The sequence below is a fragment of the Rhodococcus sp. NPDC047139 genome (assembly GCF_040643435.1).
GTDB lineage: Bacteria > Actinomycetota > Actinomycetes > Mycobacteriales > Mycobacteriaceae > Rhodococcus.
Genome location: NZ_JBEYUH010000003.1, coordinates 56654 through 171996, shown reverse-complemented (window position 1 = coordinate 171996; position 115343 = coordinate 56654). Strand labels below are relative to the sequence as shown.

General features: G+C 66.5%; 105 protein-coding genes and 3 tRNA genes (2 of these 108 running past the window's edge). 50 read left to right on the top strand and 58 right to left on the bottom strand.

Annotated features, from left to right (window positions below; genetic code table 11):
* From ABZ789_RS04775 to ABZ789_RS04755, 5 genes are all read right to left on the bottom strand, one after another.
* Nucleotides 1–449 carry the 5' portion of an amidohydrolase family protein gene (locus ABZ789_RS04775; RefSeq protein WP_358419690.1) on the bottom strand. Its footprint begins 739 nt before the window's first position, so 449 of the gene's 1188 nt are visible here — the first part of the coding sequence; the start codon lies at nucleotides 447–449; its stop codon lies beyond the left edge, outside the window.
* A gap of 49 nt (nucleotides 450–498) precedes the next feature.
* Entirely contained in the window at nucleotides 499–1716 is a 1218-nt protein-coding gene (locus ABZ789_RS04770) for a cytochrome P450 (protein ID WP_358419687.1), read from the bottom strand.
* A gap of 37 nt (nucleotides 1717–1753) precedes the next feature.
* Nucleotides 1754–3226 (bottom strand): aldehyde dehydrogenase family protein, encoded by a 1473-nt coding sequence (locus tag ABZ789_RS04765; protein WP_358419684.1) that lies wholly within the window; start codon nucleotides 3224–3226, stop codon nucleotides 1754–1756.
* Nucleotides 3227–3262: 36 nt separating this feature from the next.
* Nucleotides 3263–4123, bottom strand: coding sequence for a mycofactocin-coupled SDR family oxidoreductase (locus ABZ789_RS04760; protein ID WP_358419681.1), 861 nt, complete (start codon nucleotides 4121–4123; stop codon nucleotides 3263–3265).
* A gap of 95 nt (nucleotides 4124–4218) precedes the next feature.
* Nucleotides 4219–4407 carry a ferredoxin gene (locus tag ABZ789_RS04755; RefSeq protein WP_358419678.1) on the bottom strand — a complete coding sequence of 63 codons (189 nt, stop codon included), beginning with the start codon at nucleotides 4405–4407 and terminating at the stop codon, nucleotides 4219–4221.
* Nucleotides 4408–4628: 221 nt separating this feature from the next.
* On the opposite strand from ABZ789_RS04755, the gene ABZ789_RS04750 reads away from it, so the two are divergent.
* A complete protein-coding gene (locus tag ABZ789_RS04750; RefSeq protein ID WP_358419675.1) occupies nucleotides 4629–5321 on the top strand; it encodes a helix-turn-helix domain-containing protein in 693 nt (230 codons plus the stop codon).
* Nucleotides 5322–5333: 12 nt separating this feature from the next.
* Here the strand turns inward: ABZ789_RS04750 and ABZ789_RS04745 are convergent, their stop codons facing one another.
* Together ABZ789_RS04745 and ABZ789_RS04740 are read right to left on the bottom strand one after the other, a co-directional pair.
* Entirely contained in the window at nucleotides 5334–6563 is a 1230-nt protein-coding gene (locus ABZ789_RS04745) for a CoA transferase (RefSeq protein ID WP_358419672.1), read from the bottom strand.
* Nucleotides 6564–6617: 54 nt separating this feature from the next.
* Nucleotides 6618–8249, bottom strand: a complete 1632-nt coding sequence (locus ABZ789_RS04740) for an OB-fold domain-containing protein (RefSeq protein WP_358419669.1) — start codon at nucleotides 8247–8249, stop codon at nucleotides 6618–6620.
* 207 nt (nucleotides 8250–8456) lie between these two features.
* On the opposite strand from ABZ789_RS04740, the gene ABZ789_RS04735 reads away from it, so the two are divergent.
* Nucleotides 8457–9824 (top strand): phosphotransferase family protein, encoded by a 1368-nt coding sequence (locus ABZ789_RS04735; RefSeq protein ID WP_358419666.1) that lies wholly within the window; start codon nucleotides 8457–8459, stop codon nucleotides 9822–9824.
* Nucleotides 9825–9886: 62 nt separating this feature from the next.
* On the opposite strand, the gene ABZ789_RS04730 is transcribed toward ABZ789_RS04735, so the two are convergent.
* Nucleotides 9887–11368 carry a wax ester/triacylglycerol synthase domain-containing protein gene (locus ABZ789_RS04730; protein WP_358419663.1) on the bottom strand — a complete coding sequence of 494 codons (1482 nt, stop codon included), beginning with the start codon at nucleotides 11366–11368 and terminating at the stop codon, nucleotides 9887–9889.
* Nucleotides 11369–11596: 228 nt separating this feature from the next.
* Here ABZ789_RS04730 and ABZ789_RS04725 point away from each other — a divergent pair, with 228 nt between their 5' ends.
* The 6 genes from ABZ789_RS04725 to ABZ789_RS04700 all read left to right on the top strand — a co-directional run bounded on the left by ABZ789_RS04725 (nucleotide 11597) and on the right by ABZ789_RS04700 (nucleotide 17747).
* A complete protein-coding gene (locus ABZ789_RS04725; protein ID WP_358419660.1) occupies nucleotides 11597–12652 on the top strand; it encodes an ABC transporter substrate-binding protein in 1056 nt (351 codons plus the stop codon).
* Nucleotides 12653–12661: 9 nt separating this feature from the next.
* Nucleotides 12662–14017 (top strand): LLM class flavin-dependent oxidoreductase, encoded by a 1356-nt coding sequence (locus ABZ789_RS04720; RefSeq protein WP_358420192.1) that lies wholly within the window; start codon nucleotides 12662–12664, stop codon nucleotides 14015–14017.
* 24 nt (nucleotides 14018–14041) lie between these two features.
* Nucleotides 14042–14932, top strand: coding sequence for an ABC transporter permease (locus ABZ789_RS04715; RefSeq protein ID WP_358419657.1), 891 nt, complete (start codon nucleotides 14042–14044; stop codon nucleotides 14930–14932).
* Nucleotides 14908–15630, top strand: coding sequence for an ABC transporter ATP-binding protein (locus tag ABZ789_RS04710; RefSeq protein ID WP_358419654.1), 723 nt, complete (start codon nucleotides 14908–14910; stop codon nucleotides 15628–15630). Before ABZ789_RS04715 ends, ABZ789_RS04710 begins: the two co-directional genes overlap by 25 nt.
* A gap of 71 nt (nucleotides 15631–15701) precedes the next feature.
* Nucleotides 15702–16418, top strand: a complete 717-nt coding sequence (locus ABZ789_RS04705) for an SOS response-associated peptidase (protein WP_358419651.1) — start codon at nucleotides 15702–15704, stop codon at nucleotides 16416–16418.
* A 69-nt stretch (nucleotides 16419–16487) separates the two neighbouring features.
* Nucleotides 16488–17747 carry a glycosyltransferase 87 family protein gene (locus tag ABZ789_RS04700; RefSeq protein WP_358419648.1) on the top strand — a complete coding sequence of 420 codons (1260 nt, stop codon included), beginning with the start codon at nucleotides 16488–16490 and terminating at the stop codon, nucleotides 17745–17747.
* Between the two features lie 52 nt (nucleotides 17748–17799).
* Here ABZ789_RS04700 and ABZ789_RS04695 read toward each other — a convergent pair whose 3' ends face one another.
* From ABZ789_RS04695 to ABZ789_RS04675, 5 genes are all read right to left on the bottom strand, one after another.
* A complete protein-coding gene (locus ABZ789_RS04695; RefSeq protein ID WP_358419645.1) occupies nucleotides 17800–20082 on the bottom strand; it encodes a heavy metal translocating P-type ATPase in 2283 nt (760 codons plus the stop codon).
* A 24-nt stretch (nucleotides 20083–20106) separates the two neighbouring features.
* Complete coding sequence (locus ABZ789_RS04690; RefSeq protein WP_358419642.1) at nucleotides 20107–21069, bottom strand: hypothetical protein; 963 nt, start codon at nucleotides 21067–21069, stop codon at nucleotides 20107–20109.
* Nucleotides 21066–21272: a heavy-metal-associated domain-containing protein gene (locus ABZ789_RS04685; RefSeq protein WP_358419639.1), complete on the bottom strand. Its 207-nt coding sequence runs from the start codon at nucleotides 21270–21272 to the stop codon at nucleotides 21066–21068. The genes ABZ789_RS04690 and ABZ789_RS04685 overlap by 4 nt, the downstream gene beginning before the upstream one ends.
* A 38-nt stretch (nucleotides 21273–21310) precedes the next feature.
* Entirely contained in the window at nucleotides 21311–21652 is a 342-nt protein-coding gene (locus ABZ789_RS04680; protein ID WP_358419636.1) for a metal-sensitive transcriptional regulator, read from the bottom strand.
* An 88-nt stretch (nucleotides 21653–21740) separates the two neighbouring features.
* The gene (locus ABZ789_RS04675) at nucleotides 21741–22106 is read right to left on the bottom strand and encodes a nuclear transport factor 2 family protein (RefSeq protein WP_358419633.1); all 366 of its coding nucleotides are present in this window, start codon (nucleotides 22104–22106) and stop codon (nucleotides 21741–21743) included.
* A gap of 87 nt (nucleotides 22107–22193) precedes the next feature.
* Between ABZ789_RS04675 and ABZ789_RS04670 the strand changes: the two genes are divergently transcribed.
* On the top strand, nucleotides 22194–22718 hold the full coding sequence (locus ABZ789_RS04670) for a helix-turn-helix domain-containing protein (RefSeq protein ID WP_358419630.1): 525 nt from the start codon (nucleotides 22194–22196) through the stop codon (nucleotides 22716–22718).
* On the opposite strand, the gene ABZ789_RS04665 is transcribed toward ABZ789_RS04670, so the two are convergent.
* Complete coding sequence (locus tag ABZ789_RS04665) at nucleotides 22684–22890, bottom strand: hypothetical protein (protein WP_358419627.1); 207 nt, start codon at nucleotides 22888–22890, stop codon at nucleotides 22684–22686. The two genes, ABZ789_RS04670 and ABZ789_RS04665, sit on opposite strands and share 35 nt — an antisense overlap.
* 154 nt (nucleotides 22891–23044) lie before the next feature.
* Here ABZ789_RS04665 and ABZ789_RS04660 point away from each other — a divergent pair, with 154 nt between their 5' ends.
* Together ABZ789_RS04660 and ABZ789_RS04655 are read left to right on the top strand one after the other, a co-directional pair.
* Nucleotides 23045–23686: a dihydrofolate reductase family protein gene (locus ABZ789_RS04660; RefSeq protein WP_358419624.1), complete on the top strand. Its 642-nt coding sequence runs from the start codon at nucleotides 23045–23047 to the stop codon at nucleotides 23684–23686.
* A 277-nt stretch (nucleotides 23687–23963) separates the two neighbouring features.
* A complete protein-coding gene (locus tag ABZ789_RS04655) occupies nucleotides 23964–24803 on the top strand; it encodes a pentapeptide repeat-containing protein (RefSeq protein WP_358419621.1) in 840 nt (279 codons plus the stop codon).
* A gap of 81 nt (nucleotides 24804–24884) precedes the next feature.
* Here ABZ789_RS04655 and ABZ789_RS04650 read toward each other — a convergent pair.
* Nucleotides 24885–24967 (bottom strand) — tRNA-Leu (locus ABZ789_RS04650).
* A 202-nt stretch (nucleotides 24968–25169) separates the two neighbouring features.
* On the opposite strand from ABZ789_RS04650, the gene ABZ789_RS04645 reads away from it, so the two are divergent.
* The 7 genes from ABZ789_RS04645 (at nucleotide 25170) to pknB (ending at nucleotide 35121) form a co-directional block, all read left to right on the top strand.
* Nucleotides 25170–26513 carry a DUF3662 and FHA domain-containing protein gene (locus ABZ789_RS04645; protein ID WP_358419618.1) on the top strand — a complete coding sequence of 448 codons (1344 nt, stop codon included), beginning with the start codon at nucleotides 25170–25172 and terminating at the stop codon, nucleotides 26511–26513.
* Between the two features lie 157 nt (nucleotides 26514–26670).
* Nucleotides 26671–27132 (top strand): FHA domain-containing protein, encoded by a 462-nt coding sequence (locus ABZ789_RS04640; RefSeq protein WP_358419615.1) that lies wholly within the window; start codon nucleotides 26671–26673, stop codon nucleotides 27130–27132.
* On the top strand, nucleotides 27129–28700 hold the full coding sequence (locus ABZ789_RS04635; RefSeq protein WP_358419612.1) for a protein phosphatase 2C domain-containing protein: 1572 nt from the start codon (nucleotides 27129–27131) through the stop codon (nucleotides 28698–28700). Before ABZ789_RS04640 ends, ABZ789_RS04635 begins: the two co-directional genes overlap by 4 nt.
* Nucleotides 28700–30148 (top strand): FtsW/RodA/SpoVE family cell cycle protein, encoded by a 1449-nt coding sequence (locus tag ABZ789_RS04630; protein WP_358419610.1) that lies wholly within the window; start codon nucleotides 28700–28702, stop codon nucleotides 30146–30148. Before ABZ789_RS04635 ends, ABZ789_RS04630 begins: the two co-directional genes overlap by 1 nt.
* The gene (locus ABZ789_RS04625; RefSeq protein ID WP_358419607.1) at nucleotides 30145–31629 is read left to right on the top strand and encodes a penicillin-binding protein 2; all 1485 of its coding nucleotides are present in this window, start codon (nucleotides 30145–30147) and stop codon (nucleotides 31627–31629) included. Before ABZ789_RS04630 ends, ABZ789_RS04625 begins: the two co-directional genes overlap by 4 nt.
* A 1-nt stretch (nucleotide 31630) precedes the next feature.
* A complete protein-coding gene (locus ABZ789_RS04620) occupies nucleotides 31631–33220 on the top strand; it encodes a serine/threonine-protein kinase (protein ID WP_358419604.1) in 1590 nt (529 codons plus the stop codon).
* Entirely contained in the window at nucleotides 33217–35121 is a 1905-nt protein-coding gene (gene pknB, locus ABZ789_RS04615) for a Stk1 family PASTA domain-containing Ser/Thr kinase (protein WP_358419601.1), read from the top strand. Before ABZ789_RS04620 ends, pknB begins: the two co-directional genes overlap by 4 nt.
* 72 nt (nucleotides 35122–35193) lie before the next feature.
* Here pknB and ABZ789_RS04610 read toward each other — a convergent pair whose 3' ends face one another.
* Entirely contained in the window at nucleotides 35194–35856 is a 663-nt protein-coding gene (locus ABZ789_RS04610; protein WP_358419598.1) for an aminodeoxychorismate/anthranilate synthase component II, read from the bottom strand.
* A 48-nt stretch (nucleotides 35857–35904) separates the two neighbouring features.
* On the bottom strand, nucleotides 35905–36630 hold the full coding sequence (locus ABZ789_RS04605; RefSeq protein WP_358419595.1) for a DUF881 domain-containing protein: 726 nt from the start codon (nucleotides 36628–36630) through the stop codon (nucleotides 35905–35907).
* A 103-nt stretch (nucleotides 36631–36733) separates the two neighbouring features.
* Here ABZ789_RS04605 and crgA point away from each other — a divergent pair, with 103 nt between their 5' ends.
* Together crgA and ABZ789_RS04595 are read left to right on the top strand one after the other, a co-directional pair.
* Nucleotides 36734–36997, top strand: coding sequence for a cell division protein CrgA (gene crgA / locus ABZ789_RS04600; protein WP_358419592.1), 264 nt, complete (start codon nucleotides 36734–36736; stop codon nucleotides 36995–36997).
* Between the two features lie 94 nt (nucleotides 36998–37091).
* Complete coding sequence (locus tag ABZ789_RS04595; RefSeq protein WP_358419589.1) at nucleotides 37092–37550, top strand: PH domain-containing protein; 459 nt, start codon at nucleotides 37092–37094, stop codon at nucleotides 37548–37550.
* On the opposite strand, the gene ABZ789_RS04590 is transcribed toward ABZ789_RS04595, so the two are convergent.
* Complete coding sequence (locus tag ABZ789_RS04590; protein ID WP_358419586.1) at nucleotides 37535–38458, bottom strand: rhomboid family intramembrane serine protease; 924 nt, start codon at nucleotides 38456–38458, stop codon at nucleotides 37535–37537. The two genes, ABZ789_RS04595 and ABZ789_RS04590, sit on opposite strands and share 16 nt — an antisense overlap.
* A gap of 11 nt (nucleotides 38459–38469) precedes the next feature.
* The gene (locus tag ABZ789_RS04585) at nucleotides 38470–38997 is read right to left on the bottom strand and encodes a peptidylprolyl isomerase (protein ID WP_358419583.1); all 528 of its coding nucleotides are present in this window, start codon (nucleotides 38995–38997) and stop codon (nucleotides 38470–38472) included.
* A 102-nt stretch (nucleotides 38998–39099) separates the two neighbouring features.
* On the opposite strand from ABZ789_RS04585, the gene ABZ789_RS04580 reads away from it, so the two are divergent.
* Both ABZ789_RS04580 and ABZ789_RS04575 read left to right on the top strand, forming a co-directional pair.
* Nucleotides 39100–39555 carry a hypothetical protein gene (locus tag ABZ789_RS04580; protein WP_358419580.1) on the top strand — a complete coding sequence of 152 codons (456 nt, stop codon included), beginning with the start codon at nucleotides 39100–39102 and terminating at the stop codon, nucleotides 39553–39555.
* A gap of 370 nt (nucleotides 39556–39925) precedes the next feature.
* Nucleotides 39926–41881 (top strand): acyl-CoA dehydrogenase family protein, encoded by a 1956-nt coding sequence (locus ABZ789_RS04575; protein ID WP_358419577.1) that lies wholly within the window; start codon nucleotides 39926–39928, stop codon nucleotides 41879–41881.
* Nucleotides 41882–41951: 70 nt separating this feature from the next.
* Here the strand turns inward: ABZ789_RS04575 and ABZ789_RS04570 are convergent, their stop codons facing one another.
* Nucleotides 41952–43244, bottom strand: a complete 1293-nt coding sequence (locus ABZ789_RS04570; RefSeq protein WP_358419574.1) for a lipase family protein — start codon at nucleotides 43242–43244, stop codon at nucleotides 41952–41954.
* A gap of 206 nt (nucleotides 43245–43450) precedes the next feature.
* Here ABZ789_RS04570 and ABZ789_RS04565 point away from each other — a divergent pair, with 206 nt between their 5' ends.
* Entirely contained in the window at nucleotides 43451–44557 is a 1107-nt protein-coding gene (locus tag ABZ789_RS04565) for a hypothetical protein (protein WP_358419571.1), read from the top strand.
* 4 nt (nucleotides 44558–44561) lie between these two features.
* Here ABZ789_RS04565 and ABZ789_RS04560 read toward each other — a convergent pair whose 3' ends face one another.
* The 4 genes from ABZ789_RS04560 to ABZ789_RS04545 all read right to left on the bottom strand — a co-directional run bounded on the left by ABZ789_RS04560 (nucleotide 44562) and on the right by ABZ789_RS04545 (nucleotide 47916).
* Complete coding sequence (locus tag ABZ789_RS04560) at nucleotides 44562–45521, bottom strand: R2-like ligand-binding oxidase (protein ID WP_358420189.1); 960 nt, start codon at nucleotides 45519–45521, stop codon at nucleotides 44562–44564.
* 61 nt (nucleotides 45522–45582) lie between these two features.
* Nucleotides 45583–46758, bottom strand: coding sequence for a Dyp-type peroxidase (locus ABZ789_RS04555; protein ID WP_358419568.1), 1176 nt, complete (start codon nucleotides 46756–46758; stop codon nucleotides 45583–45585).
* On the bottom strand, nucleotides 46751–47335 hold the full coding sequence (locus ABZ789_RS04550; protein ID WP_358419565.1) for a copper chaperone PCu(A)C: 585 nt from the start codon (nucleotides 47333–47335) through the stop codon (nucleotides 46751–46753). The genes ABZ789_RS04555 and ABZ789_RS04550 overlap by 8 nt, the downstream gene beginning before the upstream one ends.
* Before the next feature lie 77 nt (nucleotides 47336–47412).
* Complete coding sequence (locus ABZ789_RS04545) at nucleotides 47413–47916, bottom strand: hypothetical protein (protein ID WP_358419562.1); 504 nt, start codon at nucleotides 47914–47916, stop codon at nucleotides 47413–47415.
* A gap of 152 nt (nucleotides 47917–48068) precedes the next feature.
* Here ABZ789_RS04545 and ABZ789_RS04540 point away from each other — a divergent pair, with 152 nt between their 5' ends.
* The 3 genes from ABZ789_RS04540 to ABZ789_RS04530 are packed head-to-tail and all read left to right on the top strand — an operon-like array spanning nucleotide 48069 to nucleotide 50480.
* Nucleotides 48069–49199, top strand: a complete 1131-nt coding sequence (locus ABZ789_RS04540) for an ABC transporter permease (protein WP_358419560.1) — start codon at nucleotides 48069–48071, stop codon at nucleotides 49197–49199.
* The gene (locus ABZ789_RS04535; protein ID WP_358419557.1) at nucleotides 49196–49876 is read left to right on the top strand and encodes an ABC transporter ATP-binding protein; all 681 of its coding nucleotides are present in this window, start codon (nucleotides 49196–49198) and stop codon (nucleotides 49874–49876) included. The genes ABZ789_RS04540 and ABZ789_RS04535 overlap by 4 nt, the downstream gene beginning before the upstream one ends.
* A 31-nt stretch (nucleotides 49877–49907) precedes the next feature.
* Entirely contained in the window at nucleotides 49908–50480 is a 573-nt protein-coding gene (locus ABZ789_RS04530) for a TetR/AcrR family transcriptional regulator (RefSeq protein WP_358419554.1), read from the top strand.
* A gap of 36 nt (nucleotides 50481–50516) precedes the next feature.
* Here ABZ789_RS04530 and ABZ789_RS04525 read toward each other — a convergent pair whose 3' ends face one another.
* From ABZ789_RS04525 to dnaA, 16 genes are all read right to left on the bottom strand, one after another.
* Nucleotides 50517–50954, bottom strand: a complete 438-nt coding sequence (locus ABZ789_RS04525; protein ID WP_358419551.1) for a class I SAM-dependent methyltransferase — start codon at nucleotides 50952–50954, stop codon at nucleotides 50517–50519.
* A 97-nt stretch (nucleotides 50955–51051) separates the two neighbouring features.
* Nucleotides 51052–51124 (bottom strand) — tRNA-Ala (locus tag ABZ789_RS04520).
* A 136-nt stretch (nucleotides 51125–51260) separates the two neighbouring features.
* Nucleotides 51261–51334: transfer RNA gene (locus ABZ789_RS04515), tRNA-Ile, on the bottom strand.
* A 75-nt stretch (nucleotides 51335–51409) separates the two neighbouring features.
* Complete coding sequence (locus ABZ789_RS04510) at nucleotides 51410–52660, bottom strand: DUF3566 domain-containing protein (protein WP_358419548.1); 1251 nt, start codon at nucleotides 52658–52660, stop codon at nucleotides 51410–51412.
* Nucleotides 52661–52729: 69 nt separating this feature from the next.
* Nucleotides 52730–55234 carry a DNA gyrase subunit A gene (gene gyrA / locus ABZ789_RS04505; RefSeq protein ID WP_358419545.1) on the bottom strand — a complete coding sequence of 835 codons (2505 nt, stop codon included), beginning with the start codon at nucleotides 55232–55234 and terminating at the stop codon, nucleotides 52730–52732.
* A 146-nt stretch (nucleotides 55235–55380) separates the two neighbouring features.
* The gene (locus tag ABZ789_RS04500) at nucleotides 55381–56214 is read right to left on the bottom strand and encodes an MHYT domain-containing protein (RefSeq protein ID WP_358419542.1); all 834 of its coding nucleotides are present in this window, start codon (nucleotides 56212–56214) and stop codon (nucleotides 55381–55383) included.
* Nucleotides 56215–56419: 205 nt separating this feature from the next.
* A complete protein-coding gene (locus ABZ789_RS04495; RefSeq protein WP_358419539.1) occupies nucleotides 56420–57220 on the bottom strand; it encodes an MHYT domain-containing protein in 801 nt (266 codons plus the stop codon).
* Nucleotides 57220–57774, bottom strand: coding sequence for an ATP/GTP-binding protein (locus ABZ789_RS04490; protein ID WP_016691076.1), 555 nt, complete (start codon nucleotides 57772–57774; stop codon nucleotides 57220–57222). The genes ABZ789_RS04495 and ABZ789_RS04490 overlap by 1 nt, the downstream gene beginning before the upstream one ends.
* 13 nt (nucleotides 57775–57787) lie before the next feature.
* On the bottom strand, nucleotides 57788–58162 hold the full coding sequence (locus tag ABZ789_RS04485) for a DUF742 domain-containing protein (RefSeq protein ID WP_358419536.1): 375 nt from the start codon (nucleotides 58160–58162) through the stop codon (nucleotides 57788–57790).
* Nucleotides 58163–58175: 13 nt separating this feature from the next.
* Nucleotides 58176–58592, bottom strand: coding sequence for a roadblock/LC7 domain-containing protein (locus ABZ789_RS04480; RefSeq protein ID WP_006550917.1), 417 nt, complete (start codon nucleotides 58590–58592; stop codon nucleotides 58176–58178).
* Entirely contained in the window at nucleotides 58589–62347 is a 3759-nt protein-coding gene (locus ABZ789_RS04475) for an ATP-binding protein (RefSeq protein ID WP_358419532.1), read from the bottom strand. Before ABZ789_RS04475 ends, ABZ789_RS04480 begins: the two co-directional genes overlap by 4 nt.
* A 363-nt stretch (nucleotides 62348–62710) precedes the next feature.
* Complete coding sequence (gyrB, locus tag ABZ789_RS04470; RefSeq protein ID WP_358419529.1) at nucleotides 62711–64747, bottom strand: DNA topoisomerase (ATP-hydrolyzing) subunit B; 2037 nt, start codon at nucleotides 64745–64747, stop codon at nucleotides 62711–62713.
* 216 nt (nucleotides 64748–64963) lie between these two features.
* A complete protein-coding gene (locus tag ABZ789_RS04465) occupies nucleotides 64964–65521 on the bottom strand; it encodes a DUF721 family protein (RefSeq protein ID WP_358419526.1) in 558 nt (185 codons plus the stop codon).
* Entirely contained in the window at nucleotides 65518–66750 is a 1233-nt protein-coding gene (gene recF / locus ABZ789_RS04460; RefSeq protein ID WP_358419523.1) for a DNA replication/repair protein RecF, read from the bottom strand. The genes ABZ789_RS04465 and recF overlap by 4 nt, the downstream gene beginning before the upstream one ends.
* Before the next feature lie 21 nt (nucleotides 66751–66771).
* A complete protein-coding gene (gene dnaN, locus ABZ789_RS04455; RefSeq protein ID WP_358419520.1) occupies nucleotides 66772–67956 on the bottom strand; it encodes a DNA polymerase III subunit beta in 1185 nt (394 codons plus the stop codon).
* A 498-nt stretch (nucleotides 67957–68454) separates the two neighbouring features.
* Entirely contained in the window at nucleotides 68455–70173 is a 1719-nt protein-coding gene (gene dnaA, locus ABZ789_RS04450; RefSeq protein WP_358419517.1) for a chromosomal replication initiator protein DnaA, read from the bottom strand.
* Between the two features lie 574 nt (nucleotides 70174–70747).
* On the opposite strand from dnaA, the gene rpmH reads away from it, so the two are divergent.
* From rpmH to ABZ789_RS04405, 9 genes are all read left to right on the top strand, one after another.
* A complete protein-coding gene (rpmH, locus tag ABZ789_RS04445) occupies nucleotides 70748–70891 on the top strand; it encodes a 50S ribosomal protein L34 (protein ID WP_006550910.1) in 144 nt (47 codons plus the stop codon).
* 20 nt (nucleotides 70892–70911) lie between these two features.
* Nucleotides 70912–71307, top strand: a complete 396-nt coding sequence (rnpA, locus tag ABZ789_RS04440; protein WP_358419512.1) for a ribonuclease P protein component — start codon at nucleotides 70912–70914, stop codon at nucleotides 71305–71307.
* Nucleotides 71304–71594 carry a membrane protein insertion efficiency factor YidD gene (gene yidD / locus ABZ789_RS04435; RefSeq protein WP_358419509.1) on the top strand — a complete coding sequence of 97 codons (291 nt, stop codon included), beginning with the start codon at nucleotides 71304–71306 and terminating at the stop codon, nucleotides 71592–71594. The genes rnpA and yidD overlap by 4 nt, the downstream gene beginning before the upstream one ends.
* Nucleotides 71595–71663: 69 nt before the next feature.
* The gene (yidC, locus tag ABZ789_RS04430; RefSeq protein ID WP_358419506.1) at nucleotides 71664–72770 is read left to right on the top strand and encodes a membrane protein insertase YidC; all 1107 of its coding nucleotides are present in this window, start codon (nucleotides 71664–71666) and stop codon (nucleotides 72768–72770) included.
* A gap of 22 nt (nucleotides 72771–72792) precedes the next feature.
* Nucleotides 72793–73341 (top strand): protein jag, encoded by a 549-nt coding sequence (locus tag ABZ789_RS04425; RefSeq protein ID WP_358419503.1) that lies wholly within the window; start codon nucleotides 72793–72795, stop codon nucleotides 73339–73341.
* A gap of 111 nt (nucleotides 73342–73452) precedes the next feature.
* The gene (gene rsmG, locus ABZ789_RS04420) at nucleotides 73453–74133 is read left to right on the top strand and encodes a 16S rRNA (guanine(527)-N(7))-methyltransferase RsmG (RefSeq protein ID WP_358419500.1); all 681 of its coding nucleotides are present in this window, start codon (nucleotides 73453–73455) and stop codon (nucleotides 74131–74133) included.
* 612 nt (nucleotides 74134–74745) lie between these two features.
* Complete coding sequence (locus tag ABZ789_RS04415; protein ID WP_358419497.1) at nucleotides 74746–75717, top strand: ParA family protein; 972 nt, start codon at nucleotides 74746–74748, stop codon at nucleotides 75715–75717.
* Nucleotides 75714–76913, top strand: coding sequence for a ParB/RepB/Spo0J family partition protein (locus tag ABZ789_RS04410; protein WP_358419494.1), 1200 nt, complete (start codon nucleotides 75714–75716; stop codon nucleotides 76911–76913). The genes ABZ789_RS04415 and ABZ789_RS04410 overlap by 4 nt, the downstream gene beginning before the upstream one ends.
* Nucleotides 76914–76971: 58 nt before the next feature.
* Nucleotides 76972–77658 (top strand): GNAT family N-acetyltransferase, encoded by a 687-nt coding sequence (locus ABZ789_RS04405; protein WP_358419491.1) that lies wholly within the window; start codon nucleotides 76972–76974, stop codon nucleotides 77656–77658.
* A gap of 82 nt (nucleotides 77659–77740) precedes the next feature.
* Here ABZ789_RS04405 and ABZ789_RS04400 read toward each other — a convergent pair whose 3' ends face one another.
* The 4 genes from ABZ789_RS04400 to ABZ789_RS04385 all read right to left on the bottom strand — a co-directional run bounded on the left by ABZ789_RS04400 (nucleotide 77741) and on the right by ABZ789_RS04385 (nucleotide 81772).
* Nucleotides 77741–78919, bottom strand: a complete 1179-nt coding sequence (locus tag ABZ789_RS04400) for an N-acetylmuramoyl-L-alanine amidase (RefSeq protein WP_358419488.1) — start codon at nucleotides 78917–78919, stop codon at nucleotides 77741–77743.
* Nucleotides 78920–79051: 132 nt separating this feature from the next.
* A complete protein-coding gene (gene trxA / locus ABZ789_RS04395; RefSeq protein ID WP_358420185.1) occupies nucleotides 79052–79381 on the bottom strand; it encodes a thioredoxin in 330 nt (109 codons plus the stop codon).
* Nucleotides 79382–79441: 60 nt separating this feature from the next.
* Nucleotides 79442–80407: a thioredoxin-disulfide reductase gene (gene trxB / locus ABZ789_RS04390; RefSeq protein WP_358419485.1), complete on the bottom strand. Its 966-nt coding sequence runs from the start codon at nucleotides 80405–80407 to the stop codon at nucleotides 79442–79444.
* Between the two features lie 165 nt (nucleotides 80408–80572).
* On the bottom strand, nucleotides 80573–81772 hold the full coding sequence (locus tag ABZ789_RS04385; protein WP_358419483.1) for an NADH:flavin oxidoreductase: 1200 nt from the start codon (nucleotides 81770–81772) through the stop codon (nucleotides 80573–80575).
* 112 nt (nucleotides 81773–81884) lie between these two features.
* On the opposite strand from ABZ789_RS04385, the gene ABZ789_RS04380 reads away from it, so the two are divergent.
* On the top strand, nucleotides 81885–82475 hold the full coding sequence (locus ABZ789_RS04380; protein WP_358419480.1) for a helix-turn-helix domain-containing protein: 591 nt from the start codon (nucleotides 81885–81887) through the stop codon (nucleotides 82473–82475).
* A 16-nt stretch (nucleotides 82476–82491) separates the two neighbouring features.
* Here ABZ789_RS04380 and ABZ789_RS04375 read toward each other — a convergent pair whose 3' ends face one another.
* From ABZ789_RS04375 to ABZ789_RS04355, 5 genes are all read right to left on the bottom strand, one after another.
* Nucleotides 82492–83181, bottom strand: coding sequence for a hypothetical protein (locus ABZ789_RS04375; RefSeq protein WP_358419477.1), 690 nt, complete (start codon nucleotides 83179–83181; stop codon nucleotides 82492–82494).
* Nucleotides 83182–83236: 55 nt separating this feature from the next.
* Nucleotides 83237–83821 carry an RNA polymerase sigma factor SigM gene (gene sigM, locus ABZ789_RS04370; protein WP_358420182.1) on the bottom strand — a complete coding sequence of 195 codons (585 nt, stop codon included), beginning with the start codon at nucleotides 83819–83821 and terminating at the stop codon, nucleotides 83237–83239.
* Between the two features lie 133 nt (nucleotides 83822–83954).
* Nucleotides 83955–87680 carry a murein biosynthesis integral membrane protein MurJ gene (gene murJ / locus ABZ789_RS04365; RefSeq protein ID WP_358420179.1) on the bottom strand — a complete coding sequence of 1242 codons (3726 nt, stop codon included), beginning with the start codon at nucleotides 87678–87680 and terminating at the stop codon, nucleotides 83955–83957.
* Nucleotides 87681–87772: 92 nt separating this feature from the next.
* Complete coding sequence (locus ABZ789_RS04360) at nucleotides 87773–90241, bottom strand: DUF6049 family protein (protein ID WP_358419474.1); 2469 nt, start codon at nucleotides 90239–90241, stop codon at nucleotides 87773–87775.
* Nucleotides 90238–90843: an NUDIX hydrolase gene (locus tag ABZ789_RS04355; RefSeq protein WP_358419471.1), complete on the bottom strand. Its 606-nt coding sequence runs from the start codon at nucleotides 90841–90843 to the stop codon at nucleotides 90238–90240. The genes ABZ789_RS04360 and ABZ789_RS04355 overlap by 4 nt, the downstream gene beginning before the upstream one ends.
* 75 nt (nucleotides 90844–90918) lie before the next feature.
* Here ABZ789_RS04355 and ABZ789_RS04350 point away from each other — a divergent pair, with 75 nt between their 5' ends.
* The 6 genes from ABZ789_RS04350 to ABZ789_RS04325 all read left to right on the top strand — a co-directional run bounded on the left by ABZ789_RS04350 (nucleotide 90919) and on the right by ABZ789_RS04325 (nucleotide 99644).
* Nucleotides 90919–92373: a CCA tRNA nucleotidyltransferase gene (locus tag ABZ789_RS04350; protein WP_358419468.1), complete on the top strand. Its 1455-nt coding sequence runs from the start codon at nucleotides 90919–90921 to the stop codon at nucleotides 92371–92373.
* 164 nt (nucleotides 92374–92537) lie between these two features.
* Complete coding sequence (locus ABZ789_RS04345) at nucleotides 92538–96584, top strand: bifunctional nitrate reductase/sulfite reductase flavoprotein subunit alpha (protein WP_358419465.1); 4047 nt, start codon at nucleotides 92538–92540, stop codon at nucleotides 96582–96584.
* Nucleotides 96585–96647: 63 nt separating this feature from the next.
* Complete coding sequence (locus ABZ789_RS04340; RefSeq protein WP_358419462.1) at nucleotides 96648–97052, top strand: TOBE domain-containing protein; 405 nt, start codon at nucleotides 96648–96650, stop codon at nucleotides 97050–97052.
* Nucleotides 97049–97804: a molybdate ABC transporter substrate-binding protein gene (gene modA, locus ABZ789_RS04335; protein WP_358419459.1), complete on the top strand. Its 756-nt coding sequence runs from the start codon at nucleotides 97049–97051 to the stop codon at nucleotides 97802–97804. The genes ABZ789_RS04340 and modA overlap by 4 nt, the downstream gene beginning before the upstream one ends.
* Nucleotides 97801–98586, top strand: a complete 786-nt coding sequence (locus ABZ789_RS04330; RefSeq protein ID WP_358419456.1) for an ABC transporter permease — start codon at nucleotides 97801–97803, stop codon at nucleotides 98584–98586. The genes modA and ABZ789_RS04330 overlap by 4 nt, the downstream gene beginning before the upstream one ends.
* A gap of 5 nt (nucleotides 98587–98591) precedes the next feature.
* A complete protein-coding gene (locus ABZ789_RS04325; protein WP_358420176.1) occupies nucleotides 98592–99644 on the top strand; it encodes an ATP-binding cassette domain-containing protein in 1053 nt (350 codons plus the stop codon).
* Here the strand turns inward: ABZ789_RS04325 and ABZ789_RS04320 are convergent, their stop codons facing one another.
* Nucleotides 99645–100940 carry an MFS transporter gene (locus ABZ789_RS04320; RefSeq protein WP_358419453.1) on the bottom strand — a complete coding sequence of 432 codons (1296 nt, stop codon included), beginning with the start codon at nucleotides 100938–100940 and terminating at the stop codon, nucleotides 99645–99647.
* Nucleotides 100941–100950: 10 nt separating this feature from the next.
* Nucleotides 100951–101898 (bottom strand): NAD-dependent epimerase/dehydratase family protein, encoded by a 948-nt coding sequence (locus tag ABZ789_RS04315; RefSeq protein WP_358419451.1) that lies wholly within the window; start codon nucleotides 101896–101898, stop codon nucleotides 100951–100953.
* Nucleotides 101899–102063: 165 nt separating this feature from the next.
* Here ABZ789_RS04315 and ABZ789_RS04310 point away from each other — a divergent pair, with 165 nt between their 5' ends.
* Together ABZ789_RS04310 and ABZ789_RS04305 are read left to right on the top strand one after the other, a co-directional pair.
* Nucleotides 102064–102732, top strand: coding sequence for a WHG domain-containing protein (locus ABZ789_RS04310; RefSeq protein WP_358420173.1), 669 nt, complete (start codon nucleotides 102064–102066; stop codon nucleotides 102730–102732).
* 13 nt (nucleotides 102733–102745) lie between these two features.
* Nucleotides 102746–103363, top strand: a complete 618-nt coding sequence (locus ABZ789_RS04305) for a YqgE/AlgH family protein (protein ID WP_358419449.1) — start codon at nucleotides 102746–102748, stop codon at nucleotides 103361–103363.
* Between the two features lie 7 nt (nucleotides 103364–103370).
* On the opposite strand, the gene ABZ789_RS04300 is transcribed toward ABZ789_RS04305, so the two are convergent.
* The gene (locus ABZ789_RS04300) at nucleotides 103371–104324 is read right to left on the bottom strand and encodes a DUF1648 domain-containing protein (RefSeq protein ID WP_358419447.1); all 954 of its coding nucleotides are present in this window, start codon (nucleotides 104322–104324) and stop codon (nucleotides 103371–103373) included.
* Nucleotides 104325–104453: 129 nt separating this feature from the next.
* The gene (locus ABZ789_RS04295; RefSeq protein WP_358419443.1) at nucleotides 104454–104858 is read right to left on the bottom strand and encodes an SdpI family protein; all 405 of its coding nucleotides are present in this window, start codon (nucleotides 104856–104858) and stop codon (nucleotides 104454–104456) included.
* A 97-nt stretch (nucleotides 104859–104955) separates the two neighbouring features.
* Between ABZ789_RS04295 and leuS the strand changes: the two genes are divergently transcribed.
* The gene (leuS, locus tag ABZ789_RS04290; RefSeq protein WP_358419440.1) at nucleotides 104956–107823 is read left to right on the top strand and encodes a leucine--tRNA ligase; all 2868 of its coding nucleotides are present in this window, start codon (nucleotides 104956–104958) and stop codon (nucleotides 107821–107823) included.
* A gap of 76 nt (nucleotides 107824–107899) precedes the next feature.
* Here the strand turns inward: leuS and ABZ789_RS04285 are convergent, their stop codons facing one another.
* The 3 genes from ABZ789_RS04285 to ABZ789_RS04275 all read right to left on the bottom strand — a co-directional run bounded on the left by ABZ789_RS04285 (nucleotide 107900) and on the right by ABZ789_RS04275 (nucleotide 110092).
* Nucleotides 107900–108559: an IF2 family translation initiation factor gene (locus ABZ789_RS04285; protein WP_358419437.1), complete on the bottom strand. Its 660-nt coding sequence runs from the start codon at nucleotides 108557–108559 to the stop codon at nucleotides 107900–107902.
* A gap of 70 nt (nucleotides 108560–108629) precedes the next feature.
* Nucleotides 108630–109193, bottom strand: coding sequence for a CsbD family protein (locus ABZ789_RS04280; RefSeq protein WP_358419434.1), 564 nt, complete (start codon nucleotides 109191–109193; stop codon nucleotides 108630–108632).
* 71 nt (nucleotides 109194–109264) lie between these two features.
* The gene (locus ABZ789_RS04275; protein ID WP_358419431.1) at nucleotides 109265–110092 is read right to left on the bottom strand and encodes a lysophospholipase; all 828 of its coding nucleotides are present in this window, start codon (nucleotides 110090–110092) and stop codon (nucleotides 109265–109267) included.
* 148 nt (nucleotides 110093–110240) lie between these two features.
* On the opposite strand from ABZ789_RS04275, the gene ABZ789_RS04270 reads away from it, so the two are divergent.
* From ABZ789_RS04270 to ABZ789_RS04260, 3 genes are read left to right on the top strand one after another with little or no spacing between them, the layout of a single operon-like run.
* Nucleotides 110241–110627 carry a nuclear transport factor 2 family protein gene (locus ABZ789_RS04270; protein WP_358419428.1) on the top strand — a complete coding sequence of 129 codons (387 nt, stop codon included), beginning with the start codon at nucleotides 110241–110243 and terminating at the stop codon, nucleotides 110625–110627.
* Nucleotides 110624–111649: an alpha/beta hydrolase gene (locus ABZ789_RS04265; protein WP_358419424.1), complete on the top strand. Its 1026-nt coding sequence runs from the start codon at nucleotides 110624–110626 to the stop codon at nucleotides 111647–111649. The genes ABZ789_RS04270 and ABZ789_RS04265 overlap by 4 nt, the downstream gene beginning before the upstream one ends.
* Nucleotides 111650–111658: 9 nt before the next feature.
* The gene (locus tag ABZ789_RS04260) at nucleotides 111659–112723 is read left to right on the top strand and encodes a DUF6777 domain-containing protein (protein ID WP_358419421.1); all 1065 of its coding nucleotides are present in this window, start codon (nucleotides 111659–111661) and stop codon (nucleotides 112721–112723) included.
* Nucleotides 112724–112741: 18 nt separating this feature from the next.
* Here ABZ789_RS04260 and ABZ789_RS04255 read toward each other — a convergent pair whose 3' ends face one another.
* Together ABZ789_RS04255 and ABZ789_RS04250 are read right to left on the bottom strand one after the other, a co-directional pair.
* Nucleotides 112742–113413 carry an SDR family oxidoreductase gene (locus tag ABZ789_RS04255; RefSeq protein ID WP_358419419.1) on the bottom strand — a complete coding sequence of 224 codons (672 nt, stop codon included), beginning with the start codon at nucleotides 113411–113413 and terminating at the stop codon, nucleotides 112742–112744.
* Nucleotides 113414–113423: 10 nt separating this feature from the next.
* Nucleotides 113424–114125 (bottom strand): YdcF family protein, encoded by a 702-nt coding sequence (locus ABZ789_RS04250; RefSeq protein WP_358419416.1) that lies wholly within the window; start codon nucleotides 114123–114125, stop codon nucleotides 113424–113426.
* A 40-nt stretch (nucleotides 114126–114165) separates the two neighbouring features.
* On the opposite strand from ABZ789_RS04250, the gene ABZ789_RS04245 reads away from it, so the two are divergent.
* On the top strand, nucleotides 114166–115176 hold the full coding sequence (locus tag ABZ789_RS04245) for a PHP domain-containing protein (protein ID WP_358419413.1): 1011 nt from the start codon (nucleotides 114166–114168) through the stop codon (nucleotides 115174–115176).
* 10 nt (nucleotides 115177–115186) lie between these two features.
* Nucleotides 115187–115343: the start of an NAD(P)/FAD-dependent oxidoreductase gene (locus ABZ789_RS04240; protein ID WP_358419410.1), read on the top strand. The gene runs 1280 nt beyond the window's last position; the window shows 157 of its 1437 coding nt (coding positions 1–157); the start codon lies at nucleotides 115187–115189; its stop codon lies off the right edge, out of view.

Sequence of the window (115343 nt, the reverse complement as noted above, 5' to 3'; positions counted from 1 at the left end):
GCGCGGACACAGGCAAGGGCGAGCTCCTTGTCCTGGCCTTCGAGAAAGACGGTGCCGGCGAACCGGGGAAACGAGGGGAACGACAGCGTGGCCTGCACGCCGTCGATATCCATGTCCTGCACGCGAGCGCTCGGGTCGTAGCAGCCCGGCAGCATCTCGTCGTAGCGTGTGGGCTCGATGCCGTACTCCTCGGGCTTCTTGCCCGCTACGGCGTTGAGGCCGATGTACGGATAGATCCGGCCTTCGTACTCCCACACCTGCGCAATCTTGGTCGCGGTGTCCAGGGCGCGGTCGCCGTCGCCGACATGGATCGCCCTCGGCAGTTCCTTCTCGACGATCTTCGGGCCGGCCTCGAGGAACTTCGACGGTAATCGATCCGACCACAAGGCCGGATGTTCGATCAGATGGTCGTCGGTGGAGATCAAATGCATGTGGTCCTGCAGTGGCATTGCATCCTCCTGAATGTGCGGTGCAGCGTTACGAGGTGGATCGCAGACCTCAGACGCGGTCCCATTCGATCGGCAGCGAGGTGAGTCCGAGTTGTCCGCCGGTCTCGAGCAGTTCGGCACCCGGCACGAGCCGGTAGTCCGGAATTCTCTTGTGCCACTCCTCCAGCGCAATCCGCAGTTCCCGGCGTGCGAGGTGGGAACCGAGACAGCGGTGCGGACCGGCGCCGAAGGCGATGTGATTGTTGGGCGAGCGTTCGATGTCGACCTCGGCGGCGTCGTCGAACGCCTCCTCGTCGCGGGTCGCGCCGCTGAGCGGGAAGTTCACCATATCGCCGGCCTTCAGGGATACTCCCTGAAGCTCCGTGTCGTGCATAACCTTTCGAGCAGGAACGACGATCGCATAAGCACGGAGAAATTCTTCGACCGCGCCCGGGATGAGAGACGGATCCTCGACGATGCGCGCCCGGTCCTCCGGATGCGACGCCAGGTGGTAGAACGTCCACCCCAGAGTGGCGGCCACGGTGTCGAGGCCGGCCATGAACATCAGGAGGCAGAACGAGAGCAGATCCTCGTCGCTGACGGCTTTGCCGTCGATCTCGAAGTCCAGTGCCCTGCTGACGATGTCGTCTCTGGGGTCGGCACGCCGCTCGGCGATGATCGAAGCGAACCGCCCCATCACCGCCTGCATCGCGGCGAGCTGACGCTGTCCGCGGGCTTCCACGTCGTCGTCGCTCCCGTGCAGGATCGCGTGCTCCCATTCCATGAACTGGTCGAGTTCCTCGACCGGCATGCCCATGAGTTCGAGGAAGATGGTCGCGGGGAACACCTGCGCGAACTCGAGCATGAAGTCCACCTGGTTGCCCGAGCGTGACGCGATTTCGTCGGCCAGGCCGGCAGCACATTCACGAATGTGCGGTTCGAGCGACTCCACCCACTTGGGCGAGAACAACGGGGCGAGCTGATGACGCCATTGGCGGTGTTCGTCCCCGTCGAGCATCTCGGGAATCCATTTGAATGCCGGGTTCGGATCGAGCGGGGTGACCACGCTGTTCGAGAACGTGTCGGGGCGCTGCAGCAGGTCGAGTATGCCCTCGTAGTTCACCACCGAATAGAACCCCGGCCCGAACTCGTTGCGGTAGACGGCCGATTCGTCACGCAGCCGGTCGTACTTCTCGAACCACGTGCCGGCCTTCTGCAGTTCGGTGTAGTTGAAATTGTGGACGGGGCATCCGGCGGCGGCGGCTCGGTCGGATTCGGCTCGGGTCATGACAAGTCCTTACGAAGTGGAAGGTGAAAGCAAATGCTCAGGCGCCGCTCGCGGCACTCCACGTCACGGCTTTGGTTTCCAGATACTCCTCGAGGCCTGCCGCGCCCCATTCGCGTCCGAGTCCCGAGTGCTTGTATCCGCCGAACGGAATGTGCGGGGTCACGCCCCCGCCACCGCCGTTGAGGGACACGAAACCGGTACGGATGCGCTTGGCGATGCCGTAGGCACGCACAGGATCGGCGGCGAACACGCTTCCCCCGAGCCCGAATTCGCTTTCGTTGGCCAGGCGAACCGCGTGATCGTCGTCGTCGAACGGGATGATGACGCCGACCGGGCCGAAGAATTCCTTCTGCGCGATATCCATCGAGTTGTCCACGTCGACGAACAGCGTCGGCTCGACGAAATATCCCTTGTCGAGGCCGGGCGGGCGACCGCCACCGAAGGCGATCCTCGCGCCTTCCTCGACACCGCGGGCGATGAGTTTCTCGACCTTGGTGCGCTGGGCCTCGCTGATCAACGGGCCCATCATGACACCTGGATCGGCCGGGTCGCCGACGGTGATCGTCCCGAGCCCCGCGGTCACGTAGGCGACGAGCTCGTCGTAGCGGGAGCGGTGCACCAGCGTCCGCGTGAACAGGGAACATCCCTGCCCGGCATGGGTGACCATGTTCCCGATCACCGACTCGGCGGCCTTTGCGAGATCGACGTCCTCACAGAAGATATTGGCCGACTTGCCCCCGAGCTCGAGGACGACCTTCTTCAGGGTGGGCGCGGCCTGTTCGTAGACCGCGCGGCCGACGGTGTCGGAACCGGTGAAGCTCACCAGATCGACTTCGGGACTGGTGGTGAGTTCGCGACCGGCGTCGGCGTCGCCCGTGACGATGTTGAGCACACCCGGCGGAAGGCCGGCCTCCTCGGCGATCGTCCCGAGGATCAGCGCCTCGAGAGGCGTCGTCGGTGCCGGTTTGAGGATGGCGGTGCATCCCGCGGCCAGAGCGGGAGCGACCTTCATGATGTTGAGGAAGAGTGGGAAGTTGTACGCCGAGATCAGCGCGGCGACACCGACCGGTTCGCGCAGGACGACGCCCTGACCGATTCCCTGCCCGATGGTCGGGAACACCGGCCTCTCGAACTCGAAGGCCGGCAGGAGCCGCTCGGCCGTGTCGCGGAAGTGCTGCAAGGGGATTCCCACTTGCAGGTATTCCGCGAGCGCTCGGGTCGAGCCTGCCTCGGCGATGCTCAGATCGACCAGTTCTGCGCGACGCTTGTCCAGGGCGTCGGCCATGCGCACCATCACCTGCGCACGTTCCCGCGGTGACATGAGTGGCCACGGACCCTCGTCGAATGCACGCCGCGCGGCGGTGATCGCGCGGCGGACGTCGGAGACGGTGGCCTGCGGGGCACGCCCGACGAGTTCGCCGTTGGCCGGGTTGACGACGTCGTGGATCGCGCCGCCGTCGCTGTCCACCCAGGTTCCGTCGATGAACAGCTTGGAAAAGTCGTGTGTCACAGGGTTCTCCGTACTCGACAGGGATTACGTGCGCGATCAGAAGGCCGGCGCGGCAGGACGGTTGCGGACGTAGCCACCCGCATCGACACGCATCTGCATGCCCGTGATGTACCGCGACTCGTCCGAGAGCAGAAACAGCACCGTGTCGGTGACGTCCTCGGGTTCGACGTAGGGAACACCCATCACGCTCATGACGGGGAAGACCGGCAGAGCGTCTTCGAGGGTGGGGGATTCGAGATCGGGACGGAACTGCCGGTACATGACCTCGCTGTTGAGCATGTCGGTGTTGCAGTTCGTCGGATGCACTGCGTTGACGCGGATCTTCTTCGGTCCCAGAACGACCGACAGGTCGTTGACGAACGAGGCGATCATCCGCTTGGCGAGGGAGTAGCCGAGCCCGCCGGTGCCGTTGGTGGGATTGTCGGTCGCGCCCGGGAGCAGGGCCGCAAGACTACCGGTCGCGACGATCGATCCACCGTCGGCGAGGTGGGGCAGACAGGCTTCCACAGCGTTGACGACACCGACGAAGTCCACGGTGAACGCGTCGATGAAGGCTTGCGGGTCGTCCGATCCGAGTGGGCAGATGCCGGCCTGGGCTACCACGCCGTCGAGACGGCCGAATTCTTCGACGCCGCTCTGTACCGCCGCGAACAGTGCCTGCCGGTCGCGCACGTCGGCGACCGTCGTGAGCAGTGTTCCGCCCGCCTCTTCGACAAGACGGGTGGTCTCGGTGAGATCTTCGGGCGTAGCCAGCGGATAGGCGTTGGTCTTGACGTTGTCGCAGAGGTCGACGCCGATGATCTTCGCGCCTTCACGCGCGAGACGCACGGCGTGGGAGCGTCCCTGACCGCGGGCGACGCCGGTGACGAAGACGACTTTGTCCTGCAAACGGCCCATGAGGTTGTCCTTCGGTTCGAATCCGGGAGAGTGAGGTGAAGAGCGAGAAGATCTGTCGTGCAGTTTGTTTGCGCAACGATGAAGTAGAAGGTGAATCAGCGGAGGCTGATTGCCCGTTCGGGACACGCGGCGACGCCGGCCAGCACGGCGGCATCGACAGGCTCGGTCACCTCCCGGTCGAGCGGCAACGCGTATCCGTTGTCGTCGATGTCGAACACCTCGGGTGCGGCTTCCCAGCAACGTGCATGGCCTGAACACTTGCCGGTGTCGAGCGAAAGTCTCATGAGGTCCCTGCTTTCGACGCGGACGGAAGAGACGAAGCGATAACGCGGCAGATCGTGAGACCGGACCCACTGTTCGGTCTCATCATCTGAGACTCATTGGACACACAGTAGCAACATCGGAGGCACAAGTCGAGACCTGGATCACACTTTTTACCAAGTTTACTATGTTGCGGAATGTCTGTCTCCGGACGACTCGTCGTACCCGCCGTTAGGGTGAGGGAGTGCCGAGCGACAACACCGTGACGACCAGCGAGATGAGCCTGCGGGAGCGCCTCGTTCGCGCCGCCGACGAGGAGATCCGGCATCGCGGCACCGCCTCCGTCAGCATGACCGCGATCGCCGAACGCGCCGGGGTTTCCCGCGCCACCGCGTTCCGGCAGCTCGGTGGAGCGCAGGAGATGATCGTCCAGGTGGGGCTCCTCCGCGCCGAACGCCACATAGAACGTGCGCTCGAGCGGTCCGCCGGCCGAGGCGACATCTTCGCGAAGATGGAAGACACGATGGCCTACAACGCCCGTGAGCTACCCGAGGATCCCGTGATCGTCGCTCTCATGGCACAGCATTCGGCCTCGGCGCGGCACCCGGACATCCTTGCCGTCACATCGGCGGTCTCCGAACCACTGCTTCGCACCGGCCAGGAGGCAGGGCTCATCCGCACCGACATCCCGCTGACCGAGCTGCTGGAATATCTCATCGAACAAACCTTCCTCGCAGCCGAGGATCCCAACCGGTCCGACACGGCGGCGCGACTCCGCTTCCGCCGATATGTCGTGCCCGCGCTGCGGCCACAATCCTCCGAGGGGGCCGACGCCACGACGCAGGAGGAACTCGAGAAAGCCCTCACGGTCGCCGCCGATGCGCTCGCCGCCGCAAACCGTGCAGCACGCAAGTTGCGCCGCGAGGTCGTCGAGTGATCGAGGGCCGGATCACGTCACAGCACCGGCGATCTTGAGTTCGATGAGCTTGTCGTCGTCGAACCCGAGTTCTCGCAGAATGTCGTCGGTATGTTCGGCGAACTGGGGTGCCCGGGTCATCCGTACCAGGGCTTTGTCGAACTTGACCGGGCTGGCCACGAGCTTCTGGGGCTTGCCGTCCGCATCGACCACCTCGACGATCCGCCCGTTCGCCACGAGCGCCTCGTCGTGGCCGAGATCCCAACCGTCCTGCACCGGCGCCCACTGGCCGGTCAGGGACGCGAACACCTCGAGCCAGTCGTCGTAGTCGCGCTGCCCGATCGCGTCCGCGAACAGGTTTCCGATCTCCTCGGCGTGCTGGAAGATCGCCTCCATCGTCGTGAACCGAGGGTCGTCGACGAGGTCGTCGAGCCCTAGGGCGGTGACGAATTCGTTCCAGTAGCGCGTGGGCTGAAGCATCGAGAACTGGAGCCAGCGCCCGTCGGCGGTGCGGTACGAGCCGCTGAGAGGGTTGCCGGGTGCGGCGGTCTTGCGTTGCACCTTCGGCAGCCGTCCACCCGTGAACAGCGACAGGTTGACCGAGAACTGAGTGGCCCATGCCCCCACCGCGAGCAGCGACACGTCCACTTCCGACGGTTCTCCGGTGCGTTCGCGTCCGGCGATCGCTGCGGCGATCCCGCCCGCGATGGTCATGCCGCCGATGTTGTCGCCGTACGCACCGGAGGGCATGAATGCCATGTGCTCGGCGTCGGGCGGCATCACACCGTCGGCGCTCCCCCCGCGTGCCCAGAAAGCCGTCGCATCGTAGGCACCCTTGTCGGCGTCGGGGCCCTCGGTGCCGAAACCACTGCCCGTGACATAGATGATCTTCGGGTTGATCGCCCGGACGTCGTCGAGGGTGATGGCGAGCTTGGCCCGTGGGCCGGGAAGATAGTTCGTCAGGAAGACGTCGCTGCGCCGGATCAACTCTTCGAGCACGGGTCGCGCCTCGGGATTGGCGAGATCGATCCCGATGCTCCGTTTGCTGCGGTTGGGCCCTTCCATGATCGGCGCGAACGACGATCCCGCCTTGCTCGCATCGAGTCCGAGCACCCGGACGAGACCGCGCTGGGCATCGCCGTTCTCGGCGTGCTCGACCTTCACGATGTCGGCTCCCCAGTCGGCGAGCACCGCGCCGGCGGCGGGCACGAAGGTGAACTGCGCGACCTCGAGTATGCGGATGCCTTCCAAGGGACGATCCATGACGACTCCTGATCCTGACCGGGTGCGGACGTTCGGTAATCGAGAATGCGTTCGTTATCGAGTTCGGAGGAGCATCGCGCCCGATGGCACGCCACCACCGGCAGTGACGACCGCGACCCTCGCGTCGGAGACCTGCCGGCCGGGTGCCTGCCCCCTCAGTTGCAGCACCGCCTCCCGGACGAAGCCGTAGCCGTGGGTCCGGCCGGCCGACAACTGGCCACCGTGTGGGTTGAGAGGCAGCACTCCGTCGACGCCGATGCCCTTGCCGCCGTCGATGAAGTCGGCGGCGGCCCCGAACTCGCAGAACCCGAGCCCTTCGAGCCACGACAGCGCATTGAAGGTGAATCCGTCGTACAGCAACGCGACATCGACGTCGCCCGGCCGCAGATCCGTGCGACTCCACAGGTGCGCGGCGGGACCGAGCGATTGCGGAAGGTGTGTGAGCGTGCCCTGGTCCCAGGACAGGTTCTCCGTGATCCGAGTACCGACGGCTTCGACGAGCACGGGCGCATGCCGAAGGTCCTCTGCTGCGTCGACGGCCGACACGACGACGGCCACGGCCCCGTCGACCGGTACGTCGCAGTCGTACAGACCGAAGGGGGTCGAAACGACGCGGGCGGAGAGATAGTCGTCGATCGTGATCGGATCGCGGTACACCGCTTCGGGATTGGCCGATGCATTGTCGCGGGCCGTGACCGCGATCGCCCCCAGCGCATCCTTGGCGTCGCCGTAGCGGTGGAAATAGTGCGAAGCCTGGCACGCGATCCAGTTGGCGGCGGACATCGCGCCGAAGGGGTGCCGGAACTCGAGCATGCCCGAGGCTCTGCCACCACCGGACGACCACTTCCCGGCCTTCACCAGTTCCGCATGTGTCGACTCCCATACGGTGCGGAAGCACAGCACATGACGGCACAGGCCCGAGGCGACGGCGAGCATCGCCGCGATGATCGATCCATTCTGGCCCGGCAGGTCGCCGCCACCGTTCACCCAGACCGGGCGAACTCGAAGTGCCTGTTCGACGGGCATGATGCCGCCTTCGGAGATGCCCCCGGGCGCCGCGCCGGGATAGGTCGAGAGTCCGTCTATGTCGGCGAGGGTCAGACCGGCATCATCGACCGCACGCAGGCACGCATCGACGGTCAGTGTCAGTGGATCCACCATCAACCGGCGCCCGACCGCAGACTGGCCCACTCCGGTGATCGCGACCCGGTCCTCGAACTTGGCGGGCGTGACCGGACCGCAAAGATTCGGCTTCCGCTCCTCGGGTTCCGGCAGCGGTCCGGGTGCGCCTCCCGCATCGGGATCGGGTTCGAACAACGGCAACCAGATGTCGTCGGCGACCTGTTCGAAGACGACCCGTACCCGGTCCCCCACCGCGACCTCGCCCGGTTCACATCCGACGATGTTCGTCGTCAGACGGACGCTCGAGTCCTCGTCCAGTGCCACGATCGCGACGACGTAGGGCGGCGGGAGACCCGGAAGCCACTGCTGGACGTTGACCGTTGCGCCGACGACGACCGCACGTCCCGAGACCGGTTGGAGCGCAATGTCACGCGAACCGCACTCCGAACACAGCACCGCCGTGGGGTGCATCCGTTTCCCGCAGGCCCCGCACTCGGCGACCTTCAGGACACCCTCGGCTCCGGACGCCCAGAACCCGGCCGTGGTCAGCGTGGGTTGAGGCAACGGCCTGCGAGAATCCCCCACATTCACCCCTCTGCCCGTTTACCAAGTTAGATAACTTGAGCACGAATGCTAGCACCGACTATGACTTACGTCACTGCATGACCGCAGCCGGGCGGAAACTGGAGGAATACTGCACAGATTCCTTCGAGATATATAACCTAGTGCACGACCAGCGCGGCGACAGCGCACGAAGGAGCAGGCACGAAGATGACCGAGAATCGAAGCGCGCTCGAGCCCGCCCTGCTCACGTGGGTGGCCGAAACGGCAGGCGGAACCATCGTGGAGGTCGACCGACGGCCGGGTGGAGGCCGGCGGGAGGCATGGATTGTGGATGTGGAGACACCGGACGGCACGGTCCTTCCCCTCTTCCTGCGGTACGACCGGCTCGATCCGGCACAACGGGGGGATCCGTTCACATTGCACCGCGAAGCGCATTTCTACCGCGCATTCGAGGATTCCCCGGTCCCAGTGCCCCGCATCGTCGGCGTCCATCCCACCGAACAAGCGATCCTGTCCGAACGGGTGCCCGGGCAGGCCTGGTTCTCCCGCATCCGGGACGAGCAGGAACGGGTGGCAGTGGCCTCCGACTTCATGCGCATCCTGGCAGAGATGCATCGTGTCGATCCGCGCCGACTGCACCTGCCCGACCAGCATCCGGACGCAGGCCTGCGGGAGTTGGTCGCCCACGAGATCGACGTGTGGGAGACCGTCTACCGCGGCGCGGGCGCAAAGGCCGACCCGCTGATCGAACTTGCCCTGACCTGGGTGAAACGGAACATCCCGAACGTCGACGGCCCCGTGGTCATCGTCCAGGGGGACACCGGACCGGGAAACTTTCTCTACGAGGACGGCAGGGTCACCGCGGTCCTCGATCTCGAACTCGGACACCTCGGCGACCCGCACGACGACCTGGCCTGGGTCACCACCCGCGCGGTCCAGGAACCGTTCACCGACATCCACGATCGCTTCGCCGACTACGAGCGCGCATCCGGGACAACCGTCGACCTCGATCGTGTGCGTTACTACCGGGTGCTCGCCGAGCTGCGCATCGTGATCCTCGGCCAGGGTGGTGCGGTGCATCCGGATCCGCTGTCGGAGGTAGGAAATGCGTTGGCGTACGGTCTTCTGCACCGTCGCCTTCTGGTGGAGGCGCTCGCGGACGTCCTCGGCATCGAACTCGATACGCCGGCAGACGTCGACGCCGAGTCGACCGAGCGCGAATGGCTCTACGACGCCGCACTCGATCAGCTGCGGCACATCATCGTGCCGCGCAGCGAGGACGCCTTCGTCATCCAGCGCAGCAAGGGACTCGCCCGCATCCTCAAATACCTCCGAGACGCCGACAGGTACGCCGATCGCATCACCGAACGGGATGTGAGTGATCTCGAAGCCGCGCTGGGATCACGACCCGACACCGTGGCCGACGGCACCACCGTGCTCGTCGAACGTCACCTGGCCGGAGAGATTCCCATCGGTGACGTCCTGAATGTCTTCGCACGCCAGATTGCAGGACGTACCCAGCAGATGCGCTCCGCCATGGGCGTTCTCGCCGAACGACACTTCGACGTGCTGTAGGCGTCGCGGAGCAACCGGCAGCACGGACCGGATCGATTGCGGCACAGACGCTGTCCGGCCCCTCACCCTCGGAGGAGACCCCCGTACACGGGTACACGATCTTCCGGACCGATCAGGGTACCCGGCTTCGTCGCGACGGACAGCGTCGTCTCGATGGGGGGTAGTTCGTCCGGTCCGGCCCCGATTGCCAGCACGTCGCAGAATCCCTCCGCCATCGATTCGACGAGGACCGGAAGGTCGGGAACCGCTGCGGTATCCACATTGATGCCGATACAGCAGTGGTTCGTGTGGGACATCAACGTGATGTTGACCGCCGAACCGATGGTGGGAGCGAACGGGTAGTACCTCAGAACCTCTGCCCCGGCCATGTAGAACGGGACAGGGGAGCCGGGAACATTGGAAGCGAGAAAGTCGATGTGCCGCAGGATTCCCCCCAGAATCCCGGCCGGGAGCACGTTCAACACCCCCGCGATGGCCGAGGACAGCGGCACGGCGGGTTCGTCCCGCCAGGAACGCACGATCCGGCCCACCCTGTGCATCAGCGCGACGGGTTCGGCAACGTCCAGAGGGAGCGCGAAACGGGCCAGCGTGATCTTGTTGCCGCCGATGGCATCGCCCTCCCGACGGAGATTGATCGGAAGTGTCGTCATCAATTCCGCGACCTGCGCGCCGTGACGAGCGTGATAGCTCCTCAATCCCAACAGGATTCCGGCCAGAAATGCGTCGTTGAGTGATGCGTCCACCGCCCGTCCGGCACGTCGCAGAGCATCGAGCGGCAGGTCGAGGGCGGCGACCTCCCGAACCGTGCTGCGGCCGACCATCACCGGCGACCGCGTCGTGACCACCGGACGCGCGAAGCGAGCCGTCGAACCGGCGGTCTTCAGGGCAGTGCGCAGTGCCGACACAGGATTCGTCACCGACCGGAGACCCGAGCGCGCGAGCCACGGCACGCCCCGGCTCAGCGCACTGCCGGCCGTAGAGAGATACCAGTTCACGGAATCGGCGATGTCCGATGCAGGGCCCGCGGGCGGAGGGCTCTCCGGAAGTGGTCCGCGGTCGGTACCCTCACGCTCGAAATCGACCATCTCGTTGGCTATCTGGATGCCGCCGATCCCGTCGGTGAGCGCGTGGTGCACTTTGAGGACGACTGCGGCACGACCGCCGTCCAGGCCGTCGACGATCGTCGACTCCCACAGCGGACGGTCCTTGTCGAACGCCGTCATGGCCGCGGCACGTACGAGTGGGAGCACGGCATCGAGTCCGCCGGGATGCGGGAGGGCGATCCGCCGCAGATGCCAGGACAGATCGAAGTCGGGGTCATCCACCCATCGAGGCGGAGTTTGCCCGAATGCGGATTCGACGAGCTTGCGACGGAAGCTCGGCACCGCGCGTGTTCCCCGGTCCATCATCTTGACGAAGCGATCCGGATCAGGCGAGCGGTCGAGCAGGGCGACCGCGACGATGGTGGACCGGAGAACCGGATCCTCCTCCATCCGCCACGACATCAGATCCGCCTGCGACATGCGCCTGTCGTCCGCACTCATACGCGTCACCTCCCGGGAAGGTAGGGCTCGTCCCCCGCACAGTAACCCTCCGGGTGCGCACATATCGGTGATATCGGGCCACCGGTGGCCGCACCCGCCGGGGGCGGGGACCTTTTGCTCACGCTGAGGCAAAGCCTGGTTCAGCGCCGTCGCTGCAACCAGGATCAGTGACGGCTTCGACCGCCGTCGAAGCGTGACCGACCGTCGCTCGAAATCGTGAGGAAGTACATGCCCCGTCTACGTCGTGCCGGATCGACGGCCATCGTCGCGCTTGTTCTGACCGCGGTCGCTGCGTGTAGTTCCGGCTCGCCGGGAGACGGCCTCGGTTCCGACCGCGCGCTACCCACCGACATCCCTGCCGGCACGAAGATCGTCGTCGCCGATCAGAGTGAACGTCAGCAGGTCGCGCTCGCCGCCTCCGGGCAGCTCGCGTCCCTCCCGTTCGAGTACGAGTTCGCCACCTTCCAGGGCGCCCCGTCCATTCTCGAAGCGTTCCGCGCCGACGCTGTGGACGTGGCGTGGGCCGGCGAGATCATGGCGATCCAGTCACTTGTGGCCGGTGACGACGTCCGCGTCGTCGCCGCACTGCAGACGGACAACGGTCTGAACATGGGGATCGCTCCCGGCGCTTCGAACATCGAATCTCTCGCCGATCTGAAGGGCAGACGAATCGGCTACGCCGAGGGCACCTCGCAGCAGGCGTTCGTCCTCCGCGCGCTCGACAAGGCGGGGTTGGCCGTCGATGACGTGACACTCGTACCGATGGCGTTGCCCGACTTTCCCGATGCGCTGCGCTCGAACCAGATAGATGCGGCACCGATGAGTGAACCTGTCTTCTCCCGGTACATGCAGACCCCTGGCGCGACAGCCCTGCCCCGCACGGAGACCGGTGACCTCAGCGACGGCGTCTCCTATCTGTACTCGAGCGACAAGGCACTGTCGGACCCCGCCACCGCCGCCGCGATCCGCGCGTACGTCACCGCATACATCACCGCGGTCGATTGGACGAACGACAACCGCGATGCGTGGATCGACGAGTACTTCGTGAAGAGCCAGGGACTCGACGTCGCGGACGGACAGCGCATCCTCGACGCGAGCGGCCCCACCTCCTTCCCCCGCCTCGACGAGGACCTCATCGCCGTTGCGCAACAGACCGTCGACGTGATCGATGCCGCGGGTGAACTGCCCCGGCCCGTCGATGCCGCCGACGCATTCGACCTGCGATTCGACGAGGTCGTCGCTGCCGCCGTCGCCGAGATCGGCGCCACCCACACCCGTGATTGATTCGAGGAGATTTCCGTGACCGACCGCCGACTGAACCTCAACGCATTCATCTACCCCACCGGTCACCACGAGGCGTCGTGGCGTCACCCCGGCAGTGTGCCCGAACGCATCTACGATGTGACCTACTTCCAGGAACTCGCGCGACTGGCCGAGAGCGCCAAGCTGGACGCCGTGTTCTTCGCGGACGGACCCGCACTGCGCACCGAAGTGCGGTACCGCCCCGACTACGGACTCGAACCGATCACGACGCTCGTCGCGATGGCCACGGCCACCACGCATCTCGGTCTGATCGCCACCGCCTCGACCACCTATTACGAGCCCTACAATCTCGCGCGCCTGTTCTCCTCCCTCGATCACATCTCCGGCGGTCGCGCGGCCTGGAACATCGTCACCACTGCGACCGATGCCGCTGCCGCAAATTTCGGTCTCACCGGCCATCCGGATGTGCGGGAACGCTATGCACGTGCCCGCGAATTCGTCGATGCCACAATCAAATTGTGGGATTCATGGGAGGACGACGCCGTAGTGATCGACAAGGAGGCCGGTGTCTATGCCGACCACGACAAGATCCACCGGATCGACGTCGAAGGCGAATACATCCGTGTGCGTGGACCGTTCGGCTCCGCACGATCACCCCAAGGACGCCCGGTGCTGGTCCAGGCCGGGTCCTCCAACGACGGACGTGACTTCGCGGCGGAGTACGCCGAGGCGATCTTCACCGCCCACCAGCGAATCGAGGACGCACAGGCCTTCTATCTCGACATCAAGACTCGTGCGCGGGATCTCGGCCGCGATCCCGGCCACGTGAAGATCCTTCCCGGTCTGAGCCCGTTCATCGGCGCCACCGAAGCAGAGGCGAGGGACCTCCAGCGCGAGTTCGACGAGCTGACCATCGTCGACTACGGCCTCGGGCAACTGCAGAAAATGGGACGCATCGACGTTACCGGGCTCGGACTCGACGAGAAGGTCCCGGCGGAGTTGTTCGCCGGGGCCGGCGACATCACCGACAACACCAACAGCCGCCGCCTCGTGTTCGCGAAGATCGTCGAGCGCGAACAGCCGACCCTGCGCCAGCTGTTGCACAAACTGGCCGGCGCCCGGGGCCACAACGTCGTCGCGGGCACTGCCGTGCAGATCGCCGACATCATCGAGCAGTGGTTCACCGGCGGTGCGGCGGACGGCTTCAACATCATGCCGCCGCAGTACCCGCAGGGACTCGAAGCTTTCATCTCGTCGGTCGTTCCGATCCTGCAGGAGCGGGGGCTCTTCCGCACGGAGTACTCGGGAACCACATTGCGCGACCACTACGGACTTCCGCGGCCCGACAGCAGTTACGCCCGCGCCCTCAGTGCGTCCGGCATCTGATCCACCTGAGAGAGGACACCGACCATGAGCGTCCCGGCCTTGCAATCCCGGCGTTTCGGCAGCGGCCTCGCGGGCGATGCCGACACGGATCAGAAACCCGACGGCAGTGGTGGCCCGGCACTCCCGTCGAGGGGCGGGCGCAGCAGACTCGCCCCCGGACGACCCATCAGATTCGGACCTGCCATCGGACCGGCGTTGTTGCTCGTGGCGTGGATCGCCGCATCGGCGACCGGCCTTCTCGACCCGAAGACCCTGTCGGCGCCGTGGACGGTGGTAACCACGGCGTGGGATCTCGTCGCGGACGGACGACTCGGCAGCAATCTGCTGACCTCCGTGGAGCGAGCGTTGATCGGCGGTGTCCTCGGTGTCGTGCTCGGCCTCGTCCTGGCACTGATCGCCGGTCTGTCCCGTATCGGTGAAGCCCTCATCGACGGTCCGGTACAGATCAAGCGCTCGATCCCCACCCTCGCCCTGATGCCTCTGGCCATCCTGTGGTTCGGCATCGGCGAGGAGATGAAGATCCTGCTCATCGCGCTGTCGGTGTTCGTCCCCGTCTACATCAACACCTTTTCGGCGCTGCGCGGAATCGACGCTCGCTTCGTCGAACTCGCCGAAACGCTCGATCTGTCGCGGGCGCAGTTCATCCGGCGTATCGCCCTGCCTGGTGCCCTATCCGGTTTCTTCACCGGCCTGCGCCTTGCCGTCACCATCGCATGGCTGGCGCTGGTGGTCGTCGAACAGGTCAACGCCTCGAGTGGCATCGGCTACCTGATGTTCCAGGCCCGCAACTACGGCCTGACCGACATCATCATCGTCGGCCTGGTGGTGTACGCGATTCTCGGATTCGGCAGCGACCTGCTGGTCCGCGCAGCAGAAAGGAAGGCCCTCGCATGGCGCAGGACGCTCGGAAGCTGACCGTCCGGACAGCCGGTCTCGAACGCGGTTTCGACGGACGCGCGGTTCTCGACGGCATCGACCTCGAGATCCGGGCCGGCGAGTTCGTGGCATTGCTCGGACGCAGTGGCTCCGGCAAGAGCACGCTACTGCGGGCGCTCGCCGAACTCGATCACGGCGTACCCGGCGCCGGCACGATCGAGGTGCCCGAGAAACGTGCCGTGGTCTTCCAGGATTCACGTCTGCTGCCCTGGGCGCGGGTGCTCGACAATGTCGTGCTCGGCCTCCGGGGCGCCGATGCCACCGAGCGGGGCCGGACCGCCCTCGCCGAAGTCGGGCTCGCCGGCCGCGAGCAAGCCTGGCCCAACGAGTTGTCCGGTGGCGAACAACAACGTGTGTCGCTGGCCCGTTCGCTCGTGCGCGAACCCGAACTGCTTCTCGCAGACGAACCGTTCGGCGCCCTCGACGCACTGACGAAGATCAGGATGCACGGGCTGCTGCAGGAATTGTGCGCAAAGCACCGGCCTGCGGTCCTGCTCGTCACCCACGATGTCGACGAGGCGATCGCTCTCGCCGACAGGGTGCTCGTGCTCGATCACGGTTCGTTCGCTGTCGAACTCACCATCGACATACCGCACCCGCGAACCGATCACGTCGTCGAAACAGCCGGATACCGCCGCATTCTGCTGGAGGCACTCGGCGTCGAGATCTCCGTCTGAGCGGCCCACTCCGGAGCTACGGATGGGAGAGAATCGGATCATTGCTCCGGAGTAACCGAGGGAGATGCATCGTGTGTGGACGCTACGCCAGCACCAGCACTCGCGGGGATCTGCTCGCGGCCTACGACGCTGCCGAGACCATGGGCGAGGAACTACCACCCTCGTACAACATCGCTCCCACCCAGAGGGTCAACGTGGTACTCGAGCGGGCCTCGCGCGAGGATGCCGGCGCCGAACCGGTACGCATGGTGTCCTCGCAGGTCAAGTGGGGCCTGGTGCCGTCATGGGCGAAGGATCCGAAGATCGGGTCGCGGATGATCAATGCCCGCTCCGAAACGATCACGCAGAAGCCCGCCTTCAAAGCCGCGGCAGCACGGCGGCGGTGCGTGCTGCCGGCCGACGGATACTACGAATGGATGAAAAGCGAGGACGGTAAGAAGATCCCGTTCTTTCTGCATGCCGGCGCACCGATCTCGATGGCCGGACTCTACGAACTGTGGCCCGACCCGAAACTGCCGGACGACGACCCCGGCCGGTGGTTGTGGACGTGTACCGTGCTGACACGCCCCGCGACCGACGCCGCCGGGCACATCCACGAACGGTCGCCTGTGATCCTTCCCGGGTCCTTCGTCGGCCCCTGGCTCGATCCTGCGCTGAACGACCGGGACGACGTCGATGCCCTGTTGAATTCGATCCCCGAACCCCACCTCGAACCGTACGAGGTGAGCACGGCTGTGAATTCGCCCCGGAACAACAGTCCCGACCTGCTGCGTCCGGTCGATTCCTGAACCGACCGGTCCGTACGTCGATTTCCGCAACGGACAAGCACGCTTGTCGGAATTGACTAAAGTTGGCGGGTGCGACATTCACGGCAGAACCCGATCAGCGCCACGACGTCTCCGTTCTTGTCCGGAAACCGCAGCACTGCCGTCGCAGTGATCGCATCGCTCGTCGCGATCGGCGTGATCGTCACGATTCTCGTCAGAAGCGAACTCATCGACTTCCTGGTCTACCGGATGGGTGCGCGGGTTCTGCTCGACGGTGACGACATCTACGGACAGATGCCGCCGGTGACCGACGACTACGTGCTGCCGTTCACCTACCCGCCGTTGTCGGCGATGCTCTTCGCGCCCCTGGCGCTGATCCCTGTGGTACTCGGCAAGATCGTCTTCACCCTCGTCTCCGTGGCCGCTCTCGTCGTCACTCTGCGAGTCGTGCTGGGCCGTATCCGCCCGGACCTCGACGGCCCGACCTCGTGGCTCGTCACGACGATCACCGTCGGGGGGTCACTGTTGTTCGAACCCGTGCGCGAGACGGTCTCGTTCGGACAGATCAACCTGGTTCTGATGGCGCTGGTCGCGCTCGACGTACTGGTGAAGAATCCGAAATGGCCGCGTGGACTGCTGATCGGCCTCGCCGCAGCCGTCAAGCTGACCCCGATCGCGTTCCTCCTGCTGTTCCTGATCCGGCGCGACAGTCGGACCAGCGCCACGATCCTCGCGTCGGCCTTCGGATTCACCGCGCTCGCTTACGCTGTGATGCCGGAGACCTCCGTGAAGTACTGGCTGCAGACATTGCCGGACACCGGCCGTATCGGCGCATCGTATTTCGCCACCAACCAGTCCTTCAAGGCGGTCGTCACTCGCTTCGGCCTGCCCGAACCGGTCGGGTCGATATTGTGGCTGATCGCTGTCGCCGCGATGCTCCTGGTCGCAGTGGTAGCCATCCGGCGCGCCCTCGAACAAGGCGATCTCGTACTCGCTCTTTCGGCGAACGCGGCGGCCGTGCTGCTGGCGTCGCCGGTGTCGTGGTCCCACCACTGGGTGTGGGTCGCCCCGGCGCTGCTGGGGGTGACCCTCGCAACATGGCGAGCAACCGAATCGCAGAAACTCACAGCCATCGTGGCAGCGTCGGCACTCGTCTTTCTGATCGGCCCACATCACCTGCTCCCCACGGGGAATGATCTCGAACTCGACTGGGCCGCATGGCAACACTTGCTCGGCGCGCTGTATGTGACGGTCGGAACAGGCTTTCTGCTGTGGCTCGCGTTCGGGCGGCGTGCGAGCGCGGAACCCCTGGCGCCGGAACCGTTACCGGACGCGGAGCCGTCGAGGTAGCCGGTCTCCTCGGGGGCGCACACTTCGGTGCGGCGGAGAGCGCCACGACCGGTCAGGCGGCGTGCGCCCGGAACCGGCGCAGCCGCAGGCTGTTGGAGACCACGAAGACCGACGAGAATGCCATCGCGGCGCCGGCGAGCATCGGATTGAGCAGGCCCGCCGCCGCCAGCGGCAGTGCGGCGACGTTGTACGCGAATGCCCAGAACAGGTTGCCCTTGATCGTCGCCAGCGTTCGGCGGGACAGGCGGATGGCGTCGACCGCGACCATCAGGTCGCCGCGGACCAGTGTCAGGTCGCTCGCCTCGATCGCGACGTCGGTCCCGGTGCCCATCGCCAGCCCGAGATCGGCCTTGGCGAGTGCTGCGGCGTCGTTGACACCGTCGCCGACCATCGCCACCACCTGGCCCTCTCTCTGAAGACGCTCGATGACGTCGACCTTGTCGGTGGGCATCACGTCGGCGATCACGTCGGCTTCGTCGATGCCCACCTCGGCCGCCACGGCATGTGCGACGGCGGCGTTGTCGCCGGTGAGCAAGATCGGACGCAGGCCGAGATCCCGTAGTTCGGCGATGGCCTTCGCGGAGCTCGGCTTGACGGCATCTGCCACGACTACGATGCCGCGCGCCTTACCGTCCCAGCCGACCGCAATGGCCGTGCCACCGGACTTCTGGGCCTGCTCGAACGCCTGCCGCAGGCCGTCGGAGAGCTGCTGCGACCAATCTGCGAGCAGCTGCGGACGTCCCACCAGCACGGCACGGCCGACGTCACCGTCGACGAGCACCCCCTGAACGCCGAGACCCTCGACGTTCGTGAAGTTCTCCACCTCGGGTAGCCGGCCGTACTTCTCCAGGGCGGCGTCGCTGATGGCACGCGCGATCGGATGCTCGGAGGCGGACTCGAGCGCTCCGGCACAACGCAGCACTTCGTCGGCGTCCTCCCCGTCCTCGGCGACGACATCGCGCAGGCTCATCCGGCCCGTGGTGACCGTGCCGGTCTTGTCGAGGACCACTGTGTCGACCGAGCGGGTCGACTCGAGCACCTCGGGCCCCTTGATCAGGATGCCGAGCTGGGCACCGCGCCCCGTACCGACCATCAGGGCGGTCGGCGTGGCCAGTCCGAGGGCACACGGGCAAGCGATGATGAGCACCGCGACCGCCGCCGTGAAAGCCGCGGCGATACCGTTGCCGGTGCCGAGCCAGAAGCCCAGCGTGCCGGCAGCGATCAGCAGGACGATCGGTACGAAGATGCCGGAGATCCGGTCGGCCAGACGTTGCACCTGTGCCTTGCCGTTCTGGGCGTCCTCGACCAGTTTCGCCATCTGCGCGAGCTGGGTGTCGGATCCGACGCGGGTCGCGCGCACCACCAGCCGTCCGCCCATGTCGACCGTTCCGCCGACCACGGCGTCACCCACACCGACCTCGACGGGCACCGATTCCCCGGTCAGCATCGACGCATCGACTGCGGAGGTGCCACGCTCGATCACACCGTCGGTGGCAATCTTCTCACCCGGCCGTACAACGAACCTGTCGCCGACGGTCAACTGCTCCACCGGAACCCGGGTCTCGGTGACCCCGTCCGGCCCGAGCACCGCGACGTCCTTGGCCCCGAGTTCGAGCAGGGCGCGTAGTGCGGCGCCGGCACGTCGCTTCGACCGTTGCTCGAAGTAGCGCCCGGCGAGGATGAACGTCGTCACGCCCGCTGCGGCTTCGAGATAGATGTTGCCGCTGCCGTCGCCGCGTTCGATGGTGAACTCGAACGGGTGGACCATCCCCGGTTCACCGGCCGTTCCCCAGAACAGGGCGTAGACCGACCAGCCGAGGGCGGCCAGAGTTCCCAGCGAGACGAGGGTGTCCATGGTGGAAGTGCCGTGGCGCAGATTGACCCAGGCCGCTTTGTGGAAGGGCCAGGCTCCCCACACCACGACCGGTGCAGCGAGGGTGAGCGAGAGCCATTGCCAGTTGGTGAACTGCAGGGCCGGGATCATCGCCATCGCGATCACCGGAACCGACAGGACTGCCGAGACGACGAGCCGGTGACGAAGGGCGTCGACCGGATCGGACTCGGTGACCTCGTCCGGTCCGTCCGCCGTCTCCACGGACGGCCGGGGCAGTTTCGCACTGTATCCGGCTTGTTCGACGGCGGCGACGAGATCGTCGGGTGTCACGTCGTCGGAGTAGGTGACCTTCGCCTTCTCGGTGGCGTAGTTGACGGTCGCGGTGACACCGTCGAGTTTGTTGAGTTTGCGTTCGATGCGGTTGGCACACGACGCGCAGGTCATGCCGGCGATGGTGAGTTCGATCGATTCGGCGGCGACCGGCTGACTCTGCGTGGTCATCGATGTCTCCTCGAGAATGAGCCGTCAGCGGCCGGAATGGCCGTGCTCGACGGGTGCGGCGGGTTCCCGGTGCGTGTTTCCGGCGCCTTCGGCGGTGAGTGTGAAGGCGGCGGTACGGACCACGCCGTCGTGCTGGAAGTCGAGATAGAGGTGGTAGATACCGGCACTCGGGACGGCAGTGTGGAAGACGACCTCGGGCCCGGCTCGAGTGGTGCCGTCGCCGGGTGTCCCGTCCGGGTGCACATGGAGATAGGCGAGATCGCCGCCGCGCAGCGCAACGAGATGTCCGTAGGCGCCGAGATAGGGCTGCAGATCGGTGACCGGTTGCCCGTTCTTGTTCACCGCAAGGGTGAGTGTCGCGTCCGCGCCGGGCGAAAGGTCGCCGCGAAGGGTGATCTCGTAGTCGTCGACGGTCGCGGTGCGGTTGTCTTCTTGCGTTGCGGCGGGAAGGAATTCGCCCACCACCTCGAGATCGGTACCGAGGGTGAGAGCCTCGCCGCCGGTGGGAGTGAAGTCGGTGAGAATCCGCCATGTGCCGGGCGTGAGATCGAGGTCCACGGACCAGATTCCGGTCTTCTCGTCGAGCACGGGATGGACGTGCTGGAATCCGGTGAAGTCGCGGCGTACCGCGATCAGGTGCAGGTCCTTCTCGTGCGTGATGTCGTAATCGGTCACCGGAGTGTCGTCGGGACCGTCGATCACGAATGTCAGGGTGCGGCCCTCACCCGGCTCGATGTTCGTCTCACCGAGAGTGAGGGAATAACCGTGCTGCGACATCATCAGACCTCCCGGGATCGTTTCCGCAGCAGGTGTTTCCGGCGAACCAGCGGACTCGGCCATATCACCGTGGCCGATGTCGTGTGCGCTCGCGGAAGTCTCGTCGGTATGTCCACTCACCGGCCCCACCGTCGCGCCGACGAGCAGCGCGACACCGAAGACCACAGCGACGGCTGCGGCGAAACCAGTGAGCTTGACCGGGGTGTTCATGCGAGGCTGTAGCCGGCATCCTCGACAGCGGCCGCGACGGCAGCATCGTCGAGAGACTCGGCGCTCGTGACGGTTACGGCACCGCTGGGCAGATCGACCTCGACGTTCTCGACGCCGGGAATCTCCCGGACCTCCTCGGTGACCGACGCGACGCAGTGCTGACAGGTCATGCCGGTGACGGTGTAGGTGCTTTTCTGGCTCATGGGATTCCTTACGGGTGGATCTTCGGGGGACGGGACGCTCAGGAGCGGACGAGTCTCGCGATGGCGTCGCCGGCTTCCTTCAGCTTGAGGTCGGCCTCCTCGCCACCGGCCCTCACCGCGCCGGCCACACAGTGGGCCATGTGCTCATCGAGCAGACCGAGCGCGACGGCCTCGAGAGCCTTCTTCATCGCCGCGATCTGCGTGAGGATGTCGATGCAGTACTTCTCCTCCTCGACCATCCGCTGCAGACCTCGGGCCTGCCCTTCGATGCGACGCAGGCGCTTGAGGTAGTCGGCCTTGGTGTTGTTGGCGATGTAGCTGTGCTCATGTACGGCCTCTGCAACAGCATCGGCGTTCTCGGCACTGGAGGCATTCGGCATCGGAGTCGTCCCCTCGGTTCTCGTTGCGGCCTGATCGATACCATACCCCCCTAGGGTATGCGGGGCAAGGAGTCGGCGCCGAGCAGCATCAGCCCTGGTAGACGACCGGAGCGATCACGAGACTCGCGAGCAGGCCGGCCGAATCGAGCCGGAAGCCGTAATCCAGATCGACGACACCGCCGGGGAAGTTGCCCTCGATCCGGCACCGCACCGACACCCGATCGGAGTCGGCGTCACCGTCCACCGCGACCGGCGTCGTCGTGTACGAGAACTCGCCTGCAACCCGATCGAGCCACGCCCTGACCTCGACCCTGCCGCGATAGTCGACGCCGTCGTCGGTGACGTGCGCGTTCTCCGCGAAGAGCGGTGTCGCGGCGGTGCGGCCCTCCCCTGCCGCAAGGGCAAGATAGGCGCGCACGGCATCCGGACACCGGTCGAGCACCGAATTCGTCATTGTTGTTCCTCTCACTCGCCGTCGTAGTCACTTCTATTTCAGAAGTCACAGTGACTGCTAGAATAGCAGCGACGTGGAGGAGGTGTCATGGCCGGGAGAATTCGCCTCGAGGACCGGGAGTGTCCGCTGTCGACAACCCTGGGGCTCGTCGGCGAGTGGTGGACGGTGCTGATACTCCACGACTGCTTCGACGGATACTCACGTTTCGACGAGTTCCAGGCCAACACCGGCATCTCGTCGAGCATGCTCACGAGCAGGCTGAAAGCGCTCGTCGACGCGGGAGTCCTGGAGCGGAAGCCGTATCAGGAACGCCCCGTTCGCTACGAGTACGTACTCACCGAACTCGGCCGGTCGCTGCGGCCCGTGCTGGTCGCGCTCGCGGCCTGGCGCAATGCACAACTGCCCCCTCATGAACGGTCCATGATCCTGATCGACTCACGCACCGGTCGCGAGGTCGATCCGGTGGTCGTCGATGCCTCTACCGGCGAGCGCGTCGACGATCCGCGATACGTCTACACGGCCGGGCCTGCCGCGGGCCCGGAGATGCGGGAGCGATATGCGCGTGAGCCCCACACAGTCAGGGCACATGCATCATCTTCCCCGCCAGGGTGAACAGCCGGCGCGACAATCCGATGACGGGAATGCCGAGCGGAATCAGCAGAATGGTCACGCACAGCACCGCGCCCAGGAGCATGACCACCGCCGCGACGATCCCCAGAACAGTGCCGAGCACGGCTGTGAGAAGTCCGAGCACGACATCCAGTAGGCCACTCAAAGCTCGCATGACGACCTCCTCCCCCATTGTGCGCCGATCACGGCCGGGGAGCGATCCCCTGATGGTCCATCCGTGGGCGAATCGTCCCGATGAGAGTTCGCGATTACTTTCTCTGCTCTGCCGAGTCTCCCTTCTCGACGATCGTCGTTTCGAGGAAGAGACCATGAGCCAGTTACTGCGAGTCCAGAACTTCAGCGTCTCCAGCGACGGAATTGCAGCCGGAGAGAACCAGACCTTCGAGAACCCGTTCGGTTTCGACCACACCGCCCTGTTCGCCTGGGCGGGGGCGACAGCCAGTTGGCCGAACCGAACCGAACCAGGTGGCAGCCGGGGACTCGACGACTACTTCACCCGCGACTTCGCCCACAACATCGGCGCCGAGATCATGGGACGCAACAAGTTCGGTCCGCAACGCGGACCTTGGGAGAACCACGACTGGCTCGGCTGGTGGGGCGACGAACCGCCCTTCCACACCCCGGTCTTCGTCCTGACCCACCATGTGCGGCCCTCCTTCACTCTCTCGGACACCACCTTCCATTTCGTCGACGGTGAGCCTGCGGCCGTCCTCGAAGAGGCTCGGAAGAGTGCGGACGGCAAGGATGTCCGGCTCGGAGGCGGTGTCACCACCATCCGCCAATTCCTCGACGCCGATCTCGTCGACACCATGCATGTCGCGGTCGCGCCCGTGACGCTCGGTTCCGGGCTGCGACTCTGGGAAACACCGGACGAACTGCGCGACCGGTTCGAGCTCGAGATCGTTCCGAGCGCCAGTGGGATGACCCACCACCTGTTCTGGCGGAAATGATCGGGTTCCGCACCGCTACCGCGCTCCACCGGCAGTTGGTACTTTCGTACACAGTGATCCACATATCTCATCTGTGACACCGACGTTCCGCGCCGGTCGCGAGTCCCGCCCTCGTGCGGCGGTGATTCCGTGTGCCTCGAGAGGGAACCCGACGCCGGGTTCCCAGGCTCCGCCATTCATCGGAATCGTCCCTCGGAGTCCACTTGATCACCCCATCGCTCCATACCGCCCCGTTACCGTTGCCCGTTTCCCGGCTCACCGGGTCGGAGGCGCAGCGATGACCGAGACATCCCTTCGCCGGGCCGATCTCCGAGCCGATTGCAGTAGCTGCTTCGCGTTGTGCTGCACGGCCTTCGGCTTCTCGAGATCCGCAGACTTCGCCGAGGACAAACCCGCCGGCCTGCCGTGCCCTCATCTCGACGCCGGGTTCGGGTGCAGCATCCACGACAGGCTGCTCTCCCGGGGTTTCCGCGGTTGTACAGTCTTCGACTGTTTCGGTGCGGGGCAGGTCGTCTCGCGACGATTGTTCTCGGGCACGAGTTGGCGAGAGCGTCCGGATACCCGCGACCGCATGTTCTCGGCGTTCGGTGTCCTCCAGCAGGTGCACGAGATGATCTGGTACCTCCTCGAGGCCCGGGAACGTACCTACGATCCCGAGACCGCGGACGAGGCCCGATCACTCACCGAGGCACTCGTATCCCTGACGCATGGGGACGTCGATGTACTCATTTCGATCGACATCGACGAAGCTCGCGACTCGGTGCGGAAGGTGCTGACGACGGTCAGCGAACAGGTGCGGAGCTCGTACTTCGCAGACGACGGGCAGACGCATGAGAGCCTCGTCCCAGGCGCCGATCTCGCCGGAACGAATCTTCGTGGCTACCGGATGTACGGCGCCGACTTCCGGGGCGCAGTTCTGATCGGCGCCGATCTCGGAGGATGTGATCTCGCCGGCGCAGATCTCCTCGGCGCCGACCTGCGTGACACTCACGTCGAGGATGCCGATCTGTCCCGCGCGCTCTATCTGACGCAACGGCAGATCGCCGCTGCTCACGGCAACGGGAGAACCCGCCTTCCTGCATTCGTGACGGTCCCTACGAGTTGGGCCTGCGAATAGTCCGCGCAAACAAGAACGAGGTCACGATCCCTTTTCCGGGTTCGTGACCTCGTTCTGCGCAGTTCATGGAACTGCTCACTGTGGGCGAAGGGGGACTTGAACCCCCACGTCCCGAAGGACACTGGCACCTGAAGCCAGCGCGTCTGCCATTCCGCCACTCGCCCGAGCAACGCGGAAAACAGTAACACACGCCGAGGCGAAACATCTATTCGCCTGGTCAGAGCCATGAGCGGGACGTTCCCTCGGACACAGTGCACATTCGGCCGAGACGCACCGAACACCGCACGGTCGAATCTCGGGAAAAGTGGATACCATGCAGGGGCGAGATCTGCATTGCGACACGCTGAGTACGGAAAGGGGGTCGCCATGGGCATCGCCCAGCGCTTCGAGCGCAAACTCCAGGCCGCGATCGGCGACGCTTTCGCCCGTGTGTTCGGCGGTGGTGTCGTACCCCAGGAAGTGGAGGCGGCGCTGCAGCAGGAGGCGACGGACGGCGTCCAACAGCTCGATCGGGGCCATATGCTCGCCCCCAACCGTTACGTCATCACCATCAGCGAAACCGATCACGACGCCCTCGCGGCGGATCGGGACTTGACTGTGAAGGCCTTCTCCCGTCACCTTGAGGACTTCATCCGAGAACAAGGATGGCAGACCTACGGTGATATCCAAGTCGTCTTCGAGTCGTCGTCGGCACTGCACACCGGGCAGTTCCGGACCCGCGGCTCGGTAGATCCCGATGCGGGGCGCTCAGAGACGCGCGCTCCGGCACCGCGGAACCCGCAGAACCGCCCACCCGTGAACCCTGAACCAGGAGCTGGCCCAATGACGCAAAACCCCGGCTACGACCCGAGCCGTGACCCCGCCGAGGCGGAATCGCAGTACGCACGCAACGGTCACGCGCACGTCGGCCAGGAGCAGCGCTACAACCAGGGCTACGGCAACGCCGCCGGTTACGACCAGGCACAGGGTGGCTACGACCAGCAGGCATACGGCCAGGCCTACAGCGACCAGAGCTACCAGGATCAGGGCTACCAGCAGGGCGGCTACGACCAGCAGGCATACGACCAGCAGGCATACGGCCAGCAAAGTTACGACCAGCAGGGTGGCTACGACCAGCAGGGGCAGCCGCAGGCGTACAGCCAGGACTACGGCCGCGATTACCCCCAGCAGGGTGGCTACGACCAGCAGGGTTACGACCAGCAGGCATACGGCCAGCAGGGCTATGACCAGGGTTACCAGGATCAGGGCTACCAGCAGGGCGGCTACGACCAGCAGGCATACGGCCAGCAGGGCTACGCGCAGCCGGGTTACGGCCAGCAGCAGTACGGCGATCAGCCGAGCTACGACCAGGGCTACGGCGCTGCTCCCGCCTACGACCAGGGCTATCAGGCTGCCGGTTATCAGTCTCCGGCCGCCGGCCGGGTCCTGACGGCGACCCTCCAGCTCGAGGACGGCAGCGGCCGCTACTACCAGCTCCGCGAAGGCAGCAACATCATCGGCCGCGGCCAGGACGCACAGTTCCGTCTCCCGGATACGGGTGTCTCACGTCGCCACATCGACATCCGCTGGGACGGTCAGGTGGCGATGCTGTCCGATCTCGGTTCGACGAACGGTACGACGGTCAACGGCGCCTCCGTGCAGGACTGGCAGCTCGCCGACGGTGATGTGATTCGTGCCGGACATTCCGAGATCCTCGTGCGCATCCTCTGATCAGCCGGTATCGAGGAAGGTACCGGGCCCGTTCATACCGTCCGACGCGTGTGACAGCGCGTCGGACGCTGCATGGAACCGTCCGGTGTCCGTATTGTGAGTGACCGCACGACCCGGACGACAACGACCGGGCGACAATCCAGAAGGAGGATACGCCGTGCAGGGGCTGATTCTGCAGCTGACCCGAGCGGGGTTTCTCCTCCTGCTGTGGTTGTTCGTATGGGCGGTATTACGCACGCTCCGGTCCGACATCTACGCCGGCGCCGCACGGCCACTTCCGAGGTACTCCCCCAAGCAGTCGGTGCTGCCGGCACTGAGCCGTAACAAGACCGCCAAGTACCTCGTGGTCACGCAGGGCGCGCTGGCCGGTACCCGGATCACGCTCGGCACACAGCCGGTGCTCATCGGGCGCGCCGACGACTCCACACTCGTCCTGACCGACGACTACGCGTCCACGCGCCACGCACGGCTGTCGCCCCGAGGATCCGACTGGTACGTCGAAGACCTGGGGTCGACGAACGGCACGTATCTCGACCGTGCGAAGGTGACCACAGCTGTCCGTGTCCCACTCGGAACCCCGGTTCGCGTGGGCAAGACCGTGATCGAGCTCCGCCCGTGACCCTCGTACTCCGTTATGCCGCCCGCAGCGATCGCGGCCTCGTGCGCTCCAACAACGAGGATTCCGTCTACGCCGGCGCCCGCCTGCTCGCCCTCGCCGACGGCATGGGCGGTCACGCAGCCGGTGAGGTCGCCTCACAACTGATGATCGCGGCGCTCGCCCACCTCGACGACGACGAACCTGGCGGCGACCTCCTCGGCAAGCTCGCCGAGGCCGTCCGCGAAGGCAACGCCTCGATCGCCGATCAGGTGGAGGAAGAGCCCGAACTCGACGGTATGGGCACGACGCTCACCGCCATTCTGTTCGCCGGCAGCAAGCTCGGACTCGCCCACATCGGCGACTCCCGCGCGTATCTGCTGCGCGACGATCAGCTCACCCAGATCACCCGCGACGACACCTTCGTGCAGTCGCTCGTCGACGAGGGTCGCATCACGCCCGAGCAGGCGCACACGCATCCGCAACGGTCTCTGATCATGCGTGCGCTGACCGGCAGTGAGGTCGAACCCACGCTCACGGTGCGCGAGGCTCGCGCCGGCGACCGCTATCTGGTCTGCTCGGACGGACTGTCGGACGTCGTCAGCGACGAGACCATCGCCGACACCATGCGTCAGGGCACACACGACGAGTGCGCAGATCGGCTCATCGAACTGGCCTTGCGCAGCGGTGGCCCCGACAACGTCACCGTCGTGGTCGCCGACGTGATCGATCTCGACTACGGCCAGTCCCGCCCGATCGTCGCCGGTGCGGCTTCGGCCGACGACGATGAGGACACTCCCCCACCGAATACCGCAGCCGGTCGTGCCGCTGCGATGCGCCCGCCGCGTGCCACTCCGAAGCGCGTCATCAACACAGCGCCGGAGCCGGCGCCGAAGAAGAAGCGGAGCCGGCTGTGGTGGCCGGCCGCGGCGCTCGTGGTGATCGCAGTGCTGGTCGGCGGTCTGTTCTTCGGACAGCAATTGCTCCGCAACAACTACTACGTCGGTGCCGACGACGGTCGCGTGACCGTGCTGCGCGGTATCCCGGGCGACATCTTCGGTTATTCGCTGCAGGAACCCGCGCGTGTCGGGTGCATCACCGACGAAGGCGCCCTCACGCTCGTCGAACCGAGCAAGGCCTCGTGCCGCGTGATGCTCGTCGACGATCTGTGGCCCGCAGCTCGTGAACAGGTCCGTGCCGGCCTTCCCTCGGGTTCGCTCGACGACACCCGCGACCAGATGCAGCGACTCGCGGAGCTGGATCTGCTGCCGGTGTGTACCCCGGAGGAGCCGACACCGGCACCCGGAGAACCTGTCCCCACTCCGGGAGAGCCTGCACCGGCGCCCGGACGGGACGGCACCTCGCCTACGGAGACTCCTGCGGGGCAACCCCCTGCGCCGGGCGAACCCACCCCTGCGCCCGGCGCACCCACCCCTGCTCCGAGTGAACCGGCCCCCACCGCACAGCCCGGCGAACCGGCTCCCACGGCACAGCCCGGCGAACCGGCCCCTGGCGAACCCGTACCGAGCGTGGAACCGGCTCCCGAGTCCGTTCCTCAGATCCCCGGCCAGAACTGCAGGGTGGGCGCCTGATGTCGGTGTCCCAAGGTGTGGGAGCGTTCCCGAGCCCCCCGGGAGGCTTCGCTCCGGCTCCGGTCCAGTCGACCGGGCGTAACACCGAACTGGCTCTGATCCTCGCGGCCATCGGTGTCACGACGGTGTCGCTGATGCTCGTCGAGGTTTCGATGGAACAGGCGATCACCCTCGATCTGCTCAAGTACGGGTTGACCTTCGCGGCGCTGTTCCTCGCCGCGCACCTGGCGGTCCGGCGGTTCGCGAAGTACGCCGATCCGTTGCTGTTGCCTATCGTTGCGTTGCTCAACGGTCTCGGACTCGTGCTCATCCACCGGCTCGATCTGTCCGATCAGGAGAACGCCCGCTACATGGGCTTGCCTCCCCCGTCGCCCGACGCGACGCAGCAGGTGCTGTGGACGGCACTCGGTATCGGGTTGTTCATCGCCGTTCTCGTGTTCCTGCACGACTACCGTCTGCTCGCACGATTCAGCTACACACTGGGCCTCGTCGGACTGGTGGCACTCGCCATCCCGGCGCTGCTGCCGAGCCGCTTCTCCGAGGTCAACGGTGCGAAGATCTGGATCCGGCTGCCCGGTTTCAGCATTCAACCCGGTGAATTCGCGAAGATCCTGCTCATCATCTTCTTCGCCTCGGTCCTCGTCGCGAAACGCGACCTGTTCACCACCGCGGGCAAGCATTTCCTGGGTATGGACTTCCCCCGTGCCCGCGATCTCGGACCGATTCTGGCAGCCTGGATCATCTCGATCGGTGTCATGGTGTTCGAGAAGGACCTCGGCACGTCGCTGCTGCTGTTCACCACCGTGCTGGTCATGCTCTACATCGCGACGGAGCGCGTGGGCTGGCTGATCATCGGATTCTCCCTGCTCGCGGTCGGCTTCTACGCGGCCTACCAGATGTTCGGCCACGTGCGGGTACGTGTCGAGACATGGCTCGATCCCCTCGCGGACTACAACAACACGGGCTACCAGATCTCCCAGTCCCTGTTCGGCCTCGCGACCGGCGGCGTGGCCGGAACCGGCTTGGGCAGCGGACGGCCCGGTCAGGTGCCGTTCGCGAAGACCGACTTCATCGTCGCGACCATCGGTGAGGAACTCGGCCTGATCGGCCTCGCGGCCATCCTGCTGCTGTTCCTGATCCTCGTGATCCGAGGCATGCGCACGGCACTGGCGGTCCGCGACAGTTTCGGCAAACTGCTTGCTGCCGGCCTGTCGTTCACCCTCGCCGTCCAGTTGTTCGTGGTGGTCGGCGGGGTCACCAAGTTGATTCCCCTGACCGGGCTGACCACACCGTTCGTCTCGTACGGCGGTTCGTCGCTACTCGCAAACTATCTGCTCCTGGCTCTGCTGATGAAGATCTCGCATGCTGCCCGTCAACCCGTGCTCCCCCGCAAGAAGGCTCCGACGCCCCTTGCCGAGGCGCGGACCGAGATGATGGGGCGCGAATGAACGGTCCGCTCCGCAAGGTCGCGATGGCCGTCATGTTCATGGTCGTCGCGCTCCTCGCAAACGCCACCTACGTGCAGGTCATCAAGGCCGATGATCTCCGCACCGATCCGCGCAACTCGCGGGTGCTGATCGACGAGTACTCCCGCCAGCGCGGGCAGATCATCGCGGCCGGACAGGCTCTGGCCGTGTCGGTGCCCACAGACGGCCGCTACAAGTACCTGCGCGAGTATCCGGCACCGCCGAATCTGCCGATGAGCCCGCTGGCCTACGCGCCGGTGACGGGCTTCTACTCGATGCAGTACGGCAGCACCGGGCTCGAACGGTCCGAGGACTCGCTTCTGAACGGTTCCGACAGTCTGCTGTTCGGTCGGCGCCTCTTCGATCTGGTGTCGGGCCGCAACCCGCGCGGGGGCAACGTCGTCTCGACCATCGACCCGGTCGTGCAGCAGGTGGCCTACGAGGAACTGACCGCGAAGGGTTACACGGGTTCGGTGGTGGCGATCGAACCGAGCACCGGCAGGATCCTCGGGATGGTGAGCACGCCGAGCTACGACCCCAACCGGCTTTCAGGGCACGACGGCGCCGCGACCTCCCAGGCCTGGGACGAGCTCAACGCCGATCCCGAAAAGCCAATGCTCAACCGTGCGATCTCCCAGACCTACCCGCCCGGCTCGACGTTCAAGGTCGTGGTGACGGCGGCTGCCCTCGAGAACGGGGTCACCCCCGACACGCAGTTCACCGCGGCACCGCAGATCACCCTGCCCGACACGGCCACGACCCTCGAGAACTACGGCGGGTCGGCGTGCGGTGGGGCACCGACGGTGACACTGCGGGAAGCCTTCGCGCGGTCGTGCAACACCGCTTTCGTCGAGATGGGCATCGACGACGGACGTGAGGCCCTCATCGACCAGGCGGAGCGACTCGGGATCGGTGAGACCCTCGACATTCCGCTGCCTGTCGCGGCGAGCACCGTCGGTCCGATCCCTGACGGTGCGGCGCTCGGCCAGTCGAGCATCGGTCAGCGTGACGTGGCACTTACTCCGCTGCAGAACGCGTCGATCGCTGCGACCATTGCCAACGGCGGTGTGCGGATGAAGCCGTATCTCGTCGACCGACGTCAGGGGCCCGATCTCTCGGTGCTCGAGGAGACCACACCCGAATCCCTCGGGCAGGCAATCGACCCGGACGTCGCGGCGACGCTCACCGATCTGATGATCGGGGCAGAGAACAACGCCGGCGGAGGCGGGGCGATCCCCGGCGTGCAGATCGCGTCGAAAACGGGCACAGCGGAACACGGCAGCGATCCGCGCAACACTCCGCCGCACACCTGGTACATCGCATTCGCACCTGCGCAACAGCCCCGCATCGCCGTCGCGGTGATCGTGGAGGACGGCGGCGACCGCGCTCTCGCCGCAACCGGCGGCTCGGTGGCCGCCCCGATCGGACGGGCCGTCATTTCGGCCGGATTACAGGGAGGCTGACATGGCTCTGAGCAGTGGCGCCATGATCGCCGACCGTTACCGTCTCCAGCGACTCATCGCGACCGGCGGAATGGGTCAGGTGTGGGAGGGCCTCGACACCCGTCTCGACCGGCGAGTCGCGGTGAAGGTACTCAAGGCCGAATTGTCCGGCGACGAGGACTTTCTCACCCGCTTCCGATTCGAGGCACGCACCACCGCACAGCTCAACCATCCCGGTATCGCGGGGGTGTACGACTACGGCGAGACCACCGACGCCGAAGGCCAGTCCATCGCCTATCTGGTGATGGAACTCGTACACGGCGAACCACTCAACGCCGTGCTGTCGCGTGTGGGGCGTCTGTCGCTGCCGCATGCCCTGGACATGCTCGAGCAGACCGGGCGAGCGCTGCAGGCCGCACACAATGCCGGGGTCGTGCACCGCGATGTGAAGCCGGGAAACATCCTCATCACCCCGACGGGCCAGGTGAAGATCACCGACTTCGGCATCGCGAAGGCAGTGGACGCCTCTCCCGTCACCCGCACCGGCATGGTGATGGGCACTGCGCAGTACATCGCGCCCGAGCAGGCTCTGGGGCAGGAGGCGACATCCGCGAGCGACGTGTACTCGCTGGCGGTGGTCGGCTACGAGGCCCTGTCGGGCCGGCGTCCTTTCCTCGGCGACAGCGTCGTGACCGTTGCGATGAAGCATGTCCAGGAGACCCCCGCACCCTTGCCGACGGATCTTCCGCCCGAGGTGCGCGAACTCATCGAGATCTCGATGTCGAAAGACCCCGCCTACCGTTATTCCAACGGCGGCGAGTTCGCGAACGCCGTCGCTGCGGTACGTTCCGGGCGACCGGTGCCCCCGCCGGGCAACGTGCCACCCGTGACCAGCGCGAACCGTGTGCTTCCACCGGGCGTTCCGGGTACGACGGCACCGCTCTCCGCAACCCGCGCCCTGCCTCCGACGCAGGGATACGACCAGACCGCGTACTCGTCGGTTCCGCGCTCCGCTCAGCCACCCACCGTCGGTCGTCCGCCGGTCGCGGGTCCGCCGACGGCAGGGACCCCCGCGAGCGACGACGACAAGCGCTCGCCGAGCCCGACCGCACTGGCCTGGGCCGCAGGTGCGGCCGTGGTGCTCGCCCTCGTGGCCCTGGGAATCGTGCTGCTCGGCGGCAACGACGACGGCAACGAACCCACGCGCGCTCCGTCGCCGACGACGCAGCTCACCACGACACGGGAGACCACCACCACGACCCGTCCGCAGACGACCACTACGACGGTCGTCCCGGTGCCACCTCCTGTCGAGCCGGAGACCTTCCCCCCGACTCCGACTCCCACCACGACGACCGAACCACCGACGACCGAACCACCGACGACCGAGCCGACCACGACCCAACCGCCCACCACCACGACGGTCCCGACGACCACGACCGTGCCGACCACGACTGCCACCCAGGACACGGGTGAGGGCGGTGGCGACGCGGGCGGCGACACCGGCGGCGCGGAAGGGGACGGAGACGGAGGGGCCGATTCCGGGGCCGCAGGTGACGGGGACGACAATGCATCCGCAAGCAGCAACGGAACGAACAACCAAGGAACGTCATGACCACACCCCGCAAGCTCTCTTCCCGCTACGAGCTGGGTGAGATCCTCGGCTTCGGCGGTATGTCCGAGGTGCACCTCGCGCGGGATATGCGGCTCGGCCGGGATGTGGCCATCAAGGTGCTGCGGGCCGATCTCGCCCGCGATCCCACGTTCTACCTCCGCTTCCGCCGCGAAGCGCAGAACGCCGCTGCGCTCAACCATCCGGCGATCGTCGCCGTCTACGACACCGGCGAGGCCGAGACCGACGCCGGTCCGCTGCCGTACATCGTGATGGAATACGTCGAGGGCGACACACTGCGCGACCTCGTGCGCGCGGATGGGCCGATGAACCCCAAGCGGGCGATGGAGATCATCGCCGACGTGTGCGCTGCGCTGGATTTCAGCCACCGCAACATGATCGTGCACCGCGACGTGAAGCCGGCCAACATCATGATCAACAAGGCCGGCGCGGTGAAGGTCATGGACTTCGGCATCGCCCGGGCGCTCTCCGATGCCGCGAGCCCGATGACGCAGACGGCTGCGGTGATCGGCACCGCGCAGTATCTCTCACCGGAACAGGCACGAGGTGAGCAGGTCGACGCCCGGTCCGACGTGTATTCGGTGGGCTGCGTCCTGTTCGAGATCCTCACCGGAGAGCCTCCGTTCAAGGGCGACTCCCCGGTCGCGGTGGCCTACCAGCATGTGCGCGAGGATCCGCCGCTTCCGTCGTCGGTGAACCCGGCGGTGCCCGCCGAGCTCGACTCCGTGATCCTCAAGGCAATGGCCAAGAATCCCGCGAACCGCTACCAGTCGGCCGCGGAGATGCGCAGCGACCTGATCCGGGTCCTGAGCGGACAGCGCCCGAGTGCGCCGATGGTCATGACCGACGAGGATCGCACCACCCTGATCGATTCCGCCGACAACAATTCCGGTAGGCACGGCCGGATTGCCCCTGCCGGCGCAGCCGGAGTTCCTGCGGACGATTCCGATGGCGGCTCCGTTCTCAAGAAGGTATTGCTCGGCATCGCCGCCGTGGTCGTCGTGGGTATCGTCGGCGTCTTCCTGTGGTCGCTCGGACCCGGTTCGAGCGCCGCCCAGGTGACCATTCCCGACGTCCGCAACATCGCCGCGGAGGAGGCGGAGAGCGAACTGCAGGAGGCCGGATTCCGGGTCTCCATCCAGCAGAAGAGCGACCCGGTCGTAGCGAACGGCAACGTCATCAACACCCGTCCCGTGTCCGGAAGTCAGGCCGAGGAAGGGTCGACCGTGACGCTCGAGGTGTCGAGCGGTCCGGAGCAGGTGCAGATCCCTCGGCTCGAAGGCATGACGCAGCAGCGGGCGGCTCAGGAACTCTCCGCGGTCGGGCTACGGCTCGATCCGAATGTCGGCCGAGCGCCGTCCGCCGCCGACGACGAGGATCTCGTCGTCGAGCAGAGCCCGGCTGCGGGAGCGAGTGTCGAGCGCGACAGTCCGATCACCATCACGCTGGGGTCCGGTCCCGAAATGGTGCGGCTTCCCAACGTCGTGGGCCAGACGGCCGAGGTGGCGAAGGACAATATCGAAGGCGCCGGATTCACGGTCGTCATCGAGGAAGTCGACTCGAGCGAGACCGACGGCACCGTCGTGTCGACGAGCCCGGCCGGTGGGGCGTCCACCGAACAGGGCTCGACGGTGACCGTGCGAGTCTCCAACGGCGACCGCATCGAGATGCCCGTGATCACCAACCGCTCGGTGTCGGATGCGCTCGCAGCCTTGCGCAATGCCGGCTGGACGGGCAACGCCTCGCAACTCCAGCAGACGCGAGAGGCGACGCTCGACGTCGATCTCGTGGGGACGGTGATCACGCAGGCTCAGCCGCCGGGTTCGGAGATCTCGAAGAACCAGCCGATCACGGTCGGGGTAGGAGTGCTCGGTATCCGCTGAGCGGCTCGTGAACGAAGAAGGGCGCCGGTCCGGAGGATCGGCGCCCTTCTTCTCTTCGTCGAGTGGGGCGACTCAGGCTGCACCACCGTCGAGGGCCCGGGCCATCTGTGCCTCGAGCCGTGCGACAAGAGCATCGTCCGGTGCTTCACCGCAGGCCGCGAGCCAGTTCGCGAGCATCCGGTGACCGCCCTGGGTGAGCACCGACTCCGGGTGGAACTGCACACCGTGGATCGGCAGCTCGGCATGACGAAGAGCCATGACGATCCCGGTCTCCGTGTGGCCCGTCGGCTCGAGTTCGGCGGGCATGGTCTCGGGCAGCACGGTCAACGAGTGGTAGCGGGTCGCGGTGAACGGGTTGGGCAGGCCTGCGAGCACACCGGCGCCGTTGTGTCGGACCAGGCTGGTCTTGCCGTGCAGCAGCTCGGGTGCGCGGTCGACGGTCGCTCCGAAGGCGACGCCGATGGACTGGTGCCCGAGGCACACTCCGAGCAGCGGCGTGCTGCTGTCGGCGCAGGCCTTGACCAGATCGATACTCACCCCTGCGCGTTCGGGTGTGCCCGGGCCGGGGCTGAGCAGGATGCCGTCGTAATCACGGGCGACTCGCGTGAGAGCCCCCGGAGCGGTCAGTCGATCGTCGTCGTTGCGCCACACGTCCGCTGTCGTTCCGAGCTGCCCCAGATACTGGACCAGGTTGAAGACGAAGCTGTCGTAGTTGTCGACGACGAGAATGCGCATGAGACGAGGGTACTCAGTGCCTCGGACCGGGCAATGCGCCCGGCCGTCTCATCGCACGGACGAACCGCCGGTGTAGGCGGGGACCGACAGATCGTTCGACGCCTGCTGCGCGTACCCGAGCTGATAGCGGGCCGCGTACTGCTTGTAGATACGGATACCGGGCTCGGCGTCGAGCGCCGCCTGCAACCGTGCCGGGTCGCCGAGCGCGGTGACGACATAGGGCGGCGAGTAGGTGCGCCCGTGCAGCAGCAGCGTGTTGCCGATGCAGCGCGGTGCCGACGTCGCCACGATCCGCTGGTCCTGCATGGCCACGGCTTCGGCGCCGCCTGCCCACATCGCGTTGAGCACGCTCTGCACGTCCTGCTGGTGCACGACGAGATCGTCGGGGGACGCACCGGACGGATATCGTCCGTTCGCGTCCCGGGGTGCGTCGGTCAGGGTGACGGTCACGCCCGGGCCCCGGCGGGCCACGAGCCCGGCCGGGTCCTCGATGGCCGACAGTTCGCCGAGCACCGCGGCGACGTCGTCGTCCGTCGTGGCGGCGCGATCCTGGAGTTCTTCGATGCGGGCGGTGAGCTCGTCCCGGGTGGTGGCCAGTTCGTCGGACTGTTCCTGCGCGGTACGGACGAGATCGGACAGTCGCGGTGAATCGCCGGCGCGCAATTCGTCGCCGTCGGACACTCCGCGGGTGATACCCACGAGCAGCCCCGCGACCAGACAGACGGCGAGGGTCGCGACACCCCACACGGGTGCGCGCAGCCGTCGTTCCGACACGTCGTACCTCCGATCCTGGCCTTACGTTAGCGTGATCTCATCAGGTAGCTGACCGACCACTCCACTCGTGTGCCACGGGTGGAGTCGTAAGAACGAGGACACCATGCCCAAGTCGAAGGTTCGCAAGAAGGACGTATCCGCGCCCCGGGCCGTGAGCCGCACACCGGTGAAGATCAAGGCCGCGCCGTCGAGCACGTTGTACGTGACGGTGATGCTCGGTCTGATGGTGATCGGGCTGCTGTGGCTGATCGTGTACTACCTCGCAGCCGAGCAGATCTCGTGGATGAACGATCTCGGTGCCTGGAACTTCCTGATCGGCTTCGGCTTCATGGTCGTCGGTCTGATCATGACCATGAGATGGCGTTGACTTCCACAGCCACGGGTTACACCGGTGTGATTCATCCCCACCTGGGGATAAGCCTGTGCACAACCCGGTGACCGGCCCGACGGAGAGGACACCCGTGCCCGACGACACCTCGCTGCGGTGGTCGACTCCACCCGCCGCGGTCACAGCTCTGTCGCTCGCCGGCATTGCGCTCGCCGTCACCGCTGTGGTCGCAGTTCCCGACGCGGCCGGCCGGGTGCTGGTCGGATTCGCGGCACTGATCATCCTCGTGACGGTCGCGCTGGCGTTACGGCAACGCCCACGACTCGCGGTGCTGCCGGGAGCGACCGGCCTCGTTGCGATGCGGCTCACCGGCCGCCGCGAGTTCCCCCGCCCGGCACTGCAGCGCGTGCGGATCGTCGAATACCCGCGGTTCGGCCGGCGCGTGCCGATGCTGGAGATCGACGCGATCGACCCCGCGAGCGGAACAGAGAGCCTGATGATCTTCGGGCGGTGGGATCTGGGGACGGATCCGAGGAAGGTGCACGAAGCTCTCGCTGCCCGCGATCTGGCGCCGGATCACACGCCCAATTGAGCACGTAGACGTAGTACGGCGAGCACGATCACCAGCAGCGTCACCAGGCCGACCGTGGACAGTGCGAGCCATCCGGTGCGCACGATGCGTTCCCGGCTGTCGCCGGCCCCGAGATATTGCGGGGCGTACAACAGGGCAGCAGTCGCGGCTCCACCGGCGATGAAACCACCCAGGTGGCCCCACAGCGAGATTCCGGGGATCGTGATGCTGATGATCACGTTCAGACCGACGATCATCAGCACCGGCGCCGGGCTTCGGCGCAGACGCAACAGGATGATCGCCTGTGCTCCGAGCAGACCGAACACCGCGCCCGAGGCACCAGCGGTGACCGCTCGGGTCTCCATCAGCATGACCGCGGCGGAACCGCCGAGGATCGACACGAGGTAGACCGACAGATAGCGGAGGCGTCCGAGAACGAGTTCGGTGTCGCGGCCGATCACCCACAGCGCGAACATGTTGACGGCAAGGTGGAGCAGGCCGAAGTGCAGGAAACCGCTGCCGAGGAGTCGGATGTACTCCCCGTGGGCAGCGATGATGGGCGGCCACAGTGCCCAGTCGAGGAACAGCGCCGAGCCCTGCTCGTTGGTGGTCACGCTGCCCGACTGCGCAGCCGTGACGGCGAAGACGAGCACGTTCAGCGCGACGAGCACGTATGTCACGACCGGCGTGGGCCGACCCGAGCGGACCGGCGCGCCGGCGATCGTACGGGCCTGCGGTGCCGACCGCTCGGCTGCCGCAAGGCAGTCGACGCAGTGCTGTCCGACCGATGCGGGGCGCAGGCATTCCGGGCATGCGGGGCGGCCGCAGCGGGAGCAGGCGAGAAGGGTCGGACGGTCGGGATGGCGAACGCACCGCGGCTGGGGCTGTGGGCCACCCTCGGCCGCGGAGCCCCAGCCGGGGTTCGTCATGGGGGACTCTCTCAGGAGATGGTGATGCTGTTGATGACGACGTCGTCGACCGGACGGTCGGCGCGGTCGGTGGCCGTGGTGGCGATCGCGTCGACGACCTTCCTGGACTCGGGGTCGACGACCTCACCGAAGATGGTGTGGCGACGGTTGAGATGCGGGGTCGGTCCGACGGTGATGAAGAACTGCGAGCCGTTGGTGCCGGGGCCTGCATTCGCCATCGCGAGCAGGTAACCGCGGTCGAACTGCAGTTCGGGGTGGAACTCGTCGGCGAACTGGTAGCCCGGGCCGCCACGGCCGGTGCCGGTGGGGTCGCCGCCCTGGATCATGAAGCCGTCGATGACGCGGTGGAAGATCGCGCCGTCGTAGAACGGGCCGCTGGTCTCTCCCTTGGCGTTCTGGGTCTTGTACTCCTTGGTGCCCTCGGCGAGGCCGACGAAGTTCTCGACCGTCTTGGGTGCGTGATTGCCGAAGAGGGCAATCGCGATGTCGCCGCGGTTGGTATGGAGCGTGGCCGTTGCTGTCTGATGCGGTGAAGTCACACCCCCATGGTGCCATTGACGATCCGCCGGGCAGGACGGGCCGCACGCGAACACATTCCCGGCAACGGCCGCACGTCCGGATCCATGTGGAAGAGTGGACCCATGAGCAAGCTGATTCATGGCGAGAACGACGACGCGTGGCGTCCGGCATTCGTGCGGCGCCAGGACGAATCCGGCGATCTTGCGGGTGCTCTCCGCGTAGCCGGCGAAGGTGCGGTGGCCCTCGCTCAGGGATCGAGCGCAGCCGGCCTGTTCGCAGCCCGCAAGGGCCTCGACGTGGCCGGTGGACTGGCCACGGCAGCGAGTCGTGCCGCCGCCGAGCGTCGCCCCGGAAAGGCCGCTACCGAGCGGAGGGGTCGGCGGGCCGGTCTCGTCGTAGGCGCCGTTGCCGCAGTTGTGGCGGCGGCACTCGTGCTCTACCGCAGGCGCCTGCCGGCGTATCCGCCGATCGCGCCGGAGCCTCCGCGCGTCCGGCCCGCGGCGTCGTCGGCGACCACGACCGGTGAAGATGTCTCGAAACCGGCCTCACCGAACGCGAGCGGTTCGGCGGGCGACTGACCGCCGGGTTCGACGGCACCACCCTCCCGGTGTCCGAATTTCTTTTCTGCAGAACGTATTTCAAGGTCGACGATGAGACAGGCCGCGAAGTAGAGCGCACCGAGGAAAGCGATCAGGACGGGGACGAAGGCCAGAAACTCCATGGCCACCTCCGATAGATCCGGCGAAGGATCGGCGGGTGAGGGGCGGGGCACGTCATCGTGACAGTTCGAGGGTAGGCGCATTCCCGAGGAGCGGCACCCCGTGAACATGCCCCCGATGCAGTGATACAGGTCACATTCGACAGCTTCATGATCGACATTTCGGATCTTGTGATATCCGACACGTCCGGGTGCATACTCACCGGTAGGCACGCGACCCGGAGGCAGTCATGGCAGACGATGCCGATGTCCGAACCCCACAGGTCACCGAGCGGCAAGCACGGGAAGTAGCCGAGCAGGCCCGCGAGTCCGAATGGAACAAGCCATCCTTTGCGAAGGGGCTCTTCCTGGGGCGCTTCACTCTCGACCTCGTCCACCCGTTTCCGCGCCCCACACCCGACGAGGACGCCCGCACCGAAGAGTTTCTCGCGCGGCTGCGCGCAGCGTGCCGATCGATGGACTGCATGCGCATCGAGCGCGATGCGCAGATTCCCGACGAGTACATACGCCGACTGGCGGAACTCGGCTGTTTCGGGATGAAGATTCCGGTGGAGTACGGCGGGCTCGGTCTGTCGCAGGTCGCCTACAACCGGGCGCTCACGGTCGTCGCCGGAGTGCATCCCAGTATCGGCGCACTGCTGTCGGCACACCAGTCGATCGGAGTACCGGAACCGCTGAAGCTCGCCGGTACCTCCGAGCAGAAGCAACGATTCCTGCCGCGATGCGCACGCGGAGCAATCTCCGCCTTCCTGCTCACCGAACCCGACGTCGGTTCCGACCCCGCCCGACTCGCCTCCACCGCCGTACCCGTCGAGGGCGGGGACGCCTACGAACTCGACGGCGTCAAGCTGTGGACGACCAACGGTGTGGTCGCGGAACTGCTCGTCGTCATGGCTCGTGTGCCGAAGAGCGACGGGCACCGCGGTGGGATCTCCGCGTTCGTCGTGGAAGCGGATTCACCCGGCATCACCGTCGAGCGCCGCAACACCTTCATGGGACTGCGTGGCATCGAGAACGGCGTGACCCGGATGCACAAGGTCCGGGTACCGAGAGAGAACCTGGTCGGACGTGAGGGAGACGGCCTGAAGATCGCGCTGACGACCCTCAACGCCGGTCGGCTCGCAATCCCCGCAATGTGTGCGGGTGGCGGAAAGTGGGCTCTGAAGATCGCCCGCGAATGGTCGGCTGTCCGCGTCCAATGGGGCAAACCGGTCGGTGAGCACGAAGCCGTCGCCGCGAAGATCTCCTTCATCGCAGCGACGACCTACGCACTCGAGTCCGTCGTGGAGCTGTCGGGGCAGATGAACGACGAGCAGCGAAACGACATTCGCATCGAAGCCGCACTGGCGAAATTGTGGTCGAGCGAGATGGGTTGTCTCATCGCCGACGAACTGGTGCAGATCCGCGGCGGCCGGGGATACGAGACCGCCGAGTCACTGGCCGCCCGGGGCGAACGGGCGGTCCCCGCAGAGCAACTCGTTCGCGACCTGCGAATCAACCGTATCTTCGAGGGATCGAGCGAGATCATGCGTCTGCTCGTCGCCCGTGAGGCGGTCGACGCGCACCTGCGCGCTGCCGGAGAACTCGCCGATCCGGACTCGACGGGCAAGGCCAAGGCCCAGGCCGCAGTACGAGCGAGCGGTTTCTATGCCCGGTGGCTTCCCAAGCTTGTCGCAGGCAAAGGCGGATTGCCACGAACCTATGCCGAATTCGGCTCCCTTGCCACGCATCTCCGGTACATCGAACGCAGTTCCCGCAAACTCGCCCGCTCGACCTTCTACGGGATGGCCCGGTGGCAGGGCGGACTCGAGAAGCGGGAGAACTTCCTCGGCAGGATCGTCGACATCGGAGCCGAACTGTTCGCCGCGACAGCGGTGTGCGTGCGCGCCGAACGACAGCGCGTGGACGGACATCCTGGAGCCGACGCTGCTTTCGAATTGGCCGACGCATTCTGCCGACAGTCACGACTGCGCGTGGAGAGATTGTTCGGGGCCCTGTGGACGAATACCGATGCCGAGGACCGGCGCACCGCGACCGGAGTTCTCGGGGGCAGATACGAGTGGCTCGAGCGCGGGGTCCTCGACCCGAGCGAAGGCACCGGCCCGTGGATCGCCCACTGGGAATCGGGCCCGTCGTCCGAGACGAACGTAGCGCGCCGGGTCATCGACACCCATCACTCCGTATAGCCCGATACAGTTCCGGCCCGCACCCCCGGAGAGGGAGTGCGGGCCGGACTTTCGGTGATGTGCGGTGCGGTCAGAAGCTTCCGCAGTTGGACGGAGCCGGCTCACCCCGCAGTCGCGCTTCGATGTACGCGACGGATTCGGGCAGACCCGCGATCATCGGAACCGCGTGGTTGATGATGAATCCGGGAAGTACGGGAGGCGTGTTGTTGGGCAGGAACTGCACCGTGGCGTCCTGGTCGCACCAGTTCAGCGCCAGCTCGCGAGCCTGACCGTACGGGACGGTGTCGTCCTGTGTGCCGTGCTGGAGCAGGACGGGCACAGCGGGAGTACGCTTGCCGATTCGCTGTTCCTCCAAGACCTTCTGAACCCCGGGCAGACGACCGAGCACGACGTCGAGGGGTTCACCGGTGCGCGTGTAGTCACTGGTCCGCTGGAAAGCGAAGTTCGCGATGGTCTCCGGAACGCACTGGTTCGCCACAGCGGCGAGCATCTCGCGGCCGCGGTCGCTGACCTCGGCGTCGATCTCGTCGCGCAACTCCGGATACGCCTCGCCCAGACCGTTGATCGTGTACCCGATCGCGCCGGTGAGAAGCGTGCCGTCGATCTGCTTCAGAGTCGCCACCAGGTCGGCAGGCGGAGCGCCGACGTATGCACCGACGAGGTTCAGCTCGGGCGCGTACTCGGGGGCGAGCTCGGCCGCCGCACCCGAAGCGCCACCACCCTGCGAATAACCGAACAACCCGACCGGGCTGTTCTCCGTCACCGAGGTGTTCTCGAGCTTCAGTGCCGCTCGGACCGAGTCGAGGACGGCATGCGCTTCGGCTGCACGGTTGACATAGGTGTGGTGCCCGGGAGTACCGAGCCCGTCGTAATCGGTGACGACCACGGCGATGCCTCGCAGCAGCAGCGCGTTGATCGACAGCACCTCGTACTCGGTGAAGAAGTCGAGCGGCGGGTTGTAGTGGACGAGCGCACCGAGGTTCTTCGACGGTGCACACTGGTCGCCCTGCCCGTGCGTCCCGACGGCCAGTGCGACCAGCGGCCGGTCGCCGGAGCCGTTCCACGGCGTCGACGGCTCGATGTAGGTGCCGCTCACCGCATTGGGTGCGCCGTTCGCGTCGTTGCTGCGGTACAGCAGTTTGGTGCCCTGGCCGGGGAAGACTCCATCGGCACTCGGTGCTCGCAGCGCCAGATCGGACGGCGCCGTGCGCAGGATGTCGCCCGGAGCACCCGACGGAAGCGGCTCCGGAGGGAGATAGAAGTCCGTCTCGGCTCCGGCTGTCGCCGCCGAACCTAGAAGACCACCCCCCAGGACCGTCGTGACCACCGCTGCGGCCACCCATTGCCGAGCACGCACTATCATGTTGCCTCCACCACTCAGTGTCGCCGTGTGTCCCTGGTCACGGCGGTACGCACTGTAACACGCACTTACCGGCAAGTAAGGTCGGCACTTTTCCTCCCGTCTGCCACAATCGTTCTTCGCGCCGGAACCGGCGCATTTGCCCGGCGTACCCGGAGCGAGTCGGGTCCTCGGCAGCAAGACGAGCAGCCTCTCGAGGAAGGGAAGACATGGCCATCGGTGTCGGCCTCCGAATCGGGCGAGTCGTGTCCACGGCGGTCATCGCTTCCAACGAACCCGGCACTCCCGATCCCGTCGTACTCGCACGTGACACGGTTCTGCACGTCGATCACGACGGCACCACCTCGCTCGGCACCGTCGCGCACGGGGACGAAGCACGGACGATCGCGGGCTTCCTCACGCGGGTCGGCGACGCCTCCGGGATCACCGCCAGCGATGGCCGTACGTATCGCGCCGAAGATGCGATGGCCACCGCCATCCACTGTCTGCTGCGGGAATGCCATCCCTTGCCGACCTTCGGCGGTATGGACAAGGACAGCGACCCCGGCTACGCCGCGACCTATCCGTCACACTGGGATCCCTCCACAGTCGCCACGTTGCGAGCCGCGCTGGACTATGCGGATCTGCGCCACGTCGACCTCGTGTCGGACGCCCAGGCTGCCGCCGCCTGGTATGCCTCCGAGATCTCGGAGACACCAGGGCAACTCGTGGGAGTCTTCCATCTCGACGACGGCGGCTCGACCGTCACGCTCGTGCGCTCGGGGGTGCCCGCCGGCAAGGCCTATCGGACACCAGCCCAGGGGTCTCCTTCACCGGCAGCACAACTCGCCACTGCACTCGGATCGTTCGGCTGGATGCCGAGCAATCTCGAGGCCGTGGTCGTCATGGGCGATGGCCTCGTGGCACGCGATCGCACCCACATCAAGGAGATCGCCAACAGTCTCGCCACCAAACTCACGGTGCGCAGTCTCGTGGGACCAGGCCCGGAGCAGACTGCGGCGCTCGGCGCGGCGATCCTCGCCGCCGGATTCACTCCCGCACGCGAGACCCCCAAGGCGCGCATCGGGCTGCCGCCCTCCTACGACGCGACCGACGTCCTCACCGGCGGACTCGTGCGTCTTCGCGAACTCGAGGAGAAGCGGCTCGGGACCGAGGACGTCGTCGAGGAACGCGAAGCCGTTGCCGAGCCTGCGCCCGTCCCCGCTCCCCCCACCGACGCAGTGGGCGACCGGAGCGGCGGAGACAGGAGGACGGTCGTCGTCGCGACGGTCGTCGTGATCGTGTTGATCGCGATCGTTCTCGGCGTGCTGCTCTGATCCGTCAGTCCGCCCGAGGGTGGTCAGCGGGAGGAACCGCGGCGAGTGCCGCTGCGTCCTCGTCTCCGAATCTCTCCTCGAGCACGGCAGGGGCGAAATCGAGGTCGATCTCCTCGAGCGGACGCCCGCGGGCGGATTCGATTGCGCCGAGCCGTCTTTGGGCCCGGTCGGCGGCGTAGGAGATGAACTCGTCGTTGTCGAGGCCGTATGGCTGTTCGTCGAACTGTTCGTTCTGCCACTGGATCATTCCGGTCGCGAGCGGAAGCAATTCCTCCATCCGGCGCAGCACGACGCCCCAGTTCGAGTCGTCCGCGGCCACGTGCCGCCGGCACGTGAAGGTCCCCCATGCCATGTGCCGACGCTCGTCGGAACCGATCCGGCGGATGAGTTCCTGCATGCCCGGCAGGATCCCGAACTTGGTGCACACCTTCTGCCACACGTAGTAGCCCGTCAGCGCCAGACTGCCCTCGAGGACATGGTTGTAGGTGACGCTGGCCCGGACCTGATTCGCCGGGGACGGATCGTGGTCGAGGACTCGGAGGCTGCGCGGTAGTTCCTCGTAGAACAACCGCCGATAGTAGGGATTCTCCGCCACGAAGGGGTGCAGGTCGGAGGTGAGGCCCACGGTGTCCATCCAGCGCCGGAACACCTCGACGTGTTTGGCCTCCTCGAAGCAGAACTGGGTCAGGTACATCTCGTCCCCCAGCCGGCCCTCGGCCTGCATTGCACGCATGAACGGGAGGATGTCCTGCGTTACGGCTTCCTCACCGGCGACGAACAGCGCGACCAGATAGGTCGAACTGCGACGCTGCTCCGGGTTGAGTGCATCCCAGTCTTCGGGGTCGCGGGAGAAGTCGATGTCCATCGGATTCCAGAACCCCGCATTGCCCTTCAGGAAGAGCCGGAGCGGGAAGGCGTCCCAGTTCAGGCCGCCTTCCCGCAGCGATGCGAAGCCCTGACGCATCTGTGTAATCTCGGTCACACCTCGAGGCTAGACCTCGCACACGGATACGTCCGGGCCTTCGTCAGACCTCCAGCAGTGTGTCGCCGGGATAGCCGTCCGGACCGAATCCCGGCGGGAGGAGGAAGACCGCCGACCCGACCGGAGTGATCCATGGATTCAGTGCGTCGTGCTCGGCGAGACGCTGCTGCACCGGAACGAACTGGCGATCCACATCCACTTGATAGGAGGCGAACAACAGTCCGGCGCCGTCCTGGTCGTCGTAGTTGTAACCACGCCGCAGGAACTGCTCGTCGCCCGTGCGGGGACGAGCCCGCGCAACGTGAGATTCCGGTGGTATCACGGGAATACCGAACCGATCCGTGGCCTCGAAATCGGCGTCGTCGTGCTCCTGCGAGCCGGTCAGCGGAGCGCCGTTCGACAGTCTGCGGCCGACTGCGAGTTCACGTGCGGGGCGATCGAGTTCGTCCCACGTGTCGAGTTCCATGCGGATACGACGAAGGACCAGCGACGTTCCACCGGCCATCCACGACGGCTCTCCCGGGTTCCAGACCTGCCGGTCGAAGTCCGGGCTGTGCGGGGTGGGGTTGACCGTGCCGTCGACCTGTCCCATGAGATTGCGCATCGTCATTCCGTCCGGCCTGGTACCGGCCGCGTGCCGGAATCCCCGCTGGACCCAGCGGACCGTCGCCAGCGAGCGCACGCTCTTGGTGAGGGTACGCACCGCATGCGAGACGGTGACAGGATCGTCCGCGCACACCTGCAACAGCAGGTCTCCCCCGGACCACCGTTCTTCGAGCCGGTCGACGGAGAAGGCCGGAAGCGGCTTCAGCCATGGCGGGCGCTGGTCGGTCAGCCCTGCGGCGTCGAACACCGCGGGACCGTATCCGACCGTGACCGTCAGACGCGCCGGATCCACCGCGAGTTCGGGTTCGGTGTCACCCAGCGCCGGCGTTCCGGTGGTGAGGCGCCGGGCGTCCTCGGCCCAGACCCGCATGATCCCGACGAGACCGGCGCGATCGATGTCCTCGGCAAGATCCAGTGCCACGAACGAGGCGAACGCTTGCGCGGGGGTGTCGATGCCGGCTTGATGCACCCCGTGGATCTCCACGGTCTGCGAGCCCGTCGGCTCGGGCGGACGGGACGCGACCGCCGCGCCACCACCCACCGCGCCCAGTCCGGCTGCGCCCAGCGCGGCGACACCGCCGCCGAGCAGGGTTCGTCGGCTGAACCTAGCCACCGTGTCCGGCTCCGGCTCCGGCTTCGGCTTCGGCTTCGGCTTCGGCTTCGGCTTCGGCTTCGGCTTCGGCTTCGGCTTCGGCTTCGGCTTCGGACGGCACGTACTCTTCCTGCGCGCCGGCGAAGTCGCGGACCTGAGCCGTGAACTCCTCGGTCGACCCGTCCGCGAATTCGAGCGTGAAGCTCACCATGCTGCCGGGTCGCACGGGCACGACGAGGTCCATGAGCATGAGGTGATCCTGACCAGGGGCGAGGACGTGGGTGGTGTCCCCGGGGATCACCAGTCCGTCACCCATCTCCTGCATCACCATCGAGCTGCCCCCTCCGGGGACCATCTCGTGCAGTTCGGTGGTCTTGGACGCGGGACTGGAGGCACCGACGATGTGGACCTCGCTGCTGCCGGTGTTCCGGATCTCGGCGAAGCCACCGGTCATCCCGGCGTCGGAGGCCTTGACCCAGGCCTCGGAGACGACGACGGAGTCCGCCGAGGTTGCGGACGTCGTATCGGATCCGCAGGCGGTGACGGTCGCGAGGAGAGCCGTTGCGACGGCTGCGGGGTAGAGCACGGTTTTCTTCATGATTCTCCGTTGGTGGCGCGGTGCCCTTTCGGCACGCGGAACGAACGGTCGCCGACAGCGGCGACCGATAGGTGGGCCTATCGGAGAACGGTGGGAGGTGCGCGGCAACCCGAACCGCCGACCAGCAGGAGGCCAGGGCCGATGCGCAGCCGGTAACCGGTGGGGGCGGGCTCGGCGACGGCGACCGGCAATGCACGGTACAGCCGGGGAAGCAGCCGTCGCAGCGCTGCGAATGCGACACCGCATCCTGTCTCGGCGCCCTGCACCAGGACTGCGGCCACGGCGACCGCACCGAGGTGAGCGAGAAGCATCCCCAGGGCGGGGGTGTGCAGGTGCCCGTCGTGGAGTCCGAGCACGAGATGGCCCACGACCTGGCCGAGCACCAGCAGCAGCGGAACCGGCACGCGAGTCTCCGCTGCGAGCACGCCGGAGATCACGGCGACACCGAGCAGAAGCACCACGATGTCCTGGTGAGGCACGGCACCGCCGGCGAAGGCATGAGCGGCGATGCTCAGAGTGACCGACATTGCGCACACGAAGATCGCGCGCACGCGCGCCAGGATCTTCGCGTCGGAGGCCACGACGTTCAGAATACTGGCTCCACCTGGTGTTACTACGAGGTGTAGTAACCGTCACCAAAGATGTCGACATCGTGTCGGTAAGATATCGACGTGTCGTCGAGAAGATCGTTCGCGGCGGTACTTCGTCCCGTCCAGCCCACGAAGGACCTCACATGTTTCTTGCCATGCGTGAACTGTGGTTCGCGCGCACACGTTTCCTGCTGATGGGCGCCGTCGTCGCGCTCATCTCGATCCTGATGGTGATCCTGTCCGGTCTTTCCTCCGGCCTCGTCGTCGACGGTGTCTCCGCGCTGCAGCGGACACCGGTTCAGGCGTTCGCCTTCGCCGAAGGAACCAAGACCGACTCGGCGTTCTCCCGTTCCGTCGTCACCGAGGAGCAGGCCGACACCTGGCGTGCCCGCCCGGACGTCGCCCGGGCCGAACTGTTCGGAAACACCATCGTCAACGCGAAGACCGGAGACGGAGTCCCCGTCGATCTCACTCTGTTCGGTGTCCAGCCGGGATCGTTCCTCGAACCGGCCGCCGAGGAGGGAGCACCACTCGCCGGTGACACCGACGTCATTCTCAGCGACAGCGCACGCGACAGCGGGGTCGTGGTGGGCGACAGCATCGTCATCGATCGCCTCGGTACACAGCTGAACGTCGTCGGTTTCACCTCGGACAAACGCACCTTCGGTCACGTCGACGTCGCCTATCTCCCTCTGAGCAAGTGGCAGGAGATCCACGCAGGAGTCCGGCTCGGCGAGTCAGTACCTCCCTCGGCGTACACCGAGGCCAGCGTCGTGGCGATCGAAGGCGTGAACGGAGAACTGCCCGACCTCACCGCCGGCGACGCCGACGCCGGCACCGCCTCGAAGACACTCGAGGAATCCTTCGACTCCTCCCCCGGCTACAGCGCCGAGATGATGACCATGTCGATGATCACCGCCTTCCTCTACGCGATCTCCGCCCTGGTCGTCGGTGCATTCTTCACCATCTGGACAGTGCAACGCAGCCGCGAGATCGCCGTCCTGCGCGCCATGGGAGCTTCCACCGGATTCCTGTTGCGCGACGCCCTCCTGCAGGCCGTCATCGTGCTCGTCGGGTCCGTCACCTTCGGCGTGCTCGTCGGCCTCGGCCTCGGCTCCGGCCTCGAAGGCAGCGGTATGCCGTTCGTCCTCGAATCCGGTCCCGTACTCCAGGGCGCCGTCCTGCTCGTCGTCCTCGGCCTGCTCGGCGCCGCCCTGGCCGTGGTCCGCATCGTCCGTGTCGATCCCCTCGCTGCCCTGGGAGAAAACCGATGACAGTCACCACCTCCACCGGCCTCGCGCTGTCCGACGTCTGCCTGTCCTTCGGGGATGGGGACAGCACCGTCCTTGCTCTCGACCACGTCGACCTGGAAGTCACACCGGGTGAACTCGTCGCTGTCGTCGGTCCCTCCGGCGCCGGCAAGTCGAGCCTGCTCGCGGTGGCCGGCGGACTCAGCCGGCCCACGTCCGGCACCGTGAGTGTCGACGGCATCGATCTGACCACTCTGGATCGGCGTGCCGCGGCGCGGCTGCGCCGCGAACGGGTCGGTTTCGTGTTCCAGTCGGGCAACCTCCTTCCCGCCCTCACCGCGCGGGACCAGTTGCTCCTCGTCGGAAAGATCACCGGACGGAAGGTGCGGGACCCCGACGAACTGCTCGCCTCGGTGGGCATGGAGCATCGGGCCGATCGCCGTCCGGGGCAACTGTCCGGTGGTGAACGACAGCGTGTCGGTATCGCGCGGGCATTGATGGCAGGACCGTCGCTGCTGCTGGTCGACGAACCGACCGCCGCACTCGACCGCAAACGCAGCCACGAGGTCGTCGAACTGCTGGCACAGGAAACCCACACCAGCGGAGTGGCTACGATCATGGTCACCCACGACCACGAGATCCTGCGACACTGCGATCGTGTACTGGAGATGGTCGACGGAAGGCTTCGACCACACGATTGATCGATCGTAATCCGAACGAGGAGGGCCGGCGGTGCCGAAGATTTCAGCAGCGACGGTTGTGGAGCATCGCGCCGCGCAGCGCCGCGCCCTCCTCGATGCGGCACTGGAACTGCTCGCCGAGACCCCGGAACATGCTCCTTCGCTCGGTGACGTCGCCCAGCGGGCGGGCCTCGCCCGCTCGAGCGTCTACAACTACTTCGACTCCCGCGACGATCTGCTGCGTGCCGTCGTCGTCGACATGTTCCCTCGATGGAACACCCGCGTGATCGCGGCGATGGAGAAGGTGTCAGATCCGACCGAGCGGGTGCTGACGTACATCGACGTCAATCTGCAACTGGTCGCCGAAGGCGAACACGCGATCGTCGGCGCGCTCGCAACCTTCACGCCTCAGGCGTTCAGTGACGAGAGCATGCATGCCATGCATCAGGATCTGGTCCTCCCCCTCGTCGATGCGCTGCGTGCGCGAGGAGGCGACGACCCCGAACTCGACGCCGAGCTCGTCACCGCGCTGGTACACAAGGGCACCGAGTTGATCGAGGCCGGCCGCACACTCGACGAAGTGCGCGCGTCGGTGCGGAGAGTGCTCACCACCGCACTGTCCTGATGTTTCACGTGAAACGGGATCCCCCTTAGGGATCGTTCACGACAGCCGAGGAATCGGAAGCTCCCGGAGCGGATCACCGCCGTCGACGAACAGTCGTGCATCCGGATGTGTCGCAGCCGCTATCCGTTCCATCGCAACCTTGCCCGCCGCTGGGTGCCTTCCGTCGAGTGCGCCGACCCTGATCGCGAAGACGAGGTCGAACCGTTCCTCGCCCTCGACCGGCACGAAGTCCTCGATCGCGACGCAGCGTGCCCTCAACCTGCCGGAAGCCATCAGCTCTCCGGACGCCGCAGTCAGTTGGTCGATCGCCTTCCGGGACCGGTCTATCGCGAGGATGTGCCCGGTGGCCAACCGGTCGGCGACCACGCGGGCCGCAGCGCCGGACCCACAGCCGATCTCCAATACCCGCAGCTGCGGCTGCAGAGGCAGCGCAGCGACGATCTCGGCGAGTCGGGGGGAGAGACGAGGCGTCACCCCTCGAGTCTCTCTCGATGCCTCACAGTCCGAACAGAAACGCCGAAGGGCGCTTCCCGGATACCCGGAAAGCGCCCTTCGGCTGCATGTTCTGTTGTGGAGCCTAGGAGATTCGAACTCCTGACATCTGCCTTGCAAAGGCAGCGCTCTACCAACTGAGCTAAGGCCCCGTCCGCCGCATCAACGGCTGGGAACCGCGTGCCATTCGTCTTCGCTCCGAAGCATGCGAGCGATTCCGAGAACGATCAGAAACCCGGTTCCCACAAGTGCGAGAACCCTCATTCGATCATCCTTCCGGCACGGGAGTGGGCCTAGGAGGACTTGAACCTCCGACCTCTTCGTTATCAGCGAAGCGCTCTAACCGCCTGAGCTATAGGCCCTCGAACCGAGATGGAACACTACCCCACCGGGGCCGCCTGAAACAAATCGCCTCGGCGGGGCAGCATTCCTGCAGGTCAATCGGGGTCGGCGAGGGTGGCCTGGACACCGCCGACGAGATCGGTGCAGAGGTTGTAGATGAACGCACCGAGTGTCGCGAGGGCTGTCAACAGAATGGTGTTCACCACACCGATGATGGTCGCGTATCCGAACACCTGACCCGCCGAGATGAGAGCCCCACTCCCGGCGTCGGAAACGATGTCGGTGAAAGCGCTGTTGAGGCGTTCCCACACCCCCATGCCGGCCAGGACGCCGTAGAGCAGCCCCACCGCGATCATCCACACGAAGAACAGCGACACGGAGATCACCGACGAGATCTTCAGCATCGACCACGGGTCGATCCGGCGGATCTGGACGGTGGCCCGCAGTGGCCCCGAGGCTGGGATCACCGTGGGCACGGCGGTCGTGGTGGGGGTGGTGGCCGTGGCCGCACTCACCTGCGGGGTCTCACCCGTGCCGGGCGATGCCGTCGACGGGTGCTTCACTGCGGACAGATCCGGCAGGTCCTTGGCGAGGTCCTTGCGCTCGATGTGTCGCGTCGGCCCGTCGATCACCGCGGACTTCGCCTTCGCTGCCGCTGCCCGATCGGCCGCTGCGCGCGCACCCGGCGCGGCAGCGCCGGTCACGACGGAGCGGGTGGACGGATTCGCGCCCCCGGTCGGAGCACCCTTGGCCGCAGCAGGTCCTCCCGCTCCGGTACCGGGACGCTGAGACGCCTCACCGGCCCTCTGCTTGGAGAGACCGGGGCCGACGCCCGGAACGTTCGTCTGCGGAGTGCTCTGCGGCATTCCCGACTGCGACGGGGCCGTCCCGCGTTGCCACGGAGGGGTCGGACCACCCGCACGAGGGATCTGACCGGTCTGCGCTTCTTCGGCAACGGGCGACTGCACCGGCGGGGTCGGCCGGCCGTTCGTGGCGTCCGCGACAGGACCACGAGCCTTGTCGGCGGCGGGTGCGCCACCGGGCTTGCCGGATTCTTCCGGCGCAGACTTCTCCGGGGCCGTGCTCGCACTCGTTTCGGTAGCGCCCTTCTGCCCCGGTTGCTCGGCAGCGCCCTTCTCCGGCGCCGGTTTCGCTACGGGGTCAGGTTCGGCTGCAGGAGCTTTGGCTGCAGGGGCCTCGCGCTGGGGTTCTTCCGGCGCCTTCGCGGCAGGGCCAGGTGCTCCCTGCGCTCCCTGCGCTTTCGGTGATTCGGTTTCCGGTGCGGGTTTCTGCTCCGAAACCGGAGCCTGCGGGCGCCCCGAAGTCTCGGGTTTCACCTCGTTCACTGGGTGGTCCTCCGGCTTCCGACCGGGTTGTCCCCGATCGGCTCCGTTCGGTCCCTGGGGAGTGCTCACTTACGACTCCTTAGCGTCGGCTGCGTCAGCTTCGTCCGGCTCGTCGGCATTGCGCGCGATCGCGAGCAATGTATCTCCATCGGCCAGGTTCATCAGACGCACACCCTTGGTCTGGCGGCCCGCCTTGCGCACCTGCTTCGCCGCAGTGCGGATGACACCGCCGCCCGAAGTGATGGCGTACAGCTCGTCGTCGTCTTCGACGATGCACGCGCCGACCAGATTGCCACGCTTGCGGTCGTACTGGATGGTCAGAACGCCCTTGCCACCGCGCCCCTGTACCGGGTAGTCGTCCATCGGGGTCCGCTTCGCGTAACCGCCCGACGTCGCGACGAGCAGGTACGTGCCCTCCTTGACGACATTCAAGGACAGCAGCGAATCCTCACCGTTGAACCGCATACCCTGCACACCGGACGTCGCGCGGCCCATCGGACGCAGCGCCTCGTCGGTCGCCGAGAAGCGGATCGACTGTCCCTGCTGCGAGACGAGCAGCAGATCGTCCTCCGCGGAGCACAGCACCGCACCTACGAGTTCGTCGTCGCCGCGCAGGTTGATCGCGACGATGCCGCCCGACCGGTTGGAGTCGAAATCCGACAGGCGCGACTTCTTGACCAGACCGTTGCGGGTCGCGAGCACCAGATACGGTGCGTCGTCGTAGGACTTGAGACGGATGACGCCCTGGATTCGCTCGTCGGGCTGGAAGGCCAGCAGGTTCGCGACGTGCTGGCCGCGTGCCGCGCGGTTCGCCTCGGGCAGCTCGTAGGCCTTCGCACGGTAGACACGGCCCTTCGTCGTGAAGAACAGCAGCCAGTCGTGGGTGGACGTCACGAAGAAGTGCTTGACGATGTCGTCCTGCTTGAGCTCGGCACCCTTGACGCCCTTGCCTCCGCGCTTCTGCGAGCGGTACAGGTCGGTGCGAGTGCGCTTGGCGTAGCCGGTCTCGGTGATGGTGACGACCACGTCCTCGCGTGCGATGAGGTCCTCGTCGTTCACTTCGCCGTCGGCCGCGACGATCCGGGTGCGGCGCTCGTCGCCGTACTTGTCGACGATCTCCTTCAGCTCGTCACGCACGATGGCACGCTGCCGCTCGGGCTTGGCCAGGATGTCCTTGTAGTCCTCGATCTCCCGCTCGATCTCTGCGAGATCGTCGACGATCTTCTGCCGTTCGAGGGCCGCGAGGCGACGCAGCTGCATCGCCAGGATCGCGTCGGCCTGGATCTCGTCGACCGTGAGCAGCTCGATCAGGCCGGCACGGGCGATGTCGACCGTCTGCGACGCTCGGATCAGTGCAATGACCTCGTCGAGCGCATCGAGGGCCTTGACCAGGCCACGCAGGATGTGGGCACGTTCCTCCGCCTTGCGCAGCAGATACCGCGTGCGACGAACGATGACCTCGATCTGGTGATTGACGTACAGCCGGATCATCTGGTCGAGGCGCAGCGTGCGCGGCACCCCGTCGACGATCGACAACATGTTGCAGCCGAAGCTGGTCTGCAACTGCGTGTGCTTGTAGAGATTGTTGAGGACGACCTTGGCCACCGCGTCGCGACGGACGGTGACGACGATGCGCATTCCCACGCGGTCGGACGACTCGTCGTGGATGTCGGAGATGCCCGCGATCTTGCCGTCGCGCACCTGCTCGGCGATCGAAGTGATGAGGTTGTCCGGGTTGACCATGTAGGGCAGCTCGGTGATGACGATGCTGGCGCGACCCTTGGAGTCCTCTTCGATCTCCACGACGCCACGCATCTTCACCGAGCCGCGACCGGTCGTGTACGCATCGTGGATGCCCTGGGTACCGGTGATGAGACCCGAGGTCGGGAAGTCCGGCCCCTTGATGCGTTCCATGACGGCAGCGAGGGTCGTTTCCTCGTCGGCCTCGTGATTGTCGAGGGCCCAGTAGATGGCGTCGGCCACCTCACCCAGATTGTGGGGCGGGATGTTGGTCGCCATACCCACCGCGATGCCACCCGAACCGTTGATCAAGAGGTTGGGGATTCGGCTGGGGAGAACCGTGGGTTCCTGCGTGCGGCCGTCGTAGTTCGGCTGGAAATCGACTGTATCGTGGTCGATCTCCCGCAGCATCTCCATCGCGAGCGGCGTGAGCCGGCACTCCGTGTACCGCATGGCCGCAGCGCCGTCGTTGCCGCGGGAACCGAAGTTGCCCTGGCCGTCGACCAGCGGATAACGCATCGACCACGGCTGTGCGAGTCGCACCAGCGTGTCGTAGATCGAGGCATCACCGTGCGGGTGGTAGTTGCCCATGGTCTCGGCAACCGCGCGTGCCGACTTCACGTACCCACGGTCGGGGCGGAAGCCGTTGTCGAACATCGCGTAGAGCACGCGACGGTGCACCGGTTTGAGACCGTCACGCACGTCGGGCAGAGCGCGGCCGACGATCACGCTCATCGCGTAATCGATGTAGCTGCTCTGCATCTCCTGCTGGATATCGACGGGCTCGATGCGGTCGTGCCCCGGCCCCTCGGGAGGCAACGTGGTGTCGGTCATGAGCTCCTTCTTCTACTCGGCTCGCACGCCCGGACCCGGCCCTCGGCTCGACGGACGTCTCGCAACCACACGAGTCTATAGGTGCAGGTCAGCTGGTGCCGAGAAGGACGCACTTCACAGGCCGAGTTCTGTCCGGAACAGAGCTCTCACATCACAGGCCCGCGCACGGTGTCACGATCGATCTGCCGTTCCACCTCCGATGCCCACTGCTCGAGTCGAGCGTCGCGCACCGTGTCCTCGGGGTCCGAGGCGAGCAGCAACGCTGTGATGGGCACGGCCAGAACGATGATTCCGAGAACGAACGCCGGAAAGAGCAGCGACATCACGGTCATGCCGTCCGGTGTGGGCAGGCTCGGATCGAGAGTCACGCGCACGCCCGCCATGCCTGTGTAGTGCAGTGCTACGACGGCGCAGCCCATGACGAAGGCCGCGGCCACTCGTAGCTGGAACCGCCGGGCGCGGCGGGCAAGGGCGAGTGCGACCGTGGAGGCGACGACTCCGATGGCCACCGACGCGACGACGAAACCGATCTCGTGTTCGATCGTGCCCCGGATACGGATGGCGGACATCCCGCTGTAGTGCATCAGGCTCACAGCCACGCCCATCAGCACACCGCCGATGAGCAACCGCGCCCCTTCCGGCACGCTGCGGCTACTGACGGAGCGGACGTCGGCGATCCTCAGACCCACCAGGGTCGCGAGGACGGCGAGAACCACAGAGAAGACGGTCGGTGACAGGTCGTACCGGATGGGCGTGCCCGGTACGGAGAAGCCCATCATGCCGATGAAGTGCATGAGCCAGATACCCACGCCGCCGATCGACAGTGACGCCATGAGGAGCCACCAGTTTCCGCTGCGCCGCGGCTCGTCGAGCGAACGGCTGACACAGGACAGTCCTACGAACGATCCCATGACCGCAGTGGCATAGGACAGGAAGAACACCCACATCCCCATAGAGAAGTGGTGCACGTCGTGCGACACGTGAAAGCCCCCGTTTGGCGCGTTCTCACTACCGCATGCGGGGGCACGCGCCAAGACCTACCCCGATACGCGCTGCACCCCGACAGTCACAGCGTAAGAGACCTTATCCCATTGGTTCGGTTCACATACGAACGAAGGGAGGGCGGCCTCGTCCCAGCGGTCGTCATGCGCCATGCTCGACCGGATGTGCTGGGAAGCAACACCTTCAGACGATCCGCCCCTCGACCGGCTCCGCCGCCCATCGCTCGGACTCCGCTTCGAGTTCGGCCGCAACACGATCCGGCGCCTGGAGGACGAGGACGATGGGCACAGCCAACAGCAACAGGCCGACGACGAACAGCGGGAAGAGAATCGAGAACACCTCGATCCCGCCCGACACCCCTACCTCGGGATCGACGCTCACCCGGACGGAAGCCGCGGCGAGGAAGTGCACCGCGACGACGGCAGCACCGGCGAGTGCGCTGCTGAGAAGGCGCTTGGGCCACGTGTCCGCGGTTTTCACCTGTGCCAGGAATCCCACGGCCGTCACGATCGCCAGCACCACCGACGCGACGACCCACATCGGCTCGAACGACATGGTGCCCTGGATCCGCACCGCCCCGAGGACGGCGAACGGCACGGCCGCCAGGCCGGCCCCGAGGACGAGCGCTCCGACGACCGTACGGCCGAGGGTGCCGGGACTACCGGCAGGGATCGCGACGAACAGTGCGAGATAGACCGACACGAGCGCGACGAGCACCGAGAACGCGATGGTGACAGTGTCGTACCGCACGACACTGTCCTCGACTGCGAAGCCGGCCATCGGCAGGAACATCGCGAGCCAGACACCCACACCGCCGCTCACCAGCGCCGCAAGAATCATCCAGTACGAACGCAATCGCTCGCTCGAGGTGGTGCGAACGCGCCGTGCACCGGTGACGCCGACGAACACCCCGATCGTCGAGGTCAGATAGGCGAGGGCCGTAACCCATGACCCCATCGTGAAGAGTTCGAGGCCCTCCCCCATTACTGAGTCACCGGCTGATGCAGCTTCCGCAGTGCATATTCGGTCACGGTGACCAGTGCCTGCTTCGCCGACTCACGAGCCCGCGCATCGATGGACACGATCGGCACATCAGCGGAGATGGCCATCGCCTGCCGGATGTCTTCGAGCGGGTAGCGGGGCGCGTCGTCGAATTCATTGATGGCGACGATGAACGGGAGGTTGCGCGCTTCGAAGAAGTCGACTGCGGCAAAGCTCTCGTCCAGACGGCGCGTGTCGATCAACACGATGGCACCGATGGCACCGCGGATGAGGTCGTCCCACATGAACCAGAAGCGGTGCTGGCCAGGGGTGCCGAACAGATAGAGGACGAGGTCGTCGGCAAGACTGATACGACCGAAGTCCATGGCCACCGTAGTGGTGGCCTTCTGCGGCGTCGCAGAGAGGTTGTCGACGCCGTCGCTGGCGTTCGTCACGAGCGCCTCGGTACGAAGCGGCACGATTTCCGACACCGCCCCGACCAAGGTCGTCTTACCCACGCCGAAACCACCGGCGATGACGATCTTGGTCGAGGTCACGCGCTTCGTGGCGCTAGAGTTCGCGAAGTCCACTGAGGACCCTTTCAATCAGCTCACGACGCTCCGCGTCGCTCGAATCGTCTTTCAGCGTGGCCAGGATCTGTACGTGTCCGGCTTCGACGAGATCGGCGACGAGCACACGTGCGACGCCGATCGGCACCCCTACGCGCGCGGCGATTTCCGCGACCGAGGGAGATTCCTTGCACAGCTCCAGGATCGTGGCGTTGATGTTGTCCAGATCCCGGGCCCGATCGTCGGTACCCGGAATAGCACGGATCAGCGCCTCCAACGCCAGTTCGACCGCAGGACTCGTACGTCCCGAAGTCAGGGAGTAGGGCCGGACCAGGCTGGGCTGGTCCGGCACCGACTCCGGCTTTCGCGATTCCATGGCCACCTCGACGTCAGGACCCTAGACCGACACGCGGCGTGGCTTCGACGGAAGCACCCACCCGATCGACCAAGAGCGCCATCTCGTAGCCGACCTGTCCGATATCGCACTCGGAGGCCGTCAGAGCCGCAAGGTGGGAGCCGTCACCGACACTCATCAGCAGCAGGTAGCCGTGCTGCATCTCCACCACCGACTGCAGCACACCCCCGCCGTCGAACAACTGCGATACACCGTTGGACAGGCTCGCCAGGCCGGAGGTCACGGCAGCGAGCTGCTCGGCGCGATCCACCGGGAGGTGGGCACTGGCTGCCATGAGGAGACCGTCTGCGGAGACGAGCACGGCATGCGAGACACCTGGGACTTCGCGCGCGAAGTTGGAAACCAACCAGTCCAATGGACGAGCTGCGTCGGATCCATGATCAATGTTCATCGAACTCCCTGTTCGTCGTTCTCGCGATTGCTGAAATTCGCCGAGGCGCGCCCGTTACGGACACCCTGCTGATGGCGGCTCAAGTTGGCCCGGATGGCTTCCGGGTCTCTACGTCGAATGGTCTTCTGCAACTCACCGGTCGCCGGTGCCCGTACAGCACCCGGCACGAGACGCTCGCCGGGAGCACGGCGCGGAAGACCCGAGGTGGTGTGCTCCTCAACCGGAGCTTGGGAGGCACGCTGCGCCGCTTCCCAGCCGGCATCCGCTACGGAGCGCCACTCCCTCTTCCTGCGATCTTCGGGGAGGCTCGTCGGGTCGACGAGCCAGTCCGACATCATCGTGGTGAAGATCGGGGTGTTCGCCGGTTGCGGACGGGCCGATGCGAGGTCGGACCGCGGCTGGAAGAACGAGGCGGTCTTCGCCGAGTTCGTCCGGTAGCGGTGCCGTGCTGCCTGCTGCGCGTCGCTGTGCGGCGAGACGGAGCCACCATCGGCGATGCTCGGCCCGGATAGCGGTGCAGCTGCTGCGGCCGAATTGGTTTCGGAGCTGTGAGTGGCCGGAGCAGGCCGCGGAGGAAGGCCCGGAGTGCTACCCGGCTGACGGCGGGGCAGACCGGGCGTACTTCCCGGACGGCGCTGCGGCAGGCCCTGGAAGGGTTCCTGCTGTCGTCGGCCTGCATCCGGCGCAGGCCCACGCTGGGGAGCCTCGGGGCGGCTCGGCGCATCGGGTCGAGCGGCAGGTTCGCCGCCTGCGAAGAGTCCCGCCGCCTGCTGTCCCGCCGCCGGCTGCGGCCGGTTGTGCGGAACGGACGGCGACGAACCCGCAGCACGACCTGGAAGACCGGGAGTCGATCCCGGCCGACGCTGCGGAAGGCCGGGGGACGGCGAATGCTGCGGAGGCTGCGGCGGGACAGGAGCGCGATGCGCCGAACCCTGCTGAGGATCCCGGACCGGGAGGGGCGGCTGTGAATCACGGGTCGGACCGGCCTGCTGGGTACCCCGGCCCGGTGCGGGCTCCTGTCGAATCTCACGCGCAGGCGCGGAGTCTGCCGCCGGAGAAAGACCCGGGGTCGCCCCGGGGCGCCGCTGCGGAAGACCCGTGAGTCCTTCGCGGCGTGCGGGCTCGGAAGCGCGCGGTTCGGAACCGTTCCGTCCGTCGAAGGAGTGGTGCCCGTTGGCTTCTTCCGGGGGGCGACGAGTACCACGGGGCGGCAGAGCCGAGGCCAATGCTGCCGCCGCATCCGGCTCGATCCGGCGAGGCTGCGGTGTTCGAGGCGGCGGTGTGGGCAGGCCCGGGGTCTCACCCGGCTGACGCGTGGGCAGACCGGGGGTGCCGCCGGGACGGCGCTGCGGAAGACCCGACGGTCCGACCTCGCGCGACTGCTGCGGCGGTGCCTGAGGGGCAGGCGTGGGCGGTGCTTGAGGGGCGAGAGGCGGCGGTGTGAACTCCGTCCGTGCCGGTTCGCTCTGCGGCTCGTCCCGGCGATCGTCCTCGTAACGTGCGCTCTCGTACCTTGCGGCAGAGGGCGTCTCGTCGGCACCGTTCGCCGAGTAGTCCTCGGAGCGGTTCGGGCGAGCGTAATCGGCACCGTTCGCCGAGTAGTCCTCGGAGCGGTTCGGGCGAGCGTAATCGGCACCGTTCGCGGAGTAGTCCTCGGAGCGGTTCGGGCGAGCGTAATCGGCACCGTTCGCGGAGTCGGCCGGTTGTTCCTTGCGCAGTTGCGCGGCGGCAGGCTCGGGACGGGACGACTGCGACGCGTACTCCCGCCTCTCTTCCGGCTCCGGCAAACTCTGCTGGGCAGCGGGCGCCGGCAGCGCCTGCGGTTCCGAGTAGTCCTGGGACTCCGAGGAGTCTTCCGGTTCCAGCTCGATCCGGGGCTGCGGGCCGGTGTGCGACAACGCGAGCGGAGATACGAGCAGTACGTCCGGAATATGCACGCTCGCAGTGATGCCCGGATTGCGAGCGGTATCGAAGGTCGGACGCAGCCGCACGGTGAGCCCGTGCCGCTCGGCAAGTCGCGACGCCACGAACAGACCCATGTGGCGCGCGGTGTCCGGTCCGACCTCGCCACCCTTGGCGAGACGCTGGTTGATGACATCGAGTTCGTCGGGCGGGATACCGATACCGCGATCGGCGATCTCGACGAGCAGGCCGCCGTCGACAGCGCGGGCGAAGCTGAACGTGACGTTGCTGTCCGGCGGCGACGCGCGGAGCGAGTTGTCGACCAACTCTGCGAGGAGGTGCACGATGTCGGTCGCGACCGCACCGCTGAGGGCACCGTCGGGCGTCGACCCGATCTGCACGCGCTGGTAGTCCTCGACCTCCGACATCGCGGCGCGCAGGATGTCACCGAGCTGGACCGGCGCGGAGTGGCCGCGTCGCATCCGGGTACCGGAGAGAATCAGCAGGTTGTCGCCGTTACGGCGCATACGGGCGGCGAGGTGGTCGAGGCGGAACAGGCTCTCGAGCCGTTCCGGGTCCTTCTCCTCGTACTCGAGTCGTTCGATGAGGCCGAGCTGTTGCTCGACGAGCGACTTGGAGCGACGCGCGAGCGTCTCGAACATATCGCTGACCTGGAGCCGCAGGTGAGCCTGCTCGCCGGCGAGACGAAGTGCCTGTCCGTGCATGTCGTCGACCGCGCGTGCGAGCTGGCCGATTTCCTCGGTCGTGTGCACCGGGACCCGGGTGAACTCGATGTCCTCGATGTTGTCGCCGACCTTGATGCGGTCGATCGCCTCGGGAAGCTCCTGCCGCGCGACCTTCAGAGTGCCGTAACGCAGACGGCGGATCGGGCCGACGAGCGAACGTGAGACGAGGAGGGCGAGCACGAGTGCCGCGAGCAGAGCGGCGAGCACGATCGCGGTATCGCGGAGCGCGGCCGAGCGAGTCTCGGCGGCACGATCCTGAACCGTCGTGCTGACCTGGGTCGACGCTTCCTCGATGATGGTGCCGTAGATGTCGACGCTGTTGAGCAGCGACGCACGGATGTTGAGGATCGGGAGCGGACCCGAGCCGGCCGCCTCGACCATGTCGGCACGTTCCTGGACACCCGCGCGGAGTTCGGCAATCTGCGTATCGGCCATCGGGTACGACCGCGCGAGCAGATCGAGCATGGCGAGCTCGGCACCGGAAGCGGACACCAGGGCTGTGCCCGGCTGACTCGGGTCGGCGAGAAGCTGGAGCACACCGAGGACCTGGCCGAAAAGGTAACGCTGCGAGTACCACGCGTTGATCAGCTGATCGCCGTAGATGAGGATCTCGCGGTCTTCGACCTCGTCGAGGATCGCTTCGACGATGCGGTTCAGACTGTCGCGCACCTCGTTGGTGACGGCGCTGATCTCTTCGACCGGCACCGGTCCGGCCTGCAGCTTCGTGTAGAGCGACTGCGCGGAGGCCGCGGTACGCCTGAGATCCGCGGTCACAGCCGGATCGAGCTCGGGGTTCTCCGTGACCGCAGCGATCGCGCCGAAGGCGTCACCGAGTGCAGTCATCTCCTCGGGAGTCACCGTTCCGGCGGCGGCACTCGCGGTGGCCGTGGCAAATGCCGTCGAGAAATCGACGATGTCCGGCACAGCTGCGACCTGGTCGGCCGCGGAGGAGAAGTGGACGGCGTTGCTGAGCTCGTTCTCGACACGAAGACCACCGAGGACCATGGCCACGGTTACGGGGACAGCGAGAACGGCAGTGACCTTCCTTCGAAGACCCCACCCCTCGATGTTCCACCACCGCTGCCGGGGCGGCGACTTGTCACTCATATGGATTACAGCTCTCCTTCCACCCCGTCCGTGCCGGGCGACGAGCTCCGGTCGGCACCGCACTCCGATGAGCGCGTGTCCGATCAAGCGCAGTCGAACGGGACGTTTCGGGTGAGGGCACCATATCGGGACATACAGCAGATACGGAAGAGCGGATCTGTCCCGCATCCCAGCGTTGCCCCGGCCCCCCTTTTTCGGCAGCCACGCGTACAGATGGCCGAATGGAGTGTACTCATGGGCAAGGGTGAAGGCTAACGGCCCATTTCGCTGTCACCGCACCATATGCGAACCCCTGCTGTGATTTCCGGCACAGCAGGGGTTCGTTCGCAGCTTCCGCCTCTCGAAGGCGGAGACGAGCGGTGCTCAGACGTCGAGGAAGCGAACGTCCTTCGCGTTTCGGGTGATGAAACTGCGCCGCGCCGCGACATCCTCACCCATGAGGACGCTGAACAGCTCGTCGGCAGCGGCGGCATCGTCGAGGGTCACCTGGCGCAGGATCCGAACGCTCGGATCCATGGTGGTTTCCCACAGTTCCTTGGCGTTCATCTCACCGAGGCCCTTGTAACGCTGGATGCCGTCGTCCTTGTTGATCTTCTTGCCGGCCTTCAGGCCCGCTTCGAGCAGGGCGTCGCGTTCGCGGTCCGAATACGCGAACTCCGGTTCGCTGCGCTGCCATTTGAGCTTGTACAGCGGCGGCTGCGCGAGGAATACGTGTCCCTCCTCCACGAGCGGCCGCATGAAGCGGAACAGCAGCGTGAGCAACAGCGTCGCGATGTGCTGACCGTCGACGTCGGCGTCGGCCATCAGGACGATCTTGTGGTACCGCAGCTTCGAGATATCGAATTCCTCGTGGATGCCGGTACCGAACGCCGTGATGATCGACTGGACCTCCGCGTTCTTGAGGACCTTGTCGATGCGCGCCTTCTCGACGTTGATGATCTTTCCGCGCAACGGAAGGATCGCCTGGTACATCGAGTCGCGACCCGACTTGGCGGAACCACCTGCGGAGTCGCCCTCCACGATGTAGATCTCGCACTTGCTCGGATCCTTCGAGCGGCAGTCGGCGAGCTTGCCGGGCAGCCCACCGATGTCCGTGGCGCTCTTACGACGGACGAGTTCGCGGGCCTTACGGGCGGCCACACGCGCGTGTGCCGACGAAACAGCCTTCGTGACAATCGTCTTCGCGTCCGCCGGGTTGGCCTCGAACCAGTGGGAGATGTGCTCGTTGCACGCCTTCTGCACGAACGACTTCACCTCGGTGTTGCCGAGTTTGGTCTTCGTCTGGCCTTCGAACTGCGGCTCGGCGACCTTGACCGAGATGATTGCGGCGAGGCCCTCCCGGATGTCGTCGCCCGTGAGGTTCGGATCCTTTTCCTTGAGGAGCTTCTTGTCCTTCGCATACCGGTTGACGACGGTGGTCAGCGCCGCACGGAAGCCTTCCTCGTGCGTACCACCTTCGTGGGTGTTGATGGTGTTGGCGAAGGTGTGGACAGACTCGGAGTAACCCGAGTTCCACTGCATCGCGACCTCGAGTTCGTGGCCGGTCCCCTTGGCGGTGAACCCCACGACGGAGTTGTGGATCGGCGACTTGGTGCGGTTGATGTGGCGCACGTAGTCCTCGAGGCCACCCGGATAGTGGTAGGTCCGGACCTTGACCTTGTGGACCTCGGGTACAGCGGCCTCGACCGCCTCGTCCTCCGCGGTCTTGGGAGCGTCGGCGGTCTCCGGAACATCTTCCTCGGTGACCTCTTCGGGCGCGACCCGCTCGTCGGTGAGGGTGATGGTCAGTCCCTTGTTCAGGAACGCCATCTCCTGCAGGCGACGCGCGACGGTCTCGAAGTTGAAGGTCGTGGTCTCGAAGATGTCGGGATCCGGCCAGAACCGGACGGTGGTACCGGTGCGCTTGGTCGCCTCGCCCTTGACCAGATCACCGGGCTTGGAGTTCGTGTAGGTCTGTTCCCAGTGGTATCCGTCGCGGTCGATCGCGACCTCGAGAGTGGTGGACAGTGCGTTGACCACCGAGATACCGACACCGTGCAGACCGCCCGAGACGGCGTACGCATCGGAGTCGAATTTGCCGCCGGCGTGGAGCTGGGTGAGGACGACCTCGACCGTCGGAACTCCGGAGGCATGCATGGCAACGGGGATACCGCGACCGTCGTCGACGACCTGTACACCGCCGTCCTCGAGGAGGGTCACCTCCACCTTCGACGCGTAGCCGGCCATGGCCTCGTCGACGGAGTTGTCGACCACCTCCCAGATCAGGTGGTGCAGACCACGCTCTCCGGTGGAACCGATGTACATACCGGGGCGCTTACGTACCGCCTCGAGTCCTTCGAGGACGGTGATGGACGACGCACCGTACTCACTCTTGCTGTTGTTCGACTTCTGGGCAGCCACGGGTGGGTAGCTCTCCTTTTCCGCCTCGGCCCCGCGCACGCGCGCGACGCATTCCTGTCCATCCTACGTGCCATCGGACCCGCTGCCGGGGTGCACACGGAAAGCGGTGATTCGTGCCCCTGGTTTCCCCGCAGCGGGACGGACGCGAGTCGCAATGCGTGATTTCTTGGACGGCCCCGAAATCGTCCGCCCAGCGGCCCTCCGTCGAGGCTTGCGTCACCCGTAGGTATCGCGCGGACCACGCCCCCGGATATGACGTTCACCTTTTCGCCAGCTCGGCGCCGTGGGACCGGTGATCCTCAGCTCCTTGACGACACCGTGCCCCACCGCTGCGGCGATCTTCGCAAGAATCTGGGACTGCATCATGCGCAGTTGCGTCGCCCAGGCCGTCGACTCCGCGGAAATGTGCAGAACGCCGTCGCGCAGGGTGGTCGGCTGCGCGTGTGAGGCGATATCGTCGCCCACCACACGGGCCCAGCTCCCGAGAACCGTTCCCTCCGAGACATGTGTCGACCAGCCACGCTGCTTGGCCACCGAACGCGAGAGAGCGCCGAGCGGCTGCGGGTCGCGCTCGTCCGGGCCGGGCCCCGACCACCCGCGGCGTCTGCGTTTCGGCCGCAGCGGACCACGGGACGCCCGTCCTTGACCGACGGCCTTCCCGTTCGCCTTCGCCGCTGCCCGGGCTTCCTCGAGCGCGCGGCGAGCCAGATCGATTCCCTTGAGTTCCGGTTGGGCCGCGGCGTCGCCGCCGGTGCCTGTCCGTTCGTCGTTCATCCGACCTCCCCGGTGATCGGGCCCGTCTCCTGTTGTACTGATCCCAGCACAGAGATACGACCTTCGCCGGTGTCCTCGACGTGAACCGGAAATCGAGCACCGTGAAGTTCGGCCGGCACGTCCTCCGGCACGGCCGCGGTGATCAGTACCTGCTCGGCTGTCGTCGCAACCTCGGCGAGAGCGGACCGCCGCCGGCGATCGAGTTCGGCGAAGACGTCGTCGAGCATGAGAACCGGATCGGTTCCGTCGGCACGCAGTAGGGCAAAGGCACCGAGCCTCAGCGCAAGAGCGAAAGACCATGATTCGCCATGGCTCGCATAGCCTTTCGCCGGTTCGACGCCGAGCATCAGGTCGAGATCGTCACGATGGGGACCGACGAGGCAGACACCGCGCTCGATCTCCCTGGACCGCACTTCTGCGAGCCGGTGGAGAAATACCGTCTCGAGGAACTCCCGATCGTCCGGAGCAGGTACGCGCGCAGGGTCGGAGAACTCCGGGGGCAGCGCGTCGCCGAGACTGCTGCGATAGAGCAGACCCGCAGGACGCGATTCCGGCGCGATCGATCGGTACGCCCCGGACACGTGCGGCGCGAGTTCGTGCAGCAGGGCGACCCGAGCAGCGAGCAGTTCGGCTCCGTGCGCCGCGAGGTGACCGTCCCACACGTCGAGGGTGGCCAGAGCACTCGCGCCGTCGCTCGAGCGACTTCCGCGACGCAGCGCTCCTCCCGCGGTCTTGAGCAGCGCGGACCGCTGACGCAGCACCTTGTCGTAGTCGGCGCGCACCCCACTCATCCGCGGAAATCGTGTGCTGAGAAGTTCGTCGAGGAACCGCCGGCGATCCCCGGGATCGCCGCGGACGAGAGACAGATCCTCCGGAGCGAACAGCACCGTGCGCAGGATGCCGAGGACCTCGCGTGGCCGCCGCGCCGGCGACTGGTTGATCCGCGCCCGGTTCTGCTTGCCCTCGTTGATCTCGATGTCGATGCCGAGTTCGCGGCCATGGTTGACCACCAGCGCCCCGGCAAACGCTCGTGACGTTCCGGCCCGCAGCAGCGGGGCATCGGACGACACCCGGTGCGATGACAGGGTCGACAGATACCCGAGGGCTTCGAGCAGATTGGTCTTCCCGTGTCCGTTGCGCCCGACGAAGACCGTCGCCCCGGGAGAAAGGTCGACGGACACCGTTCTCCACGAACGGAAGTCGCGCAGCGAGAAGGTGCGAACGTACACGGGTGTCCAGTCTCGGGCCGATCAGCCCGGCAGGCGCACCGGCATCAGCAGATAGGTGTAATCGCTGTCCGGAGCGGCGAAGGTGCCCGAGGAATCCGGTACGGGTTCCTCGTCGAGGGCGGGGCGCAGCACTGCGGGCCTGCTCGAGGTGGTGAAACCGAAAGAGACCTTGTCGGTGTGCAACGAGGTCAGCCCATCGAGCAGGTAACCGGGATTGAACGCGATGATCAGCGGTTCGCCGAAGAACTCGGCGGGATGGGATTCCTCGGCGCGGCCCGCGTCGTCGCCACCGGCAGAGAGCATCACGCTGCCCTCGGTGAACTCGAGCCGGACCTGCGCACCGCGCTCGGCGACGAGCGCCACGCGCTTGATCGCGTCCACGAGGGGTGCGATCTCGACGGTTGCCATCGCCGTGTGCTCGTTGGGGAGCAACTGGCGGAACTTGGGGAATTCGGCGTCGAGCAGGCGTGTGGTGGTCCTGCGTCCGTCGGCGACGATGCCGAGCAGACCTTCCGCTCCCACCGACGACCCGCTGCCGAGCGCGAGCTGCACCGGGGAGTTGGTGGATCCACCAACGGTTTTCGCTGCCTCGGAGAGGGTCTTGGCGGGCACGAGGACCGCAGAACTCGTGGACTCCACGGTAGGCATCCACTCGAGCTTGCGAACTGCGAGCCGGAACCGGTCGGTGGCCGCGAGCACCATGTCGGTGCCCTCGATTTCCACCCGGATGCCCGTGAGCATCGGCAACGTGTCGTCCTTGCCGGCAGCGACGGCGACCTGGCTGATCGCTTCGGCGAAGAGGTCGCCGGAGAGCGCACCGGTCTGCTGCGGTAGTTCGGGCAGCTGCGGGTAGTCCTCCACAGGCATGGTGGGGAGGGAGAATTTGGCGCTACCGCACGTGATCAGCACGCGGGTGCCGTCGAGAACGACATCCACAGGCTTGTGGGGCAGTGCGCGGGTGATGTCGGCCAGCAGCTTGCCGGACACCAGCACCTGACCGGGGGTGACGACCTCGGCCGCGACGTGGACCTGTGCGGATACCTCGTAGTCGAAGCCCGAGACGGTCAGCCCGCCTTCGTCGGCGCCGAGCAGGACACCGCCCAGAACGGGAACGGGGGGTCGTGACGGAAGGCTTCGTGCAACCCACGCCACGGAGTCGGCGAAGTCCTCGCGAGCCACACGAAACTTCATACTTCCCAGCTCCATCGCCCGGTGGATCCCTTCGATCGTGGTCTCGACAAGTCTACGAAGTCTGTCACAGAACCCCGACACCGATGAGGCGGAGCCGGGGATGCGGATTCACGTTATGCCTTCCCTCGCTGCTTGGGAAGCCGGGACGCTCGAGGCGTGACGCTCACTCGAGGGCCTGTGGACCGAGCTCTCCACACACCTGTTTTGAAAGAACATTTTCCAAGAGAACTCACAGAAGTAGTAATAGGGCCTGTGGAATCTGTGGACCGATGACGGTCTAGGCTGGTGGGACCACGTTCTCGAGGGGGGCGAACTCGAGGATGAACTCGAGGAGTTCTCGAGGACGAATGTGGATTCCTCGAGACTGTTCACTCTCTGTCCACCGTTCGTCCACAAAGATCCCACGTTCTGCACACCCTTGTCCACAGGTGTGAGGGCCGAAAATTTCTCGAGATACGGGACAGGGAGCGCCCTGTGGACGCTCCCTGTGGATGGTTTCTCGAGGCTCGAGGGTCAGCGCTTGGACCGCTGCTTGATACGCGCGGTGAGCTCCTGCACTTGGTCGTAGACCTTGCGACGCTCGGTCATTTCCTTGCGAATCTTCTTGTCCGCGTACATGACTGTGGTGTGGTCGCGGCCGAAGGTCTGCCCGATCTTCGGCAACGAGAGGTCGGTGAGTTCGCGGCACAGATACATTGCGATCTGGCGTGCCTGCGCGAGCGGACGTGCCTTGCCGGGGCCGCACAGGTCGTCGATCGAGGTGCCGAAGTACTCCGCGGTCACGGCCATGATCGTGGCGGCATTGATCTCGAGAGCGGACGAGTCCGGCATCAGATCGCGCAACACCACTTCGGCCAGGGTGAGGTCGAGGGGCTGCCGGTTCAGGGAAGCGAAGGCAGTCACCCGGATCAGGGCACCCTCGAGTTCGCGGATGTTGCGTTCGATCCGGCTGGCGATCAGCTCGAGCACGTCGTGCGGCACGTTCAGGCCGTCCATACGTGCCTTCTTCGACAGGATCGCGATGCGCGTCTCGAGTTCCGGCGGCTGGACGTCGGTGATCAGACCCCACTCGAACCGTGTCCGCAGTCGTTCCTCGAGCGTTGCCAGCTGCTTGGGTGGCCGGTCGGACGAGACGACGATCTGCTTGTTGGCGTTGTGGAGGGTGTTGAAGGTGTGGAAGAACTCCTCCTGGATACCTTCCTTGCCCTCGATGAACTGGATGTCGTCGACGAGGAGGATGTCGGTCTCGCGGTAGCGCCGCTTGAACGCGACCTTGCGATCATCCCGGAGACTGTTGATGAAGTCGTTCGTGAACTCCTCTGTGGAGACGTACCTCACCCTCAACCCGGGGAAGAGCCTTTGTGCGTAGTGGCCTGCGGCATGCAGCAGATGCGTCTTGCCCAGGCCCGACGCTCCCCAGATGAACAGGGGGTTGTAAGCGCGCGCCGGCGCTTCGGCGATCGCCACCGCCGCGGCGTGCGCGAAGCGATTCGACGCGCCGATCACGAAGGTGTCGAAGGTGTACTTGGCATTGAGGCTGCTGCTGCCCATAGGCGGAGTCTCGGGCGGCGGGGGCTGGGTGAAATAGGACGGCCACGACTCGCGAACGGCGGTCATCGCTTCTCGGTCGTCGTCGACCTCCTCGAGTTCACCGTGGTCCACCTCGAGCATGTCGTGATCACGCGGCGGGATCAGGCGCCGGCGGTAGAGATCCGCACCGTCTCCGGGGATCATGCCGTCCCGGGAAAAACCGCCTTCGCGGGGATCGGTGCCATCCCGGGGCCCGAGCGCATCGCGGGACATCTGAGGATCGCGGTGCATCTGAGGATCGCGTCGCAGATCACGGCTGCGGGGCTCGGTGGTGCGTGAACTCACAGGCTGTGCATCGACCGGCAGGCCCTCGAGAGGCAGTGTGTCCCGCGGTTCGGCGTAGGGGTCTTCCGCGGGATCATCCACACGTTCCCGGGGTTCGACGCGCACGCCGAGACCTTCCACCCGGTGACCGAGATGGCGGTTGAGAGTCCGGAGGATGGGTTCACGCAGGTCGCGTTCGATCGACTGCTGCGCGAGCGTGGACGGCACCGACAGCAGTGCGAATCCCTGTGCGAGCGTGATCGGTTTGACCAGCGCGAGCCATGCCTTCTGGCTCTTGGTCAGCACTCCGCCGTCGATGGTCAGCTCGGATACGACGTCCGCCCACACGTCGGCCAGCGCGTTCGGCTCGTCGCTCACGCAGCTTCACTCCCTCTGATCGCCGGTTGTCCACACGATTATCCACAGGTGTGGACAACCGGGGGAATCACCCGGCTGATGTGGGGATGGGAGGTGTATATCCGCTCAGCGAGCTTCTCTGCCCGGGCGGTCTGCGGGGATCAGTGTGACACATGATGTGACGCGATCCGGGCGGGTGTTCGGCGAATTCCCCCGGAGCAACGTCGAGCAGCAAGGCCGTCAATGGATCGCACGGCAGGAGGCGCATCGTCGTCGAACAGAGCGCGAGGTGGGACCGTAGAGGTGGTCGCGGTGCGCCGTCGAAGACATGGCCCACAGCGTACCCGAGTAGTGCTGCAGATCACATACTTTCGTGCGGGGTGCAGTTCGCTCTCGTGTACGGCGTGTCGCATTGCATGCCGATGAGGGAGGCGGTTTGATTTCGCGCCCGCGTCCGCGTAGCCTCGAACAGTCACTCATACAGAGGTGATGGGTTCGTCCTGCTCTGCGAGCAAAACGGATCCTGCGAATTCACGTACACGTTGGATCGACGGCGCTTGCCGCGTCGTCGCCGAATTTTCGAGGAGTGTCGACCGTGGCCAAGGGCAAGCGGACGTTCCAGCCGAACAACCGACGCCGCGCGCGCGTTCACGGCTTCCGTCTCCGGATGCGCACCCGTGCGGGTCGCGCAATCGTTTCGGCGCGTCGCCGTAAGGGCCGCGCTTCTCTCACCGCCTGATTCCCTGACGGGAGCTCGGGGTGCTACCTGAGCCGTATCGTCTGCGGCGCCACTCGGATTTTTCGGACACTGTCCGCCGAGGGCGTCGTCAGGGACGGCGGGACCTGGTCGTTCACGTTCTCGAACGCGACCGGCAAGAGTCCTTGGTGAGTATCGGTGGTCCACGCTTCGGACTGGTTGTGAGCAAGGCTGTCGGGCCGGCGGTGATTCGACATCGAGTCGCACGCCGGCTTCGTCATATCTGCGCCGACCTCGTCGAGGCCCTGCCCTCCGAGACCGACATCGTCCTGCGGGCATTGCCCGGTGCCGGCACCGCGGGATCCCGAGAACTCGAGAAGCAGGTGCGATCAGGCCTCGTGCGGCTCGGAGTTCTCGGCTCTGCTGCGCCCGCCCCGCGTGGAGGAGCCCGCGCATGAACGAATCGGACCCGAGATCGTGGTGGCGGTCCCTACGGTCCGCTCCTGCCCGTGCCCTCATCTTCTGTATCGAGCTCTACCGCACCTATGTGTCCCCGACGAGGATGCCGACCTGCCGATTCACCCCCACGTGTAGCGAATACGCCGTGGAGGCGTTGCGCACGCGGGGTGTCGTCGTGGGTTCGGTCCTGGCATCGGTGAGACTACTCAAATGTGGCCCCTGGCACCCTGGTGGGTGGGATCCGGTACCCGAACGGAAACATCGGTCGTCCCCAGTGGGTACCTGACCGGAGCCGAGACCCGAGACCGACGCCCCTTCATGGCGATCATGGACGACCAGAGGAGTACACAGAGCCGTGCTCGACTTCATCTACTATCCCGTGTCCTGGATCCTGTGGGTCTGGCACAAAGCGTTCTCGTTCGTGCTGGCGCCGGACAGCGGCTGGACCTGGGCGCTGTCGGTGGTGTTCCTCGTGTTCACCCTCCGTGCGATCCTGTACAAGCCGTTCGTCAAACAGGTCCGCACGACCCGCCAGATGCAGGAACTGCAGCCACAGATCAAGGCACTTCAGAAGAAGTACGCCAAGGATCGACAGCGCCAGGCGCTCGAGATGCAGAAGCTCCAGAAGGAGCACGGTTTCAACCCGCTGATGGGTTGTCTGCCCATCCTGTTGCAGGTTCCGGTGTTCATCGGCCTGTTCCACGTGTTGCGTTCGTTCAACCGCACGGGTACCGGCCTCGGCCAGCTCGGTCTGACTCCCGAACAGAACGCTCAGCTGGGCAACTACGCCTTCAGCGCTGAGGACGTCCAGTCCTTCCTCAGCGCTCGCTTGTTCGGTGCCCCGATCTCCGCGTGGATCACGCAGCCGATGGCATCGCTCGAGGCTTTCGCTCCCTTCGGCGAGATCCCCACGCGGTGGCAGATCGCTGCCGTGGCCGTGCCGCTGATGATCGTGGCCGGTATCGCCACGCACTTCAACGCCCGGGCATCGGTCGCCCGCCAGAGTGCGCAGGCCGCTGCGAATCCGCAGGCCGCGATCATGAACAAGCTGGCTCTGTATGTCTTCCCGCTCGGTGTTCTCGTGGGCGGCCCGTTCCTGCCGATCGCCATCATCCTCTACTGGGTGAGCAACAACATCTGGACCTACGGCCAGCAGCACCTCGTCTTCCGCCGTATCGACAAGGAGGAGGAAGAAAAGAAGGCTGCGGCACTGGCCCGCCGAAACGAGAACGCTCCGAAGCCGGGTGCTCGTCCGAACAAGGCCAAGAAGAAGGGAGCAGCCGCTGCGGCGACTGCTGCTGCCGATGCCGACGACAACGCGGCCGAGGAGGCCGGAGAGGTGTCGTTGCAGAAGGATTCCGCCAAGGGAAATGCCGATACGACCGCGTCGGCACCGAAGCCCGGTGCGTCCACTCCCAAGCCGGGTAGCCGCCCCAAGAACTCCAAGCGCAAGCGGCGCTGACCGAAGTAGAAGAGAGCTGAACATGGCCAGTGACCTGGACAAGGTGGAAGAGGACGTCGTGGTGGCAGCCGAGGAGCGCGATACAGCAGCGGATGCCGACCTCGATGATGACGACTACCTCATCGAAGAAGGCGAGATCGCCGGCGACTACCTGGAGCAGTTGCTCGACGTGCTCGATTTCGACGGCGACATCGACCTCGATGTCGAGGGCGACCGCGCCGTCGTGAGCATCGACGGGGGCAAGGATCTCACCAAGTTGGTGGGTCGCAACGGTGAGGTTCTCGACGCACTTCAGGAACTCACCCGTCTCGCTGTGCAGCAGGCGACGGGCGAACGCAGCAAGCTCATGCTCGATATTGCGGGCTGGCGCGCGGGCAAGCGTGCCGAACTGTCGTCGCTGGGCACGATGGCCGCGAAGCGTGTACTCGAGTCGGGCCAGCGCGAGGAGCTCGAGCCGATGACGCCGTTCGAGCGCAAGATCGTGCATGACGCCGTGGCGAAGATCGACGGTGTCTCCAGCGAAAGCGAAGGTGCGGAGCCCAATCGGCGTGTAGTGGTCGTCAAGGATTGAGTCGGTCGTGTCGACCGAAGAGGGGCTCTGCGTCGTCGGGGTCCCTCTTCGCCTTTTCGGACTGATGCTGTGGGCCCCCTCATATGTCCTCGGGTGAGCCGACAGGAAAGGATGTTTCACGTGGAACAACACGAGGCGGAACTGTCGGCGATCGCGCAGCAGGTCTTCGGAGATCGGATCGAACTTGCCGAGCGGTACCACCACTCCCTGTCGACGGCAGGGGTCGAGCGGGGACTCATCGGACCGCGCGAGGTGCCGCGCTTGTGGGAGCGGCACATTCTCAACTGTGCCGTGGTCGGCGAGCTCGTCCAGGAGGGTGAGACGGTGGTCGATGTGGGCAGCGGTGCCGGTCTGCCCGGCATTCCTCTCGCTCTCGCTCGTCCCGACCTGCAGGTCACTCTCGTCGAGCCACTGCTGCGTCGCACCGTGTATCTGGCCGAGTTCGTCGAAACCAACGGGATCGAGAATATCCTCGTGGTCCGCGGCCGGGCCGAACAGCCGAGTGTGCTTCAGGAAGCCGGCGGTGCGGATGTCGTTACGTCCCGCGCCGTCGCGCCCCTCGCCAAACTCGCGAAGTGGTCGATGCCGCTCGTTCACGAGGGTGGCCGGATGCTCGCACTGAAGGGGTCATCCGCCCAGGAGGAGATCGACCGCGACCGGGACGAGCTCGCCCAACTGGGTGCCGGCAATCTCGAGGTGCTCGAGTGCGGTGGCGATCTGCTGCCGGTGCCCACCATCGTGGTGAAGGCAGAGCGAATTCCTCGCCCGGCCCGGCGGCGCAAGAAGCGCTGAGCCGGCATTGCCGGGTCGACTGGTGCACCCTCCCCTCCCCGCCGGGTCGGGAGGGTGTTGTCATTTCGCGGCCGATCGAGGTGACTCGAGGCTTCTACTCGAGAACCCGAAGTCCGTAACGGGCATTTCTGCCCCTGTCACACCAGACCCAATCACCCCAGGGCATTTCGTCACTGTGATGTTTCCGAATGGCTGTGTTCATCCGGGATGAGATGTCAAGCAGATCAATGACTTTCGAAGAATGTTACTCAATTTCACTGTAGGACAGTGCTATTCGAATCGGGATGATTTCCCTTACGGGCGCTCCGGGGTGACAGTGCAGATGTTTCACGTGAAACGTCGACTGCCTCGAATCGCGCGGTTTCACGTGAAACAGGATTCTCCCGGTTTCACGTGAAACGTCATGCGGCCACGTCGCCGCCGGAACCTAGAATGCGAGTGGAATACTGGACCGACCGAGAATGCGTGCGCGTGGCCGGGAAGTCGGAGATGACTCCGGGTCCCTGACTCGCATTCTCTCTTCGGCGCCTCGACCCGGCCTCGAAGTCGCGACCGGGAAGCGGCGAGGATGTAGCGTGCGAATCGAGCGGATCTACGTGTAAGGAGTGTTCTATGACGGGTGGATCTGAATCCGCTGTTTCACGTGAAACCGGAGGCGGCGAGGACGACTTCTCCCCCGTGCCCTTCGACGGGTTCTCCGCTATCGACACACCGATCGGCGCAGCGGCTCATCGCGCCACGCAGGTCCTCCACCCGAGCGAAGCCAACGCGCTTCCCAAGCCGCGCGAGCGGCGGGTCTTCACTATCGCCAATCAGAAGGGTGGGGTCGGTAAGACCACCACTGCGGTGAACATCGCGGCTGCGCTCGCTGTGCAGGGGCTGTCCGTTCTCGTCGTCGACCTCGACCCGCAGGGCAATGCGAGTACCGCGCTCGGTGTGCCGCATTATTCCGGCGTGCCCTCGAGCTACGAGATCCTCCTCGGAGAGATCGGTGCCGCCGAGGCTGTGCAGCAGAGCCCGCACAACGAACGACTCTTCTGCATCCCCGCCACGATCGACCTCGCCGGCGCCGAGATCGAACTCGTCTCGATGGTCGCGCGGGAGAACCGCCTCCGCAATGCACTTACGAAGGAGGCGCTCGGCGATCGCGACTTCGACTACGTGATCATCGACTGCCCGCCCTCACTCGGCTTGCTCACCGTCAATGCACTCGTGGCCGCGAAGGAAGTGCTCATCCCCATCCAGTGTGAGTACTACGCACTCGAGGGTGTCGGACAACTCCTGCGCAACATCGAACTCGTTCAATCGCACCTCAACCCCCAACTGCACGTCTCGACCGTCCTTCTGACGATGTACGACGGACGTACGAAGCTGGCCGATCAGGTCGCGGCGGAGGTGCGCGCGCATTTCGGTGACGCGGTGCTGCGTTCCGTCATCCCCCGCAGCGTGAAGGTTTCCGAAGCTCCCGGCTACGGGATGACAGTTCTCGACTACGATCCTGGATCGCGCGGCGCAATGAGCTATCTCGACGCCGGGCGGGAGTTGGCGGCACGCGGTGCACACGAGAATCAGGGGAACGGATGAGCGCGACACGTAAAGGCGGGCTCGGTCGAGGTCTGGCAGCTCTCATCCCGACCGGACCACCGGTCGACGCGGAACCGAAGTCGGCCACCGCTACCGCCTCTGCGGCGCCGGCCACTGCGACGCCGTCCACCTCGGCCGATCCGGCTGCGCCGGCGCCGGCCGAACCGAGGCCGTCCGCACCGGCCAAAGCCGCCGCTTCGCGCCGGACCGGTTCCCCGGTTCTGAACCTGCCGTCATCCGGTCTGGGAACCGCCGCTGCCGACGTCATCATCGGGGACGGCACGCGTGCGGACCAGCCGACCGGCGACACCTCGCAGGCGAGCGCACCCGAGACGCAGCCGACCGAAACGGTCCCCGCGAGCGAACCCCTCCCCTCCCCCACCGGAGCGGTCTACATCGAGATCCCGACCGACCGGATCGAACCCAACCCGAAGCAGCCGCGTCAGGTGTTCGACGAGGAAGCCCTCGGGGAGCTCGTCCACTCGATCCGTGAGTTCGGGCTCATGCAACCGATCGTGGTTCGTCGGCTCGAGGGCGACCGCTTCCAACTCGTGATGGGTGAGCGTCGCTGGCGCGCCGTCCAGGAGGCCGGACTCGACACGATTCCTGCGATCGTCCGCGACACCGAGGATCAGTCGCTGTTGCGTGACGCGCTGCTCGAGAACATCCACCGGGTGCAACTCAACCCGCTCGAGGAAGCCGCGGCGTATCAGCAACTGCTCGAAGAGTTCGAGGTGACCCACGAGGAACTCGCGGCACGACTGGGCCGGTCACGGCCGGTCATCACGAACATGATCCGCTTGCTCAAGTTGCCGGTCGCCGTGCAGCGACGGGTTGCGGCCGGCGTGTTGTCGGCCGGTCATGCGCGCGCCCTGCTGGCGCTCGAAGCCGGAGCGGACGCACAGGAAGCACTGGCCGCACGTATCGTCGCCGAGGGTCTGTCGGTGCGTGCGACGGAAGAAGCCGTCGTACTCGCCAATCGCGACGACACGCCTGGCACGCCGCAACAGAAGCGCAGGAAGCCGATCCAGATGCCCGGCCTGCAGGATGTCGCGGAGCGGCTGTCGAACTCGTTCGACACCCGCGTGACCGTGAGCCTCGGCAAACGCAAGGGCAAGATCGTGGTCGAGTTCGGGTCGGTCGACGACCTCGAGCGCATCGTGAAGATGATGGAGACACAGACCGATATTTCTTGACTCCTCGTCGGAGCAGGACAACAGTCTGTAGACGAAAGACGTGGAGGCGAACTTTCCCGTGTCGACTCGAGTATCACCGCTCACGCTGAGTGGGATCGAGCAGCTGCCTGCACATGCGCGGCGGTGCGTGTTCTGGGAGATGGATCCGGCGTCCGGTATACAGCACTTCTCCGATCCGGAATTCGAGAAGGAAGCGTGGCTGTCGATGGTTCTTCTCGAATGGGGACCGTGCGGGCAGATCGCGACGATCGGAGACAAGGCGGCCGGATGTGCGCTCTACGCTCCCCCGGGGATGGTGCCTCGGGCACAGGCCTTCCCGACCGCACCTGTCAGCGCCGACGCCATCCTCTTGACGTCGATGCGAACCGAGCCGCATGCGGTCGACCTGGATGTGGGAGCCGACCTCATCCGAGGTGTTGTCTCCGATCTCGTACGGCGCAACGTTCGTGCCATCGAGGCTTTCGGAATCCGGCGTGGTGACGACCTGTCGCCGAGCGATGTACCGCAGGCGACAGCAGCCCTGGGATGCTCCGACCGCGAGTGCATGATCGACGCCGATTTCCTCGAGCACATGGGATTCGAGGTCATCGCTCCGCACCACCGCTATCCGCGACTGCGTCTCGAACTCGACCGGGATCACGAATGGAAGTCGGCCGTGGAAGCGGCACTCGACAGACTCCTCGAAGAGTCCTCCCTCACCGTGGCGGACCTGACCGCAGGCTCGGCGGCGGTGGGCGCGCACTGATCGCCGCTCGACACCCGGATGGGACAGTTAAACGGCCGGCCCCGCAGAACTCTGCGGGGCCGGCCGTGTCACGTGTGGCCGACTAGCGACTGTCCGAGATCGAGAGCTCTTCGGCGAGCAGTTCTGCGAAGGTGTACGTGCCGGTCGGTTGGTCGTCCTGGCCGAGGAGGTACAACCGCTTCACGGCGATCAGGATCGCTTCGGCGATGATGTCGCGGCTGCGCGGATCGGCGAGCAGCTTGGCATCGTGTTCGTTCGTGAGGTAGCCGAGATCGATCTGCACCGTGGGCATGTTGGTCAGGCGGAGCAGATCCCACGTGCGACCGTGACTACGGCAGTCCTGCAGGCTCGTACGTGCGACGATCTCGCGCTGGATGTAACCGGAGAGCACCTGCCCGATCATCGACTCGGAACCGTGCGAGTTGCCGTAGTGAAAGCTTGCGATACCGTTCGCAGCCGGACTGCGACTCGCATCGCAGCGCAGCGAGATCATGAGGTCGGCACCGAACGCATTGGAGGTGCCCGCACGTTCGATGTCGGTCGGATTCACGTGGTACGGACGCGACAGGAAGGTCTCCATGCCTGTCGCCGCCATCCTCCCCTCGAGCCGTCGCGCGAGATCCCAGAGGATGTCGGCCTCGGAGATCGGACCATGGGGGCTCGGCACGATGATGCCGTGGAAGTTGCCCCCGAGTCCCGGGTCGATGACGATGCGTTTGCCGCTGAGCTGCGGGCCGGAACGCCGCACGATCTCTTCCTCGCTGATCGCATGCGGCGAACCGCCTGAGACGCGGGTGCCCAGCAGTTCCAGCGCCCGCAGCGTCTCGGCACCGCAGATGCCGTCGGAGGCGAGTCCGATCTCGCGCTGGAATGCGCACAGACCCTCGTGGGTCTTCGGTCCGAAGTAACCGTCCACTCGGTCGACGTAGAAGCCCAGATCTTGCAGACGGGTCTGCAGGGCGGCGACATCGTCGCCGTAGAGCGGGGCGGAGAGCTGGTACATCAAGGTGCGCGCACCGAGTCGGTACGACGCTTCCTTCAGGGTGCGGTAGGTCGCGGGCCCCACGATTCCGTCGACGAGCAGACCCCGCTGCTGTTGGAACGCGCGCACCGCACCGTCGAGTTCGCGATCGAACACGGCGTCCGTTCCCATCCAGTCGCCCGACTCCTCAGGTTTGGTGTGCAAAAAGCCCAGGCCGGCCAAAGTGCTCCGGATCTCGGCGACCGCCGGACCGTGGTCGCCGTGACGAAGAGGGCGCATGTATCGGGCCTTTCCGTGCTGACCGGATCGGTGCCCGGCGTGAGAGCTGGGCAGCATCGAACGGGAGTGGAGTGGGATGTGCCCGTGGAAACGGGCTCACGGGCACATCCGCGAGTTGATCCTGGGACGGTACTACAGGACGTCCGCGAGATCCCGAAGCAACGCCGCCTTGCCCTTGGCCCCCACGATCGTCTTCATCGGCTTACCGCCCGAGAAGAGGATCATCGTGGGAATCGACATGACCTGGTAGTCGCGCGCCGACGACGGATTGGCGTCGATGTCGAGCTTGGCGATGGTCAGCTTGTCGCCGTATTCGGCTGCGATCTCCTCGAGAACCGGAGCGACCATCTTGCACGGGCCGCACCAGGTGGCCCAGAAGTCGACGAGGACGGGCTTGTCCGACTGAAGGACATCCTCGACGAACGACGAGTCGGTGATGGTGACGGTGTGGGTGTCGGCGATCTTGTCGGTCACGAAAGTCTCCTGGATCTCTTGTTGAATAGGAATACGGAGCGCTGCGGATCAGGCCTCTGCGAGCGTGGGCGCCGCAACTTCACGGTTGGCGACGAGCCATCGCTCCGCGTCGATGGACGCCGAGCATCCGGTGCCGGCGGCGGTGATCGCCTGGCGGTAGGTGTGGTCGACGAGGTCGCCCGCCGCGAACACACCCGGTACGGACGTCGCGGTCGAGGGCGCGGCTACCTTCACGTAACCCTCGTCGTCGAGGTCGACCTGGCCCGCGACGAGCGAACTGCGCGGATCGTGCCCGACCGCCACGAACAGACCCGTGACGGCAAGATCGCTACGTTCGCCGGTGACGGTGTCCTCGAGCACGAGGTTGGTGACGCTGTTCTCTCCCTGTACCTCGACGACCTTGGCGTTGGTGAGGAAACGGATCTTCTCGTTGTCGCGGGCACGCTCGAGCATGATCTTCGAGGCGCGGAACTCGTCGCGGCGGTGGATGAGGGTGACGCTGCGAGCGAAGCGCGTCAGGAAGGTCGCTTCCTCCATCGCGGAGTCGCCACCGCCGACGACGGCGATGTCCTGATCGCGGAAGAAGAAGCCGTCGCAGGTCGCGCAGGCGGAGACGCCGCGGCCGAGCAACTGCGATTCGCCGGGGACTCCGAGATAGCGGGGCTCGGCGCCCATCGCGAGGATGACGGCGTGGCTGCGGTAGGTCTCACCGTTGGCGACGACCGTCTTGACCGCACCGGTCAGATCCATCTCCTCGACGTCCTCGGTGCGCAGATCGGCACCGAAGCGCAACGCCTGCTCGCGCATCTGGTCCATGAGCTCCGGGCCCATGATCCCGTCCTTGAAACCCGGGAAGTTCTCGACCTCGGTGGTCGTCATCAGCTCGCCACCGAACTGTGTGCCCTCGAAGACGAGCGGTGAGAGTTCGGCACGGGCCGCGTAGATCGCGGCGGTGTATCCGGCCGGTCCCGAACCGACGATGATGAGGTCGTGAATCGCGGGCGAGGTCGTCATGCGGCGGAGCCTTCCGGTTGGGTGATCGGGGGCGCAAGGACTGCGGCAATCCGGCCGAAACCGGACGGCAGCCTACAGATACTGTCAACACCAGGGTAAACGGTGTTGTTCCCCGTGCACCGTGCGTCCCGCCACAGACCCACTCACGTGCAACCGGCGGACTCCTCAGACCGCGCCGGGTACGTCCCGCAGCGTCTCGCGGATCACGCAGCGCGTGCCGGTGTAGATCGTCGGCATGCACTTGTTGCAGTGGATGCACAGACCTTCGTGTGCCGAGTTCTCCTCGAACTTGCGTACGAGATACGGATCGCGCAGCAACGCGCGACCCATCGCGACGAATTCGAACCCTTCGTCGAGTGCGGTCTCGATGGTGTCGAGACGATTGATTCCGCCGAGCAGGATCAGCGGCAGCGACAGTTCGGATCGGAACTGCCGGGCCATGGGGAGGAAGAATGCTTCCTCGAACGGAAGCTTCGGGAAGATCTTCGGGCCGTACAGTTTCAGGCCCCAGCCGACGACCTTGGGCTGCGAGGCCTGGAACTCCTTCATCGGCACATCGCCGCGGAAGAAGTACATCCCGTTCAGTAGTGAGCTACCGCCGGTGAGCTGCATCGCGTCGATCGTGCCGTCCGACTCGATGAGCTTTGCCATCGGCAGCGACTCGTCGAGCCACAGACCCTGGGGCACACCGTCGGTCATGTTGAACTTCGCAATGACGGCCACCCCCTCCCCCACTGCGGTGCGGACGGCTTCGAGTACGCGACGAGGGAATGCGGTGCGGCGTTCGATGCTGCCGCCGTAGCGATCGTTGCGCTTGTTGAGATTCGGGCTCATGAAGGAACTGAGCAGATAATTGTGCCCGAGGTGGACCTCGACGGCGTCGAACCCGGCTTCGACGGCGAAGCGCGCGGCGACTGTGTAGTCCTCGACGACCCGGTCGAGCTGTTCGAGTGTCGCGCCGCGGACGAGACCCATCGCGGGAGCACTGATGCGTGTGGACGGCGCGATCGTCTTCATCCGGTTGGAGATCTGGTTGGCGACGAGTCCGGCATGGCCGATCTGAGCGGAGGCCAGGCCCCCGGCGGCGTGGACAGCGTCGGTGAGCCGCGTCAGGCCGGGTACGGCGTCGGCGTCGAGGACGAGCGTGTCGCGGTGGACGCGTCCTTGTGGGGAGACCGAGCAGTAGGCGACGGTCGTGAGCGCGGTACCGCCGCGGGCGACTTCGGCGTGGAACTCGACGAGTTCGTCGGTCACCGCGCCACGAGGCATCACACCTTCGAAGGTCGCAGCCTTCACGATGCGGTTGCGGAGGGTGAGCGGCCCGAGACGGGCCGGTTCGAACACGGTGGATCGCGGCGAAGACATGCCCCTACTTTCGATGCCAGTGGTACCGTAATTGTGCTTCGACTATAACTCTCATCACACTCACCGCCAGTTCGGTTCCCACTCACACCAATCCTGCGACATCACGGATCCCATGCAGACCTCGCCACCGGGGCGCCCCCGAGACCCCCGAATAGACAACGACGTCCTCACCGTCACCCGCACGATGCTTCGCAGCCATGGTTGGGACGGGCTGAGCCTGCGTGCCATCGCAGCCGAGGCCGGCGTCGGGCGGGCCGCCCTCACGCGTCGTTGGCCGACCAAGGCCCATCTGGTGCTCGACGCCCTGCTCGGTTCCGCACCGGACCTCGCGCCCTACGACGGCATCGATCGCAAGGGCTGGATCGAATGGGTGGTCACCGGGAGCATCGAGTTGTTCTCGCGCGCCGAGGTGCGTGCAGCGCTACCGGGACTCCTCGCTGCCCTGCGCGACCACGACGACCTGCGTCACACGCTCTGGCGCACGTTCAGCGGTCCGAGCGCAGCCCTGTTCGCCGGAAGCGACGACGGCTCCCTGCCCGCCGAGAACGGCGATCACTCGGCGGATGCCGAGACGGATGCCAAGGCCGTGCTCGTGATGGCGGCGGGTTCTGCGTTGTTCGCCGGACTCATCGCGGCGGAGGACGATACTCCCGCTCTGCGCGCCCGGATCCTCGAACTTCTCTCGACCGTTGCGGATCGCTGACTGCGCACTGCGGAGGTCAGCCGATTCGCTTCCTTACCAGAGTTGCGGGATCGCCTGCATTGCAGTGGGTTCCGACCAGGAGTGCGGTGAGCGCCGATGTTTCCGGTTCGCTCAGCAGCAGGAGGACCGCGTCGCTGTCCTCGAAACGCACTGTGCGCGAACCGATCGGGGATCTATCCGGAAAACCGTTCGCGTCCAAGCACTCTCGAAGTCGAGTGGTTCCTCCGAGGAGTCCGAGATCGGTGCGGCCGATCATCGACCGCACCGTCGAGGGCTCGAACAGCTCACTCTCTTCCGCTGCTGCGACCGGTACGCCGGCCGGGTCGTCGCTGCCGGACGCCGTACCGCGCACGACCATCACGAGCATCACCGCCACCGCAGCAGCCACCCCGACCCCGGTAACCGCCCACCATCGTCGATGCGTCGCCGGCCGGGAGGCTGGGGACGGAACCTCGGCTCGAGCTTCCGCGAGCGCGGTTTCGATCTGCGCGGAGACCTCGGGCGGAACAGGCCCACTCGGTGGGGCATCCCGCAGGGACGACAACCGTTGCTGTGTCGCGTCGAGGCGGGCCAGATAGGCGCAGGCCTCGGGGTCCTCGCGCACGAGTGGCCACAGCCGGGCGGCGAGCGACTCGTCGAGGACACCAGCATGCAGATCGGCGAGCAGCTCGGCAGAGTACGGCGGACGCAGTTGGTCCTCGTTCATGCGCGACTCTCCTTCCGCGGCTCGTGATCCCTCACCAGAGTAGGACGGGGGCGGATCAGTTTCGGTTCCGGTCGTCCCGAAGGTCGTCGAGAAGAATCGCCAGCCGGCTTCGCGCGCGGGCACAGCGGCTCTTCACCGTTCCTTCGGGGATACCCAGCCGCCGCGCCGCTTCCCGGACGGAGAAGCCCTCCACGTCGACCGCGACGACGGCCGCCCGCTGTTCCGGTGGGAGTGTGAACAGAGCAGCTTCGATGTCGAGCGCGATCTCGGCGTCACGGATGGGATCACGCCCCGTGCGCACGTCACGCGAATCGTCTTCGAACAGTGGGACGGTCAAGCGTACGCGATTGCGGCGGATGCGATCGAGGCATGCGTTGACGACGATCGAGTGCAGCCAGCTCCGTACCGCCGCGTCCTCCCGGAAGGTCGAGGCTTTCCGATGTGCCGACAGCAGCGCCTCCTGCAGTGCGTCCGCTGCGTCCTCGTTCGAGTAGCTGGTCCGCCGGGCGACCTGCCACAGATGGTCGCGATGTCGTGCCAGCAAAGTCGAGAAGGCGTGCCGGTCGCCCGCGACGTGTGCAGCGAGCAGGTCGACATCCGATACCGCCGGTTCGGCCACCACCCCGCCCGACACCGGCACGGCGTCCGAGACGCTTCCTTCGGGTACGGCGTCGGAGACGCCTCCTTCGGGCACGGCGACTTTTGCGATCCCCCCGAAAATTCGCACGCGCGGATGGTAGCCGATTCGGACGATTCCGCCCGGGAGTCCGCGATCAGCGTGCGGCGGTGAATTCCACTTCGGAGATGGAACTCTTGTTGCTTCCGCCGCTCGAGCTCAGGTCGGTGATCCACAGCAGCACGTGCGAGGTCTGCCCGTCCGACTCGAGCGGGATGGTCGTCTCCCCGGATGCCAATGTGGCCGAACCGATCACCTGAGTCTGATCGAGCGACGTGGAGTCGGAGGGAGCGCTGCGGACCTCGAGCACGGTGCCGGGCGTGTTGCTGGTGACGGTCACGGACTCCAGCGTCGAGGCATCGTCGAGTGTGATCAGCAGGCCGACACCGTTCTTCAGCGACGGAAACGGATCGAAGTACGCGTCGGTGCTCCACGCGGTGGACGGATCACCGTCGATCGCCTGCGAGGCAGTGGCCGGCGAGTCGGGTGTGCCCTGGGGCGAGAAGACCGAGACGGAGGTCGCCGAGACCGGCGCTGTCGCGGCCGGAGGCGCGGCCTGGGTCTGTTCGTCGCCCGCGGAACCGTCCTGTGCCGGTGCCTCGGCGGTGGGGGTCAGACCGAACTCCTGACTCGTGAGCGGAGCATTGTCGGCGTCGCCTGCGAGCAGATTCGCGATCCACCATCCGATGATCGCGAGCAACAGCACTGTCGTGACCCCGAGCGCAGCAAGCGCGATGAGCATCCGCTGCGAGTGCTTCTTCTTCTGTTCCAGCGCTTCGGGATCCGCGAGCGCGTGGGCCTCGGCTGCCGCGGCACGCTGCCCGATCCGCAGTGCGGGGATCATCTCGGTCTTCTGGTCGACGACCGACGCCTGGTCGAGGATGTGCTGCACGGTGGCGGCGGTGCGGATACCACCGTCCTCGGACAGAGCCCGCACCGCGACGGCGGAGATCTCGAACGGGACGTCGGGACGCAGGACACGCGGTTCCACGGGAAGACCGTCCGCGTTGCGGTCGGCCGGAGGCATCCCGCCGATGGTGCCACCGCTGTTGTGCGCGGCGGGCTCGCCGCTCGGAGCCGACGGCTCGCCCAGCGGCCAGCGTCCCGTGATGAGTCCGTAGAGGCTCGCCCCGAGACCACGCACGTCGGACATGGCGTCGGCGTCGGAGAACGTCGCCGGGAAGGCCAGCACGGCGTCGCCCGCGACACTGATCCGGATGCGATCCGGATGGTCGATCGACAGCGCGCTGCCGGCCCGGTGCGACGCCTCGGCTGCTGCCGCGAGCGCGCGGACCGCGCGGGCCGCACCGATCGGTGACGGTTCGGTCGTGGACATCTCACGCAGCGACCGGCCCGGGGTCCATTCCGACACGACGATGCCGCCGGAGCTGCCACGCACCACGTCGAGGACACGGGCGAGCCCGGGAGAGTTGATTCGTCCGAGACGCAGGGTGCGGGAGAGAACGGCCTGCGGCGAATCGGGTCCGGTGCCGTCGCCGGAGCGCTGTTCGGCGTCGACGAAGGTCAGAGCGACCTCGCGGTCGAGTTTCACGTCGAGTGCCTGCCAGAAGCGCAGTCCTCGCGCTCCGCCGTGCGGCGCGAGGAGACGGTAACGACCACCGGCGACCGAGGCACCGGCGATGAGGTCGGGGCCGCGCATCGGTCGGCGCGGCTGGGATGCGGGCCCCGCGACACGCATCGGGGGCAACTGCGGGGATCCGACCGGGATGACACCGGTGTCGAGATGTTGATCGCGCGGCGGGCGGTCGTTCTTGCCGGCGGGGGGCTGCGGTGTGGCGGCATCGATGGTGGACTTGCCGGCAGCGTGGTCGTCGCTCACCCTCACTCCTTCGTTGTCGACTCGTCCACTTCCGGTGTGCAGGCGCGGATCGCCACTGGGCGCCGCGAAGAACCTTGGTCTACGTCTTCCGGACCGTGCCTGCTGCTGATCAGGGTACGGGAGTCGACCGTGCGCATTGCTGCGACCGGGCACGTTCCTGATGACGGGCATGACCTCGGTGATGGCGTCGTACGGCCCGACCCCGTATTCGCCGTAGTCGATCCGCGGCAGGATGACGGTCTTCTCCGCATCCGATTCGAAGTACCGAGGGGGCGGCACGCGCGCGGGTACGGGTGTCTCGACGGCGGAGGTTCCGGCATCGCTTTCCTCCTCGGTGCCGTCCTCGTCGGCCGGGGCGGTACCGCGCAGTGCCGCGATCTTGCGTCGCACCGCCGCCTCGATCGCGAGGATTTCCGGCACTTTGAGCAGATACATCCCGACGAGAGCGACAAGCACCATCAGCACGCCGTTGAGCCCGACCCGCACGAGCGAACCGAGGCCGTCGAAGCGATCGGCGAGCGCGTCGAGTTGCAGGAGACGGTCGGTGGCCAGGACGACGATCGCTGCGGCGAGCGACGCGAGCGCGACATGCCACACCGTGCGGCCGACGTTCGCCATATGCAGGTCGCCGAGCGTGCGGTGCAGCAGATAGCCGCCGATGAAGGCGCCCACGGTGAAGGCGATACCGGTGGCCACCCCGAGCAGCAGCACCACCTGGTCGTCCTCCGCCGCGACCACGGGAGCAAGCGCGGACAACCCGATCTTGACCGCGGTGATGCCGAGGATGATCCAGGTGGGGGTCCAGGCCTGTTCCCGTGCGTAGAACACCCGCAGGTGGATGAGCACGAGGGCGTACGGGATGAGCGTGAACGCCGACCAGCTCACGGCCTGACCGAGACGTTCGGCGTTGCTGCCACCGAAATTGCCGTAGCCGTACAGAGCGGCGCCGACCTGCGAACCCGCGATCGTCAGGAAGGTGACGATCGGGATGAGCGCGATCATGGTCAAGCGGGTCGCGACGGACAGATCGTCGACGACGGCGGGGGTGTCGTCCGCAGCGGCATTGCGGCTCAGCCGCGGCATGATCGCGGTGAGCACGGTGACACCGAGGACGCCGTAGGGCAGCTGCAAGAGCAACCACGCGTTGTTGTAGATCGCAGGACCGGCCTCGTCGGCTCCTGACGAGACACGCGTGGCGAAGATCATGCCGATCTGGCTGATCAGCACGTACAGCACGATTGCGGCGGCCATTCCGCCGAACTGCCGGAGGCGGTCGTCGAGACCCCACAGCGGCCGGAGGTTGATGCCCTCGCGACGGAGCGCGGGAATCAGGCACATCGCCTGCGTGACCACACCGAGGAGCACCCCGATGCCGAGGACGAGCAGCTTCGGATCGCTCATCCGCACCGGGTCGAGCGTGATCTCCCCCGGCATCAGGTAGTAGACGACCAGGACGACGAGGACCACGACGTTGTTGCACACCGGTGCCCACGCACCGGGCTTGAACACCTGGCGGGTGTTGAGGATGCCGGTGAACAAGCCCGACAATCCGTAGAACATGATCGCGGGCAGGAGCAGATACGACAGTGCCGTCGTCAGCGACGTCGACACCTTGCCGGAGTCGTCGAGGAAGACGTGGGTCGTCAGGAGCGGCGCCGCCGCGACCGCCAGGAGCGTGGCGGTACCGAGCAACAACAGCGCCGCGGTGAACAACCGGCGGACGAACGCTTCACCGCCGTCGGGGTCCTCCCGCTCGGCTCGCACCAGCACCGGCACGACGATCGAGGTCAGGACGGCACCGAGCACCAACTCGGAGATCATGTTGGGGATCTGGTGCGCCACGGTGAACGACGACGCGACGCTCGCACCGAGCAGGGTCAGGATGAGCAGTTGCTTGAGGAAGCCGGTGATGCGGCTGATCAGGGTCGCGAATGCGATCGAACCGGTGGCCGCAAGCAGTGTCTGCGGCTTACGCCGGCTCATGGCGGTCGCCGTGACGGGTGGCGGCGTGATGGGAGGCTTCGGCCGGTCCGGGGAAGGATGCGTCTCCACGTCGTCTCGTGTGGAGTTCCCGGTCATGGTTTCTCATACCCTTCGTCGGCTGGGTCCGGCTCTCCCCGGAACCGGTGCAGAAGCCGCCTGCCCGCCAGGAACAGCAGGAGTGCTCCTGCGCATCCCGTGACGACGGCGAGGATCTGGCCGTACGCATTGGAACGTACCGTCACCGTCGTCGGACTGCCGAGAGGCAGGCCCGACTCGGTGGTGAGAGCGAACTTCAACTCGAGTTTCCGCGAGTCGCTGATCTCGGCGGGCACGGTCAGCGTCCGGCTGCCCCGCGGCGGGAGCTGGGTGGGTCCGATATCGGTGACGTCCACCGCATCGGGCACGTCCACCTGCAACCGCACGGTGATGCCCACCGGCAGATCGTTGCGCGCCACCAGCAGCAGGGGGCTCTGTTCGGACGTCAGGGTGTAGACACCACCGGTCGAGATCACCGTCACGGCCTCGTAGATGCCGTCGACGGCCTCGCGCACTCGAGTGGCGCGGTGCTCTCCGGTCGCGAACGCACCGTCGGCGTCGGGACCACGACGCCCGGACAGACTCATCGCGCGCAACAGGTCCTCGCGCAGCGGGGCGGTGAACTGTTGCGGAGTGAGCTGGGCCTGCGGGTCCTCGACCAGCGCCGTCTGGATCGCGTCCAGGCGGCGGATCTGTTCCTCGGCCTCGGACACGACCGCAGCCGAGGCGCCGTCGGTGATCGCCTGTTCCGGATAGACCAGAAGCGACGCGGACGGATCGTTCGACGTGCTCGCTGCCGCGTCGACCAGTGCGGCGAGCGGTCGCGGCGTCGTCAGACCCGACCGGACGAGCGTGGAGAGCATGGACATCACGGAAGCGGCGTCCTCCGGTGAGGCCGACCAGGCCTGCGGGGGTGCGAGCAGCACCGATCGGCCCGCCATCGGCATCGCCGCACCGAGGGAGTCGTTGACGGTCGGCACCAGCGCGGGCCAGGCCAGCGCTCCGAGTGCATCCTGCAGACGAGCCACCGAGGAGTCGCGTGAGAGGTCGTAGCGCGCCGAGGAAGGGAGGAACGACGGCGTCTGTGGATCGCTGCCCATGCCTGCCAGTGCGGCCGAAACGGCCGAATCGAACAGGCCCGCGGTGAGGCCGGAGACTCCGGAAATCCGGAAGCCGTTGCCTCCGGGCGCGAGGGAGGCCGGCGAAACCCCCGTGAGCAGGGTGCGACCGCCTTCGATCGCGTTGTCCGCGAGCAGGGCGGTCACCGGCCGGTCGGAGACGAGCATCGACCCGGTCTTCTCGGTGAGCACACCGGAATCGGGCCACACCACGCCCGGAGCGGAGGTGATCCCGAGAATCGAGTCGACGATCGTCGCCGGCGATTCGAGAGCCGAGGCGGTCAGGGACGAATCACCGAGGTCCGCGAGAGCGGTCAGATCGGCCTGGGCGAACGGCACGGCCATCGTGCAGGTCGTGGAGGCGAGGGTGCGCAACCGTTCGAGCCAGGCAACCGCCGCTCCGGTACCCGTCCCCGCTCGGGCGTCGCCGGTCGGGTCGTCCGGGTCGTCGACCACGAGATAGTCGCGGGTCATGCCGGCCACGGTCACGAGTAGATCGGGGTCGACGGCCAGGCACAGTCCTTCGAGTACCCGGGGTTCGGTGCGGGCGGTGTCCTCCACGGCACGGAGCAGACCGTCCAGCCGCCCGTCCTCGGCGAGCGAGGTCGCGAGTTCGTCGTCGACGAGGCGTACCGGTTCGGTTCCGGATCCGGGGACACCGGCCGCGAGTCGCGGACGGTCGGCCAGTGGCCACAGCATCGTGACCGCGGCAGGGCGGGACACATCGGGGGGAACGGCCGGGAATGCCTTCTCCTCGCTGTCGAGCAGGTTGTCGTCGGCCGATCGGGTGGTGCCCCGCGACCCGCCGGCTCCCGTTCCACTCTCCTCGGTGACCTCATGGCTCGCGGGAACGGCGAGCACGGGCAACAGGAAGCGGGCATCGTCGAGCCGGGCCGGGCCGCCGTACTCGGGTACACCGTTGACATTCACCAGGAGTGGGTAGACACCGGGAGTGTCGATGTCGAGCGAGGGAACCAGCTCGGAACGCAACGGCAGTTCGAGTGCGAAATCCGCGCTGTCCCCCTGCTCGAGCCGGTCGACGACCTCCTCGAACTCGCCGACCGTGTCGAACCCCGCTTGGTCGAGGGAGAGCGACGTGCGCAGAGCCGCAGAGTCGGAGATCACAGGTGCGCGTTGCAGACGCACCCAGACGTCCTCGACGTCGCGGTCGCCGATGTTGGTCACGGTGCCGCGGACCGTGACCGACGGTTCGCTCGTGAGCGTGACCACTTGCGGTGTCACCTCATCGATACTCAACTCGAGAAAACGCGGCTGGTCGGGGTCGGTCTGCGCTGCGACCGGGTTCGCGGTCGCCACCGGAAGGGCGGACGTCGCGCCTACGGACATGAGGACGAGTACGAGCACGGCGAGCACCGCGGCGCCCGCCCGGGACACCACCACCGTCATTCGCGCGGCGCCCCCGGTCCGTCGACCCCCGGCAGTTGCTTCGGATCCATTTCGGCGATGAGCTGGTCGGCGATGTCCGCGAGCTTGCGCTCGTCGGCATAGGCCAGGCGTGTCCGCAATTCCCGTAACGGCACCCACGCCACCTCCGTGACCTCGACATCCGCGTCGGAGAGCTCACCGCCCAGATAGCGCAGCAGGTAGTGGTGCACGGTCTTGTGGACTCGACGGCCCTCGGTGACGAACCAGTAATCGATGCTTCCCAGCTCGGCGAGCACGGAACTGCGCACCCCGGTCTCCTCGTGAACCTCGCGCATCGCGGTTTCCTCGGCGGTCTCGCCCTGCTCGATGTGCCCCTTCGGCAGGGACCACAACAGCCGGCCGCGCCGGTCGGTACGGCCGATCAGCGCGGCGCACAACTTCTCGGGCGGACCCCCGAGCCCGTCGACCACCAGACCACCTGCGGAGGTCTCGCGAACGGTCCGCATGCGCGGCCCGGGCGAAGCGGACGATCCGGGCGGAGCGCCGTGTGCCGTCTTCTTCGCGCCCGCGCCACGCCGCCGCGAGCTGCGGCGGTTACGGTTGGCACGTTCGGCGGGCGACACCTCATAGATAGTAGATGGAGCCGCGTCGGTCCCGGCTCAACCACACGAACGTGCTGCTCGGTAAGGTTCGAAGACGTGAACTCCCCCACCGCAGACACCGACCGTCGTACCCGGTTGCTCGCCGGAGCCGAGGCCACTCTGCGCGACCTGTCCGACGTCCTCGCTCCGCTCGGCGCGCGGTTCGCAGAGGCCGGGCACGAGCTGTATCTCGTGGGTGGCAGCGTGCGCGACGCGCTGCTCGGCCGCCTCGGCACCGACCTGGACTTCACCACAGACGCGCGTCCGGAGACCGTGCAGCAACTGCTCCGTGGATTCGTCGACCATCAGTGGGACACGGGTATCGACTTCGGCACGGTCAGCGCAGTGAAGGGACTCGAGCAACTCGAGATCACCACCTTCCGCAGCGACGCCTACGACCGCGTCACGCGGCACCCCATCGTGGAGTACGGCACGAGACTCGAAGACGATCTCGTACGCCGCGACTTCACCGTCAACGCGATGGCCGTACGCATCGGTCCGGACGGCGCGGGTGAGTTCGTCGATCCGCTCGGCGGCATGGATGCCCTGATCGCAGGCGTGCTCCACACTCCCGCGAAGCCCGAGGACTCCTTCCACGACGACCCGTTGCGGATGCTGCGCGCGGCCCGTTTCGTTTCGCAGCTCGGTTTCACCCTCGCCGAGCGGGTACACACCGCGATCGTCTCCATGGCCGACGAGATCCTGCGGATCAGCGCGGAACGAGTGCAGGCCGAGCTCGACAAGCTCATCCTCGGCGATTATCCGATCGAGGGCATCGACACGATGGTCGAGACGGGCCTCGCGCAGCGCGTGATCCCGGAGATCCCTGCCTTGCGACTCGAGATCGACGAACATCACCAGCACAAGGACGTCTACCGGCATTCGCTGACCGTCCTCGAGCAAGCCATCGATCTCGAGGACGGCGACCCCGATCTCGTCCTGAGGTGGGCGGCGCTGCTGCACGACATCGGCAAGCCGGACACCAAGCGCAACGAGCCGCACGGTGGTGTCAGCTTCCATCACCACGAGGTGGTCGGCGCGAAACTCGTCCGCAAGCGCATGCGCGCGCTCAAGTACTCGAAGCAGATGATCGAGGACGTGAGTCGCCTGGTGTTCCTCCACCTGCGTTTCCACGGGTACGGCAAGGGGCAGTGGACGGACTCCGCTGTCCGCCGCTACGTGCACGATGCCGGCCCGCTGCTGCCGAAGCTCCACAAACTCGTGCGCGCCGACTGCACGACCCGCAACAAGCGCCGTGCCGCTGCCTTGCAGGCCACCTACGACGGTCTCGAGGAGCGGATCGAGCGGATCGCCGCCGAGGAGGATCTCGCACGGGTGCGTCCCGATCTGGACGGCAACGCGATCATGGAACTGCTCGGGATCCCCGCCGGGCCGATGGTCGGTAAGGCGTGGACCTACCTCAAGGAACTGCGACTCGATCGCGGGCCGCTCGAGCGTGACGAGGCCGAGGCCGCACTGCTCGAATGGTGGGCACGACAGCCGAAGGACTGACCTCACAGTGCGGTGAGGACGGCGTGAGCCGGATGTCACCGCGTTCTCACCGCCTGTGACGCGCCCGCAACACGCCTTGTCCAGCATGGACACCGGCGTAGTCACGACGATGTCGAGGACGCGCACCCATCGCGCGTCGGTGGGTGCCGGGCAGGAGTTGCGGGATGCAGGACGAGATCACCACGGTGAAATCCACCTGCTCCTACTGCGGTGTGGGATGTGGGATGCTGCTCGACGTCGCTCCCGATCCGGCGACCGGTGCTCGACGCGTGGTGAGGGCATACGGAGACAAGGACCATCCGACCAACCGGGGCAGGTTGTGCACGAAAGGCGCGACCAGCGCCGAGATGCTTGCGGCCGGCGGCCGGCTCGAGACCGCCCGGCTGCGTCCCGAGCGCACGGCTCCGGCGACACCACTTCCGGTCGACGACGCGATCGCCGAGACCGCGCGGCGCCTGAGCGACATCGTCGCGGCCCACGGTCCCGATGCCGTCGCGCTCTACGTCTCGGGTCAGATGTCGCTCGAGGCCCAGTACCTCGCGACCAAGCTGGCGAAGGGATATCTGCGTACCTCGCACATGGAGTCGAACTCGAGATTGTGCATGGCCGGTGCCGCCACGGGATACAAGCAGTCGCTCGGCTCCGACGGCCCGCCCGGCTCGTACGAGGATTTCGACCACGCCGACGTCTTCTTCGTGTCGGGCTCGAACATGGCCGACTGTCACCCGATCCTCTTCCTGCGCATGATGGATCGCGTGAAGGCCGGCGCCCGTCTCATCGTCGTCGATCCGCGGCGTACCGCGACGGCCGACAAGGCGGACCTGTTCCTGCAGATCGCGCCGGGCACCGACCTGGCTCTGCTCAACGGTCTGCTGCACCTGATCGTCGAGAACGGGCATGTCGACCGGGAATTCGTCGAGCAGTACACCGAGGGGTGGGAGGCGATGGAGGCCTTCCTCGCCGACTATCCGCCTCGGACGGTCGCCGAGGTCACCGGGCTGGCCGAGTCCGACATCCGCACCGCGGCACAGTGGATCGGCGAGGCCGGCGAGTGGATGAGCTGCTGGACGATGGGTCTGAACCAGAGCACCCACGGCACGTGGAACACCAACGCGATCTGCAATCTTCACCTCGCCACCGGGGCGATCTGCCGAACCGGCAGTGGTCCGTTCTCGCTCACCGGCCAGCCCAATGCGATGGGTGGCCGCGAGATGGGGTACATGGGGCCGGGACTGCCGGGCCAGCGCAGCGTGCTCTCCGACGACGACCGGGCGTTCGTCGAGGATCGCTGGTCGCTGCCGCGCGGCACGCTGCGAACCGAGGGTGGCGCCGGCACTGTCGACATGTTCGAGCAGATGGCAGCGGGGGAGATCAAGGCCTGCTGGATCATCTGCACCAATCCCGTGGCGTCGGTCGCGAATCGGGCCACTGTTCTCGAGGCACTCGGGAAAGCCGAACTCGTGATCGTGCAGGATGTCTATCTCGAGACCGAAACCGCTTCGTACGCAGATGTTCTCCTTCCTGCTTCGTTGTGGGCAGAATCCGAGTACGTCACGGTCGGCTCCGACCGCACCCTCAATCTCCTGCAGCAGGCGGTCGACCCCGTCGGCGAATCGCTGCCCGACTGGCAGATCATCGCGCGCGTCGCGCAGGAAATGGGCTTCGGTGATGCCTTCGGTTACTCGAGCGCCGAGGAGATCTTCGAGGAGATCACCCGGTTCGGTAATCCGCAGACCGGCTACGACCTGCGTGGCGTGACCTACGACCGGCTGCGGGAAGGTCCCGTGCAGTGGCCGTGCCCGCCGCAGTCGACCGCCACACGTCATCCCGTGCGGTATCTCAACGACGGGACGAGCCGGTCGACGGTGGTGCGCGAGGACGGGACCCGGCCGCGACTGGCGTTCGCGACGCCCGACGGCCGCGCCCGCTTCTTTCCGCGTCCGCACATGCCCGCCGCGGAGATGCCCGACGACGACCACCCGTTCGTCCTGAACACAGGGCGGGTCCAGCATCAGTGGCACACCCTCACCAAGACCGGGAAGGTCGAGAAACTCGGCAGGCTGAATCCCGGTCCGTTCGTCGAAATCAACTGTGCTGATGCAGAAGGGCTTTCGATCGTCGACGGTGACCGGATCGAGATCGCGTCACGGCGCGGCCGGGCCGTGCTCCCGGCAGTCGTCACGGATCGGGTGCTACCGGGGAACTGCTTTGCGCCCTTCCACTGGAACGATCTGTTCGGAGACGACCTCGCCGTCAACGCCGTGACGAACGATGCAGTCGATCCGGCTTCGCTGCAACCCGAATTCAAGGTCTGCGCCGTGTCGTTGCGCAAGGTCGCAGGCGAGATCGAAGCGGCACGCCGGGACGACCCGGTGATCGACCGTCTCGAGGCGGCACTGGGGCTCGGGAACTCTCCTGCACCCACCTTCGACGCCACCGAGAGCCGCTATCTGGCCGGTTTGCTCACGGGCCTGCGCAAAGCGGACATAGCAGCGGTCCCGGTCCTCCCCCCGTCCGCCCCTTTCCCGGTGGACAAGCGGGCATGGGTCGACGGTCTGCTCGCGGGGATGTACGCAGACACGGTCGCGCGTTCGGGTGAACCGGCACCGGCCGGTCCGGCCGTCGTCGTGGCATGGGCCTCCCAGACCGGTAATGCGGAAGCCTTCGCTGCCACATGCGCGCAACGACTCCGTGACGCCGGCCTACCCGTGCGGCTCGCAGGCTTGGACGAGCTCGACGGCGCGGCGCTGGCCGACGTCGACGAGCTGGTGGTCGTGACGAGTACGTTCGGTGACGGTGATCCGCCGGACAACGGCAGCTCGTTCTGGCGGTCGCTGACCGCCGACACTGCACCCGAACTTTCCGGAACACGATATGCCGTAGTTGCTTTCGGCGATCCGAGTTACGACGATTTCTGCGGATTCGGGCGACGTCTCGACGAACGTCTCGACGAACTCGGCGCGACTCGCCTGACCGCACGAGTGGACTGTGAGCCGGGCGCGGACGAACTCGCGCAGAACTGGCTCGGGGCCCTCCTGCCGTTGCTGGGTGGTTCGACCGCACCGGCCCTCGCAGCGCCGTCTCCTGCAGCCCCGGCCTACCACCGCAACGCGCCGCTCGTCACCCGTATCACCCGCAACGTCGCTCTGAGTGGTCCCGGTTCGGCGAAGGATGTGCGACAGTTCGGCTTCGAGATCTTCGACCCCGCCTTCGAATACGAGGCAGGCGATTCTCTCGGGGTGATGCCCACGAACGGTCCGGACGCGGTCGACGAGTGGTTGCAGGTCACCGCGCTCGACCCGGAGACCGCCGTCGAACTCGGTGACTGCCCCACCGTGCCGTTGCGGGAAGCCGCGATCCGCCACCTCGACATCACGCGGGTGACACCGGAACTGTTGCGGTTCGTGCAGAAGCAGAGCGGCAGCGCGGAACTCGCGAAGCTGCTGCGGCCGGGGAACAAGATCGAGTTGCAGCGTTGGCTGTGGGGACGGCAGGCGATGGACGTCATCGCCGAGTTTCCGTTCAAGGCGCCCTGGGAAGAATGGACGACTGTCCTCACCCGCCTGCGGCCGCGCATGTACTCGATCTCGTCGAGTCCGAAGACGCATCCACGAGAGGTGCAGTTGACGGTGTCGGTGGTGCGCTACGAATTCGAGGGCCGTTCCCGGGCGGGTGTGTGCTCGTCGTTCCTCGCCGATCACAGCAAGGGCGTGGACATCCCGATCTTCGTGCAGCGCAACGAGCGTTTCCGTCCACCGCCGCCCGACACCGACATGATCATGGTCGGCCCGGGAACGGGAATCGCGCCGTTTCGCGCGTTCCTCCACGAACGCCGCGCGGCCGGTCATACCGGCCGCAACTGGCTGTTCTTCGGCGACCAGCGGGCCGAGACGGACTATCTCTACCGCGACGAGATCGAATCGATGCACGCCGACGGATTCCTCACCGAACTCGGCCTGGCGTTCTCCCGCGACCAGCGACAGAAGATCTACGTACAGGACCGGATGCGCGAGCAGGGGGCGCAGCTGTGGAAGTGGTTGCAAGATGGTGCCCACTTCTACGTGTGCGGCGATGCCGGACGCATGGCTGTCGATGTCGACGCCGCCCTGCGTGAGGTGGTGCAGGCGCACGGACGCCTCGACCGGGACGCCGCTGCGGCGTATGTCGAACAACTGGCTGCCGGTAAGCGGTACGTCCGGGACGTCTACTGACCTGTTGCCGATCCGCAGATGCGGATATAACGTATCGTTTATGACGCATCCGCGGGGACATTCGTGACTTCGGTACGCATCCGCGACGCTGCGTCGCTCCTCGGCGTCAGCGACGACACGGTGCGTCGCTGGGTCGACCAGGGGCTGCTGGGGGCGACCAAGGATTCTTCGGGTCGCAAGGTCGTCGACGGTCGCGAGCTGGCGGAGTTCGCACGTGCCCAGGCCGGCTCCGGCCCCGACCTGCTCGGCGTCGGTAGTTCCGCCCGCAACCGCCTCGTCGGGCTCGTCACGCGCGTGGTGTCCGACGCCGTCATGTCGCAGGTCGAGATGCAGTGCGGTCCGCATCGGATCGTCTCGCTCATGAGCACGGAGGCCGTGAACGAACTCGGACTCGAACCGGGCAGCATCGCGGTGGCGGTCGTCAAAGCGACCACCGTGATCGTCGAGACACCCGGCGGACCCGAATGAAGTCGCGCATCCTCACGGTGCTCGTCACCGGCCTCACATTGCCTGCACTGGTGTCCTGCGGCTCGAGCGACGAGAACTCCGACGTTCTCAGGGTGTACGCGGCGGCTTCCCTGAAGGCACCGTTCACCGACATCGCGCAACGCTTCGAAGAAGCGAATCCCGGAGTATCGGTGGAGTTCTCGTTCGCAGGCTCGGCCGATCTCGGGGCTCAACTCGAGCAGGGAGCGCCGGCCGACGTCTTCGCTTCCGCCGACATCCGCACGATGGAGATCGCCGTCGATGCCGGACTCCTGGCCGGTGAGCCGGTGCCGTTCGCGACCAACACGCTCACGATCGTCACCGAGCCCGGAAATCCGAGGAACATCGCATCGCTCGCCGATCTCACGGACGAGGGCATCTCTGTTGTCGTGTGTGCGCCCCAGGTGCCGTGCGGTGCGGCCACCACGCAACTCGAGGAGGCTGCCGGTACCGACCTCGTGCCTGTGTCGGAGGAGTCGTCGGTGACCGATGTTCTCGGCAAGGTCGCCTCCGGCCAGGCGGACGCGGGTCTCGTCTACGTCACGGACGCGATCGGCGCGGGCGAGAAGGTCGCCACGGTCCCAGTCCCTCGATCTGCGGAGATCGTCAACGTCTACCCCGTTGCGGCTCTGCGTGATTCGCGGAACCCTGATCGTGCCGACGACTTCGTCCGCTTCGTCGTGGGAAGCGAGGGCCGTGCCGCGCTCGACGAAGCCGGCTTCGGTGCAGCGTGATCGCGACGGGCGTACCACGGTGGCTGTTCGTGCCCGCCGCGCTCGGACTGTTGTTCGTCGTCGTGCCACTGGTGTCGATGCTGCTCACCGTCGACTGGGCGACCTTTCCGTCGGTCGTGACGTCCCCAGCCTCCCTCGATGCCCTCGTGTTGAGCCTGCGCACCTCCGCGGCCAGTACGGCACTGTGTGTCGTGTTCGGTGTTCCACTCGCAGTCGTTCTGGCGCGCAGCACTTTCCGCGGTATTTCCGTGATCCGCGGATTCATCCTGCTGCCGCTCGTCCTGCCACCGGTGGTGGGAGGACTGGCCTTGCTCTACACCTTCGGCCGTCGCGGCCTGATCGGTGAGCATCTCGACGCGCTGGGAGTACGGATCGCCTTCACCACCACGGCGGTCGTGCTCGCGCAGACGTTCGTCGCACTGCCGTTTCTCGTCACGAGTCTCGAAGGAGCGCTGCGTAGCGCGGGCTCGCGTTACGAAGACGTCGCGGCGACACTCGGTGCCCGACCGACGACGGTCTTCCGCCGCATCACTCTTCCTCTCGTGCTGCCCGGTCTCGTCTCGGGTTCGGTGCTGGCGTTCGCCCGTGCCCTGGGCGAGTTCGGTGCGACTCTCACCTTCGCCGGCAGTCTTCAGGGTGTGACGCGCACGCTGCCGCTCGAGATCTATCTGCAACGCGAGACCGATCCCGACGTGGCGGTCGCGCTGTCGCTGTTGCTGATCGTCGTGGCGGTGGTGATCGTCGTGGCGGTGTACTCGCGCAGGAAGGATCCGGTCCGGTGAGCCTGATGGTGCGGGCCCGGGTCGACGCACGCGGGGTGGACATCCGGCTCGATGTCGCGCAGGGCAGCATCGTCGCGGTGCTCGGGCCCAACGGCGCCGGCAAGTCCACCCTGCTCGGTGTCGTATCCGGGCTGTTGCGTCCCGACACCGGTCGCGTCGAACTCGGCGGAAGGCTCCTCACCGACACGGCCACGGGTGTCGCGGTGGCTTCGCACGACCGGTCGGTGGTGTTGCTCGCCCAGCAGGCTCTGCTGTTCCCTCACCTGACGGTCGCGGCCAATGTCGAGTTCGCACCGCGCAGCGCGGGTGTCGGCCGGCGTGAAGCCCGTGCCCGGGCCGTGCGGTGGCTGAAGGAGGTCGACGCCGAAGACCTCGCCGATCGTCGCCCCCACGAACTGTCGGGCGGGCAGGCGCAGCGCGTCGCACTCGCGCGTGCTCTCGCGGCCGAACCACGCCTGCTCCTGCTCGACGAGCCGATGGCTGCACTCGACGTCACCGCGACACCGGTGTTGCGATCGTTGCTCCGGCGTGTACTGCGGGACAGTGGACGCACGGCGCTGCTCGTCACCCACGACCCGCTGGACGTGCTCGCACTGGCCGATCGGGTGATCCTGCTCGAGGGCGGTCGGATCGTCGAGGACGGACCGGTGCGGCGGGTGCTGACTCGACCGCGCAGCGCCTTCGCCGCCCGCATCGCGGGTGTCAATCTCGTCACCGGGACGGGGTGCGAGGACGCACTGGAGTCCACGGGCGGGCACGTGTACGGCCGCGTTCACGCCGATTGCGTCCCCGGCGCGCCCGCTGTCGCGGTCTTCGCACCTTCCGCGGTGGCCGTCTACACCGATCCGCCGCACGGAAGTCCTCGCAACGCGCTGCGCGCGACCGTCGCGGAGCTCGAGGCGCGGGGCTCGACAGTACTCGTGCGCTCCGATTCCGGCATCGCCGCGGAGATCACGACGGCTGCCCTGGCAGATCTCGACATCCATCCGGGCGACTCCGTGTGGTTCGTCGTCAAGGCCACGGAGGTGGGTATCCACCCGGCCGCACTCGGGGTCTGATCAGCAACGCGTGCGGCGAACGGCGAGTACGCCGGCGATGCCGAGCAGATACACCACTCCGCCCGCGACCGCCAGTTCCGGTGTGCGACCGTCGGGCGCGATCACGAACGCCGCCACCACGATCGAGCCGAGGAACGCGATGTTGAAGACGGTGTCCTGCAACGCGAAGACCCGTCCCCGTCGTGCGTCGTCGATGTCGATCTGCATCGCCGCGTCGCCGGTGAGTTTGACGGTCTGCCCGGCGAGACCGAGCAGGAACGCCGCGATCAGCAGCGGTCCGGCCGAGACCGTGGTGACGAACGCGAACTGGACGACAGCGGCGGCGATCAATCCCACCGTGACCGCTCGCGGGCGGCCGAGTCGCGGGATGAGGACGGGCGCCAGCACCGCCGCGAGGAGCATGCCCGCAGCGGTGGACGCGACCGCCACTCCGAAACCCGCCAGACCGGCGGGGAGATCGGAACCGCTTTCGGAGCTACGCAGCACGAGCACCATGATCAGTGTGTCGATACCGAAGACGATGCGGTGCGCGCCGATTCCGAGCATCGCGATCGTGACACCGGGCGCTTCGAGGACGGCACCCGCACCGGTCCGCAGACCCGACAGGACGGTACGGACCACGGCCCGGGGCCGTATCCCGTCGGGGCCGAGCGCATCCGCGGCGAAACCTCGAGCGGCGACCGCTCCGACGAGCGAACCGCTCGCGCCGAGGAGTACGGCCGTGCCCGAACCGGTGTCACCGGCCCCGATGAAACCGATCGTCGCCACTGCCGCAGCGGCACCCAGCGCCGACACTCCCGAACCCACCGTGGCCAGTACCGAATTCACCGGAACGAGCCACGATTGCGACACCACGTGCGGAAGAGAGGCGGACACTCCGGCCAGGACGAATCTGCTCACGCCGACGGCCGCGAGCGCGAGCAACATGAGCGGGGTCTGAGGGCCCCCGAGGAGCAGCACCGCCGCGGCCGACACGATGAACAGCCCGCGCAGCAGGTTGGCCCACACGAGAACGAGTCGCCGGTCCCAGCGGTCGAGGAGGGCACCTGCGAAGGGGCCGATCACCGCGTACGGCAAGAGCAGGACGGCGAATCCCGCCGCGATCGCCACGGGGTCGGTGTGGCGCTCGGGATTGAACAGGATCGCCCCGCCGAGTGCGGCCTGGAACAGTCCGTCACCGAACTGGCTCGCGAAGCGCACCGCGGTCAGCCGTACGAGACCGGGCGAGTGCCGTAGCGCGGTCGCAGTCGATCGCCACGCGGGCTGCTCGGACGCCCGCTGCCCAGAATCCCGCACGACGACGAGCCTATCGGCCGCGCCACCATTCGACGGTGGCGGTGGCCGCCTCGTCGAGAGGGGTCGGTGCCAGACCGAGGGCCTGTTCCGTCCGGGCCGAGTCCATGACGAACGGGCCGGTGAACTGGTAGACCATCTCGGCGAGCTCCTTCATGTCGCGGTTCACGGCCCCGGCGGCGTGCAGGAGCCAGGCAGGGACGGTGCCCACCGCGGGTGCAGGCATTCCTGCCGCCCGAGCGAAGGCGGTGGCGATCTCGCGCTGGGTCACGGCCGGTCCGGTGGGCGCGTGCAGTACGGAGTTCCATACCGAGGGCGTGCCCGCTGCTGCGATCATGGCCGCGGCGAGGTCGGGTACGTAGGTGAACGAGTGCGGTCGATCAGCGGATCCGAGCACTCGTATCTTCTTGCCGGCGAGCACAGCGGGCACCATGCGTTCACCCGCCATGGCGGTCCGGACGTGTGGCCCGAAGAAGTCGGACGCCACGACGCTCACCGTCGGTGCCCGATGTGCTGCGCGCGCGGCGAGCAGTCGCCGGCGCACGCCGCCTTTGCCGGTCTCGGCTTCGCGCGGTGAGTCCTCGGCCATGACCCGGCCGGGTTCGCTGTACGAATAGAGGCTCTCCGGGAAGACCGCGACGGTCTTCTCCGACAGGTGCGCGATTGCATCGAGGACGGTCTGCTCGGCGGCGGGGAGTTCGCGTGCCCAGGTGTCGGCTCGGTAGGCCGAACCGTGGATGCACACGAATACCGCGGCGGCAGGGCGGCGATCCTCGTCGGTGAGTGCCGCGGACAGCGCGCGACCGTCGTTGACGTCGACGCGCAACCTCTCGATGTCCGGATGTTCGGGTCCGCTACCCGATCGTGTGAGGATGCGTACCTGTTTCCCTTGGGCAGCAAGCTGTTCGGCGATAGTCGTTCCCACCGGTCCGGCGCCGGCGACTACGTGCAGATTCGACATGAGGATCTCGATTCCAAAAGAGTGAGCACTGCTCTCTGACGTATTCGACGATCCGCTCTCGATGCACTCCTGTCAAGAGCAGTGCTCTCTTTTGTTGACGGTGCTCACTGATCGGCGCAGAATTGCCCCGTGACTACACCACGGGCGCGGGCACGCGAGCGGACGATGGCCGACATCCTCCGGATCGGCCGTGAACATCTGGCCACCCAGGGAGCGGCGGCGCTGTCGCTTCGTTCCGTCGCCCGCGACCTGGGAGTCGTCTCGTCGGCGATCTACCGCTACGTCGCGAGCCGGGACGAACTGCTCACCCTGCTCGTCGTCGATGCCTACGACGAACTCGGCGACACCGTCGACCGCGCGGTGGATGCCGTCGACCCGACCGAACACCGCGAGCGGTTCCTCGCCCTCGGGCGGGCCGTGCGTTCGTGGGCACTGGCGGAACCGGCCCGCTACGGGCTGCTGTTCGGCAGTCCGGTCCCCGGTTACGCCGCACCCGCCGAGCGCACCACCGCGCCGGGCATCCGCGTGGTCCTGCGGTTGGCCCGGATCGTGGAAGCCGCCCACGCAGCGGACGTTCTGCAGGACGCGACCGGCGCTCCATCGCCGGAAGACCTGCGGGAGCCTCTCGACAGGATCAGAGGCGAATTCTCCCTCACCGTGCCCGATTCCGTACTCGCACGTGGACTCTGGGCATGGCCGGTCCTCTTCGGAATCGTGAGTTTCGAGGTGTTCGGGCAGTACGGCACAGACACCTTTCCGGACTACGAGGTCCTGTTCGAATATCAACTCGCACTACTGGCACATACCGTCGGGTTCCACCCCACGCACGGGTGAAGGCGGTGACAGAATGGCTGATGTGGCGCAGCATCAGGACGATCCCGAGGACCGCACCGCACCCTCCACACCCAGGGTGCGGGCCGGCAGCCTGCTCGTCTCCGCCACCGATCTCACGGAGCCGACCTTCCGCCGCACTGTCGTCTACGTCATCGAACACACCGATTCGGGCAGCTTCGGCGTCGTCCTGAACCGCATCAGCGACACCTCCGTCGACGCCATGCTCCCGCAGTGGTCGCGGCTCTCGGCCGAGCCGAAGTCGCTGTTCGTAGGTGGCCCCGTCCACCGCAGTTCAGCGTTGTGTCTCGGCACGCTCAAGGTGGGCGCCGACACCACCGACGTGCCGGGTATCCGCCATGTGGACGGTCGCGTCGCCATGGTCGATCTCGACTCCGATCCCGGACACATCGCCCGGTACGTCGAGGGTGTACGGATCTTCGCGGGCTACGCGGGGTGGAGTGCGGGCCAACTCGACGGTGAACTTCGCAACGAAGACTGGATGGTCGTGTCGGCGCTGCCCCGCGACGTACTCGCACCCGCACATCTCGACCTGTGGGCAAAGGTTCTGCGCCGCCAGCCTCTGCCGATGGCCTTGCTCGCCACCCACCCCATCGAGGTCGAACGCAACTGAGTTCTCGTCAGCGGGCGTCGGCGAGAGCGTTCAGGGCCCCGGCCATCTCCGCGGCCTTCGTTGCGGTCACGGTGAATTCGTGCCCCGACGCTGTGGTCACCACCACTGCGGGTCCGGTCCGGGTGACCAGGCCGTAGCGCTTTCCGCCCTTCGCGCGCAGGCCCCAGCCGCCCCAGTCCTGGAACGGGCGGGTCTCGGTGACCTTCGCACCTACGATCTCGTCGAGGTCGTAGTCGAGTGCCTCGGTGGCCAGGTTCGACACCCGGATCCCATTCGTATCGACCACCACCGTGTAGCGGAGCAGACCCAGGACGAGAAGACCGGCGGGGGCGATCAACCCGAGTGGCCACCAGCTCTGCGCCGCGGCGCACACGAGGAGAGCCGGAACGAGGACGAACAGCGACAGTGCCGCCGTCGTGCCCACACCGGTACCCACCTGCTCGACGATCGGAAGGTCGGTACGGCCGCGCGGAAGCGCCGGATCCGGAGCATCGGTCGCCGCTTTCCGTTCCCGACCGTCGCGCAGGAACCGGCTGCCGATCCAACCCAGGGCGATACCCACCCACATCCCGAGCACCGCGGCCCAGCCCGGCAGAGGTGCCTGTGTCGGATCGGTGGTGTCGAGCTGGACGGCGAGACCCGCGAGGAACAGCGCGGTGATGGTTCCGGTGACCCCGAGACCGATCGCGAGCATGTAGCGGCGCATGAGCAGCTGAGCCTGGGCGAGTGCGGCGATCGCGCAACAGCCACCGCCGACGAGAGTGATCAGCAGTGCCGCCGTCCAGGCCGAACTCATGGGGGAACCGAACGCGTCGGGACCGCTTCCCGACCAGTGGGTGGCAATCTCGTCGGGCAACCGCCCCAGCCACGAGCGGGTGAGCCCGAGCACTGCCATCGCACACACGAGCGGCACGACCAGCCCGAGCAGTGCACCGACAGGATCCACCTGACGCGTCGTCATGTGGTCAGCGTAGAGCGCAGGCCTCCGCTTTCGGTGCGGCGACCATCGGCGATTCGTCGACCGTCTCCCTCGAATGCGGGATCGGGAACACCTCGCGAGGTGGCGAGGCGGCGGGAGTGAACAGCCGGGTCAGGCGGTCGGCTCGCACGCCCCGCGCAGGCTGCACGCACCGCACGAGGTACCGCAGCCGGCCGTCTCTTCGGGCTTGGTCGCCACGGCGACCCGCGCTGCGACGGACCCGCCGGCGCCGGCTGTGATCAGGGCTGCCACCACCGTGACGACGACGGCGATGATTCCGGCGATGGTGGGCAGGGTCAGCGAAGCGACTCCGCCTACCGCGAGCAGCGCTGCCGATCCCAGCATGCTGGGCGCGGCGACCTTGTTGGCCAGCGCGAACGTGGTGTCGTCACGCAGCGACTCCGGGGTGCGCACACCGGCCCAGCGGTTGCGCGGAAGCTTCCCGGTCAACGCCGCGACACCCACCGCACCGACGACGAGAGCGAGCACGAAGAGCAGGACAGCGACGATCAGCACCCGCCCAGGATACGCGTCGGGCGGTGCCACCGGTCTGCGCGGGTGGGGGCACGTTCTACCCTGGTGGGAGCCCTTCACACACCCGGCCGAGTAGATAGTGATCACCGTGACCCGTCCCGAACAGACCTCCCAGCACGAACCCGGCAGCACCCCACAGCATCGGTACACCGCCGAGCTCGCGGGGCAGATCGAGCAGCGCTGGCAGGAGTCGTGGCGCGAGCGCGGCACCTTCCACGCCCCGAATCCGGTGGGTGATCTTGCAGGCGACGTGCCGGCCGACAAGCTGTTCGTCCAGGACATGTTCCCTTACCCGTCGGGGGCCGGTCTGCATGTCGGGCACCCCCTCGGCTACATCGCCACCGACGTCTACGCGCGGTTCCATCGGATGCAGGGCCGCAACGTGCTGCACGCCCTCGGCTACGACGCCTTCGGTCTGCCCGCCGAGCAGTACGCCGTGCAGACGGGCACGCACCCGCGCACGACCACCGAGGCGAACATCGCGAACATGAAGCGCCAGCTCGGCCGTCTCGGGCTCGGGCACGACGATCGTCGCTCGATCGCGACGACGGACGTCGACTTCTACCACTGGACGCAGTGGATCTTCCTGACGATCTACAACGCTTGGTACGACCGCGAGGCCGGTCGCGCCCGACGCATCTCCGAGCTCGAAGCCGAGTTCGCCGACGGCACCCGCCGCCTCGACGACGGACGCGACTGGGCGTCGCTGTCGGAAGCCGAGCGCTCCGACGTCATCGACTCGTACCGTCTGGTGTACCGGTCGGATTCGCTCGTCAACTGGTGCCCGGGCCTGGGTACGGTCCTCGCCAACGAGGAGGTCACCGCCGACGGTCGCTCCGAGCGTGGAAACTTCCCGGTCTTCCGGAAGAACCTGCGCCAGTGGATGATGCGGATCACCGCCTACTCCGACCGCCTCATCGACGATCTCGAGCACCTCGACTGGCCCGAGAAGGTCAAGTCGATGCAGCGCAACTGGATCGGCCGCTCGCACGGTGCTCAGGTGAAGTTCGATGTCGCCGAACACGACTCGGCGATCGAGGTATTCACGACCAGGCCCGACACCCTCTTCGGTGCGAGCTATGTGACCCTTGCTCCCGAGCACGATCTCGTCGACCGGATCGTCGGTGCGTCGTGGCCCGAGGGGGTCGACGAGCGCTGGACCGGTGGCGCGGCCGATCCCGCTGCTGCGGTCGCGGCCTACCGCGCGTCGATCGCCGCGAAGTCCGACCTCGAACGGCAGGAGTCGAAGGAGAAGACCGGTGTGTTCCTCGGCGCCTACGCCGTGAACCCGGTCAACGGCGAAAAGCTGCCGATCTTCATCGCCGACTATGTGCTCACCGGCTACGGCACGGGCGCGATCATGGCCGTCCCCGGCCACGACCAGCGCGACTGGGAATTCGCGACCGCCTTCGGGCTGCCGATCCGCGAGGTCATCTCCGGTGGCGACGTCACGGCGGAGGCATATACCGGCGACGGTGTGCTGGTGAACTCCGGACTACTCGACGGTCTCGACGTCGCCGAGGCGAAGAAGACGATCGTCGCGAAGCTCGAAGACGACGGCACCGGGCGCGGCACCATCCAGTACAAGCTGCGCGACTGGCTCTTCGCGCGCCAGCGGTACTGGGGTGAGCCTTTCCCCATCGTCTACGACGAGCAGGGACGCGCCCATGCGCTGCCCGAATCCGCGCTGCCCGTCGAGCTTCCCGAGGTGGAGGATTACGCACCGGTCTCGTTCGACCCGGACGATGCCGACTCCGAGCCGTCCCCGCCGCTCGCGAAGGCGATCGACTGGGTGAACGTCGAACTCGACCTCGGAGACGGCCTGAAGCGCTACACGCGCGACACGAACGTCATGCCGCAGTGGGCCGGCAGCTCGTGGTACCAGCTGCGCTACATCGACCCCACCAACTCGGATGCCTTCTGCGACAAGGAGAACGAGGCCTACTGGACCGGCCCGCGGCCGGAGGTGCACGGCCCGAACGATCCGGGTGGCGTCGACCTGTACGTCGGCGGTGTCGAGCACGCGGTGCTGCACCTGCTGTACTCGCGGTTCTGGCACAAGGTGCTCTTCGACCTCGGTTACGTCACCTCCTCGGAGCCGTACCGTCGCCTGTTCAACCAGGGCTACATCCAGGCCTACGCCTACACCGATTCACGCGGTGTCTACGTGCCGGCCGAGGAGGTCGTCGAACGCGACGGCAAGTTCTACTGGACCGGCCCGGACGGCGAGCAGGAAGTCGCTCGCGAGTACGGCAAGATGGGCAAGTCGCTCAAGAATTCCGTCGGTCCCGATCAGATCTGCGACGACTACGGTGCCGACACCCTGCGCGTCTACGAGATGTCGATGGGTCCGCTCGACCAGTCGCGTCCGTGGGCGACCAAGGACGTCATCGGTGCGCAGCGGTTCCTGCAGCGTGCATGGCGTCTCGTCGTCGACGAGGAGAGCGGTGCCCTGCGGGTCACGGACGAGACCCCGGGTGACGACACGCTGCGGGCGCTCAACAAAGCGGTGGCGGGGGTGTCCGACGACTATGCCCATCTGCGCGACAACACGGCGATCGCCAAGCTCATCGAGTACACGAACCACCTGACGAAGCAGTACCCGTCGGGTGCGCCGCGTAGCGCCGTCGAACCACTGGTGCTGATGCTCGCGCCGGTCGCCCCGCACCTCGCCGAGGAGTTGTGGTCGCGGCTCGGGCACGCCGAATCGCTTGCGCACGGGCCTTTCCCGGTCGCCGACGAGAAGTGGCTCGTCGAGGACAGCGTCGAGTACCCGATCCAGGTCAACGGCAAGGTGCGCAGCCGCATCACCGTCCCTGCCGACGCCGCCCCGGACGTAATCGAGTCGGCAGCGCTCGCCGACGAGAAGATCACCGAACTCCTCGGCGGCGCCGCACCGCGCAAGGTGATCGTGGTTCCCGGAAAGATGGTCAATGTCGTGAAGTGACAGTTGCTTTCGACGAACGAGACCCCGGTGCGCAGAGTGCACCGGGGTCTCGTCTTCCTGCGGTCGGGTGCTCCGATCAGGGGTGCTTGTGCTCGATCTTCTCGAACTCCGCGACTTCTCCCGCATCGTGTGCGCGGTTCTCCGCTTCCTTCGCCTCGAGCTGCTTCGCGACGGCGTCCTTGAGGGAGACCTTGGCGGGCTCGGCCGCGTCCTGCTCGGCCTCGCTGATCCGCTCCTCGTCCTTCTTCTTCGCAGTCTCGGCGGCGCGCCGCTTCGCGGCGGCCTCCTGATCGGCCTTCGCGGTGGCGGCAGCCTTCTTCTGCTCGGCTTCCTTTTCCGCCTGCTTCGCGCGTTCCTGTGCACGTTCTCGGGCCTGCTGAACTTCTCGTTCGCGTTCGCGGCGCGCTGATTCCTGCTCGGCAGCGGTGCGCTCACGTGTGCGACGGAGTTCGGCGTCGGCCGCGCGTTCTTCGGCCGCCGCCTGCGCATCGAGTTCTTCTGCGCGTTTCACGGCCTCGGCCCGTTCGGTGGCGAGCGCACCGCGGGTCGCGATGTCCGGGTCGTCGAGCACGCTGCCGACGATGCCGTCCAACAGGCCCAGCCCCCGCTCGTACATCAGCCGTGGAGGGGCGTCGGTGGGCAGGAACCGCAACTGCTGCTCGATCAGCCCGAGGGGGAAACGAGCGATCTTGTATTGCAGTCGCAGAACGCTTTTGGGAAGAGTGATGAGGTTCATGGAGGCGTCTCCAACTTCGGTCTGTACAGCTCTGGGGAACATGGACGGTGTCGGTCGGCGATCCTGCTCGTCAGCTGTCGCGCTCGTCCAGGGCGCGGCCGAGAGCCTCGGCTCTGCGTCGCTCCTGCTCGGCCTCGAGGCGCGCGCGTTCCGCGTCGTGAGCCGATCTGCGGTGATTCTCCGCGGCAGCTGCTGAGTCCGCAGCGGCATCCGCGACTTCGGCGTTCTCTTCGCGGCGTGCACGTTGCTCCGCAGCGGTGGCCTCGCGTGCGGCGTCGGCCCGTTCCCGGACCACGCTTTCCTGTCGTTCGCGCTCGGCGGCCTGCTTGCGTATCTCCGCTTCCCGCTCGGCCTGCTTCTCGGCGTTCTCGGCTCGGCGCTCCACCTTCTCGCGCTCGTGTCGCCCGGCCTCGTGCACTGCCTCGAGATGCTCGGTTGCCTCTTCGGTCTCGGCCTCTGCCATGTCGCGGAGGGTGTCGGCCTTCTCGATCTGCCGTGCCTGCTCCTGCTCGAGGCGCCCCTCGCTGGTCAGCGAGTCGTTGCGAGTCAGTGCGCCGGCAACCTTCTTGGCCTTGCCGACGAGGGCCTTCTTCAGGCCGCTGCGTGCCTTGTCGGATGCGCTGTCTTCGGCCACGGATCATCTCCTTCCGAAAGGGACACGAAGGGGACGGCCCCCTGAAAGGGGTTAGCCCGGCTCGGTGGCGTTCAATCCTCGAGAGTCTCGAGTGAGCGGAGGTGCGCGCTGACGAAGTCGACGACATCGCCGAGAACCTCGTCACGGTTGGTCTCGTTGAAAATCTCGTGTCGCGCGCCGGGGTAGGTCTTCGACGACGACTCGCGGCCTGCGAGAGACGACCATCCCGTCGCGGTGTCGTCCCGGGGGACGAGCCGGTCGTCCTCGCCGTGCAACCACAGTATGGGCACGTCGTCGATCGCCCCACCTGCGGTGATTGCGTCCAGGCAGGTCTTCAGCGCCTGTACGGTGGTGCGTTGGAACGGGCCGTGCCAGACGAGTGGGTCGGCGACATACGCGCGCCCTACCTCGGGATCCCGCGAGAGGGTTTCCGGATCGATGGGAGTATCGGGAATCTCGTCGGCCGCGAGCAGCGCATCCACGGCCCCCCACGTGCCGAGGACCGGGCCGGACAGGACGATCGCAGCCAATTCCGAGCCGTACCGCTGCGCATATCGGGCGGCGATCATGCCGCCCATCGAGTGCCCGATGAGTACGACGGGTACCTCGGGGTACTCGCGCCGGGCCGTGAGATCGAGGAGGTGGAAGTCGTCGACCACCTTCTCGAAGTCGTCGATCAGTACACGCTCGCCGTCACTGAGGCCGTGACCTACGTGATCCACCGCGTAGACAGCGGCTCCGTCGGCAGCAAGGCGCGTCGCCACGTATTCGTATCGCCCGCAGTGTTCGCCGTAGCCGTGGCACAACAGGGCCACATATCGCGGAGTCTCACCGACCCACTTCCGGGCCGCGAGGGTGCCGGCGTGCCCGTCGAGGGTGAAGGCGGAAGCTTCGATCATCGGATCTCCAGTCGTTCGAGGTGATGGCGTTGTCATCGTCCTCTGCTGCGACTCGTTCCGAGCGGGAATCGGCAGTGCATCGTCGGAGAAGGCCCATTAGCCTCGAATTGAAACGTGTTCCAGATTTGCGCGAATGAAGGGGTATCTCATGGCACCGAGCCGGGACGCGATCCGCGCCACCGTGGAGAACTATGTGAAGGCGGTCGCGACGGGCACGGTCGACGACGTTCTCGCTCTGTATGCGGCGGGAGCGACCGTCGAGGATCCGGTCGGTACCCCCGTTCGCACCACGGAGGCCGAGATCCGTGAGTTCTACGGAATGGTCGAACCGCTCGTGCAGACCGGTGGCGTGATCACCCTGAAGATCGCGGAGAACAATGCGGCCTTCTTGTTCCGCCTGGTCACGCACCTCGGAGAGGAGGATCTGGTCATGGAGGTCGTCGACGTGATGACCTTCGACGACGAGGCGATGATCACGAGCATGAAGGCCTACTGGAGCCAGGAGGACATGCAGACCGTCCCTGCCTGCTCATGACGAATCGTTCTTCCGCTCGAACGCGTCGTCTCGAAGTAGACGGTTTCACGTGGAACATTCACGACCACGGCGATGGTCCCGCGGTCGTCCTGTGCCACGGTTTCCCCGGCCTCGGATACAGCTTCCGGTACCAGTTCTCCCCACTCGCAGCGGCCGGATATCGTGCCGTCGCCCCCGACATGCCCGGCTACGGGCGCACCGACCGTCCCGAGGCGCTCGAGGACTACACGAACGTTGCGGTCACCGACCGTCTCGTTCGCCTGCTCGATGCACTCGGGATCGATCGTGCGGTCTTCGTGGGGCACGACTTCGGTGCGCCCGTCGCCTGGACGATGGCGCTGAGACATCCGGATCGCGTGACCGGTCTCGTTCTGCTCGCGGTGCCCTACGCCCCGGATCGGATGCCGGCACGTCCGAGCGAGCTCTTCCGTGCGATGGCCGACACGCATTTCCTCCATCTGCACTACTTCCAGGAACCGGGTGTCGCGGAAGCGGAACTGGACCCGCGTCCCCGCGAATTCCTGCAGCGGTTGTACTTCGCGCTCTCCGGTGGATACCGCTATCTCGATGTGTGGACGCACCCGTCCGAGGGGCGCGGTTATCTCGACGTGCTGCCCGTAGCTCCCGACCTGCCGTGGTCCTGGCTCAGCGATGACGAGCTTGCGTACTACGTGGACGAGTTCGCCCGCACCGGATTCGGTGGGGGCCTGTCCTGGTATCGCGCATACGACGCGAACTGGGAGACCTCACGCCCCTACGAGGGTGCGAACGTTCGGGTACCGACGTTGTTCGTGGCCGGTGACCGCGATCCGGTGATCGCGATGTCGGGGCGTTCGGCGATCGAGCGCATGCGCGCCGCGATTCCCGACCTGCGGGGCGTCCACCTACTCGAAGGAGCGGGGCATTTCGTGCAGATGGAGCGGAGCGGGGAAGTGAACGATGTGCTCGTACGGTTCGTCTCCGATGTCTCGATACCGACGAGAACTGCCGAACAGCCCTTTCGCCGACGATCATCGACCTAGCATGGCGGCGTGGCCAGCGACACGGTTCGTGGATTCGGTCTGGCACTCGCACTGACGGCACTGGTGGCGGGTGCCTGCTCGTCGTCGGGCGAGCCCGTCGAGACATCGACGCCGGTGCAACTGAAGGCCGCCACCTCGCAGGACGGACCGTGGACGCCGCGGCTCGTGCCGGCCCAGATGCCGATCGCCGTTCCGTCACCTCCCCCCGAGGCGGTCGAGGATGCCGGCGACCCGGTCACCGCTGTTGCCGGAACCCCGGCGGTCGCCGGCGACCGCGCGGCGCTCTACGGAGGAAGCCTCGAACGGCCCCTGTGCGACCGCGAGGCCCTCGTCGTCGATCTCGAACAGGATCCGGCCAAGGGCCGGGCGTGGCGCGGCGCACTCGACGTGCCCGAGATCCGGGCTTACACAGACACTCTCGCTCCCGTCCTGCTGCGCGCGGATACCCGAGTCACCGTCTACGAATACCGCGACGGTGCCGCAGAGCCCGCGCAGTCGCTGCTCGAACGCGGAACGATCGTGCTCGTGGACGAACTCGGTGTCCCCCGCGTTCGGTGCGTCCGCGGCAATCCGCTCTCGGCACCGGTCCTCACTGCGAACGACGAACTCCGAGGCCAGAGGTGGCCAGGGCTGAACTCCGAGCGGTTGTTCGTAGTGCAACCGGCCGGCGAACCCGTGCGGGAATTGAAGGTCGTCGACATCACCACCGGTGCGATGGTTCCCGTGCCGGTCGGTGATGCCCTGCCGAAGAGCACACCTCCCCCGCCGGAAACCCCGGATGCGCCGTCGCCGGGGAACGAGGCGTCGTCTGCAACGGCTCCGATCCCAGGGCGGGATCCGGCTCCCGAGGCTGCGGCACCGCCTCAAGCACCACCTGCCGCGCAAGCGCCTGCTCCGGAAGTGCCCGCGGCGCCTGCCCCCCGGCCTGCGCCTTTCCCGCAACCGGCACCCGTCCCTGCTCCGCCTCCCGCTCCGGCCCCTGCGCCGCCTCCGCCGCCCGCACCGCCGCCTCCGCCGCAGATCCGGATTCCGGTTCCGGGTGGTCCTCCGGTTGTGATCCCGCTGCCTTTCTGATGCCCTTCGGTACCGGCCTCAGCGGGGGCGCAGCACGATTTCGGTGGGATGGGTATCGACCGGAGCCTCGACCGCCTGGCGCACAGCGCGAGCCACCGAACCGGGGCTGAGGAACTGCGACGGATCGTAATCGCGACCTTCGGATGCGATGATCGCCCGCTGCATGTCGGTGTCGATCCGGCCGGGATGGATCGAGGTGACCCTCAGGGCCGGTTCCTCCTCTCGGAGCGCATCACCGAACGCGCGCAGCGCGAACTTGCTCGCCGCGTATGCGCCCCAGCCGGGACGAGCACGCAGACCCGCGCCCGAATTGATGAGCACGACATGCCCTTTCGCGGCACGCAGGGCCGGTAGCAGGAGCTGGGTCAGCGCAACGGCCGCGACCACGTTCGCCTCGAAGGTCTCCCGCCACTGCCGAGGTTCGCTGTCGGCGACGGTGCCGAGTTCGGCGACCCCGGCATTATGGACGAGCACGTCGAGCCGCCCGATGTCGGAGACGGCAGCGGCGACGGCCTCGTGATCGAGCAGATCCACGGGCCACGGCGTGGCATCGGGCAGCTCCTCGAGAATCGCATCGAGCGACTCGCGGCGCCGACCGCCGAGTATCAGATCGTGCGCAGGGGCCAGTTCGCGGGCGATCGCGGCACCGAGACCGCGACCGCCTCCGGTGACGAGAGCTGTGGGACGCATGGATACGAGCCTAGGAAGCCGAGCGCGCGGGGGCCACCGCACCGTGTTCGAGACCGGAGAGGATCTCGGCCAGCCTGTGATCCGGTGGGGTCGACACCGCCGGATCGCGGGGGAAGCGGAGTTCGAGCCACGCCTTCGGACGCGACAACACGAACTCGCGCGCCAGATTTCTGATTCGCGTACGCAGCCGCACGTCGTTCGCGGCGCGCACTCCTGCGACGTCGATTCCCGCCCGCCTGCACAAGGCCACCGCGCGCGGAAGGTGGAACGCCTGTGTCGCGATCAGTGCCTGCCGCACACCGTAGGTGCTCACGGCCCGCCGGGCGGTGTCGTAGGTGTCGAGACCGTAGGGGTCTGCGACGATCCGCTCGCGATTCACTCCCTGCTCGACGAGATACGCGATCATCGCCTCGATCTCGTCGCCCGAGTTTCCTGCCGCGTCACCGGAGACGAGCACGGCCCGCACGCGTCCGCGCTCCATCAGCGCGACGGCCACATCGAGTCGGCTGCGAAGTACCCGCATGGGACGACCGTCGTGTACCCGCGCACCCGGCACGATCACCACCGGTGCGGACGGCGCGTCGTCGATCTCGTACATGAGGTCGTCCGCCTCCGCCGCCACTCGCGACGAGACCAGGGCGAGCGCGGACATCGCACCGAAGACGAGTGCGGATACCGCACGGAGGGGAGACGACCGGACCGATTTGCGCATGCCCCCCAGGTTACGGAGGCTCGGCGGCCACAATGGAGGGGTGGACCCGGTCGATGCACTGAGTGAAGTCGCCTTCTGGCTCGAGCGTGAGCACGCGGACACCTATCGCGTGCAGGCCTACCGGCGCGCAGCGGAGGTACTCGCCGAGGTGAGCGACACCAAGCGCGAGGTGTTGCGCAAGACCGACGCATGGACCGATCTGCCGGGTATCGGCAAGAAGACCGCGACGGTCATCCGCGAATCGTTCGACGGCGTCCCTGCCTATCTCGCCCAATTGCGCGAGGAGGCCGACCCCATCGGCCGCGGCGCGCGCGATCTGCTCGAGGCGCTGCGCGGCGACCTGCACACCCACTCGAACTGGTCGGACGGCGGCAGCCCGATCGATGAGATGCAGCGTGTCGCCTCGGCGATGATCGGTCACGAGTACTTCGCTCTCACCGACCACTCCCCTCGGCTGAAGGTCGCGAACGGACTGACGGCGGAGCGACTGCGTTCCCAGCTCGACACCGTCGCGCAGGTCAACGAGAAGGCCGACGGAGCAAGGATTCTCACCGGCATCGAGGTCGACATCCTCGACGACGGTTCGCTCGATCAGGACGAGGGGCTGCTCGCCGAACTCGACGTCGTGGTGGCGAGCGTGCACTCGAACCTGCGCGCCGACCGATCGGTGATGACGAAGCGGATGCTGCGGGCCGCGGCGAATCCGCACGTCGACGTCCTCGGGCACTGCACCGGCCGGCTCGTCGCAGGTGGTCGTGGAAGCCGGCCCGAATCGAAGTTCGACGCCGAGAAGGTGTTCGCCGCGTGTCGCGACCACGGCACGGCCGTCGAGATCAACTGCCGACCGGAGCGACGCGACCCGCCGTCACGTCTGATCGATCTGGCACTCGGGAGAGGGTGTCTGTTCTCCATCGACACCGACGCGCACGCTCCCGGCCAGCTCGACTGGCTCGGGTACGGTTGCGAGCGCGCCGCCGAGTGTGGCGTCGAGCCCGAGCAGGTGATCAACACCTGGGAGGTCGACGACCTGCTGGCGTGGACGGGCAGCTAGGGGGAGACACGTGGAACACGTCGATGTACTGGTCGTCGGAGCCGGACTGTCCGGTATCGGTGCCGGCTACCGGCTGCAGACGCAATGCCCGGACCTCGACTATGTCATCCTCGAGAGTCGCGAATCGATCGGTGGCACGTGGGATCTGTTCCGATATCCCGGAATCC

What these genes read in the sequence shown, in the direction of transcription:
- ABZ789_RS04770 (WP_358419687.1), bottom strand. Translation starts at nt 1,716, where the DNA reads ATGACCCGAGCCGAATCCGACCGAGCCGCCGCCGCCGGATGCCCCGTC.
- ABZ789_RS04760 (WP_358419681.1), bottom strand. Translation starts at nt 4,123, where the DNA reads ATGGGCCGTTTGCAGGACAAAGTCGTCTTCGTCACCGGCGTCGCCCGC.
- ABZ789_RS04755 (WP_358419678.1), bottom strand. Translation starts at nt 4,407, where the DNA reads ATGAGACTTTCGCTCGACACCGGCAAGTGTTCAGGCCATGCACGTTGC.
- ABZ789_RS04745 (WP_358419672.1), bottom strand. Translation starts at nt 6,563, where the DNA reads ATGGATCGTCCCTTGGAAGGCATCCGCATACTCGAGGTCGCGCAGTTC.
- ABZ789_RS04735 (WP_358419666.1), top strand. Translation starts at nt 8,457, where the DNA reads ATGACCGAGAATCGAAGCGCGCTCGAGCCCGCCCTGCTCACGTGGGTG.
- ABZ789_RS04730 (WP_358419663.1), bottom strand. Translation starts at nt 11,368, where the DNA reads ATGAGTGCGGACGACAGGCGCATGTCGCAGGCGGATCTGATGTCGTGG.
- ABZ789_RS04725 (WP_358419660.1), top strand. Translation starts at nt 11,597, where the DNA reads ATGCCCCGTCTACGTCGTGCCGGATCGACGGCCATCGTCGCGCTTGTT.
- ABZ789_RS04715 (WP_358419657.1), top strand. Translation starts at nt 14,042, where the DNA reads ATGAGCGTCCCGGCCTTGCAATCCCGGCGTTTCGGCAGCGGCCTCGCG.
- ABZ789_RS04710 (WP_358419654.1), top strand. Translation starts at nt 14,908, where the DNA reads ATGGCGCAGGACGCTCGGAAGCTGACCGTCCGGACAGCCGGTCTCGAA.
- ABZ789_RS04695 (WP_358419645.1), bottom strand. Translation starts at nt 20,082, where the DNA reads ATGACCACGCAGAGTCAGCCGGTCGCCGCCGAATCGATCGAACTCACC.
- ABZ789_RS04690 (WP_358419642.1), bottom strand. Translation starts at nt 21,069, where the DNA reads ATGAACACCCCGGTCAAGCTCACTGGTTTCGCCGCAGCCGTCGCTGTG.
- ABZ789_RS04685 (WP_358419639.1), bottom strand. Translation starts at nt 21,272, where the DNA reads ATGAGCCAGAAAAGCACCTACACCGTCACCGGCATGACCTGTCAGCAC.
- ABZ789_RS04680 (WP_358419636.1), bottom strand. Translation starts at nt 21,652, where the DNA reads ATGCCGAATGCCTCCAGTGCCGAGAACGCCGATGCTGTTGCAGAGGCC.
- ABZ789_RS04675 (WP_358419633.1), bottom strand. Translation starts at nt 22,106, where the DNA reads ATGACGAATTCGGTGCTCGACCGGTGTCCGGATGCCGTGCGCGCCTAT.
- ABZ789_RS04670 (WP_358419630.1), top strand. Translation starts at nt 22,194, where the DNA reads ATGGCCGGGAGAATTCGCCTCGAGGACCGGGAGTGTCCGCTGTCGACA.
- ABZ789_RS04665 (WP_358419627.1), bottom strand. Translation starts at nt 22,890, where the DNA reads ATGCGAGCTTTGAGTGGCCTACTGGATGTCGTGCTCGGACTTCTCACA.
- ABZ789_RS04660 (WP_358419624.1), top strand. Translation starts at nt 23,045, where the DNA reads ATGAGCCAGTTACTGCGAGTCCAGAACTTCAGCGTCTCCAGCGACGGA.
- ABZ789_RS04655 (WP_358419621.1), top strand. Translation starts at nt 23,964, where the DNA reads ATGACCGAGACATCCCTTCGCCGGGCCGATCTCCGAGCCGATTGCAGT.
- ABZ789_RS04645 (WP_358419618.1), top strand. Translation starts at nt 25,170, where the DNA reads ATGGGCATCGCCCAGCGCTTCGAGCGCAAACTCCAGGCCGCGATCGGC.
- ABZ789_RS04630 (WP_358419610.1), top strand. Translation starts at nt 28,700, where the DNA reads ATGTCGGTGTCCCAAGGTGTGGGAGCGTTCCCGAGCCCCCCGGGAGGC.
- ABZ789_RS04625 (WP_358419607.1), top strand. Translation starts at nt 30,145, where the DNA reads ATGAACGGTCCGCTCCGCAAGGTCGCGATGGCCGTCATGTTCATGGTC.
- ABZ789_RS04620 (WP_358419604.1), top strand. Translation starts at nt 31,631, where the DNA reads ATGGCTCTGAGCAGTGGCGCCATGATCGCCGACCGTTACCGTCTCCAG.
- pknB (WP_358419601.1), top strand. Translation starts at nt 33,217, where the DNA reads ATGACCACACCCCGCAAGCTCTCTTCCCGCTACGAGCTGGGTGAGATC.
- ABZ789_RS04610 (WP_358419598.1), bottom strand. Translation starts at nt 35,856, where the DNA reads ATGCGCATTCTCGTCGTCGACAACTACGACAGCTTCGTCTTCAACCTG.
- crgA (WP_358419592.1), top strand. Translation starts at nt 36,734, where the DNA reads ATGCCCAAGTCGAAGGTTCGCAAGAAGGACGTATCCGCGCCCCGGGCC.
- ABZ789_RS04590 (WP_358419586.1), bottom strand. Translation starts at nt 38,458, where the DNA reads ATGACGAACCCCGGCTGGGGCTCCGCGGCCGAGGGTGGCCCACAGCCC.
- ABZ789_RS04580 (WP_358419580.1), top strand. Translation starts at nt 39,100, where the DNA reads ATGAGCAAGCTGATTCATGGCGAGAACGACGACGCGTGGCGTCCGGCA.
- ABZ789_RS04575 (WP_358419577.1), top strand. Translation starts at nt 39,926, where the DNA reads ATGGCAGACGATGCCGATGTCCGAACCCCACAGGTCACCGAGCGGCAA.
- ABZ789_RS04570 (WP_358419574.1), bottom strand. Translation starts at nt 43,244, where the DNA reads ATGATAGTGCGTGCTCGGCAATGGGTGGCCGCAGCGGTGGTCACGACG.
- ABZ789_RS04565 (WP_358419571.1), top strand. Translation starts at nt 43,451, where the DNA reads ATGGCCATCGGTGTCGGCCTCCGAATCGGGCGAGTCGTGTCCACGGCG.
- ABZ789_RS04560 (WP_358420189.1), bottom strand. Translation starts at nt 45,521, where the DNA reads ATGCGTCAGGGCTTCGCATCGCTGCGGGAAGGCGGCCTGAACTGGGAC.
- ABZ789_RS04550 (WP_358419565.1), bottom strand. Translation starts at nt 47,335, where the DNA reads ATGAAGAAAACCGTGCTCTACCCCGCAGCCGTCGCAACGGCTCTCCTC.
- ABZ789_RS04540 (WP_358419560.1), top strand. Translation starts at nt 48,069, where the DNA reads ATGTTTCTTGCCATGCGTGAACTGTGGTTCGCGCGCACACGTTTCCTG.
- ABZ789_RS04535 (WP_358419557.1), top strand. Translation starts at nt 49,196, where the DNA reads ATGACAGTCACCACCTCCACCGGCCTCGCGCTGTCCGACGTCTGCCTG.
- gyrA (WP_358419545.1), bottom strand. Translation starts at nt 55,234, where the DNA reads ATGACCGACACCACGTTGCCTCCCGAGGGGCCGGGGCACGACCGCATC.
- ABZ789_RS04495 (WP_358419539.1), bottom strand. Translation starts at nt 57,220, where the DNA reads ATGGGGGAGGGCCTCGAACTCTTCACGATGGGGTCATGGGTTACGGCC.
- ABZ789_RS04485 (WP_358419536.1), bottom strand. Translation starts at nt 58,162, where the DNA reads ATGGAATCGCGAAAGCCGGAGTCGGTGCCGGACCAGCCCAGCCTGGTC.
- ABZ789_RS04480 (WP_006550917.1), bottom strand. Translation starts at nt 58,592, where the DNA reads ATGAACATTGATCATGGATCCGACGCAGCTCGTCCATTGGACTGGTTG.
- ABZ789_RS04475 (WP_358419532.1), bottom strand. Translation starts at nt 62,347, where the DNA reads ATGAGTGACAAGTCGCCGCCCCGGCAGCGGTGGTGGAACATCGAGGGG.
- ABZ789_RS04465 (WP_358419526.1), bottom strand. Translation starts at nt 65,521, where the DNA reads ATGAACGACGAACGGACAGGCACCGGCGGCGACGCCGCGGCCCAACCG.
- dnaN (WP_358419520.1), bottom strand. Translation starts at nt 67,956, where the DNA reads ATGGAGCTGGGAAGTATGAAGTTTCGTGTGGCTCGCGAGGACTTCGCC.
- yidD (WP_358419509.1), top strand. Translation starts at nt 71,304, where the DNA reads ATGAACGAATCGGACCCGAGATCGTGGTGGCGGTCCCTACGGTCCGCT.
- ABZ789_RS04425 (WP_358419503.1), top strand. Translation starts at nt 72,793, where the DNA reads ATGGCCAGTGACCTGGACAAGGTGGAAGAGGACGTCGTGGTGGCAGCC.
- rsmG (WP_358419500.1), top strand. Translation starts at nt 73,453, where the DNA reads ATGTTTCACGTGGAACAACACGAGGCGGAACTGTCGGCGATCGCGCAG.
- ABZ789_RS04415 (WP_358419497.1), top strand. Translation starts at nt 74,746, where the DNA reads ATGACGGGTGGATCTGAATCCGCTGTTTCACGTGAAACCGGAGGCGGC.
- ABZ789_RS04410 (WP_358419494.1), top strand. Translation starts at nt 75,714, where the DNA reads ATGAGCGCGACACGTAAAGGCGGGCTCGGTCGAGGTCTGGCAGCTCTC.
- ABZ789_RS04400 (WP_358419488.1), bottom strand. Translation starts at nt 78,919, where the DNA reads ATGCGCCCTCTTCGTCACGGCGACCACGGTCCGGCGGTCGCCGAGATC.
- trxB (WP_358419485.1), bottom strand. Translation starts at nt 80,407, where the DNA reads ATGACGACCTCGCCCGCGATTCACGACCTCATCATCGTCGGTTCGGGA.
- ABZ789_RS04385 (WP_358419483.1), bottom strand. Translation starts at nt 81,772, where the DNA reads ATGTCTTCGCCGCGATCCACCGTGTTCGAACCGGCCCGTCTCGGGCCG.
- ABZ789_RS04380 (WP_358419480.1), top strand. Translation starts at nt 81,885, where the DNA reads ATGCAGACCTCGCCACCGGGGCGCCCCCGAGACCCCCGAATAGACAAC.
- ABZ789_RS04375 (WP_358419477.1), bottom strand. Translation starts at nt 83,181, where the DNA reads ATGAACGAGGACCAACTGCGTCCGCCGTACTCTGCCGAGCTGCTCGCC.
- murJ (WP_358420179.1), bottom strand. Translation starts at nt 87,680, where the DNA reads ATGAGCCGGCGTAAGCCGCAGACACTGCTTGCGGCCACCGGTTCGATC.
- ABZ789_RS04360 (WP_358419474.1), bottom strand. Translation starts at nt 90,241, where the DNA reads ATGACGGTGGTGGTGTCCCGGGCGGGCGCCGCGGTGCTCGCCGTGCTC.
- ABZ789_RS04345 (WP_358419465.1), top strand. Translation starts at nt 92,538, where the DNA reads ATGCAGGACGAGATCACCACGGTGAAATCCACCTGCTCCTACTGCGGT.
- modA (WP_358419459.1), top strand. Translation starts at nt 97,049, where the DNA reads ATGAAGTCGCGCATCCTCACGGTGCTCGTCACCGGCCTCACATTGCCT.
- ABZ789_RS04325 (WP_358420176.1), top strand. Translation starts at nt 98,592, where the DNA reads ATGGTGCGGGCCCGGGTCGACGCACGCGGGGTGGACATCCGGCTCGAT.
- ABZ789_RS04315 (WP_358419451.1), bottom strand. Translation starts at nt 101,898, where the DNA reads ATGTCGAATCTGCACGTAGTCGCCGGCGCCGGACCGGTGGGAACGACT.
- ABZ789_RS04310 (WP_358420173.1), top strand. Translation starts at nt 102,064, where the DNA reads ATGGCCGACATCCTCCGGATCGGCCGTGAACATCTGGCCACCCAGGGA.
- ABZ789_RS04305 (WP_358419449.1), top strand. Translation starts at nt 102,746, where the DNA reads ATGGCTGATGTGGCGCAGCATCAGGACGATCCCGAGGACCGCACCGCA.
- ABZ789_RS04300 (WP_358419447.1), bottom strand. Translation starts at nt 104,324, where the DNA reads ATGACGACGCGTCAGGTGGATCCTGTCGGTGCACTGCTCGGGCTGGTC.
- ABZ789_RS04285 (WP_358419437.1), bottom strand. Translation starts at nt 108,559, where the DNA reads ATGAACCTCATCACTCTTCCCAAAAGCGTTCTGCGACTGCAATACAAG.
- ABZ789_RS04275 (WP_358419431.1), bottom strand. Translation starts at nt 110,092, where the DNA reads ATGATCGAAGCTTCCGCCTTCACCCTCGACGGGCACGCCGGCACCCTC.
- ABZ789_RS04270 (WP_358419428.1), top strand. Translation starts at nt 110,241, where the DNA reads ATGGCACCGAGCCGGGACGCGATCCGCGCCACCGTGGAGAACTATGTG.
- ABZ789_RS04265 (WP_358419424.1), top strand. Translation starts at nt 110,624, where the DNA reads ATGACGAATCGTTCTTCCGCTCGAACGCGTCGTCTCGAAGTAGACGGT.
- ABZ789_RS04255 (WP_358419419.1), bottom strand. Translation starts at nt 113,413, where the DNA reads ATGCGTCCCACAGCTCTCGTCACCGGAGGCGGTCGCGGTCTCGGTGCC.
- ABZ789_RS04250 (WP_358419416.1), bottom strand. Translation starts at nt 114,125, where the DNA reads ATGCGCAAATCGGTCCGGTCGTCTCCCCTCCGTGCGGTATCCGCACTC.